The sequence below is a fragment of the Nocardioides fonticola genome (assembly GCF_039536805.1).
Lineage (GTDB): Bacteria > Actinomycetota > Actinomycetes > Propionibacteriales > Nocardioidaceae > Nocardioides > Nocardioides fonticola.
Map to the genome: position 1 here is coordinate 19,987 of NZ_BAAAZH010000012.1, position 115,343 is coordinate 135,329.

General features: G+C 70.7%; 101 protein-coding genes and 1 pseudogene (1 of these 102 running past the window's edge). 52 read left to right on the plus strand and 50 right to left on the minus strand.

All coding sequences use genetic code 11. The features are described from left to right. From ABD671_RS07515 to ABD671_RS07555, 9 genes and pseudogenes are all read right to left on the minus strand, one after another. Nucleotides 1–346 (minus strand): hypothetical protein (locus ABD671_RS07515; RefSeq protein WP_344732673.1); only part of this gene is annotated, 346 nt, incomplete at its 3' end. Between the two features lie 20 nt (nucleotides 347–366). After that, nucleotides 367–1,947: a long-chain-fatty-acid--CoA ligase gene (locus ABD671_RS07520; protein ID WP_344732674.1), complete on the minus strand. Its 1,581-nt coding sequence runs from the start codon at nucleotides 1,945–1,947 to the stop codon at nucleotides 367–369. A 69-nt stretch (nucleotides 1,948–2,016) separates the two neighbouring features. After that, the gene (gene phaZ / locus ABD671_RS07525; protein WP_344732675.1) at nucleotides 2,017–2,841 is read right to left on the minus strand and encodes a poly(3-hydroxyalkanoate) depolymerase; all 825 of its coding nucleotides are present in this window, start codon (nucleotides 2,839–2,841) and stop codon (nucleotides 2,017–2,019) included. A gap of 29 nt (nucleotides 2,842–2,870) precedes the next feature. Further along, nucleotides 2,871–4,565, minus strand: a complete 1,695-nt coding sequence (locus tag ABD671_RS07530) for a PHA/PHB synthase family protein (RefSeq protein ID WP_344732676.1) — start codon at nucleotides 4,563–4,565, stop codon at nucleotides 2,871–2,873. A 146-nt stretch (nucleotides 4,566–4,711) separates the two neighbouring features. Then, nucleotides 4,712–5,857, minus strand: coding sequence for an acyl-CoA dehydrogenase family protein (locus ABD671_RS07535; RefSeq protein ID WP_344732677.1), 1,146 nt, complete (start codon nucleotides 5,855–5,857; stop codon nucleotides 4,712–4,714). An 89-nt stretch (nucleotides 5,858–5,946) separates the two neighbouring features. Further along, nucleotides 5,947–7,215, minus strand: coding sequence for an NAD(P)/FAD-dependent oxidoreductase (locus tag ABD671_RS07540; RefSeq protein WP_344732678.1), 1,269 nt, complete (start codon nucleotides 7,213–7,215; stop codon nucleotides 5,947–5,949). A 25-nt stretch (nucleotides 7,216–7,240) separates the two neighbouring features. Then, nucleotides 7,241–8,632, minus strand: a pseudogene (locus ABD671_RS07545) (cytochrome P450); the annotation flags it as partial. Nucleotides 8,633–8,677: 45 nt separating this feature from the next. Next, nucleotides 8,678–8,998: a 2Fe-2S iron-sulfur cluster-binding protein gene (locus ABD671_RS07550; protein ID WP_344732680.1), complete on the minus strand. Its 321-nt coding sequence runs from the start codon at nucleotides 8,996–8,998 to the stop codon at nucleotides 8,678–8,680. A gap of 331 nt (nucleotides 8,999–9,329) precedes the next feature. Continuing rightward, entirely contained in the window at nucleotides 9,330–10,508 is a 1,179-nt protein-coding gene (locus tag ABD671_RS07555; protein WP_344732681.1) for a PucR family transcriptional regulator, read from the minus strand. Between the two features lie 323 nt (nucleotides 10,509–10,831). Here ABD671_RS07555 and ABD671_RS07560 point away from each other — a divergent pair, with 323 nt between their 5' ends. The 13 genes from ABD671_RS07560 to ABD671_RS07620 all read left to right on the plus strand — a co-directional run bounded on the left by ABD671_RS07560 (nucleotide 10,832) and on the right by ABD671_RS07620 (nucleotide 26,329). Further along, on the plus strand, nucleotides 10,832–12,025 hold the full coding sequence (locus ABD671_RS07560; RefSeq protein WP_344732682.1) for a PucR family transcriptional regulator: 1,194 nt from the start codon (nucleotides 10,832–10,834) through the stop codon (nucleotides 12,023–12,025). A gap of 215 nt (nucleotides 12,026–12,240) precedes the next feature. After that, nucleotides 12,241–13,143 carry an MlaE family ABC transporter permease gene (locus ABD671_RS07565; protein WP_344732683.1) on the plus strand — a complete coding sequence of 301 codons (903 nt, stop codon included), beginning with the start codon at nucleotides 12,241–12,243 and terminating at the stop codon, nucleotides 13,141–13,143. Nucleotides 13,144–13,150: 7 nt separating this feature from the next. After that, nucleotides 13,151–14,047, plus strand: coding sequence for an ABC transporter permease (locus ABD671_RS07570; protein WP_344732684.1), 897 nt, complete (start codon nucleotides 13,151–13,153; stop codon nucleotides 14,045–14,047). A gap of 76 nt (nucleotides 14,048–14,123) precedes the next feature. After that, on the plus strand, nucleotides 14,124–14,861 hold the full coding sequence (locus ABD671_RS07575; protein WP_344732685.1) for an ABC transporter ATP-binding protein: 738 nt from the start codon (nucleotides 14,124–14,126) through the stop codon (nucleotides 14,859–14,861). Between the two features lie 83 nt (nucleotides 14,862–14,944). Further along, nucleotides 14,945–16,117, plus strand: a complete 1,173-nt coding sequence (locus ABD671_RS07580) for an MlaD family protein (protein ID WP_344732686.1) — start codon at nucleotides 14,945–14,947, stop codon at nucleotides 16,115–16,117. Nucleotides 16,118–16,125: 8 nt separating this feature from the next. Beyond that, a complete protein-coding gene (locus ABD671_RS07585) occupies nucleotides 16,126–17,553 on the plus strand; it encodes an MlaD family protein (RefSeq protein WP_344732687.1) in 1,428 nt (475 codons plus the stop codon). Between the two features lie 50 nt (nucleotides 17,554–17,603). Next, nucleotides 17,604–18,803: an MlaD family protein gene (locus tag ABD671_RS07590; protein WP_344732689.1), complete on the plus strand. Its 1,200-nt coding sequence runs from the start codon at nucleotides 17,604–17,606 to the stop codon at nucleotides 18,801–18,803. A gap of 1 nt (nucleotide 18,804) precedes the next feature. Beyond that, the gene (locus ABD671_RS07595) at nucleotides 18,805–20,100 is read left to right on the plus strand and encodes an MlaD family protein (RefSeq protein ID WP_344732690.1); all 1,296 of its coding nucleotides are present in this window, start codon (nucleotides 18,805–18,807) and stop codon (nucleotides 20,098–20,100) included. Then, nucleotides 20,097–21,350, plus strand: coding sequence for an MlaD family protein (locus ABD671_RS07600; protein ID WP_344732691.1), 1,254 nt, complete (start codon nucleotides 20,097–20,099; stop codon nucleotides 21,348–21,350). Before ABD671_RS07595 ends, ABD671_RS07600 begins: the two co-directional genes overlap by 4 nt. Then, nucleotides 21,347–22,645, plus strand: a complete 1,299-nt coding sequence (locus ABD671_RS07605; protein ID WP_344732692.1) for an MlaD family protein — start codon at nucleotides 21,347–21,349, stop codon at nucleotides 22,643–22,645. The genes ABD671_RS07600 and ABD671_RS07605 overlap by 4 nt, the downstream gene beginning before the upstream one ends. Nucleotides 22,646–22,707: 62 nt before the next feature. Then, nucleotides 22,708–24,990, plus strand: a complete 2,283-nt coding sequence (locus tag ABD671_RS07610) for an RND transporter family protein (protein ID WP_344732693.1) — start codon at nucleotides 22,708–22,710, stop codon at nucleotides 24,988–24,990. After that, nucleotides 24,987–26,102 (plus strand): peptidylprolyl isomerase, encoded by a 1,116-nt coding sequence (locus ABD671_RS07615; RefSeq protein ID WP_344732694.1) that lies wholly within the window; start codon nucleotides 24,987–24,989, stop codon nucleotides 26,100–26,102. Before ABD671_RS07610 ends, ABD671_RS07615 begins: the two co-directional genes overlap by 4 nt. Further along, nucleotides 26,099–26,329 (plus strand): hypothetical protein, encoded by a 231-nt coding sequence (locus ABD671_RS07620; RefSeq protein ID WP_344732695.1) that lies wholly within the window; start codon nucleotides 26,099–26,101, stop codon nucleotides 26,327–26,329. The genes ABD671_RS07615 and ABD671_RS07620 overlap by 4 nt, the downstream gene beginning before the upstream one ends. A 25-nt stretch (nucleotides 26,330–26,354) precedes the next feature. Here ABD671_RS07620 and ABD671_RS07625 read toward each other — a convergent pair whose 3' ends face one another. Genes ABD671_RS07625 through ABD671_RS07635 form a run of 3 tightly spaced genes read right to left on the minus strand, consistent with a single transcriptional unit; the run spans nucleotide 26,355 to nucleotide 28,884 of the window. Continuing rightward, nucleotides 26,355–26,750, minus strand: a complete 396-nt coding sequence (locus tag ABD671_RS07625; protein WP_344732696.1) for a hypothetical protein — start codon at nucleotides 26,748–26,750, stop codon at nucleotides 26,355–26,357. Next, nucleotides 26,747–27,376 (minus strand): ATP-binding cassette domain-containing protein, encoded by a 630-nt coding sequence (locus tag ABD671_RS07630; RefSeq protein ID WP_344732697.1) that lies wholly within the window; start codon nucleotides 27,374–27,376, stop codon nucleotides 26,747–26,749. Before ABD671_RS07630 ends, ABD671_RS07625 begins: the two co-directional genes overlap by 4 nt. Nucleotides 27,377–27,399: 23 nt before the next feature. Continuing rightward, nucleotides 27,400–28,884, minus strand: coding sequence for a peptidylprolyl isomerase (locus ABD671_RS07635; RefSeq protein ID WP_344732698.1), 1,485 nt, complete (start codon nucleotides 28,882–28,884; stop codon nucleotides 27,400–27,402). 229 nt (nucleotides 28,885–29,113) lie between these two features. Between ABD671_RS07635 and ABD671_RS07640 the strand changes: the two genes are divergently transcribed. Then, nucleotides 29,114–29,470, plus strand: a complete 357-nt coding sequence (locus ABD671_RS07640; protein ID WP_344733103.1) for a GIY-YIG nuclease family protein — start codon at nucleotides 29,114–29,116, stop codon at nucleotides 29,468–29,470. A gap of 170 nt (nucleotides 29,471–29,640) precedes the next feature. Here ABD671_RS07640 and ABD671_RS07645 read toward each other — a convergent pair whose 3' ends face one another. Then, nucleotides 29,641–30,315 carry a DUF3841 domain-containing protein gene (locus ABD671_RS07645; RefSeq protein ID WP_344732699.1) on the minus strand — a complete coding sequence of 225 codons (675 nt, stop codon included), beginning with the start codon at nucleotides 30,313–30,315 and terminating at the stop codon, nucleotides 29,641–29,643. A 132-nt stretch (nucleotides 30,316–30,447) separates the two neighbouring features. Here ABD671_RS07645 and ABD671_RS07650 point away from each other — a divergent pair, with 132 nt between their 5' ends. After that, complete coding sequence (locus ABD671_RS07650) at nucleotides 30,448–30,657, plus strand: hypothetical protein (RefSeq protein WP_344732700.1); 210 nt, start codon at nucleotides 30,448–30,450, stop codon at nucleotides 30,655–30,657. Here the strand turns inward: ABD671_RS07650 and ABD671_RS07655 are convergent. Together ABD671_RS07655 and ABD671_RS07660 are read right to left on the minus strand one after the other, a co-directional pair. Further along, a complete protein-coding gene (locus ABD671_RS07655; RefSeq protein WP_344732701.1) occupies nucleotides 30,654–31,151 on the minus strand; it encodes a hypothetical protein in 498 nt (165 codons plus the stop codon). The genes ABD671_RS07650 and ABD671_RS07655 overlap by 4 nt on opposite strands. 85 nt (nucleotides 31,152–31,236) lie before the next feature. After that, nucleotides 31,237–31,446 (minus strand): hypothetical protein, encoded by a 210-nt coding sequence (locus ABD671_RS07660; protein ID WP_344732702.1) that lies wholly within the window; start codon nucleotides 31,444–31,446, stop codon nucleotides 31,237–31,239. A 252-nt stretch (nucleotides 31,447–31,698) separates the two neighbouring features. Between ABD671_RS07660 and ABD671_RS07665 the strand changes: the two genes are divergently transcribed. Then, entirely contained in the window at nucleotides 31,699–33,420 is a 1,722-nt protein-coding gene (locus ABD671_RS07665; protein WP_344732703.1) for a hypothetical protein, read from the plus strand. A 132-nt stretch (nucleotides 33,421–33,552) separates the two neighbouring features. On the opposite strand, the gene ABD671_RS07670 is transcribed toward ABD671_RS07665, so the two are convergent. Further along, nucleotides 33,553–33,816, minus strand: coding sequence for a helix-turn-helix transcriptional regulator (locus ABD671_RS07670; protein WP_344732704.1), 264 nt, complete (start codon nucleotides 33,814–33,816; stop codon nucleotides 33,553–33,555). A gap of 61 nt (nucleotides 33,817–33,877) precedes the next feature. On the opposite strand from ABD671_RS07670, the gene ABD671_RS07675 reads away from it, so the two are divergent. From ABD671_RS07675 to ABD671_RS07690, 4 genes are all read left to right on the plus strand, one after another. After that, the gene (locus ABD671_RS07675; protein ID WP_344732705.1) at nucleotides 33,878–34,684 is read left to right on the plus strand and encodes a hypothetical protein; all 807 of its coding nucleotides are present in this window, start codon (nucleotides 33,878–33,880) and stop codon (nucleotides 34,682–34,684) included. Nucleotides 34,685–35,049: 365 nt separating this feature from the next. Further along, nucleotides 35,050–35,661, plus strand: a complete 612-nt coding sequence (locus ABD671_RS07680) for a hypothetical protein (protein ID WP_344732706.1) — start codon at nucleotides 35,050–35,052, stop codon at nucleotides 35,659–35,661. After that, nucleotides 35,658–37,184 (plus strand): recombinase family protein, encoded by a 1,527-nt coding sequence (locus tag ABD671_RS07685; RefSeq protein ID WP_344732707.1) that lies wholly within the window; start codon nucleotides 35,658–35,660, stop codon nucleotides 37,182–37,184. The genes ABD671_RS07680 and ABD671_RS07685 overlap by 4 nt, the downstream gene beginning before the upstream one ends. Nucleotides 37,185–37,342: 158 nt before the next feature. Continuing rightward, nucleotides 37,343–37,819 (plus strand): hypothetical protein, encoded by a 477-nt coding sequence (locus ABD671_RS07690; protein ID WP_344732708.1) that lies wholly within the window; start codon nucleotides 37,343–37,345, stop codon nucleotides 37,817–37,819. Between the two features lie 139 nt (nucleotides 37,820–37,958). Here the strand turns inward: ABD671_RS07690 and ABD671_RS07695 are convergent, their stop codons facing one another. The 3 genes from ABD671_RS07695 to msrA all read right to left on the minus strand — a co-directional run bounded on the left by ABD671_RS07695 (nucleotide 37,959) and on the right by msrA (nucleotide 42,628). Further along, a complete protein-coding gene (locus ABD671_RS07695; RefSeq protein ID WP_344732709.1) occupies nucleotides 37,959–40,343 on the minus strand; it encodes a S8 family peptidase in 2,385 nt (794 codons plus the stop codon). Nucleotides 40,344–40,491: 148 nt separating this feature from the next. Continuing rightward, entirely contained in the window at nucleotides 40,492–41,454 is a 963-nt protein-coding gene (locus tag ABD671_RS07700; protein ID WP_344732710.1) for an AAA family ATPase, read from the minus strand. Nucleotides 41,455–41,968: 514 nt separating this feature from the next. Then, nucleotides 41,969–42,628, minus strand: coding sequence for a peptide-methionine (S)-S-oxide reductase MsrA (msrA, locus tag ABD671_RS07705; protein WP_344732711.1), 660 nt, complete (start codon nucleotides 42,626–42,628; stop codon nucleotides 41,969–41,971). A 143-nt stretch (nucleotides 42,629–42,771) separates the two neighbouring features. On the opposite strand from msrA, the gene ABD671_RS07710 reads away from it, so the two are divergent. The 4 genes from ABD671_RS07710 to ilvA are packed head-to-tail and all read left to right on the plus strand — an operon-like array spanning nucleotide 42,772 to nucleotide 47,374. Beyond that, entirely contained in the window at nucleotides 42,772–43,605 is an 834-nt protein-coding gene (locus ABD671_RS07710; protein WP_344732712.1) for a peptidase associated/transthyretin-like domain-containing protein, read from the plus strand. 31 nt (nucleotides 43,606–43,636) lie between these two features. Further along, nucleotides 43,637–44,815 carry a cystathionine gamma-synthase gene (locus ABD671_RS07715; protein WP_344732713.1) on the plus strand — a complete coding sequence of 393 codons (1,179 nt, stop codon included), beginning with the start codon at nucleotides 43,637–43,639 and terminating at the stop codon, nucleotides 44,813–44,815. Between the two features lie 46 nt (nucleotides 44,816–44,861). After that, nucleotides 44,862–46,145, plus strand: a complete 1,284-nt coding sequence (locus ABD671_RS07720) for an AI-2E family transporter (protein ID WP_344732714.1) — start codon at nucleotides 44,862–44,864, stop codon at nucleotides 46,143–46,145. Next, nucleotides 46,142–47,374 (plus strand): threonine ammonia-lyase, encoded by a 1,233-nt coding sequence (gene ilvA / locus ABD671_RS07725; RefSeq protein WP_344732715.1) that lies wholly within the window; start codon nucleotides 46,142–46,144, stop codon nucleotides 47,372–47,374. The genes ABD671_RS07720 and ilvA overlap by 4 nt, the downstream gene beginning before the upstream one ends. A 142-nt stretch (nucleotides 47,375–47,516) precedes the next feature. On the opposite strand, the gene ABD671_RS07730 is transcribed toward ilvA, so the two are convergent. The 5 genes from ABD671_RS07730 to ABD671_RS07750 all read right to left on the minus strand — a co-directional run bounded on the left by ABD671_RS07730 (nucleotide 47,517) and on the right by ABD671_RS07750 (nucleotide 52,250). Then, nucleotides 47,517–47,873 (minus strand): hypothetical protein, encoded by a 357-nt coding sequence (locus tag ABD671_RS07730; protein WP_344732716.1) that lies wholly within the window; start codon nucleotides 47,871–47,873, stop codon nucleotides 47,517–47,519. Between the two features lie 7 nt (nucleotides 47,874–47,880). After that, a complete protein-coding gene (fliS, locus tag ABD671_RS07735; protein ID WP_344732717.1) occupies nucleotides 47,881–48,261 on the minus strand; it encodes a flagellar export chaperone FliS in 381 nt (126 codons plus the stop codon). 67 nt (nucleotides 48,262–48,328) lie between these two features. Next, complete coding sequence (fliD, locus tag ABD671_RS07740; RefSeq protein ID WP_344732718.1) at nucleotides 48,329–49,669, minus strand: flagellar filament capping protein FliD; 1,341 nt, start codon at nucleotides 49,667–49,669, stop codon at nucleotides 48,329–48,331. A gap of 115 nt (nucleotides 49,670–49,784) precedes the next feature. After that, nucleotides 49,785–50,912 (minus strand): flagellin N-terminal helical domain-containing protein, encoded by a 1,128-nt coding sequence (locus ABD671_RS07745; protein ID WP_344732719.1) that lies wholly within the window; start codon nucleotides 50,910–50,912, stop codon nucleotides 49,785–49,787. Nucleotides 50,913–51,344: 432 nt separating this feature from the next. Continuing rightward, on the minus strand, nucleotides 51,345–52,250 hold the full coding sequence (locus ABD671_RS07750; RefSeq protein ID WP_344732720.1) for a sigma-70 family RNA polymerase sigma factor: 906 nt from the start codon (nucleotides 52,248–52,250) through the stop codon (nucleotides 51,345–51,347). Nucleotides 52,251–52,619: 369 nt separating this feature from the next. Here ABD671_RS07750 and flgN point away from each other — a divergent pair, with 369 nt between their 5' ends. From flgN to ABD671_RS07800, 10 genes are all read left to right on the plus strand, one after another. Beyond that, on the plus strand, nucleotides 52,620–53,099 hold the full coding sequence (gene flgN / locus ABD671_RS07755; RefSeq protein ID WP_344732721.1) for a flagellar export chaperone FlgN: 480 nt from the start codon (nucleotides 52,620–52,622) through the stop codon (nucleotides 53,097–53,099). A 3-nt stretch (nucleotides 53,100–53,102) separates the two neighbouring features. Further along, nucleotides 53,103–54,494: a flagellar hook-associated protein FlgK gene (gene flgK, locus ABD671_RS07760; protein WP_344732722.1), complete on the plus strand. Its 1,392-nt coding sequence runs from the start codon at nucleotides 53,103–53,105 to the stop codon at nucleotides 54,492–54,494. A 13-nt stretch (nucleotides 54,495–54,507) separates the two neighbouring features. Then, nucleotides 54,508–55,401 carry a flagellar hook-associated protein FlgL gene (flgL, locus tag ABD671_RS07765; RefSeq protein ID WP_344732723.1) on the plus strand — a complete coding sequence of 298 codons (894 nt, stop codon included), beginning with the start codon at nucleotides 54,508–54,510 and terminating at the stop codon, nucleotides 55,399–55,401. Nucleotides 55,402–55,445: 44 nt separating this feature from the next. After that, nucleotides 55,446–55,835 (plus strand): flagellar assembly protein FliW, encoded by a 390-nt coding sequence (gene fliW, locus ABD671_RS07770; RefSeq protein WP_344732724.1) that lies wholly within the window; start codon nucleotides 55,446–55,448, stop codon nucleotides 55,833–55,835. A gap of 63 nt (nucleotides 55,836–55,898) precedes the next feature. After that, the gene (gene csrA, locus ABD671_RS07775) at nucleotides 55,899–56,141 is read left to right on the plus strand and encodes a carbon storage regulator CsrA (protein WP_344732725.1); all 243 of its coding nucleotides are present in this window, start codon (nucleotides 55,899–55,901) and stop codon (nucleotides 56,139–56,141) included. Between the two features lie 142 nt (nucleotides 56,142–56,283). Further along, nucleotides 56,284–58,716, plus strand: a complete 2,433-nt coding sequence (locus ABD671_RS07780; protein WP_344732726.1) for a chemotaxis protein CheA — start codon at nucleotides 56,284–56,286, stop codon at nucleotides 58,714–58,716. A gap of 56 nt (nucleotides 58,717–58,772) precedes the next feature. After that, the gene (locus tag ABD671_RS07785) at nucleotides 58,773–59,231 is read left to right on the plus strand and encodes a chemotaxis protein CheW (protein ID WP_344732727.1); all 459 of its coding nucleotides are present in this window, start codon (nucleotides 58,773–58,775) and stop codon (nucleotides 59,229–59,231) included. Then, the gene (locus ABD671_RS07790; RefSeq protein WP_344732728.1) at nucleotides 59,224–61,653 is read left to right on the plus strand and encodes a GAF domain-containing protein; all 2,430 of its coding nucleotides are present in this window, start codon (nucleotides 59,224–59,226) and stop codon (nucleotides 61,651–61,653) included. The genes ABD671_RS07785 and ABD671_RS07790 overlap by 8 nt, the downstream gene beginning before the upstream one ends. A gap of 155 nt (nucleotides 61,654–61,808) precedes the next feature. Then, nucleotides 61,809–63,464: an MDR family MFS transporter gene (locus ABD671_RS07795; protein ID WP_344732729.1), complete on the plus strand. Its 1,656-nt coding sequence runs from the start codon at nucleotides 61,809–61,811 to the stop codon at nucleotides 63,462–63,464. Next, nucleotides 63,461–63,904 (plus strand): MarR family winged helix-turn-helix transcriptional regulator, encoded by a 444-nt coding sequence (locus tag ABD671_RS07800; protein WP_344732730.1) that lies wholly within the window; start codon nucleotides 63,461–63,463, stop codon nucleotides 63,902–63,904. Before ABD671_RS07795 ends, ABD671_RS07800 begins: the two co-directional genes overlap by 4 nt. 36 nt (nucleotides 63,905–63,940) lie before the next feature. Here ABD671_RS07800 and ABD671_RS07805 read toward each other — a convergent pair whose 3' ends face one another. Both ABD671_RS07805 and ABD671_RS07810 read right to left on the minus strand, forming a co-directional pair. Next, nucleotides 63,941–65,572, minus strand: a complete 1,632-nt coding sequence (locus ABD671_RS07805; RefSeq protein WP_344732731.1) for a glycoside hydrolase family 13 protein — start codon at nucleotides 65,570–65,572, stop codon at nucleotides 63,941–63,943. A 38-nt stretch (nucleotides 65,573–65,610) separates the two neighbouring features. Beyond that, complete coding sequence (locus ABD671_RS07810) at nucleotides 65,611–66,975, minus strand: cryptochrome/photolyase family protein (RefSeq protein ID WP_344732732.1); 1,365 nt, start codon at nucleotides 66,973–66,975, stop codon at nucleotides 65,611–65,613. A gap of 96 nt (nucleotides 66,976–67,071) precedes the next feature. Between ABD671_RS07810 and ABD671_RS07815 the strand changes: the two genes are divergently transcribed. Both ABD671_RS07815 and ABD671_RS07820 read left to right on the plus strand, forming a co-directional pair. Next, on the plus strand, nucleotides 67,072–67,758 hold the full coding sequence (locus tag ABD671_RS07815; RefSeq protein WP_344732733.1) for an iron-dependent transcriptional repressor DtxR: 687 nt from the start codon (nucleotides 67,072–67,074) through the stop codon (nucleotides 67,756–67,758). 120 nt (nucleotides 67,759–67,878) lie between these two features. Beyond that, nucleotides 67,879–68,313, plus strand: a complete 435-nt coding sequence (locus ABD671_RS07820; protein WP_344732734.1) for a hypothetical protein — start codon at nucleotides 67,879–67,881, stop codon at nucleotides 68,311–68,313. A gap of 81 nt (nucleotides 68,314–68,394) precedes the next feature. Here the strand turns inward: ABD671_RS07820 and ABD671_RS07825 are convergent, their stop codons facing one another. Both ABD671_RS07825 and ABD671_RS07830 read right to left on the minus strand, forming a co-directional pair. Then, nucleotides 68,395–69,270 carry an NAD-dependent protein deacetylase gene (locus ABD671_RS07825; RefSeq protein ID WP_344732735.1) on the minus strand — a complete coding sequence of 292 codons (876 nt, stop codon included), beginning with the start codon at nucleotides 69,268–69,270 and terminating at the stop codon, nucleotides 68,395–68,397. Nucleotides 69,271–69,280: 10 nt separating this feature from the next. Next, a complete protein-coding gene (locus ABD671_RS07830) occupies nucleotides 69,281–69,550 on the minus strand; it encodes a DUF2277 domain-containing protein (protein WP_344732736.1) in 270 nt (89 codons plus the stop codon). Between the two features lie 201 nt (nucleotides 69,551–69,751). Here ABD671_RS07830 and ABD671_RS07835 point away from each other — a divergent pair, with 201 nt between their 5' ends. Then, complete coding sequence (locus tag ABD671_RS07835) at nucleotides 69,752–70,921, plus strand: saccharopine dehydrogenase family protein (protein WP_344732737.1); 1,170 nt, start codon at nucleotides 69,752–69,754, stop codon at nucleotides 70,919–70,921. A gap of 198 nt (nucleotides 70,922–71,119) precedes the next feature. Here ABD671_RS07835 and greA read toward each other — a convergent pair whose 3' ends face one another. Continuing rightward, entirely contained in the window at nucleotides 71,120–71,629 is a 510-nt protein-coding gene (gene greA, locus ABD671_RS07840; protein ID WP_344732738.1) for a transcription elongation factor GreA, read from the minus strand. A 163-nt stretch (nucleotides 71,630–71,792) separates the two neighbouring features. Beyond that, nucleotides 71,793–72,215, minus strand: a complete 423-nt coding sequence (locus tag ABD671_RS07845; protein WP_344732739.1) for a DUF4307 domain-containing protein — start codon at nucleotides 72,213–72,215, stop codon at nucleotides 71,793–71,795. Nucleotides 72,216–72,245: 30 nt separating this feature from the next. Here ABD671_RS07845 and mca point away from each other — a divergent pair, with 30 nt between their 5' ends. Further along, the gene (gene mca / locus ABD671_RS07850) at nucleotides 72,246–73,160 is read left to right on the plus strand and encodes a mycothiol conjugate amidase Mca (protein WP_344732740.1); all 915 of its coding nucleotides are present in this window, start codon (nucleotides 72,246–72,248) and stop codon (nucleotides 73,158–73,160) included. A gap of 5 nt (nucleotides 73,161–73,165) precedes the next feature. Then, nucleotides 73,166–73,474, plus strand: a complete 309-nt coding sequence (locus ABD671_RS07855) for a hypothetical protein (RefSeq protein WP_344732741.1) — start codon at nucleotides 73,166–73,168, stop codon at nucleotides 73,472–73,474. Between the two features lie 21 nt (nucleotides 73,475–73,495). Here ABD671_RS07855 and ABD671_RS07860 read toward each other — a convergent pair whose 3' ends face one another. Continuing rightward, nucleotides 73,496–74,242: a hypothetical protein gene (locus tag ABD671_RS07860; RefSeq protein WP_344732742.1), complete on the minus strand. Its 747-nt coding sequence runs from the start codon at nucleotides 74,240–74,242 to the stop codon at nucleotides 73,496–73,498. A 93-nt stretch (nucleotides 74,243–74,335) separates the two neighbouring features. Between ABD671_RS07860 and ABD671_RS07865 the strand changes: the two genes are divergently transcribed. The 7 genes from ABD671_RS07865 to ABD671_RS07895 all read left to right on the plus strand — a co-directional run bounded on the left by ABD671_RS07865 (nucleotide 74,336) and on the right by ABD671_RS07895 (nucleotide 83,725). Then, nucleotides 74,336–76,933: a LuxR C-terminal-related transcriptional regulator gene (locus tag ABD671_RS07865; protein WP_344732743.1), complete on the plus strand. Its 2,598-nt coding sequence runs from the start codon at nucleotides 74,336–74,338 to the stop codon at nucleotides 76,931–76,933. Between the two features lie 86 nt (nucleotides 76,934–77,019). Then, entirely contained in the window at nucleotides 77,020–78,216 is a 1,197-nt protein-coding gene (locus ABD671_RS07870; protein ID WP_344732744.1) for a class I tRNA ligase family protein, read from the plus strand. 2 nt (nucleotides 78,217–78,218) lie between these two features. After that, the gene (locus ABD671_RS07875) at nucleotides 78,219–78,845 is read left to right on the plus strand and encodes a TetR/AcrR family transcriptional regulator (protein WP_344732745.1); all 627 of its coding nucleotides are present in this window, start codon (nucleotides 78,219–78,221) and stop codon (nucleotides 78,843–78,845) included. 198 nt (nucleotides 78,846–79,043) lie between these two features. Further along, on the plus strand, nucleotides 79,044–80,507 hold the full coding sequence (locus ABD671_RS07880) for a flavin-containing monooxygenase (protein ID WP_344732746.1): 1,464 nt from the start codon (nucleotides 79,044–79,046) through the stop codon (nucleotides 80,505–80,507). Then, a complete protein-coding gene (locus ABD671_RS07885; RefSeq protein ID WP_344732747.1) occupies nucleotides 80,507–81,304 on the plus strand; it encodes an SDR family NAD(P)-dependent oxidoreductase in 798 nt (265 codons plus the stop codon). Before ABD671_RS07880 ends, ABD671_RS07885 begins: the two co-directional genes overlap by 1 nt. Before the next feature lie 73 nt (nucleotides 81,305–81,377). Continuing rightward, nucleotides 81,378–82,334, plus strand: a complete 957-nt coding sequence (locus ABD671_RS07890) for an ABC transporter ATP-binding protein (RefSeq protein ID WP_344732748.1) — start codon at nucleotides 81,378–81,380, stop codon at nucleotides 82,332–82,334. Between the two features lie 200 nt (nucleotides 82,335–82,534). Then, complete coding sequence (locus tag ABD671_RS07895; RefSeq protein WP_344732750.1) at nucleotides 82,535–83,725, plus strand: acyl-CoA dehydrogenase family protein; 1,191 nt, start codon at nucleotides 82,535–82,537, stop codon at nucleotides 83,723–83,725. A 135-nt stretch (nucleotides 83,726–83,860) separates the two neighbouring features. On the opposite strand, the gene ABD671_RS07900 is transcribed toward ABD671_RS07895, so the two are convergent. The 11 genes from ABD671_RS07900 to ABD671_RS07950 form a co-directional block, all read right to left on the minus strand. After that, complete coding sequence (locus ABD671_RS07900; protein WP_344732751.1) at nucleotides 83,861–84,445, minus strand: hypothetical protein; 585 nt, start codon at nucleotides 84,443–84,445, stop codon at nucleotides 83,861–83,863. Beyond that, entirely contained in the window at nucleotides 84,442–84,933 is a 492-nt protein-coding gene (locus tag ABD671_RS07905; protein ID WP_344732752.1) for a hypothetical protein, read from the minus strand. Before ABD671_RS07905 ends, ABD671_RS07900 begins: the two co-directional genes overlap by 4 nt. Further along, complete coding sequence (locus tag ABD671_RS07910) at nucleotides 84,930–86,348, minus strand: MCE family protein (protein ID WP_344732753.1); 1,419 nt, start codon at nucleotides 86,346–86,348, stop codon at nucleotides 84,930–84,932. The genes ABD671_RS07905 and ABD671_RS07910 overlap by 4 nt, the downstream gene beginning before the upstream one ends. Then, the gene (locus ABD671_RS07915) at nucleotides 86,345–87,586 is read right to left on the minus strand and encodes an MCE family protein (RefSeq protein ID WP_344732754.1); all 1,242 of its coding nucleotides are present in this window, start codon (nucleotides 87,584–87,586) and stop codon (nucleotides 86,345–86,347) included. The genes ABD671_RS07910 and ABD671_RS07915 overlap by 4 nt, the downstream gene beginning before the upstream one ends. Further along, entirely contained in the window at nucleotides 87,583–88,767 is a 1,185-nt protein-coding gene (locus ABD671_RS07920; RefSeq protein WP_344732755.1) for an MCE family protein, read from the minus strand. Before ABD671_RS07920 ends, ABD671_RS07915 begins: the two co-directional genes overlap by 4 nt. Continuing rightward, nucleotides 88,764–89,909: an MCE family protein gene (locus ABD671_RS07925; RefSeq protein ID WP_344732756.1), complete on the minus strand. Its 1,146-nt coding sequence runs from the start codon at nucleotides 89,907–89,909 to the stop codon at nucleotides 88,764–88,766. Before ABD671_RS07925 ends, ABD671_RS07920 begins: the two co-directional genes overlap by 4 nt. Continuing rightward, nucleotides 89,906–91,102, minus strand: a complete 1,197-nt coding sequence (locus tag ABD671_RS07930; RefSeq protein ID WP_344732757.1) for an MCE family protein — start codon at nucleotides 91,100–91,102, stop codon at nucleotides 89,906–89,908. Before ABD671_RS07930 ends, ABD671_RS07925 begins: the two co-directional genes overlap by 4 nt. Next, complete coding sequence (locus tag ABD671_RS07935) at nucleotides 91,099–92,445, minus strand: MCE family protein (RefSeq protein WP_344732758.1); 1,347 nt, start codon at nucleotides 92,443–92,445, stop codon at nucleotides 91,099–91,101. Before ABD671_RS07935 ends, ABD671_RS07930 begins: the two co-directional genes overlap by 4 nt. Before the next feature lies 1 nt (nucleotide 92,446). Beyond that, nucleotides 92,447–93,298 carry an MlaE family ABC transporter permease gene (locus ABD671_RS07940; RefSeq protein WP_344732759.1) on the minus strand — a complete coding sequence of 284 codons (852 nt, stop codon included), beginning with the start codon at nucleotides 93,296–93,298 and terminating at the stop codon, nucleotides 92,447–92,449. 4 nt (nucleotides 93,299–93,302) lie between these two features. Further along, nucleotides 93,303–94,157: an MlaE family ABC transporter permease gene (locus tag ABD671_RS07945; protein WP_344732760.1), complete on the minus strand. Its 855-nt coding sequence runs from the start codon at nucleotides 94,155–94,157 to the stop codon at nucleotides 93,303–93,305. 146 nt (nucleotides 94,158–94,303) lie between these two features. Continuing rightward, nucleotides 94,304–95,218 (minus strand): oxygenase MpaB family protein, encoded by a 915-nt coding sequence (locus tag ABD671_RS07950; protein WP_344732761.1) that lies wholly within the window; start codon nucleotides 95,216–95,218, stop codon nucleotides 94,304–94,306. Nucleotides 95,219–95,285: 67 nt separating this feature from the next. Between ABD671_RS07950 and ABD671_RS07955 the strand changes: the two genes are divergently transcribed. Next, entirely contained in the window at nucleotides 95,286–95,918 is a 633-nt protein-coding gene (locus ABD671_RS07955) for a TetR/AcrR family transcriptional regulator (protein ID WP_344732762.1), read from the plus strand. On the opposite strand, the gene ABD671_RS07960 is transcribed toward ABD671_RS07955, so the two are convergent. The 4 genes from ABD671_RS07960 to ABD671_RS07975 form a co-directional block, all read right to left on the minus strand. Further along, complete coding sequence (locus ABD671_RS07960) at nucleotides 95,903–96,757, minus strand: amidohydrolase family protein (RefSeq protein WP_344732763.1); 855 nt, start codon at nucleotides 96,755–96,757, stop codon at nucleotides 95,903–95,905. The two genes, ABD671_RS07955 and ABD671_RS07960, sit on opposite strands and share 16 nt — an antisense overlap. Before the next feature lie 29 nt (nucleotides 96,758–96,786). Further along, nucleotides 96,787–98,100 (minus strand): enolase C-terminal domain-like protein, encoded by a 1,314-nt coding sequence (locus ABD671_RS07965; protein WP_344732764.1) that lies wholly within the window; start codon nucleotides 98,098–98,100, stop codon nucleotides 96,787–96,789. 48 nt (nucleotides 98,101–98,148) lie between these two features. Further along, nucleotides 98,149–99,147 (minus strand): aldo/keto reductase, encoded by a 999-nt coding sequence (locus ABD671_RS07970; RefSeq protein ID WP_344732765.1) that lies wholly within the window; start codon nucleotides 99,145–99,147, stop codon nucleotides 98,149–98,151. A gap of 88 nt (nucleotides 99,148–99,235) precedes the next feature. Next, nucleotides 99,236–100,249: a LacI family DNA-binding transcriptional regulator gene (locus ABD671_RS07975; protein ID WP_344732766.1), complete on the minus strand. Its 1,014-nt coding sequence runs from the start codon at nucleotides 100,247–100,249 to the stop codon at nucleotides 99,236–99,238. A 115-nt stretch (nucleotides 100,250–100,364) separates the two neighbouring features. On the opposite strand from ABD671_RS07975, the gene ABD671_RS07980 reads away from it, so the two are divergent. From ABD671_RS07980 to ABD671_RS07990, 3 genes are read left to right on the plus strand one after another with little or no spacing between them, the layout of a single operon-like run. Then, entirely contained in the window at nucleotides 100,365–101,399 is a 1,035-nt protein-coding gene (locus ABD671_RS07980; protein WP_344732767.1) for a zinc-dependent alcohol dehydrogenase, read from the plus strand. Further along, nucleotides 101,396–102,160, plus strand: coding sequence for an SDR family oxidoreductase (locus tag ABD671_RS07985; protein ID WP_344732768.1), 765 nt, complete (start codon nucleotides 101,396–101,398; stop codon nucleotides 102,158–102,160). Before ABD671_RS07980 ends, ABD671_RS07985 begins: the two co-directional genes overlap by 4 nt. Further along, nucleotides 102,157–103,104: a sugar kinase gene (locus tag ABD671_RS07990; RefSeq protein ID WP_344732769.1), complete on the plus strand. Its 948-nt coding sequence runs from the start codon at nucleotides 102,157–102,159 to the stop codon at nucleotides 103,102–103,104. The genes ABD671_RS07985 and ABD671_RS07990 overlap by 4 nt, the downstream gene beginning before the upstream one ends. A gap of 97 nt (nucleotides 103,105–103,201) precedes the next feature. Here ABD671_RS07990 and ABD671_RS07995 read toward each other — a convergent pair whose 3' ends face one another. The 4 genes from ABD671_RS07995 to ABD671_RS08010 form a co-directional block, all read right to left on the minus strand. Beyond that, entirely contained in the window at nucleotides 103,202–105,667 is a 2,466-nt protein-coding gene (locus ABD671_RS07995; protein ID WP_344732770.1) for a glycosyl hydrolase family 95 catalytic domain-containing protein, read from the minus strand. Between the two features lie 7 nt (nucleotides 105,668–105,674). Next, entirely contained in the window at nucleotides 105,675–106,607 is a 933-nt protein-coding gene (locus ABD671_RS08000) for a carbohydrate ABC transporter permease (protein ID WP_344732771.1), read from the minus strand. After that, a complete protein-coding gene (locus ABD671_RS08005) occupies nucleotides 106,604–107,563 on the minus strand; it encodes a carbohydrate ABC transporter permease (RefSeq protein ID WP_344732772.1) in 960 nt (319 codons plus the stop codon). Before ABD671_RS08005 ends, ABD671_RS08000 begins: the two co-directional genes overlap by 4 nt. Before the next feature lie 159 nt (nucleotides 107,564–107,722). Beyond that, on the minus strand, nucleotides 107,723–109,060 hold the full coding sequence (locus tag ABD671_RS08010; protein ID WP_344732773.1) for an ABC transporter substrate-binding protein: 1,338 nt from the start codon (nucleotides 109,058–109,060) through the stop codon (nucleotides 107,723–107,725). 215 nt (nucleotides 109,061–109,275) lie between these two features. Here ABD671_RS08010 and ABD671_RS08015 point away from each other — a divergent pair, with 215 nt between their 5' ends. Then, nucleotides 109,276–111,330: an alpha-L-fucosidase gene (locus ABD671_RS08015; RefSeq protein ID WP_344732774.1), complete on the plus strand. Its 2,055-nt coding sequence runs from the start codon at nucleotides 109,276–109,278 to the stop codon at nucleotides 111,328–111,330. A 130-nt stretch (nucleotides 111,331–111,460) separates the two neighbouring features. Beyond that, on the plus strand, nucleotides 111,461–115,343 hold the 5' portion of the coding sequence (locus ABD671_RS08020) for a fibronectin type III domain-containing protein (RefSeq protein WP_344732775.1). It continues 2,828 nt past the right edge of the window; 3,883 of the gene's 6,711 nt are visible here — the first part of the coding sequence; its start codon is at nucleotides 111,461–111,463; the stop codon falls past the right edge of the window.

Consider the following 115,343-nt stretch of genomic DNA (forward strand, 5'->3'; position numbering starts at 1 on the left):
TGCCGCGGGCCGATCGAGGAGCGAGTACCTGCACCGATACGCGCGCGTGCTTGTTGATGGGCGCCCGATGCAACTGCGACCAGGTCGTCGCCGTGAACCGTCGGACTATCGCGGCATCGGTGGTGCCCGGTTCGACCCAGACCCGCACCGCCGAGGGCCAACCGGCCACGCCGATGTCGGCTTCGGCGATCAGGCCCAGGCGACGCAGCACCGTCGCCGCTGTGAAGGCCGTCTGAAGATCCGGACAGCCGTAGATGCGTTCGCGTGACGGCGACGCTCCGTCCATTGATCCGTCGGCCTGATCGAGTGGCTCCACTCGGCTGACCCCGAGGGTCTGCGTCTGCATCAGCGTCTGCTCAGAAGAGGTCAGGACAGCTTGCGCTTGAGGATCTTGCCGGTCGCCGTCATCGGCAATTCCTCGACGATCTGCACGACGCGCGGGTACTTGTAGGCAGCCATCTGCTCCTTGCCCCAGGCGACGATCTCCTCGGCCGTCACGTCCGCCCCGGGTTCGAGGATGACGACCGCCTTGACCTCCTCGCCGTGGCTCTCGTGGGGGACGCCGATGACCGCCGCGAGCGAGACCGCCGGGTGGGTGAGGAGCACTTCCTCGATCTCCCGCGGGTACACGTTGAAGCCGCCGCGGATGATCATGTCCTTGGAGCGGTCGACAATGTAGTACCAGCCGTCGGAGTCGCGGCGGGCGAGGTCGCCGGAGCGGAACCATCCGTCCTTGATCGCGTCTGCGGTGGCCTCGGGTCGGCCGTAGTAGCCCTTCATGATGTTGTGGCCCTTGATCGCGATCTCGCCGACGACCTCGTCAGCCGACTGGCCTTCAGCCGGCTGAGCCTCGTCCCAGGTGTCGGGCCGGAGCAGTTTCATCTCGACTCCCGGCACCGGCGTGCCGATCGAACCGACCCGGATCGGGGCGCCGAGCCGGGAGAAGGATGCGACCGGGGAGGTCTCCGAGAGGCCATAGCCTTCGAGGATCGTGACACCGAAGCGCTTCTCGAAGGCCCTGTGCACCTCCATGGGAAGCGCGGAGCCGCCGGCGACCGCGACCCGCACCGTGGCTGCCACGGCTTCGACGTCGATGCCGGCGCCGTCGAGAGCACTGAGCAGGCCCCAGTACATCGTCGGGACGCCGGCGAAGAAGGTGACCTTCTCCTTCGCCATCAGTTGCAGAGCGGGCCCGGCCTCGAAGCGCGGCAGCATCACCACGGTTCCGCCGTAGAGGAAGCCACCGTTCTGGATGACGGTCTGACCGAAGGAGTGGAACAGCGGCAGGACGCAGAGCAGGGTGTCGGGTTCCTCGATCTTCGCGCCGAAGAGGCTGGCGCCCAGAGCGGCGTTGTCGCGCATGTTGCGGTGCCGCAGTTCGGCGCCCTTGGGCTGCCCGGTGGTGCCGGAGGTGTAGAGGATGACTGCGGTGTCGTCCTCGTCGGTGTCGACGGTCTCGAAGACCGGCGCCTGATCTGCGAGCGCGGCGCCCATGGTCTCGGCGCCCTCGATCGGGGACGGCGCGGCGGGGTCGGCGGTGATGACGAAGAAGTGCTCGCACTTCTCGGCCTCGTTGAAGCCGGCGAAGCCCTCGGCGCCGATGGTCAGCTCGGGGGTGCCCTGGAAGCAGAAGTAGGCCTTCGCGTCGGAGTCGTCCAGGTGGTAGGCCACCTCGCGACCCTTCAGCAGCACGTTGAGCGGGACGACCGTCGCTCCGGCCTTGAGGATGCCGTAGTACACGACCGTGAACCACGGGATGTTGACGCAGGAGAGCGCGACCTTGTCGCCGTGCTCGATGCCGCGGGCGGCCAGCAGGTTGGCCACCTTGTTCGCGGCGGCGTTGACCGCGGCATAGGTCAGTCGGGTGTCTCCGAAGACGATCGCGTCGCGCTCGGGGTGGGCGGCGGCGGTCTCCTCGAGGAGGCTCGCGAGGTTGTAGTCGGTCACGGGTGGTGGCTCCTGTGTGAGTGGTTCGGGGAGTGTCGTGAGAAGTCCCCGGGGCGGGGGAAACGGTCGTCAGGGACGAAGGAGGAACTCGGAGACGAGGGGGCCGAGCTCGGCCGCGCTCGTGACGAGTCCGAGGTGTCCGTCCGGATAGACGTGGGTCTCGGACCGGGGGAGCAGGGTGCCCATCAGGCGAGCGTTCATCAGGGGGATGATCGGGTCGTCATCGCCGGCCAGCAGCAACGTCCGCTGCCGGATGAACGGCAGGAGGGGGAGGCTCGTCCAGCCGGCGCCGGCGAGCAGTTGGCTCGCGTATCCCCATCGACTGCCGACGCCGGGCTCGGCGCCGAGGATGCGAGCCGCGAGTTCCGGCCGGTCACGCATCGCGCCGCCGTAGATCTGAGGAGCGATCTGTGCGGCATATCCGGGGTCCCGATAGCGATGAGGTGTGACCATCTTCGAGAGCACCTCCGGGCCCGCGGGGATCATCAGCGATCCGGTGGCGGTCGCGCAGAGGACGAGGCGCCGGCAGAACCGTGGGTGTTGCCAGGCGAGCTGCTGGGCCAAGCCTCCGCCCCAGGAGATGCCGAGCACATCGGCCCGTTCGTAGCCGATCTGCCGCACGAGCCTGCGCACGAGCGTCGCCATGCCGGAGAAGCGGTAGAGGGTCTTCGGCGGTGCCGATCCGCCTACCCCGGGGACGTCGAAACGGATGACCGGGATGCGCGCATCGAGCTGATCGACGAACGGCGTCAGGAGTTCGAGGCGGGCGCCGATCCCATTGAGCAACACCAGCGGGACCTGATCGCTCTGCACGCCCGGTCGATGGCTGACTCGTACACGGTGCCCGAAGACCGTCCTCGTGGTCGTCTCCGGATCGACGTGGGCGGCAGCCACGGTTCCGTCCTCAGATGTGGAAGGTGTCATCACTTCTCGTGCACGTACGTGCCGGGCGCTGCGCACAGCGGCGGGTGATCCGGGTCTCCGGCCTGCTGCGGTGCGGGCACGAGGTCGCCGCTGCGGGCGGTCAGCCATGCCGAGTACGCGGGCCACCACGAGCCGGTGTGGTGCTCAGCGGAAGCGCGGAAGGCGTCGGGATCGGCGGGGGTGTCCACGGCGCGTTCGTACTGCGCCTTGGGGTTGTCGGGCGGGTTCACCAGGGCGGCGACATGGCCGCTGTTCGACAGCACGAACTCCGTCTTGCCGCCGAGGAGCTGCGTCGAGCGGTAGCAGGACTGCCAGGGCGTGATGTGATCGGCTGCCGCGCCGATGACGAAGGCGTCGACGGTGACCTGGCCGAGGTCGATGGGTGTTCCCTGGCAGCGCAGTGAGCCAGCCTCGACGAGTCTGTTGTGGAGTGCCAGGTCGATGAAGTCCCGGTGCAGCGCCGCTGGCATCCGGGTGGAGTCTGCGTTCCAGTACAGGAGGTCGAAGGCAGGCGGCCTGCGCCCCATGAGGTAGTTGTTCACCCAGTAGCGCCAGACGAGGTCGTCGGGGCGGAGCCAAGCGAACACCTCGGAGAGGGCTGCGCCGTCGAGGTAGCCCTTCCTGGCCGAGCGCGTCGTGGCCAGGCCGGCCAGGTCCGCGTCGAGGAGGACCCGCGAGGATCCTTCGACCTGCTGGTCCAACAGGGTCACCGGCAGGGTCAGGGTCTCGACCTCGCCGCCACGACCCTTGGCTGCGAGGTAGGCGGCCGCGACGGCCGTGATGATCCCACCGGAGCAGGTGCCCCAGGCGGAGGTGCTGGATGACCCGCTGATAGCTCGGGTCGTGCCGAGGGCGTCGATGACCGCCTCGACGTAGGCGTCCAGACCCAGGGCGGCGTGGCGCGACGTCGGGTTGCGCCACGAGACGGCGAAGACCTGGAAGCCGGCCGCGACGAGGTACTCGATCACGCTGCGACCGGGAGCGAGGTCGAGTGCGTAGTACTTGTTGATGGTGGGCGGCACCATCAGGAGCGGCGTCGCGTACACCCGCTCGGTCGAGGCGCCGTACTGGATCAGCTCGTAGAGCTCGGTGCGGCGCACCACGTGGCCGGGCGTGACGGCCAGGTTGCGTCCGACCTCGAACGCGGACCGGTCGACCATCATCGGGATGCGCGGTGCGCTGGACATGTCCTCGACGAAGTTGCGCAGCCCGCGCAGGATCGAGGCGCCGCCGGTGTCGAGCGCCTCTTTGATCGCGGCGGGATTGAGCGGGCTGTTGGACGGCGCCAACGCGCTGGCGACGTTGTCGACGAGGAGGCTCAGCTTCTCGGTCGCGCGGTCGTCGAGGGCCGCATCCTCGAGGAGACGGTGCGCCGTCCGGTGCGTCGCGTGGTGCAGCTGCACCCACCGACGGTAGGCGCCGTTCGACGACCACGCCCGATCGGAGAACCGGCGGTCCGCCGGTGCCGGCGGCGCCGTCCCGAGCCCGATGCGTCCGGCATCGCGGGCCAGGTCCGCGAGTCGGCGACCGGTCGCTCGGGGCCGACGCACCAGCTGCCCGCCCCACGAGAGGATCTCCGGGGCGGGGACGGATCGTCCGGCGCCGACGGCGGCACGGATGAGCATCACATCCAGAGCGAGACTGTGCTCGAGGGCGGGGCTCGGCTCGGGATCGACGTGGTCCGGTGCGTTCACCACTTGCTCCTCCTCGTCCGCTCGACTGCAGTCTGGATTGTGTCGGCGCCGTATCCGCGAGCGCTCATGCAGCCGGCCACACGCCGCTTGCTCCGGTTGTGCATCGGGCACATCGTCCAGCCCCGGATCCCCTGGCGTGGCGAGGCTCAGAGGCCGAGGTCGCGGCCGATGAGCTCCTTCATGATCTCGTTGGAGCCGGCCCAGATCTTGGAGACGCGGGCGTCGCGCCAGGCGCGGGCGACGCGGTACTCGTTCATGAACCCGTAGCCGCCGTGCAGCTGCACGCAGTGGTCGAGCACGTCGTTCTGGATCTGGCTGGTCCACCACTTGGCCTTGGCGGCGTCGACCGGGGTGAGCTCGCCCTTGTCGTGGGCGACGACGCACTGGTCGAGGTAGGCCTCGGAGACCTCGATCTGGGTGAACAGCTCGGCCAGCAGGAACTTCGAGTGCTGGAAGGTGCCGATCGGGACGCCGAAGGCCTGGCGGTCCTTGGTGTACTGCAGGGTCTCGATGAGGATCTGCTTGGCGTGGGCGATGTTGGAGATCGCGCAGCCCAGACGCTCCTGCGGGAGCTTCTGCATCATGTGGATGAAGCCGCCGTCGAGCTCGCCGATGATGTGGTCGTCACCCAGGCGCACGTTCTCGAAGAACAGCTCGGCGGTGTCGGACTCGTCCTGGCCGACCTTGTCGAGCTTGCGGCCACGGCTGAAGCCCGGGGCGTCGGAGGGGATCGCGAACAGCGTGATGCCGCGCGCCTTCTTCTCCGGGCTGGTGCGCACGGCGGTGACGACGATGTCGGCGGAGTAGCCGTTGGTGATGAAGGTCTTCGACCCGTTGATCACCCAGTCGTCGCCGTCCTTGACGGCGGTGGTCTTCAAGGCGGCGAGGTCGGAGCCGCCGGAGGGCTCGGTCATGCCGATGGCCAGCAGGATCTCGCCGGCCGCGACGCCGGGGAGCCAGCGCTGCTTCTGCTCCTCGGTGCCCAGCGCCACGATGTACGGGGCGGTGATGTCGGCGTGGATGCCCCAGCACGAGCCGAGGGCGGCGTTTACCTTGTTCATCTCCTCGGCGGCGACCGCGTTGAAGCGGTAGTCGCCGGCGCCGGCGCCGCCGTACTCCTCGGGGATCTCCAGGCCGAGGAAGCCCTGCTTGCCGGCCTCGAGCCAGAACTCACGCGGGATCGCCTTGTCGGTGGCGTACTCCTCGACGTGGGGGATGACCGACCGCTCCAGGAACTCCCGCACACTGCTGCGGAACGCCTCGTGGTCCTCGTCGTAGATCTCGCGCTTCATGTCACCTTTTCGTCTCACTCGAACATGGGGGAAGGGCACCGGTCGCGGAGGGATCTCCGCGACCGGTGCTCCGGGCCTCGCCTGGCGGGTCAGCGCGCGCTGTGCGCAGGCGCGGGGTCCAGCAGTGCCTTCAGCGAGGCCTCGGGATCGGCCAACGCCCGGCGGTCGGGCGCGAGGCCCTCCGCGATGGCCCTCTTGCTGAATGCGAACTCCTGCGGTCGGTTGACGCAGTCGGCGGCGATGAGGCGGCCCTGCGCGAGGTAGAAGCAGGCGAAGGCGCGGTCCCGGGTCGGATCGCCGCGCAGGATCACCTCGTCGTACCCGATGTTGAGGCCGGCGATCTGCAGCTTGAGGTCGTACTGATCCGACCAGAACCACGGCAGTGCCGAGATGGGGCGGTCGTTGCCGCAGATGCTCGCGGCGACGGACTTGGCCTGCTCCACCGCGTTGGGTACGGACTCGATGCGCAGACGGCGCTCGTAGCGCGCATCGACGTAGGTGGCGCAGTCGCCGGCCGCGAGGATGTCGGGATCGCTCGTCCGACCGTGCGGGTCGATGACGATCCCGTCGCCCACCGCCAGGCCCGCCTCCTCGGCGAGTTCCACGTTGGGAACCACTCCGATGCCGAGGATGACGAGGTCGGCGTCGATACGGACGCCGTCGGTGAGGCGGACGCCGTCGACCCTCTCCCGACCCTCGATCTCCGCGACGCCGACGCCGACGCGGAGGTCGACGCCCTCCTCGCGGTGGACGCGCTCGTAGAAGTCCGACACCTCGGGTGCGGTGACCCGCTCGAGCACGCGGCCGGCCGCCTCGAGCACCGTGACGCCGATGCCGAGGGCGCGCAGGGACGCTGCTGTCTCCAGGCCGATGTAGCCGGCGCCGATGATCACGGCATGGTGAGCATCGCGGGCACTCTCGCGGATGGCCTCCACGTCGGCGACCTCGCGCAGGTAGTGGACGCCGGCCAGGCCCGCCCCCGGCAGGTCCAGCCTGCGGGGGCGCGCTCCGGTGCAGAGGACGAGCTTGTCGTAGCCGATGCGGGTCCCGTCATCGGTCGTGACCTCGTGCCGGTCCGGCGAGATCGCGGTGACGTGGGCGTTGCGGAACGTCACCCCCTGCTTGGCGTAGAAGTCGGGTCGACGGATCAACAGCTCGTCGAGGTCGGCCTTGCCTGCGAGGTAGGCCTTCGACAGGGGCGGGCGCTGGTACGGGAGCGAGGGCTCGCTGCCGATGAGCTCGATCCCTCCCGTCCAGCCCTCCTGGCGCAGGCTGGCGCACAGCTGGGCGCTGGCGTGGCCGGCGCCGACGATGACGACCCGCCCGCCGATCTGGTCGTCCGTCTCGATCGCGTCCACGGTCGGCCCCTCAGGCGAGGTGCGACACGGGCGTGAGCTTGACCATCATCTTGGAGTAGCCCCTGACGAAGTTGGACTGCACGTACTCCGGCTCACCGACGACCTCGATGCGGTCGAAGCGCTCGAGCAGCTCCTCCCACAGGATGCGCAGCTGCATCTCGGCCAGGCGGTTGCCCATGCACCGGTGCACGCCGAACCCGAAGGACATGTGGTTGCGAGCGTTCGCACGATCGATGATGAACTCGTCGGGGTTGTCGAACTGGCGCTCGTCCCGGTTGCCGGAGGCGTACCACATGAGGACCTTGTCGCCCTTGCGGATGAACTGTCCGCCGAAGTGGAGGTCGCGGGTCGCGACGCGGCGCATGTAGGCCAGCGGTGTCTGCCACCGGATGATCTCCGAGACCATGTTGGGGATCACCGAGGGGTTGGCCTTGAGCTTCTCGAACTGGTCCGGGTTCTGGTGCAGGGCCAGGACGCCGCCCGACATCGAGTTGCGGGTGGTGTCGTTCCCGCCGACGATCAGCAGGGTCAGGTTGCCGAGGAACTCCAGGGGCCGCTTGATGATGTCCTTGGTGTCCTCGGAGGTCTGCATCAGGGTGATCAGGTCGAAGCCGGGCTCCTCGCCCCGCTCGAGCCGCGCCGCCTTGTCGTGCCACAGCGACATGAAGCTCACGGCCAGCTGGCGGGTCGCCTCGAAGAACTCGTCCTGGTGGGTGGACCCACCGGTCGCCTCGGCGATGCCGCTGATCGTGTCGGACCAGTAGGTGAGCTTGCGTCGCTCCTCGTAGGGGAAGTCGAGCAGCGTCGCGAGCATGCGGCCGGTGATCTCGATGGAGACGCGGTCGACCCAGTCGAAGGGCCGGTCGGTCGGGAGGTTGTCGAGCACCTCCGCGATCCGGCTGCGGATGAGCGCCTCCATCTCCTTGAGGTTCTTCGGAGCGACGACGCCCTGCACCGCCTTGCGCTGCTGGTCGTGCTTCGGCGGGTCCATCGCGATGAACATCTCGATGTCGAGCGGCACGTCGCCGACGATGATGTCGGGCGAGGCGGAGAAGTCGTCGGCGTTGTTGTCGATCGAGCGGATGTCGGCGTAACGCGTGACCGACCAGAACGGGCCGAAGGGGCTGTCGGCGAGGTAGTGCACCGGAGCCTCGTCCCGAAGACGCTTGAAGTACGAGTGCCACTTGCCCTGCCGGAACAGGAACGGGTTGCTGACGTCGATCTCGGTCAGCGGGACGTCCGCCGCGTCGGGGAGGGCCTGCTCGGTGAACACCAGAGGCTCGTTCCTACCGACGAGTCGCTTGGCCTTCTCCAGGAGGTGCGCGGCCTGGACCTGCTTCTCCACAGGGACCGATCCCTGGATGGTGGTCTGCACCTTGCTCTTCGCGCGTTCGAGAACGCTGTCCTTGGTGTCCATGGAATGTTCCGTGCCTGTCTTGATGGGAGTGGGGATGGTGGCGAGCTACATCTGGAATTCGGGGAGGCGCAGCGTGAGACCGTCCATGGCCTTCGCGGCGACGATCTGGCAGGCCAGGCGGGAGTTCGGTGAGCACTCGGGCGACATATCGAGCATCTGGGTCTCCACGGGGGTCGCCTTCCCGGTGGTGGTGACCCATTCGTCCGACACGATGACGTGGCAGGTTCCGCACGCGGCCTCACCGCCGCAGTCACCGTCGATGCCGGGGATCGCACTCCCGGTCGCGATCTGCATGAGCGACTCGCCCTCGACGAGATCCGCCTCGTGCGAGGTGCCGTCGCTCTCGACGAAAGTGACAGTTGCCATGGGTGTTCCTTCCTAGGACCGAGGACCAGCTCCGACCGCGCGCGCACTGTCGTGGGGTGACGGTGCGCGGTGGCTGCGGTAGCGCCAGCTCGACGATCGGCGGCACTGGACCGCGTCGTCGGCGTCCCCCAAGACTGTGAGCGAGCCGCCTCCTGTCGCTAGTGCGTGTTGCCTAGAAACGACGAGCGGGCTTGTGCTCCAAGTCACGTGGCGGAGGCCTGTCCGACCTCATGCCGCGGTCGCACCTCGGTCTGTCGCCGCGCGACGGCCGAGCCGGCCGTCGTGCTTGGTGCACTAGCCCGTCGTCAGAGGCGCTTCGAGCGGAACGAGATCACGGCGCCAGGTCCGACGGCGTGGTGAGGCCGGCCGGATGGAACAGCCGGACGTGGCGGAGCGCGATCGCGGTCTCGGCGCGCTGGTCGTCTGCGCCGGGTGGCAGCAGGGCCTCGATCTGGTCCATCCGATAGCGCACCGTGTTGCGATGCACCCGCAGACGCTGAGCCGCGACCTCGGTCGAACCGGCCTCGAGGACGGCGGCGAGCGTTTCACGCATCCGTGCCGTCGGGGCGCCGGCAGCCGCTAACGGGCCGATGGTGCGCTGGACGAACCGGTCGAGATCGGGAGTACACCCGAGGAGGGACATCAACGCGACGTGCTCGAACCTCGTGAGAGCGGGCGGCGGCTCCTGGCGCTGCGCGATCTCCTGTGCACGGAGGGCCTCCCGATGCGACAACGCGAACCCCCCGATGCCCGCCGAGGCCGTTCCGACGGCGGCGTGGATCGCACCGGCATGCAAGGTCTTCGTGAGGCTCTCGAGTGCGCCGTGGTCCGGACGACCGCGAGTCGCCACCCACACCCAGAGCTCCGTGCCGCCGGGTTCGACGACCAGGCTCGAGCCCTTGAGACACGATGCGATCGCCGCCGCGGCGTCCCGGATGTTCGACTGAGGGCCCGGTCGCGACGTGCTGAGGACGAGCGCTGTGTTGATCGAGCTCAGGGGGTAGCCACCGAGTTCCTGGGAGGCGATGCGGACGTCCACGGCGCTGCCGTCGTGGAGGATGTTCCTCACGACGTCGAAGAGTCGCGCGCTGGCGTTGCGGCGCAGTTGTGCTCGCGCCCCGTGGTAGACCTCGATCGACGCACTGAGGCTGAGATCGATCCACTGGCTGGCGCGGTCCCACAGCTGGATGAGGAGGTCTGCCGTCCCCAGCGTCGAGTCGGTAGGACGATGCGCCGTCTCCACGGCGTACTTCCAGGTCTCGTTGCGTGCGGCGCGGTAGATCGTCAGGAGCGTCTCCACCGGCAGTTGTCGCGCGGCGACCTGTTCGGCCAGCGTGCGAGCGGACGGGACCAGCGAGAACTCCAGATCGGGTCTCGACAACGCTGTCAGGAACGCGACCCAGTGGTCGTGCACTGCGGACGTGAGGACCTCGTTCAACGAGTGTTTCGTCGTCAGGTCCGGCAGCTCGGAGTCGATGGCACGTCGGGTGCGGTCGACCCACGTGGCCATGGCCGTCGGTCTGAGTTCGCTGGCGACGTAGCCGGGGACCCACTGGTCGAACGGCGCTCCGGAAACCATCGCGCCGCCTTTCGCGTACATCCTGGTGCTGGGGCGTCAGTTCTATCCCGAGAACCACGGCCCGCCCTCTGGCGCCGAGCACAAAGCTGGTCCCTGGTCTTGGGCGCACGAACCCTGTCCGACCTACCGAGTCGCGCGAGACGACGGCTAGGGGAGGCGGGCGACGGCGTTACAGTGCTCGTCGCCTCCGGCGGAGCCGCCGTCCTGGGCGGTAGAAAGGTGGCCCGGGCCAGATGACCGAGCTGAAGTACCTGGTGCGCGAGATCCTCCCGCACCGAGAGGCCCTCACCAACGACGTGGTGAATGCCATCTTGGAGTCGATCCCGGAGTTCGCCAACGATGCACGGCTGAGGTCGCTCCTGGCGGCAGCGGCCACCGAGAACGTCTCTGCATGCATGCACGCGATCGCGCTGGGTTCCAGGCTCGACACGATCGATGCACCGACCGCCGGCATCGAACACGCGCGCATCCTCGCCCAGCGCGAGGTCCCGATCACCGTGCTCCTCCGGGCCTACCGCCTCGGTCAGACCAGGTTCGTCGAGGGGATCTTGGAACTCACCCGGGAGTCGAAGACCGACCTCGGCACCAGCGCCCTCGATCTGGTCCGCGCAGTCGCCCTCTACATCGACCGCATGTCCGACCAGGTCGCCAATGCCTACGAGGTCGAACGCGAGCTGTGGGTCGGGAGCAAGGCGGCGCAGAGGCAGCACTGGGTGGGAGAACTGCTGGGCGGAGACAACCCCGACATCGCACGCGCAGAGGCAGCACTTCGCTACCGACTGGACGCCTGGCACGTCGCGGTCGAGGCATGGCTGCCCGGCGACCAGGACGGCGCAGGCATGCTCGGCGACTTCGATCGCGCCGTCGCGATACTGCGCACCGCCACGCACCTGCGCGGTGAGTACCTCAGCGTCCCGACCGACTCCACCCAGGTCCGCATCTGGTTGTCGGTCCCCGATTCCTTCTCCGTCGATCCCCGGCGTCTGGAGGCCGATCTGCTGGAGGCGGGCAGCCCCGTCCGGTTGGCGATCGGCGCCCGACGACGCGGCGTGGCGGGATTCCGCAGCTCGGCCGACTCGGCCCGCAAGATCAAGTCCCTGGCCGTCGGGGCCGGCATGAAGGCGCCCCAGGTGCTGACGCACGCCGAAGTCGCTCCGATGGCGCTCTTGACCGAGAATGCCGACGAGGTCCGCACGTTCGTCGCCGAGACGCTCGGTGATCTCGCCTCCCTCGACCCTCGATGCCGGGAGCTCAGGGAGACCCTGCTCGTCTATCTCGAGTCCAACCGCAGCTACCACGTGGCAGCCAGCCGTCTCCACGTCCACCGCAACACGGTGCACTACCGGGTCACCCAGGCGATGGAGCAGGTGGGAGGCGATCTCGGAGACGACACCCTCGCCCTCCAGTTGGCTCTCAGCATCTGTCGCTGGAGTCACCAGCACGGCTGATGCCAGCCGTCTGAGCGGGGTGGTCGCGCTGTGCCGCGGCACTCCGAACGGTGTCGTGTCGTCGCCTGCGACGGCATGACGACACCGACTGGGCGACACCGACAAGGTTGCGTCGCAACCTTGTGCTCAACGCCCAGAGAGATCGACGTCACATGAGGTCATGCTTGGTTCCTCCCAGCTAACCCACCGAGACATCCCGAGATTGGGGGTCGATCGTGACTGAACAGATCAGCGATTCCACGGTCACAACACCACCCGGCACACTCCGAGAGGACGTCGCCCCCACTGTCGCCCCCGGCACTCCGCAGCCTGCTGGTCCGGAGAAGCGCAAGGGGGCCAACCCGCTCCTCGCTGCGCTCACCGAGACCGGCGAGATGATGTCGCTGGCCGGTGTGGTCATCGGGTCGGCGGTCCGTCACCCCCGGGGCTACTGGGGCGACGTCCGCGATCAGATGTTTGCGATCCTCCGCCTGTGCGTCATCCCCATGGCGGTGTCGTGCATCGCGTTCGGCCTGGGTGCCCCGGGTCTGCAGGGCGGCAACATCTACAGCCTCTTCGGAATCCCGGAGCGGCTGGGCTCCTTCTTCATCATGGCGAGCGTGCGGGAGTTCGCACCGTGGATCAACGCGATGATCGTCGCCGGCGTTGTCGGGACCGCGTTCACCGCCGACCTCGGCGCGCGGCGCATCCGTGAGGAGCTCGACGCACTCGAGGTGCTCGGTATCGATCCGATCCGCACCCTGGTCGTCCCTCGCGTCATCGCCGTCACGCTGATGACCGGCCTCCTCGACATCTTCGCCCTCTGCTGCGGCGTGATCGGCGGCTTCATCGCCGCGGTGCCGATCCTGGACGCCACGCCCGGCGCCTTCATCGCGAACTTCTTCTCGAACGCCTCGACGCAGGACCTGCTCGGCAGCCTGATCAAGACCACGCTCTTCGGGTTCTTCGTCGGGATCATCTGCTGCTACAAGGGTCTCAACGCGAAGGGCGGGGCGATCGGCGTGGGCCGGGCCGTGAACCAGGCCGTCGTCATCAGCTTCGCCGTGATCTGGATCTTCAACTACGTCTTCACCGCCACGCTGCTCGGGCTCTACCCCGGCATCCAGGTCGCGAGGTGATGGGCCGATGACCGTCGCAGACCGACCGAGCGTCGAGCACCAGCCGGCTCCCGGCACGAGCTCCTCACAGGGCTCCAACGCCCACTACCAGTCCGATGGCGTCGACATCACAATCGGCAGCATCCGCCAGCAGGCGTGGGGGCTGTTCGAGACCTTCGGCGAGATCTTCAAGTTCTCGATGGCCACGTTCCGCGCCATGCCAGGCCTGCGGCTCTACCCCACCGAGGTGATCCGACAGGCAGCGATCCTGGTGGTCTCCAGCGGGCTCGTCATCTTCCTGATGGAGTTCGTCATCGGCGCCCAATGCGGCATCGAAGGCGCCTACACCCTCAAGCAGATCGGTGCTCCCCTCTACTCGGGCATCTTCACCGCCTGGTGCGGTCTTCGCGAGATGGGCCCCTACATGTGGGGCTACATCCTGGCCGCGAAGGTCGGATGCGGTCTGGTGGCGGAACTCGGATCCATGCGCATCTCGGAGGAGATCGACGCCGTCGAGGTCATGGGCGTCGACTCGATGACCTACCTCGTCGCCACCCGCGTGGTGGGCGGCTGGATCGCCATGCCGTTCCTCTACATCGTCGGTCTCGCGCTGATGTTCCTCGCCGAGAAGCTCGTGGTGGTCGACCAACTCGCGAGCGTCTCGCCAGGCGGCTACTCCTTCATCTTCTGGCTCTATCAATCACCAGGCGACCTGCTGTTCTCGCTCATCAAGATCATGGCGATGGGCACGGTCATCATCTTCGTCGGCTGCTACTTCGGCTACACGGCCAGCGGCGGGCCCGTGGGCGTCGGCCGCGCCACCGCGCGCTCGATGATCATCAACATGGTGCTCGTGCACCTCATCGGCCTGCTCGGGACCCAGCTGTTCTGGGGCCTGTCGCCCAATGCCCCCATCGCGAATTAGAAGGATCACACCTGTGACTGCGGTTGTGCACAACCCTCTCTCGGAGAGGCAGCCAGCTTCCGGAAACGCCGTCGAAGTGCGAGGAGTCGAGAAGGCCTTCGGTAGCTTCAAGGTCCTCCAGGGCCTGGACCTCGACTTCAAGCAGGGGTCGATCACCACCGTGCTCGGCCCCTCGGGCACCGGCAAGTCGGTGCTGCTCAAGCACATGGTCGGTCTCCTCGAGCCCGACGCCGGCGAGATCGTCTTCTTCGGGACGCCCCTCTCCCGGATGTCGCGGACGGAGAAGTACGCCATGCGTCAGCGCTACGGCGTCCTGTTCCAGGACGGCGCACTCTTCGGCTCGATGAACATGTTCGACAACGTCGCGTTCCCCCTGCGCAAGCACACCGACAAGAGCGAGGACGAGATCCGCGACATCGTCCTCCAGCGGCTGGGCGAGGTCGGCCTCGACTCCGCCCTCGGCAAGTTCCCGAACGAGGTGTCCGGCGGCATGCGCAAGCGCGCCGGGTTCGCCCGGGCGCTCGTCCTGAACCCCGACGTGGTCCTCTTCGACGAGCCCGATTCCGGTCTTGATCCTGTGCGCACCTCCCTGCTGAACGACCTGATCCTCCAGGTGCACGCCGAACACGGGGGCACCTACGTCCTGGTGACCCACAACATTCCGACCGCCCGCTCGGTGAGTGACTACGTCGCGCTGGTGTGGCAGGGCAAGCGGATCCACTACGGACCGACCGAAGAGGCTTTCAGCAGCGACGACCCGTTCGTGCGCCAGTTCCTCGCCGGCGACTCCGCCGGCCCGCTCGGGATGGACTGATGGCTTCGCTGCACTCCGCTCGTTCTCCGCGTCACCCACTCATCCTCGGAATCACCGCGCTCGTCGTCGTCCTCCTCGCAGCGATGACCCTGCGTGGCTCCGATAGCGGTGGACACGAGCTCAAGCTGGTCTTTCCCGCTGCTCCGGGCATCGTGAAGGGCCTCAAGGTCCAGGTCGACGGGTTCGACGCCGGCAAGGTGACCGACCTCGAGGCGAGGGACGGCCAGGCCGTCATCACGGTTTCCCTCAACGACGACTACGCAGACGTCCCTGAGGGGACGACGGCGCGTATCGAGTGGAAGGCGACCCTGGGAGAGCGCATTATCCAGCTCGACCCCGGTCCGGCCGATGCGAAGGCGCTGCCGGACGGTGCCATGGTCCGGGGGCAGGACCGGGTCGAGATCGACCAGGTCCTGGCTGCCCTCGACACCAAGACCAGGGCCCGGCTGGCATCGACCCTCATCGCACTGGACAGCGCGGTCAAGGACCGGGGCGACGACTACAACTCCACGCTCGAGCAGCTCGGTCCAGCGGTCAAGGCGTTGTCCGCCGTGCTCGGCGGCATCGGAGCCGATGGTCCTGCCATCAAGGACGTCGTCACCCGCACGACGCGGTTGATGCAGATCCTCGATGCGCACGGTTCGGATATCCGGGCGGCGATCTCGAACCTCGACGCCCAGCAGTCGGATCTCGCTCGCAACGACACCGCGATCTCCCAGGCTCTCGCCGAGTTGCCCTCGACCCTCGACCGGGCCCAGGAGGCTCTCGGCAAGGTGCCCTCGACGGTGGAGGTCGCCCACCCTCTGCTCACCGAGCTCACCTCGGCGTCACGGGAGCTCCCGGCCTTCACCCGGTCGGTCTCTCCCCTGCTGAGCGACCTCAACCCGACACTGCGCCGCACCCGCACGACGGTGGACCACCTGTCGACGCTTCTCGGGATCACCCCGGAGCTGTTGATGTCGTCCACCCAATTGCTCCCGCGGATCGACTCGGTCACGGGGCGGCTGCTCCCTGCTCTGTCCTATCTGAGGCCCTACACCCCCGAGATCACCGGCTTCTTCACCAACTGGGCATCCGCAGGTCAGCAGTACCTCGGGCAGTACCACGTGGCCCGCATCAAGGCCCAAGAAGGAACGACGACACCGATCGGCGTCCTCAACAGCCCGCCTCCCGGGGTCGTCCGCAATGACCGCCCGCTGCCGGGCAGCAATGTCGGTCAGACCTGGACCGACGCGACCGGGGAGCAGATCCGATGAGGGAGTCCATGAAGTCCGGACGTCGATTCTTCGCCAAGCGTCGCGGCTCGGCCGCGGGTGTCATCGCCGTCGCGCTCATCGTGCTGATCGCGACGATCACCACGACCTCCGCGAGCGACATGGGTCGATCGGGCGACGCGTTGACCCTCTACGCGGAATCCGCCGACGCAGGTGCGCTCATCCAGGGCAACGACGTGCGGATGTTCGGTGTGAAGATCGGCGTGGTCAAGAAGCTCGAGGTCGTGCGCAACGACACCGCCCGACTGACCCTCGACCTGACGTCGCCGGAGACGCCGATCCACACCGATGCCACCCTGCGGGTCCGGCCCGTGTCCTTGCTGGGTGAGCGCTATCTGGAGCTCGACCCCGGTTCGGCGAAGGCTCCACTCGCTGAGGACGGGTTCACCTTCCCGGCCTCCCAGGTCTCCCGTGCCGTCGATCTCGACGAGGTGCTCGACACCGTCGACGCACCGACGGGGACGGCCCTCTCCGCCCTCCTGCAGACACTGGGCGAGGGCCTGCAGGGCAACGGCGACAACGCGGCAGCTGCCGTCGACAAGCTCGCCCCCACGATGCAGCAGGCCAATGAGCTCGTTTCGGTCCTCGGCGGACAGACCGACACCCTGAACCAGCTCATCGATGCCCTCGAGCCGGTCGCCGCCGCGGTCGGGACGAACAACGGGTCCTCGGTGGACTCGCTGGTCGACTCGGCCGGTGAGCTCCTATCGGCCACGGCGGACCAGCAGGCCGAGCTCCGCGACACCCTCGACCAGCTCCCGACCACCCTCGTCACGGCCCAGCGGACGTTGGCCCGGCTCTCCGGCCTGGCCGACCAGGCGACGCCGGCGCTGCGCTCCGCCCGCCCGTTCACCGACGATCTCCAGCAGATCGCCGGCGAGGCCATCGATTTCTCCGACGCGGCGGCACCCGCCATCGCCACGCTGAAGCCGGTGCTGGCGAAGGGACGCGAGCTCATCAAGGAGGCGGCTCCGCTCGTCGCACAGCTGAACAGCAGTAGCGACGCGATGGCGGCTGATGCGAAGAACGGGTCGCGGTTCCTCAACGACCTGTCCGACCACCTCGGCGGGATCCTCGACTTCATCACCTACTGGTCGTTGACGACCAACGGCAAGGACGGCTTGTCGCACTACTTCCGGGTGCAGGTCATCGTCGATCAGGACACCGTGACGTCACTCGCGCCGCAGGTGCCGAATCTGCCGCAGCTGCCGAACGTCCCGAACCTGCCGAACCTCGGTCTCCCCGATCTGGGGCTGCCGGACGTCGCCGGGAACCTGCCGTTGGTCGGCAACCTCCTGGGTGGACTCCTCGGTCGCAAGGAACAGCGCGCTCGTGCAGATCAGCAGGACAGCGCCACCGGACTTTCTCTCCAGCAGGAATCCAGCCTGCTCGGCATGTTGATGGGAGGGACGTCGTGAAGAACTCACGCAGCCCCTGGCTCCAGAAGAACGTCCTCTCCGGCGGAGGCTTGCTGATCGCCTTCGTCGTCGCGTTGCTGGTCGCGTTCACCGTGCAGAAGGGCGTGCCCTTCAAGCACTACAGCTACGTGAACGTCGAGTTCGCCGACGCCGGCTCGCTCCGTGTGGGTGACGACGTGCGCGTGCACAGTGTCCGCGAGGGCCAGGTCAACAAGATCACGGTCGGTGACTCCCGAGCCGTCGTCCGCCTGCAACTCCCGGGGGACGCGAAGGTCTACCAGGATGCGACCGCCACGATCCGCGCCCGATCGGCGCTCGGCCAGGCCTACGTCGACCTGCAGCCCGGCTCGCCGGACGCCGGAGACATCGGTACCGAGACGCTCGCACTGAGCCGGACCCGCAGCCAGGAGCAGCTCGACACTCTCCTCGACGTCTTCGACAAGCAGACGCGGGCGCGCGCCTCGCAGGCCGCGCGGAGCGCCGGAGTCGGCGCCTCCGGTCATGGTGACGATCTCTCGCAGTTCCTCGCGAACGCGCCGGACACGCTGACCGACCTCGGCCGGGTCTCCGAGACGCTCGCCTCGGATCAGACGGACCTTCCGGCCACGCTGGATGCCGCTGCCACGCTGTCGCGCCACATCAGCAGCAGCAGCGATGAACTCGCCCGGCTGGTCACCTCCAGCGGGGAGGTGTTGGGTTCCTTGGCGGTCGACAAGGGAGTGCCGTTGCGCAACGTCCTGCTGAGGGCGCCCGGAACGTTGGCGGATGCTCGTTCCGCCCTCGCGGAGCTCCAGGAGCCGATCGGCGCCACGACCGACGCCGTTCGGGTGCTCCGACCCGGCATCAAGGACCTGGCGCGACAGACGCCAGATCTCCGGCGGACGCTCAACTCGGGCACGAAGACGTTGCGTCAGGTGCCGTCGGTCGCGCGTCTGGCGGAGCCGGCCGTGAGCAGCCTCGCCGATACCGCATCCGACCTGCGTCCCTTGGCTCCCCAGTTCTCGACGGCTGTGGTGCGGGCTCAGCAGCCCCTCCAGGCCATCAGCAGCTACGGCAACAACGCCGGCCTGTTCTTCGACTGGTTCGCAGATGCCCTGTCGCAGAAGCTGCCGAACGGCAACCACTACCTGCGGCTCGACCTGGTGACAGGCCTGACGGCGGTGTCGGGCACCCTCCCGATCCGCGCGCCCCTCACCACCCGCAACCCCTACCCGAGCCCGTACGAGGCCTACCACGAGGGAGGGAACTGACATGGCGAACCGCATCCCGCGATGGCGGTTGTCCACGGCCCAGACCGGCCTGATCCTGGTCGTCGTCTCCTTGATGGTCGGCGGTGTGCTCTTCATGAAGACCACGCTCGCTGCGAAGGTCCGGCCGGGTGAGACGGTGATGGTGCAGTTCAGCCGGGACTACAAGATTCGGCCCGCTGTCACGCGCGTGAAGGTCGCCGGCGTCCCGATCGGTGTGGTCACCGATGTGAAGCCGTCGCCGGACGGCACGGGGTCGCTCGTCGAGCTCAAGGTCGACGACGGCATCAAGGAGACCCTCGGCAGCGCGCCGTCGGCCGCCATCCGACCCACGACGATCCTGGGCGGCAACTACTACGTGGACCTGGTGCCCGGTGGTGATCGAGGCGTCCCCACCACGAAGGCCATCCCGGTCGACCGCACCACGGTCCCCGTCGAGCTCGACTCGGCGGTCGAGATGCTGCCCGGTTCGGCTCGAGAGGCGATCCGGCGCGACGTCAAGGCACTGGACACGACCTTCAACGGCCCGTCCACTCCAGCGCTCCGGAACCTTGCGAAGACGGTACCGCCGGCGCTCCAGAGCTCGTCGGAGCTGCTGACCGCTCTGGCGGGCACCAAGCCGGATACGGACCTCACCGACGTCATCACCGGCCTGGAGTCCATCTCACGCCAGCTCACCCGCAACGAGAGCGCGCTCGGTGACGACCTCGACGGGGTCGACACGTTCGCTGCCACCTTGAGCCGCCAGAAGCGGGCGATCAGCACCACCGTCGCCAATGCGCCGGTCACGCTCCGCAACGCACGCGAGGGCCTGACGGAGCTCAGCGCGATCCTCGACAAGACGACGCAGGTCGGTGAGTCTGCGCGTCCGAGCGTGCGCGCCTTGACGACGCTGCTGCGCGATGGCCGGTCCGACATCGACACCATCCGACCTGTCGTCTCCGACCTACGCCCGCTGATGAAGGACCTCGATCCGACCGTGCGGACCCTCGTGCCGACGAGCCGGAACCTCTCGGCGGTGGTCGACGACGTCGGCTCGCCGGTGATCGACCGGATCAGCGGCCCTGTCCTCAGCACCCTGAACTCGCCGGTCGCCGGCAAGGGATCGGCGCTCGGCTACCAGCAGATCGCCTACTTCTTCACAACCCTCAACCTCAACTCGATGACCACTGATCGCAACGGGGCCATGATCAACTTCCAGCCGGGCGTCGGGCCCGACACCGCTACCCAGTTCCTGCCGTCGCGCATCATGAAGGCCTGGCGGACCCTGCTCGGCAACATCCCCGGAGCCCGCCGATGAGGCGGCGTCTGCACCGCACGTGGGAGCGGGTGCGCTCCACCCCGGGTCTCGGTCGCGATGTCCTGGTGCTCACCCTCACGCTGGTGGTGGGTCTGGGGGTGGGCAGCATCCTGCTGTCGCACCAGCGGGCCGACTACCCGTGGAACGACGATCAGGTGATCCACGCACGGTTCACCAACGCGCCCGCCATCAGCCCCGGCAACGGTCAGGAGGTGCGGATCGCAGGCGTCCCGGTCGGCACGATCAAGAAGGCCACGGTCACTTCGGACGGTGAGGCCGACCTGACCCTGCAGATCGACAAGAAGTACACGATCTACAACAACGCCCGCATGGTCCTGCGCCCCAAGAGCCCGCTCAACGAGATCTACATCGAGATGGACCCGGGGTCGAAGGACGCCGGCCGGCTCACCGACGGCGGCACCATCGCCTCGACGCAGACCGCCTCGCCCGTCCAGCAGGACGCGGTGCTCGAGCACCTCGACGACAAGACCCGGGCAGCGGTCGCAACCCTGCTGTCGCAGTCCGACAACGCCCTCGCCTCCGCCCCTGCCGCACTGGCCCCGGGCCTGCGCTCGACGACCACCACGGTCCAGAACCTCGGCAAGGTCGCCGACGCGCTCGACGCTCGACGCTCGGCCCTGGCGCGACTGGTCAACTACCTGGGCGTCGTCGTGCAGGCGATCGGCCACGACGACACGCGCTTGGAGGGCCTCGTCGCCGACGCCCAGAAGACGCTGTCGGTGCTGGACGAGAAGAACGACGAGCTCAACTCCTCGCTCGCGGCCCTACCGGGCTTCGAGAACAGCCTGAACTCCTCGACGGCGAAGATCTCCACGCTGAGCAAGCAACTCAAGCCGACCCTCGACAACGTCCAGCGCGCGACGGCCTCGCTGCCCACCGCCCTGAACAAGCTCCAGGGCACCCTGAGCCAACTGTCGGATCTGTCGTCCGTCGCGGGACCGCTCGTTCGAGAGGCCCGTCCCGTGGCACGTGACCTGCGTCCGCTGATCGGCGCGTCCGACCGGTCCCTGACCTCCCTGCGGCCCTTCACCGGGCGTCTCGACTCGATCACCCAGCGACTGGTCAGCTCGCTGGACTACCGCAAGGACGGTCAGCTCGGCTACCTCCAGGACTTCCTCTACAACACCACCAGTGTCGGCTCGCTCAAGGACGGCAACGGTGGTATCTTCCGCGCCGAGTTCGTCGAGGGATTCGACTCGCTCATCCCTAGTCTGCGGAGTGCTCAGTGAAGGTCTCTAACGCCTCGTTGGCCCGGTGGCGGCTCGGCACCCTGATCGGGTTCGCCCTCGTCAGTGCCGTCGTCTTCGCGTACCTGTGGACCAACTCGGGTGGTTCGCTGCCGCTTGAGGGTGATGACTACGAGGTCACCATGCAGTCCGACGACATGCAGAACCTCGTCGACAACTCCGACGTCATGATCGCCGGTGTCAAGGTCGGGTCGGTCAAGTCGATCACCGGTCGCGGCGAGCACGCGAAGGCGGTCCTCGCACTCGGATCGGACGTCACCCCTCTGCACGAGGGTGCGACCGTCGCCCTGCGGAGCAAGACGCTGGTCGAGGAGACCTACGTCGAGATCACCGACGGCACCGGCCCCGTGCTCGCCGATGGCGCGACGCTGCCCGTCACGGCGCTCACGTCCTCGGTGCACCTCGACCAGGTCCTCGACGAACTGACCCCTGCCTCGCGAGCCGCACTGAACGACCTGATCCGCGTCTCCGGCAAGGCCACGCAGGGCCGGGCCCAGGACATCGACTCCCTGATGGGCGGCCTCGGAGCCATCGGAGGGCCGGGACACGACGCCCTCTCGGCGCTGGCGGACCAGCAGGCCGACCTCGAACAGTTGGCGCGGACCAGTGCCCGGGTGCTGGCCGCATTCGATCAGCGGCAGGGACAGGCTGCCCACCTCGTCCAGGTGGCTCAGCAGAACATGGGTGCGACCGCCGACCAGAAGGCCCAGTTGGCGCAGACCATCCGTCAGCTCCCCGGGTTGCTGGACACCGCTCGAGTGGCTGCTCCCGCGCTGCAGACCCTGGCGACCGACCTCCGGCCGCTCGCCGCCTCGCTCAAGACTGCAGCGCCGGCGCTCAACGACGTGCTGGCACAGCTGCCCGCGACGACGAGGCAGTTGCGCGCCACCTTCCCGATCCTGTCGACGGTGCTGGACAAGGCGCCGTCCACCCTCACCCGTGTCGAGCCGTTCGGGCAGGCGGTCTCCGCGGTCGTTCCGCAGGCACAGTCGGCGCTCACGGAGCTGAACCCGATGATCGCCTACGTGAGTCCGTACGGCATGGACTTCGCGGCGTTCTTCGCCAACGACTCCTCCGCCTTCGGCCTGAAGGACGAGACGAGCCGTTTCGTGCGGGTGTACGCCGTGCTCAACTCCACCAGCCTGGTCGGCAACCCGATCCCGACCACGGCCCTCGGAGGAGTCGGGCAGAACCCCTACCCGGCGCCCGGCACCAGTGACGATCCACGGACCAGGTTCGACGGTGAATACCCGAGAGTGCGCCGCGAGGCGCAGTGACGCCCATGGATCCGGCGGGGCCACGGTTCACCACGCGGTGGCCCCGCATCGTCGCAGCAGCGGTGCTGCTGGTGCTCGCTGTCGCGACACTGGCGGGGCTCCGCGACCTGCGTTTCAACACCTCTGTCGCCACCTTCCTGGGCTCGAACGATCCGGCGCGGGTCGACTACGAGGCGAGTGAGAAGACGTTCGGCTCCGATCCGGTGACAGTCGTGATCAGGCGGACGGACGACAAGCCGTTGCTCACGACGACGCTGGTCCCTCGCCTGATCAACCTCGAGGGCGAGCTGTCCCGCATCGACGGCGTGTCCGTGGTCTACGGAGCGGGAACCGCGCTGAACCAACTCGCGGCCAGTGCGCAGAACATCCTCAGTTCGATCTCCTTCAAGCGGCAGGAGGTGGCGGTCGAGGCGGAGCGGGCAGCGCGGGCGGCGGGCAGGTCGGACGCACAGGTGGCGGCGGCCAAGAAGGCAGCGGTACGCCGGTACGACCTGCGCTACGGAGTGCTGATCACGAAGGCGCTGCCGGCGGGTCTGCCCACCCTGTCCAACCAGGGGTTCATCGACGCCGTCGCGTTCGATGGCGACAAGCCCCGGCCCAACCTGCGTTTCGTCGCCCCCGATGACCACACGGTGGCGATCGTGCTCCGGCCCGAGGCCGACCTGTCCCAAGCAGCGATCGCCACGCTCGTCTCTTCGGTGCGCCGGACCGTCGGCTCCGTCGATCTGGGGCCGACCGACGTGTACGTGAGTGGGTCGCCGGTCGTGCTCGCCGCGCTGGTCGACCGCACCCGAGTCGAGATCCCCGCTCTCACCATCGCCTCGGTCGTGGTCGTCGGGGTCCTCCTGGGGCTCGGGGTCCTCCGTCAGCGTGGGCGTCGTCGGTGGTTGGGCATCGTCGTCCCGCTGGCTGCGGCCGGCTGGGCGGTGCTCGCCGACCTAGCGATCCTCGGCTGGCTGGACTCGCCCGCGTCGTTGGTGCTCGTCGCGGTCCTGCCGGCGCTGATCGGCATCGGCAGCGACGTCCCCATCTATCTGGGGACCTTCGGGCCCACCCGTCGTGTCCTGGTCACCGCTGCGGCCAGCGCCGCCGGATTCGCCATGACCGCGCTGTCCTCGATCCCCTTCCTGCGACAACTCGGCGGCCTCATGGCCATCGGTGTCCTGCTGGCCTGTCTGATCGGGTATCTCCTGCGGGTGCTCCTCGACGTCGAGTTCCCGCGCCGCCCGGGAGATCGCGCAGAGGACGACTCGGCGCCACGATCGGCGCCGGCGGGTGTGCCGTCGTCCCGGTCACGGGTCGCGTGGGCACGCGGGGCGCTCGCTGTCGCAGCAGTTCTCGCCGCAGTCGGCTGGGCGGTCCTCCCCACCATCGCCTTGGATGCCGACCTCGCCGGCCTCGCCAACGGGCTGCCCGTCGAGGACGAAGCGAGTGCGAGCCAGGCCGCGCTCGGTGCCTCCGGTGAGATCGACGTGCTGCTCGTCGGCTCGGGAACATCGGTGGAGGCCCTCACGTGGTCCCGCGATGCACGAGCGGCCGTCATCGCATCCCACGGTGACGACGTCCGGACGATCCTCTCCCCGACCCAACTGCTCGGATTCCTCGGCGACGATCCCACCAACACGCAGGTCAGCGCCGCCCTGGCCATCGTTCCGACCTACCTCCTCGGCGCCGTCCTGAGCGACGACGGATCGACCGCGTCCCTGTCGTTCGGTGTCGTACCGAGCGACATCGGCGAGCAGCGTCGACTGGTCGAGTCCATCCGGCGGCTGCTTCCGCCCCCTCCGGCAGGTTCCCGGGTCGTGGTGACAGGAGTTCCGGCGGTCGCGGCCCGCGAGTTCGTCCTCCTGGACGGCGCTCGGTTGTCGTCCAACCTGCTCGGCGTGCTCGCGCCTGCCGTGGTGGTGCTCGTCGGTCTGGGGTGGCGTCGACGTGGTGAGGCCGCTCAGGCGTTGCTCGCCGCCTCCATCGCGACCGGCCTCGGGCTTCTCGCGCTGCGCCTCGCGGACACCTCGCTCACTCCGCTGACCTGCGCGCTCGGCTCCTTGACCTCGGCTGTGGGGATCGAGTTCACCGTGATGCTGCGCAACCGCATCCAGGCATGGCGCAGCGTGCTCGTCGCCGGCTCGACATCGGTGGCCGGCTATCTCGTCCTGCTGGGATCCGAGCTCGACATCATGCGGAACTTCGCACTCGTGCTCGCCCTGTCCGTGGTCTGGGCGGGTCTCGCTGCGATCCTGGTGGCTCTCGCCTTCCCCGGCCGGGGAGAAGTCGCTGACCAGACAGCCGAGTCGTCCACCGCCCTCGGCGCGTCCGAACGAGAACTGACAGAGACACACCCGTGACAGAGAAGACGAGTCCGGACGGCGCGGACGCCGGTGAGGTCACCATGCAGACGACTGCAGGGTGGCTGCGATCGCGCCGCACAGCCGTCCTGGCCAGTGCCCTCGCGGTGCTCCTGCTCACCGGCGCGGCCCTGTTCGTCGTCCTGCGCCCCGGTGGTCTGCCGTCCGACGCGGTCTTCCGCTACGACGGTCGCACCTACACGGAGCGTGACCTCGCAGGATTCCTCCGCCAACAACAGGCGCTGTACGGAACGGAGTTGCCCGACCTGGCGCAAGACGGGCAACGGCGCGCGGCTGCGCAGTCCTACGCCGTGTCGTTGATCGTCGACCAGGCGGCGTCGGACGCCGACGTATCGGTCTCCGACGCCGAGGTGGCATCGGCAGAGGCCGACTTCATCGAACGGTCCTACCCCGCTGGGCGCGACAGCTTCATCGACGCCCTAGCCGCCGAGGGCATCAGCGAGCGCGACGTACGCGACGAGCTGCGCCGTCAACTGGTCGTCTCGGCGCTCTACGACGAGGTGACCAAGGACGTCTCCGTCGATCCGGCCACCGTGATCGCCACCTATCGCTCGAACCCCGACGACTTCGTCGTGCCGGAGACCAGGCTCCTCTCCGAGATCGTGTTGCCTTCCTGCGATGTCGCACCGTCGGTCGCGCGGCAGGTGACGGGCCCCCGCGCGTTCGCGCGAGTCGCCCGGACACGCTCCCTGGACTCCACCACCGCGTCGAAGGGCGGATCCCTCGGATACGTCGCGCAGGGCCAGCTCCAGTCGAAGTTCGGTGCAGAGGCCTTCGCAGCACGCGTCGGTGAGACCTTCGGCCCCGTGCGGGCGGAGGGCGGCTCGTACTGCTACCTCGGGATGGTGCGCGGGATCCGCAAGGAGCGGCTGCCGGCCTTCGGGGAGGTCCGCGACACCCTGACCCGCGAACTCGGTGCCGCCCGCGGCCTCGAGCGGTGGAAGTCCTACCTCGAGAGTCAGATCCGCAAGGCCGGCGTCCAGTACGCCGACCGTTACCGGCCTGCCGATCCCGATGCTGTGCCGGGAGCCGGACTGCCGACCGTCGACCCGACGTCCGAGCCCGCGCCGGAGACGAGTCCGGCCCCGTGACCGGCGACGTCTTGACCGCGATCGGCCTGCCGGTCATGGGGGCGGGGCTCATCGCCCTGGGATGGTGGGGGCGCGGGCACCTCGACACGCTCGTGGGGACCATGGGGCCCGCGGACCTGCTCGAGCGACGACGTTCGGTCATGGGGCGAGGTGTCGTCGCCTGCATGCTCGGAGGCGCGGTCCTCCTGTGCGGAGGCATCGCTCTCGGGGTGGTCGCGGTCCGCTGACGAGGGAAGACCGGCGGACCCTGCCTCAGGTGCTCGACGACCGCCGGCGTGCCAGCCCCGCACCGCGGCCCGCCAGCGCTCCCACGATGATGCTGAAGGCGGCGCTCACCCCGATGCGGTACCACCCGGCTGCGGAGTCGACGCCCACCAGGAGGCGCAGCGGCACGGTGAGCAGCATCGCGAGGAGTGCGGCCACTGCGCCCTGGAGCCACGGGCTGGTCGCCGTACCGATCCGGCTGCCGGCGGTGACGAAACCGGCGGCGCCGACCATGGAGAGCCAGAACAGTCCGAGACTGCCGTTGATCTGGCTGGCGAGTGGCGCCAGCAGCTCTCCGAAGAGCAGCACGGTGAAGCCGGCTGATGCCCCCCGGATGAGCGCGACCTCGTCGAACCGCGCCGACCTCTCCTCCGGGGCGCTCACGGTGCCACCCAGGTGAGAGCGGCTCGAACATCCGGATCCATGGACGCGCGCAGCGCGATCAGGGTGTCCTGGGCGAGCACGTGGCAGCCGTCGACCAACGCCACACGGTCCGCTCGACCCACCGCCGAGTCGATGACACACGAGGTGAACAGGAGACTCCGCACATGCGGGATCGTCTCGAGGAGATCGGGCAGCAGCGCACCGATGGTCGGGTCCAGGATGCCGTCGATCACCAGCAGCGGCCGGCGTCGGCTCAAGGCCCGCGCCAGAGCGACGCGACGCCGATCGGCGATCGAGAGGCCGGCCACGGGGAACGTGATCCGCGAGGAGAGCCCGACCAGATCCAGATAGTCACGTGCCTCCGACTCGGGGACGGACGGAACGTGGACGCTGGGCTGGGTGACGTTCTCGAGGACGCTCGCGTCCAGGAAGACGCCGTCGCTCTGCGGCACGTAGGCACAGCGGTCGGACAGCGGGCTGCCCCGCCGACGCATCGGCCCTCCCTGCAATCCGAGGAGTCGTTTGATGATGACCGTCTTCCCGCTTCCGGAGCCCCCCAGGAGAGCGACACGCTCGCCGTCCAGGATCTCCAGCGCTCCCAGTTCGACGTCGTCGAGGGCGGCCAACCTCACCATCGGTTCGTCCCGACTCATCTGCCGGTACCCGGTGCGGGGGAGGAGACGTCCCCGGGGGCGGTGGTCGGAACGTCGGCGCTGGGGGAGGCCTCCGCGTCGGGCTTGAAGTCCGCCGCATAGGTGATGGTGGCCTGCGAGGTGGCAGTGGCGACGTAGTCGTTCCAGACCGAGAGGGCCTGCTTGCTGGACAGGCCGTCGATGATGCTGGAGCGCAGGGCGGTGTACGTGGATCGAGCGGGCACGATGCGCTGGACCTGTCCGACGTACCAGCCTTGGCCGGTCTCGACCGGACCGAAGAGGCTCCCTCGTGCGGCGCGGAAGGCCGGGGTCGCGAAGGTCGGGTCGAGTTGGTCGGCTGTCACCAGACCGAGCGATCCGCCGTTGTCCCTCGTGCTCGCGTCCGCGCTGCGCCGTCGCGCGATGGCAGCGAAGTCACCACCGCGTCGCAGGGCGGCGAGGATCCGATCCGCGCTGGCCCGGTCGGGTACGGCGATGTAGCGGAGCTGGCGCTGCTCCGGCAGCGCCCACGATGACGGATCGGCCTTGTAGGCCGCGCGGGCCTGGGCGTTGGTGACGCTGATGCCCGCGGTCACCTTGAGGAACAACTGCTGACCGTTGAGCTGACGGGAGATCTCGTCACGGACGTCCTGTTCGGTGATGCCGTTGTCCGCCAACTCCTGCTCGAACGCGCCCTGCTGATCGCCGGTGTAACGCGACCGGATGTAGCGGGAGAGCGCCGAGTCGACATCGTCGACACTGACGGCCAACCCCTGGGCTCGTGCGGCCTGGTCGATCACGATGCTGGCTGCGAGCGATCGCGCTGTCTCGCGACGGAACACGTCGAGTTCAGCCTGGTCGGTGGGAACCGTGAGGCCGTACAGGACCTTGAGGACCTGAACCCGCTGAGCGAGCTGCTCTTCGGTGACCGCGACGTCGTCGACGCGGAGCGCGATGTCAGGTCCGAGAGAGGCTCGAGAGTCGCTGTCGTCCGAGCCCTGCCACAGGAGTCCACCGACGACCACCAGAGTGACCACGACGAGGAAGACCACGGTCGAGGTGAGGACCAGGCGGCGGGATCTCGACCGAGGCGGGATGGCGTCGACGCCGTCGGCTGCTTCGCCAGCGGCTGCGTCGGCCGTCCCACTGCTGTGCTCGACGCCGTCGTCCTGCTGCACGGGCTCGGATCGCTCGGCGGGATCCTCGTGGCCGGCGTCCGGAGTCTCGTCAGCGACCGGCTCGTCCATCGGCTCGGCGTCCGGTGCCGTCGACAGGCCGCCTGCCGGAAGGTTGCCGTCGTCGCCGACGGGAGTGCCCGCGGCACGGGCCCGCGATCGTGCCTCCGCCTTGGCCAGCCTCAAGCGGGCCGCAGCCATCCGGATCTCGGCTTCGGCCTCGGCCAGTTCGGCGCGCGCCACATCGAGCTCGGCGTCTGTCTCGTCGTGATCGTCGACGCCGATCGTGCTCACCTCCTGGTCGGGCTGCGCGTCCCTCGTACGCACCGCCAGCCTGTGCTCGCACCCCGATCGTGTGCGCGAGGTCACACGTTAGGTGAAGTTCTGTGCGGTCTCCAGGGAGCAGTACACAGGCGCGCGCTCGCCGTTTGTGCATCGCGCACAGTGACCGGATCTGTGCTGTGGGGCGTTGTCGAATCTCGCGCGGCACTGGCAGTCGCCCGTCTACGGCGAACCGCGAGGTTGATGCTGTCGATGTCGCCGTCTTGTCTACGTCATCTCCAACATCGGTTCCTTCGGGGAGGAGGTCATCAGGATCGGGATGACACGTTGCCTCGATCCGATGGATCGGGTGAAGGAACTCGGCGATGCCTCGGTCGCGTTCATCTTCGACGTGCACGCGCTGTACGTCGCGGAGAACGCCGTCACGATCGAGCGGGAGATGCACCAGCGATTCGCTGACCGCCGCGTCAATCGGGTCAACAATCGCAAGGAGTTCTTCACGGTGACCCCAGCGGAAGCACGCGACGCTTTGGTCGAGTTGTCCGGGGAACTGATGACCTTCACCGAGGAGCCCGAGGCCATCGAATATCGGCAGGGACTTGCAGGCGCCACCGAGGAGCTCCGCATCTGAGGCTGCCGATCGCCCGAGGTCCGCATTCAAGGTGCCCGTTGTGCCTGTCACCTACGCGCGTACGTGCCTGTCGTGGTCCAAGCGTCCGCTGCGCTGCACCTGACATCCTTGACGTTCACCGTCGGCCGGGTCGCTCCGTGTCGGGAGGCGACAAGGGGTGGCGAGGTCGCTCATGACCTCCCTTTCGAGCTTCGAAGGCGCACTGCGGAGCGCACCTGTCGGGCTTCGATCTGATGGACGACCGCCTGGAGGGATTCACCCGATTCGAAGTCGTCTTCGTCGAGGACGGCGTGCCAACTCCACTGCATGACCTCCTCCAAGAGTTCGAGGTCCGGCTCGTTGGCTTGGCGCGCCTCGGAGTAGATGTCGTAGATGCGTTCGAGCCGTTCGAGCCATAACTGCTCGGGCTCTCCGGGAGCTTGGGTCACGACGGGCCAGCCGTTGAGGCAGGTGTGCCAGAGCCCGAAGGCGGAGACGAGCGCGTGGGCACGGGGGACCTCGACCTCCAACAGCACCTCGTCATCGCCGTATCGAGCGGCTCGGCGGAGATAGGCCGCTTCAACGCGGGCCCAGAGCCAGAGGAGGGTGCCGGGCGGAGTGGGCAGGAGGCGGGTTGCCTGGTCCTCGAGCCAGGGGTAGGCGTGGGAGTGGTCGGGATCTACGTGGTCCGGGCTTCCACGCAGGATCCCGTCGCGGCAAAGGACCTGGTAGGCGGTGGGGGACTGGATGGTCCACATGCGGAGGAGCTCAGTATCGCGATCGAAGGTGCCGATCTGACCCCAGCGGCGCCACGGTAAGAGCTGCCAGGGCCGACGCCTGGGCAGGTCCTCGTACGCAGCAAGCACGAGGGCAGCGTGCCGTAACCCACCGACAATCGCACCAGTGCCCATGAGCCATCCGCGCGCAGCACTCGGCAGTGGCGCCGCGTTTCCCGTGATGTGCGATCCAGTCAGCAATCCCGCTCTAGGCTCAGCGACATGTACGTGAGGGTGAGCGAAGCGGAGGCAGTCGAGATCGGCATCGATCGGCTTCTCGACTTGGTCGAAACCCACGACACCGCCGTCCACATCTCAAGCCCGAAGGGCTGGGTGGCACTAGTTGCCTACGAGAAGATCGAGGCCCTCGTCGAGGCGGCGGAGGAGATGAAGGGTCTCCTAGCCGCCGCCGACGACGGCGCCACGAGCTAACTCGCGGGGTGTACGCCTGTTCGGATGTAGCCCTGTTCATCAAGGCAGCACAGGCACAGCCGCGCAACGAGCTTGTGCTTGGCGGTGCCGAGAACGACGGTGATGGTGGTCGTTTCTCCGCACAGGATGCAGTCCGGACGCGGACGCGCAGGCTCGCCGGGGTAAGTCGCGCAACTGCTGCACCACGGCGCGCCCGCCGCGGGGGAGTGCAACTCCTGGCCAAGAAAGACCGCCGTGGGTTCCCCGGCGCGGGCAGGCCGGTTGCAGCACGCGAAGGCACGGGCCTGGCTCGCTGCGACAGCGACCTGGTAGGCGATGGCGAGCTTGCGCATGCGAACGGGCCGCTTCGGGGTCATCACGTAGCCACACTCCGGCGCGAGGATCCGAACGTCGAGGTTGTGGAGCTGATCGGTCGTGATCGGGGCGAAGTCGAGGTCCGGAACCGGGCTGTGAGAGCCGGCAGCGAGCAGGTAAGTCGAGTTGCGTCGGGGCACGGGCGTGCTCCTTCCAAGGTAGAGACGAGCTGGGTCTGAGAAGTCGTTTCAGTGGTGGGGTTCGGGCTGTGGTGCTGGGCAGTAGCTAGAAGTCGATCGCGAAGTTCGGGCTGTCGTCGCTGGGGAGGGTCCGCAGAAAGGTCTCCAGGTCCTCGTGCAGCACGAAGGCGACTCCCGACCCCAGCCGTCGCACAGGGAGGCGTCCCTCGCGCACCAGCTGGTAGGTGGTTGAACGGGCCCACGGGGCCACCTCGTGGAGGCGGTTGATCCTGTAAGCGATGGGCTTCTCGGTCACGGTGCTACTCCTTCAACTAGGTGTGATGGCTGCACGATGAACGACTGCATAGGTCTACGTCGCGGGGTCGTGCACGCTCACGAACCCTGAGCCGTGCCCGGACCCGCGAAGGCACCCCATCAACCCCAGGAAATCAGCGAATGCACTGACAAAGGCCGGCGTCCACCGCAGTTGGTGGGGCCTTGAGTTGCCTCCGGCGGCGGTTGCACGAGTCCGCGACGGTACGCCCTGCGATCGGCTCTCCTGCGCCGCATGACGACGACTACCTGTCTCCCGACGCCCCTGATCTCGCTCCAGATGGAGTTCGCGAGAGCGCTCTCGCCCCGTGACGACACCGTGTATCCGGTGACTGCCACCAACGGCCTCTTGATCGGACGGAGGTGGACGGAGGCTGACCACGCCGCGCCGTACGCGGTGCGGATCGGGTACGAGAAGCGCTTCTATGCCCTCGCCCTCGACTTCGACGCCGGCCACGACAGCATGCACGCCGAGCAAGCCGACCGCGACGCCCGTGACGCCTACGACCTCCTCACCGACCTCGGCATCAACTGCGTGCTCATCGAGAGCGGTCCCACAGGTGGGCGCCACGTTCAGGCCACGATCGAGGGAGGCGTCAAGCCGTGGGTCGTTGCGCGGATCATGAACGGGCTCAAGCGGATCGACTTCCCGACTCTCGACCCCTCCCCGATGCGCAACGTCAAGACCGGTGCGATCCGTCCGGTGGGCTCTCCCCACCGCGCCGGAAGGTTCTCCTACCCCCTCAGTCATGATCCGAAGGACGCCCTTGCGGTCCTCGAGTGCCGCAACGAGCCTCGCCGCGTCGAGTTGCTCGCCGCTGCCCTGCCGCACGAGCGTCGCGATCCCCTCCGCGTCCCGGCCGGTGAGGACGCACCCGGCAAGGCGGTCTCAGAGCCGAAGAACACGTATCGCTCCGGGTCGGAGGAGGTAGCCGCAGAAGCGACGAAGGTCCTGAACGCTGGCGGTACCGAGGATGACTTCCGACGAGCCATGGGGGCACGCAAGGACGGGCCGGATGCTGTGGGCGAGTGTCTCCAGAAGCACGCTGCTCGTGGAGATCTTGCCTCCTGGCTAGCGAGGACGTGGCGCAGGCAGGCGGCGTTCGTCCGCGAGAACCCTCCCATCCGCAGTGTCGCTGCGGCAGACGACCGTGCTGTGATCGCGGCCTGGGAGATCGCCGTCGGGCAGATCCCCGAGCCTGGCGCTCGTCGGGCTGCGCAAGCCCTCCTGACGTCCGCATCTGCGCAGGGCCGCGCCTTGGTCGGGATGTCGGTCCGCGACCTTGCCGAGCGCGCGGGGTTGACCCGTGGATCGGCGCAGCGGGCGTTGACCGCACTTCGGGCAGACGGAATGCTCGAGATCGCCGGAGAGGCAGTCGGCGGGCAGGCGACGAGGTACCGGTTGGTGCATCCGGATGCCTGGAGGTGCGACACGGGTGGGACGGTCAGCCCTACTGCTGTAGGGGGCGTGGGGTTGCTGACTGTCCCGGGCATGTCGCAAGTCGTAGAGCTTGCGCGAGACGTCTCCCTGGACCTCTGGAGGCAGGGAGGCCTCGGCGAGGGCGGGCGCCGGGCGCTGGAGGCGCTCAGCCGAGGCCATGAGGGCTCCGAGGAGGTGCCGATCGCGATCCTGCCCGATGTGCTCGGCAGGTCCCGCCGGACCGTGGAACGCACGCTGGGCGACCTCGCCGCGGTAGGCCTAGCCCGCAAGATCCGCTCGGGCGTCTGGGTCGCTGAGTATCGCGACCCCGACAGGGTTGCCGAGCAGCTCGGCGTTGCGGGCGCCGGGGAAGATCTGCAAAGGCGGAACGCCTCGGAACGACGACAGGAACGGTTGAAGCAGGCGAAGCGCCGCGCTCAGTACCTCCTCACCCAGGACAAGTGGCGTGACCTGTCGGCTGGTGCGGTAGGGCGGGGTGCTTCGACCGACCGTGATCAAGCCCTCGCAGTGGCGTGATGACAACCGAAGTCGCTGCCCTAACCCACCAAGCGCCGGGTGCGTGCCTGGACCTCCAGGGCTGGGTGAGACAGGAACCCGATGCGGGTGCGGTGCCATCGGTAGCCGAGACAGGCGGGTAGAGGTCGGCCACTATCTCCCGGTCGTCGGGAGCAAGTCCTGCACATCGATGCCCAACGCCGCCGCGAGGCGCGACATCGCCCGCAGGGTCGGATTGGCGGGCGACGTTGCGCTTCCACCGGTCTCGAGCACGCGGTAGTGGCTACGGGTCATCCCGGCCAGATGGGCGAGGGTCTCCTGCGTGAGCCCGGCCTCGATCCGGCGTCGATGGAGTTCCGTGCCGACGGCACGCGCGTAGGCATGCCACGCAGCGTCGTCGTCACGTGTTCCTGCCATGCGCCGGACGGTCCCTGAAGCATGTCCCGGCGATGACTGATATATCTGTCAAAATTGGATCATGGCCGAGATGAACGACACGACGTCCGATGCAGCACGGCGGCTGCTGGCTGAGCCACGCCTCGCTGGGGAGACACCGCCCCTACGTGCGTCGGTGACCGCTGATGAGTGGGGCGCCCACACCATCGCTCTTCCCGGCGTCGGTCGAACGCACCTGTCGAGGGTTGCCGAGGTCGAGCACGTGCTCGACCAGTACCGCCCGCAGATCATGCAGGGCCACGCGTCGGGGCAGGTGGTGGTGGACTTCCTCAAGGGCCGGAGCGTGCTCGGCGACACCCATGAGCAGCGTTTCGTGGAGGGTCGGACCTGGGAGCAGCATGCGCCCTTCACGGACGAGGTCTCGAAGTACGGTGAGTCTCCGCTTGAGGTGACGTCCCAGGTCGTCCTGACGCGGTCTCGGCGACACGGCGAGGGCGAGGCTCCGGCCGACCAGGATCGAGCCACGTGCATCTGGGTGATCCGCGACGGCGATCGCCGTGTGTCACAGAGGGTGGAGTTGCGCGCCGAGGAACTCGATTGGCTGCACCAACTGCTTGACCGGCGGCGGGATCTTTGCGACGCCGGTGGTGAAGCCAGGGAGGCCGATGGTGATGCTGGCGCCGACCACATCGGCAAGGTCATCCAGGCGCTCTCCCGTGCGTGGCGCAACCATCCCGAGGTGAGCCTCGGCGAGCTATTGGATCGTCTGCGTGACCTGTACGACGCGCAGCAGGACGACCGTGGTCGTGCGCGTGCGCTCTCGTGGACGAGCATCGCCGATGATGCACTGATCGCCCTGGTGGACGACCTCGATCGCGCAGAACCCTGACCTGCGATGGTGGGAGAACGCGTCCGCCGCTGCGGCGGATCGCGCGGATCCCGGCCGGCGACGACGCCCTTCTGGAAGATCACTCTTCACTTCTCTCTTCCGCCCCTCTTCTGTGGAGGGGCCGACGGGCGCCGCTCTGAAGGGCCGGGCTCTGCCGATCACGAAGGGCCGCTCGATGCCGCTCCGATCGGCAACACCTGCCGCCGATCCGGGTCACGTGTCGCTGATGGCACCTAGGAGATCTATGTGAGCCAGATCACGCCACCTCAGAGCCCGACCAGTCGACGGTAATCCATCGCTCGGTCAAGAGTGCGCCGCGTCATCCCCGCGGGGCTCATCCCGCACCTACTCAAGGAGCACTTCTCATGACCGATCGTCACCCCACGTCCTCCAAGAACAGCCCGGCCGCCAAGTTCGAGGGCGGCGTCATGGCCGTCTGGTGCGAGGACGCCGTCAAGCACCCGGAGTTCCCGAAGCACGCCTTCTCGACCTACATCGCCCTGTGCCGCTTCGCGGGCGCGAAGGACAGCAAGAAGCCCGGCGTCGCACGTGTTCGCCAGGACACCCTCGCCGCATGCTTCAACATGTCGGAGCGGACCGTGCGGAAGCACGTGAAGGACCTGACCGACGCGGGCTTCGTCGCCTCCATCCGCACCGGGCGATCAAGCGCCTACGTCATCGCGGGTGCCCGATCCAACGGGCGGGTAGTCATCGGTGCGGACATGAGCCCTCGGGCCGTCGCCGCACGCGAGGCGGAGGCAGGCGACCTGGCCACGTCCATCCTGTCCGAGGCGGTCTTCCGGAGGGAGAACCAGCGCACTGGGGTCGCGATCCTCACGAAGGTGGCGGCGAGGCTGCTGGCATTCGGTCACTCTGGGGACGACATCTACGACGTCATCGTCACGTACCTCAACGAGGATGACGCGCAGATCCCCACCGTCTCAGCCTGCCTGAAGATGTTGAGCTCGCGCGGATGAAGCGGGTCGCGCTGTATGCCCGCCTGTCCGTCTCGACCGAGCAGTCGGTCTCGATCCAACGTCAGCTGGCCTCGTGTCGAGAGTACGCCGAGAGGAGAGACTGGGACGTCGTGCTCGAGGCGGTGGACGAGGGTGTGAGCGGGTCCAAGACCGCCCCCGGGTCACGGGCGGGCTGGCGGCGCGTCATTGCGCACGCCGACAGCATCGACGCCGTCATCGTCTGGAAGACCGACCGCCTCAGCCGATCCACCCTCGACCTGGCGCTCGTGCTCAAAGACCTCGCGCAGCTCGAGGTCGGTGTGCTGAGCGTGGACGGGACCGTGGACACCTCGACCGCCCAGGGACGCATGATGGCCCAGCTCATGAGCGTGCTGGCTGAGCATGAGGTCGCCCAGACGAGTGAGCGGGTGAAGGCGGCACGACATGCTCTCGTCACCCGTGGACGCCGCGCCGGCGGTCGGCCGCCGTTCGGGTGGAGGAACATCGACAACCCCTCGGGCCCCGGCAAGATCCTGGCCCACGACCCCGAGCGGATCGACGTGGTCCGTGAGCTCGCCCAACGCGCACTCGCGGGCGATTCCGTATATGCGCTCGTCTGCTGGCTCGAACAGACCGGCGTGCTGCCGCGCCCCCGGCGCCGTACGAGTCTCGCCACTGACGAGCCTCAGCAGCCTGAGAAGTGGCACACCGGGTCTGTTGAGACCATCCTGCGCAACCCTGTTCTTGCAGGGCTCACCGTCTACCGCGGGGACGTCCTTCGCGACGACGACGGCAACGAGAAGGTCGACGAGAGCGTCGCGATCCTGACCCTAGAAGAGCACCGACGTCTTGTTGCCGGCCTTGACGCACGAAAGGTCGGTGCGCGGCCGTGGGGCGGGAACACCGCTCCTGCGATCCTCAGCGGGCTCGCTCGGTGCGGTACCTGCCTTGGCCCGCTACATCGCGGTTCGTCCGGCAGCGCGGTCTACCGCGAGTACCGCTGCGCGAACCGAAAGTGTCAGCAGCGCGTCTCGATCAAGAGGGAGGCATTGGAGGATCACGTGACGTCCGAGCTCCTCTCCCGACATGGCGCCGAGCCCGCGATCCACGTCGTCTCGACGGTTACGGGGGAGCGGGACGTCCTGCGGCAGATCGTCGCCGCTATCAACCAGACGACCGATGCCATGCGCCTCCCTGGTGCCGACGTCCTCGAACTCGCGCGGCGGGTTGAGGAACTGAAGGCTGAGCACGCCGACCAGCTCAGCCGTCCGACGACGACGGTTACCTACCGGGTCAGCCCGACCAGCCTCAACGCCCAATGGGCGGAGGCCAGCGACGACGCCGCCCGCAACACTCTCCTCAAGGGCCGGATCGAGCGCGTCATCGTCGAGAAGCGCCCCAATGCTCGCGGCAAGCCCTTCGACCCCACCAGGGTTCGCATCGAGTACCACGAGGTTGATCCCGCGGAGCAGGCTCGCCAGCAGCGTCTTATCGACATCGCCCACCTGCGCTTTAGGTTCGACAACCGAAACGAGGTCGGCTGAGGCGCCGTGGTCGAACGCAACATGCCCTCATCGTCGGCGAGGCGGCCGGTTCTCCAGGAACGTTCCAAATGTCGCGAGCAACCCGTGGGCCTTTGGCCGTCGAGTGTTCCGAGCTCCATAGAAGTGCAGAATCGGCGCCCGCAGCTAGGGTCGATGCTATGAGCTTGCTTGACCAGATCTTGCCGGTAGTGACACTTCTGATTGGGTCCGGCTTGACCTACCTGATCCAACAGTCAGAGAGTGGGTCGTCGAGGCGGATACGTGCGGGAGAATTGCTCGCGGACCTGCGCCCTCATGTCTGGAGCAAGGACGATGAAGAGGGCTGGATGGGCCTCCAGGTTTATCTGGGTCGCCTTCGAATAAACCTTTTAGAGGCTCGCGTACCTGAGCTGGTGGTTGTTTCCCTTCGCGATGCGGCGGAAGAGTTCTGGCGTCAAACAGATTTCCACGAGTATGAGCATGTCCTTGTCATCACTAACGACGCGGCTGCGCAGGCCTTAGATGCAGCCGAGAACCGGGTGAACCTGTGGCTGCGCAGGGACTGGCGAAGCCGAATTGGCCAGAGAAAATTGCGCAAAGAGGTCCTCGGTGTGCTTCAGTTTGATCTGGACCGGAAGCTCGCCGAGCGACCTTAACCAGTTTAATTTCCCCGAAAGGGCGTGAATTTCGAGGGACCGGGGCGAGATGACAACTAGTGCTGAACGCGTATTCGCAGGCCCGTCGCAATGCTCGGCAGGAATCCACCCGCCGAGCACACCTGGCGGAGATAAGGGGCTACGAGGTCGCAATCGGGGTTGGGACCTGCAAAGAGTTCGCAACCGGCGTGTAGAGATCGACGTCCTGTGCCGCAGTTGATAGCGAGATCACCAACGCGTACCTCACAGGTAGGTCGGCCCGAGTCTTAGACGCATTGTTCTTCCACCAACCGCCGACTGGGAAGACTGCGAGCTTTCCTGAACTCGCAAGTTCGACGCCCGAGGTTTGCCAGATGTCTTGGTGTAGCGAACCTAAGTTGCGCTGGTTGGTCCCGACCAGCCACTTGACCTGCCCACCCGCGGGGCGGCCGCCTTCCTCCTCTGTCCGTGCGTCCTGGTTGACCCGTCGCACGAATTGCTCCTCGGTCTCCAGAGGATCTTGAACCTCGAAGCGCAGGTTGTGAGACGCGTAGCTGTAGCGCCGGCGCCATCCACGGCGAGAAGCCGTGGGCTCAACGAAATACGAAAGCGTGACGCGCAGGTCCACTTGGGCGTCTCCGAGGTCCTGGAGAACTTGTGTCGGCCAGGGCAGGTCATGGAGGCGGAAAGCCGGAATCTTGAACCCATCGCCATCGAAGGGGACGAACTCGTCTTGAAGGACCAGCGTCACCGCTTGGTCCGAAGAGTAAAGAACGCGGTCCTCGGTCGGAACGCCCCAGCCGTATCGGCGGAGCATAGCTTGCTGGGCCTTCTTGCCGGCGCTCCCAGCATCCTTCATGGCAGCCTTCATCGCTGGAGTCCACTCGGCGCTATGCACCACTAGCGCGCGAACTGTCTCGGGCCAATACTCCGGGTAGGTGGCCATTGTGAGCGCTGCCAGACGAGCACATCGAGCGGTAGCCGCGCTGGTCGCGTGCGCCGAGGCGAGCGCGAGATCGTTGGTGTGTCCAGTAGTCCGAGTCGACAGCACTGGCAATCCCGGCTCGAAGAGCGAGGCCCCGTCGTGAAGGACGTTTCCGCCCTCTAGCACGATGTCCGGCTTGATTGGCCAGGGCTTGTGGCCGAATAGCAACGAGGTGCGGCTGTATGGGGATAGCTCGCCCCGATTGGCGACCACATTCCATCCGGCGTAAGTCGGGTCGGTGGGTGCAGTGGTGAGTTCGGTGTACGCGCCGACGGTCAGGGCATTCCAGGCTTGCCCAGGGTCCAGGATTGCGGATAGGTCGGATTGATCCAAGTGATCAGTGACGAAGGTATCAGTATTGCCGGCGGAAACAATGATTAAGCGTGCCCTCTCGGGATCTGGTGCGGAGAGCAGTTCTAACTGTTCGCCGTTTCGGACGACCTCTGCGCCAACGGCGAGCGCGTCTACGGTTGCAGACCACAAGGTTGGCTGACCGGGCACACTAGCGGTGTCAGACTTGACGCTTACGGGCATGCAGAACACGCGGTCACGGCTGGACACCGTTTCAGGCATTGCAACAGCCTGCGCGGTAACGTCGCCGTAGGTGATCGGGTCGTGTCGTCCTTCGCCGTTGCGAGGAAGAATTCGAACGGACTCTAGGCGGTGCCGCAGAACCACAGGGTCGGTACTGGTCAGGTAGTCCTCGAGATCGCCGAACAGGGCGATTCCGGCCATCTTGGTGCCATGTCCATCTTGATCGAAGCCGCTGGCCCCGAACAACGTGTGCAAGTCCTGTTCGGCTAGAGACTGCTCAAGCAGCACATGGGTCCGTGCCACCCCGGTATCGAGATGGCATACCGATGGTGCCAACTCCGAGGCTGGTTCGAGGCGATCGAGGAGGTCGTCGACGTACTCCTGTTGCTCGTCTGGTGTCAGATCCTCGACAGTGTCGACGAACTCGGGGTGGCGGATCTCCGCGAGAGGGACGGCAGTGAAGGGGAGTGCCTCAAGATCGGCCCACGAGCCTTGAACCCACGTCACATCTCGGTCGATTAGGTGCAAGGCCCGAGGTGAAGCTCGGAGGCCTGCGGTCTCCGCATAACGACGGAGAACATCTAGTCCGTCAGACGTAGGCCGCAGCCAGATCTCCCACCAACGCGTGCCGGTCCGCGGGGGCGGACCATCGGACTGCCAGAGGTCGGCAAGCACACTCTGGCGGATCCGTGCAATGTTCGCGACCAGTTCGTTGTTCATCGGGTTTCCCGAAGGGCTTGAGCGCTCGAGGTAGTCCTCGAACAACTTGAGGAACCGGGCTCGGTACATATCGCTGACCCAGATCGTGGCACGCTCGGGAAGGTCCGCTTCAGGATGCGCAGGGAGAACCGAGAGCAGCAGCCACTGCGGGAGTTTAGGGCTCTTGCGGTGCGCGGAGAGCCTTTCCAGGCGCTCGATCGCCAGCGGGTAATCGGCGCTGGTGCCCTCAAGAGTGATCACGGTTCCGAGCGCACGCAGCTCTTCCTCTGCAAGCAGTTCACTCCGTGTCTGGTTGGAGGCCTCCAAAGCGCTTCGAGCCTCACTTAGCCGTGCGCGGCCGTGCCCGACGCGACTTTCAACCGGTCGAACTCCTGGGCCGCCCCCGCCGCGTCGCCTGAACTCCTTGTCGGTGGATCTGTTCTCCACAAGGAGGTGGCTCAGATGTTGACGGGGTTCAGGCAAGGCTGGCCGACTTTCGCGCCTCCAGGGAGTCGCGGAGGACCTCGGTCGTGACCTGGGTGCCCCCGGTCAAGATCACGCCTTTCGCAGCTGACTCGGCGGCCCGGACTAGGTCGGCATGAGAGAGACCTTCCATCGCCGTCCCAAGGCTTGCCCAGCGCACGCCCTTCGCAAGGGTCCCGAGGCGGCGCCGCATCACGGCGACTCCCTGCTTTGAGTCCGGGAGCGCGTAGTCCAGAACCATGTCAAAGCGGCGGAATAGGGCTCTATCCAAGATCTGTCGGTGATTCGTGGCCGCAACGATAAGGCTCTCGCTCCGGTTGTTCTCCAGGAAGACCAGGAAGGAGTTCAGGATGCGACGTGCCTCGCCGACATCGTTGCCCGTCCTGTCGCCTCCGAGAGCGTCGAACTCATCAAACAGGTACACCGCACGTTGCTGCTCGACTGCTTCGAAGATGACGCGAAGTTTGGTTGCTGTTTCTCCCATGAACTTGCTCATCAAGCTATCCAGGCGGATCGTCAGTAGCGGCATCGAGAGCTCGTGTGCAAGGACCGCGGCGGTCATCGTCTTGCCGGTGCCCGGGGGGCCTTCAAGCAACAGCCGGTGTGCAGGCTCGAAGCCGTGGTCCAACAGGTTCTTTCGCTGTCGCTGTTCCGTCAGAATCCGGCCCACCTGGGACGCCAACCCCGGGGGCAGCACCAGCTCCTTCAGCGCGACATCGGGATGGCGAAGGACAACCAGGTCTGCTAGGTCCCCGCGTGGCTTCGCGATCGAGGTCACCTTCGGACCTGAGTCACGTGAGGCCTCGACCGCCGACTTCAATTCAGCCGCGATCTTGTGATGCCCCTTGCGCGCCTCCTGCGCTGCGATCTGCATCGCGACCGAATAGAACGCCTTATCGTCGCCGGCAGCGTGGCTGCGCAGCAGGGCCTTAAGGTGCTCAGCACTCCCAGCCACACCACACCTCCTGCCGCCCATCTGAGCTCGTAAGCGCAGTCTAGGGCCGACCTGCGGCAGAGCCTGCCCGGACGCGCGTGCGATGTGGAGTGCGACCCGCTGCGATGCGATGTGCGTTGCGCACTTTAGTGTGCCGCAGTTGACCCTGCTGCGATCGTGAGCCCCGTGTCATTACCGCGCACGGGCGCGTGAATCCCCAGGCACGTCCATGCGGCCTACCGAGCCACTCCACCGCTCTCACGGCTTACCCGGGGCCGGTCAAGGTCCGTCATTGACGTCAGTGGGTCAGGCAGCATCCGCTCCGATGCGACAACGAGGCGGAGGCAAGGAGGTCCCTGTAAGGGCCGGGGCCTAGGTGCGCCTAAGTCAGTGCGGGACTACGCAGCCGGTCGACCGGTCGAAGTTGAGGCCTCCCCTGAGCCGAATGCCTCCTCGTTTGACACCGCCAGCGAGTTGTAACTGCCGACGCCCGCCCGCCCTTCCGAGGAGGGGCGGGCGTCGGTCTGAGCAGCGCTCAGGTGAGCGTCGGGAACTTCACGCCGGTGTTCGCGTGGCAGCGGTACCCGTTTACGTGCACCGCCAAGTACTGCTGGTGGTGGTCCTCGGCGAAGTAGTACGTCGGGGCCTCGCGCACCTCCGTGGTGATCTCGCCCAGACCGCGGCGGGCGAGCTCCTCGCCGTAGATCTTCGTCAGCTCAGCGGCCGTGGCCTGCTGCTCGGGCGTCGTCCAGTAGATCGCCGAGCGGTACTGGGTGCCGACGTCGTTGCCCTGGCGCATGCCCTGGGTGGGGTCGTGCACCTCGAAGAACAGCTTGACGAGGTCGGCGTAGGAGACGCGGGCGGGGTCGAAGACGATCCGCACGGCCTCGGTGTGGTTGGTCAGGCCCGAGCAGACCTCCTCGTAGGAGGGGTTCGGGGTGGTGCCGCCGGCGTAGCCGACGGAGGTGGAGTAGACGCCCGGCAGCTGCCAGTAGATCTCCTCGGCGCCCCAGAAGCAGCCGAGCCCGAACAGCGCGACCTCGTAGTCGGCCGGGGTCGTGCCGTCGCCGGGGGTGGCGGTCAGCGGGGTGCCGAGCACCAGGTGGGTCTCGCTGAGGGGGAAGGCGCGCTCGGTGCGGCCGGGCAGCGTCTGCGCGGGGTCGACCAGACTCGTCTGCTTGCGGGTGAAGAACATGTGACCTCCTCGGGGTCGATGCATCGATCGTCCCAACACCGCACAAGCCCCGGACGTTCCCGGGACGGCGACCCGTCTGCGCGCACAGGGAACGCACAGCCGGCACCGGGACGCCGTCCAGCCCGCGACCCCACACTGCTGCCATGAGCCACTCCCACGACGACCCCTTCGACCGCGGCTTCGCCCACGACCTCGCCGCGCTCGGCGACCAGCAGAGCCGGATGCGCCGCCGCGCCGTCCTCGGCCTCCTCGGCGCCGGCGGCGTCGGCCTCGGCACGGCCGGCGTCCTGTCGTGGGGCGGGGGAGCAGCGACGGCGGCCGCGGCCGCGGGCGCCTCCTGCGCGACCAGCGAGATCCCGAACGAGACGGCCGGCCCCTACCCGGGCGACGGCTCCAACGGCCCCAACGTGCTCGTCGAGGACGGCGTCGTGCGCCGCGACATCCGCAGGAGCTTCGGGGACGCCGACGGCGTCGCGCAGGGCGTCGACTTCCGGCTCACCCTGACCCTCCAGGCCACCGACACCTGCACGCCGCTGGTCGGCTACGCGGTCTACGCCTGGCACTGCACCCGCGACGGCAACTACTCGTTGTACTCCCAGGGCTTCGAGGACGAGAACTACCTGCGCGGCGTCCAGGTGACCGGGAAGAAGGGCAAGGTCACCTTCCGCAGCATCTACCCGGGCTGCTACTCCGGGCGCTGGCCGCACATCCACTTCGAGGTCTACCGCTCGCGGTCGGCGGCGACCGGGGGCGGCGACCCCGTGGCGACCTCCCAGGTCGCGCTGCCGCGCAAGCAGTCGATGCACGTCTACCGCAACGCCGACGGCTACGAGAGCTCGGTGACCAACCTCGAACGCATCTCGCTGAGCTCCGACAACGTCTTCGGCGACGACGACGGCGTCCGCCAGCTCGCGACCGTCAAGGGCAGCATCGCCGACGGCTACCGCGCGAGCCTCCTCGTGCCCGTCGACGCGTGAGGTCGGGCCCGGGCTCGGTAACCTCGCGCGGGTGAGCGAACAGCAGCGACACGACACCGAGTACGGCAAGACCGGCTTCGAGACCCGAGCCATCCACGCCGGCTACGAGCCCGACCCGACCACCGGCGCGGTGATCCCGCCCATCTACGCCACCTCGACCTACAAGCAGGACGGCGTCGGCGGGCTGCGCGGCGGCTACGAGTACTCCCGCTCGGGCAACCCGACCCGCACCGCGCTGGAGGGCAACCTGGCGGCGCTGGAGGAGGGCGAGCGCGCCTTCGCCTTCGCCTCGGGCCTGGCCGCCGAGGACACCCTGGTGCGGGCGCTGTGCCGGCCCGGCGACCACGTGGTCATCCCCGACGACGCCTACGGCGGCACCTTCCGGCTCTTCGACAAGGTCGAGCGGGCCTGGGGCCTGGAGTACGGCTCGGCACCGGTCTCCGACATCGACGCCGTGCGCGCGGCGATCCGCCCCGGCGCCACCAAGCTGGTCTGGATCGAGACGCCCACCAACCCGATGCTCACCATCGGCGACATCGAGGCGCTGGCCGCGGTCGCCCACGACGCCGGCGCGCTGCTGGTCGTCGACAACACCTTCGCCTCGCCCTACCTCCAGCAGCCGCTCACCCTCGGGGCGGACGTCGTCGTCCACTCGACCACGAAGTACTGCGGCGGCCACTCCGACGTCGTCGGCGGTGCGCTGGTCGTGCGTGACGCCGAGATCGCCGAGAAGGTCGGCTTCCATCAGAACGCGATGGGCGCCGTCGCCGGTCCGTTCGACGCCTGGCTCACGCTGCGCGGTCTGAAGACCCTGGCCCTGCGCATGGAGCGCCACAGCGACAACGCCGAACGGGTCGTGGAGTTCCTGACCTCCCACCCCCAGGTCACCGAGGTCGTCTACCCCGGCCTGCCCGAGCACCCCGGACACGCCGTCGCGGCCCGGCAGATGCGCCGCTTCGGCGGCATGGTCTCCTTCCGCGTCGCCGGCGGCGAGGCCCAGGCGCTCGCGGTCTGCGACCGGGCCCGCATCTTCACCCTGGGCGAGTCGCTCGGCGGCGTCGAGAGCCTCATCGAGCACCCCGGCCGGATGACCCACGCGAGCGTCGCGGGCACCGACCTGGAGGTGCCGGCCGATCTGGTCCGGCTCAGCGTCGGCATCGAGACCGCCGACGATCTGGTCGCCGACCTGGCCGCCGCGCTGGAGGGGTGAGGGCGGGGCCGCGAGATCGTCGTCCGGCCCGGTTAGCCTCATCGTCGTGAGCGACACTCCGCCCCCGTCGGCGAACCGGCTCGGCCACCGGCTCGCCCAGCAGTGGGCCGCGCTGCGCGACGAGCGCGAGCGCCGCCTCGCGCCCGCCGTCCCGGCACCGGCACCGACGCATCCTGGTCGGCTCCCCGTCGGCATCGAGGTCGCCACCTCGTGGGGCTGGCGCTTCCTGGTCATCGCAGGCGCCGGGTACGTCATCGCCAAGGCGGTGGCCTACCTCGCCGTCGTCGTGCTGCCCGTGGTGATCGCGCTCCTGCTCGCCGCGCTGCTGGTGCCGGTGGTCGACGGCATGCGGCGCCTCGGCGTCCCACGGGGCCTGGCCTCGCTGCTCGTCGTCGCCGGCCTGCTCGCCTCCATCGCTCTGCTGCTCACCCTCGCGGGCCAGCAGATCGCCAACGGCGCCGGCGACCTCGCGGGCCAGACCGCCGACGGCATCGGCGAGGTGCGCGACTGGCTGAAGACCGGCCCGCTGCACGCCAGCGACTCCCAGATCAACAACTACCTCCAGCAGGCCCAGGACAGCCTGCAGAAGAACTCCGACGGCGGGGAGATCCTCAAGCGCACCAGCGAGGTGACGACCGCGGTCGGGCACATCCTCGCCGGTTTCTTCATCGTGCTCTTCTCCACCTACTTCTTCCTCGCCGACGGCGCCGGCATCTGGGCCTGGGTCGTGCGGCTCAGCCCGCGCGCCGCCCGCGCCCACGTCGACAGCTCGGGCCGGGTCGCGTGGATCTCGCTCACGCAGTTCGTGCGCGCCACCGTCATCGTGGCCGCCGTCGACGCCATCGGCATCGCCATCGGCGCGGCGATCCTCGGCGTCCCGTTCGTGCTCGCCATCGCCGTGCTGGTGTTCCTGGGCGCCTTCATCCCGCTCATCGGCGCCACGGTCGCCGGAGCAGTGGCCGTGCTCGTCGCCCTCGTCGACCAGGGACCGGTCACGGCCCTGATCATGCTGGCGATCATCGTGGCGGTGCAGCAGCTCGAGGCCCACGTGCTCCAGCCGTTCCTCATGGGCCGCTGGGTCTCGGTGCATCCGCTCGCGGTCATCATCGCGATCGCCACCGGTGTCGTGGTGGCCGGCGTCGCCGGTGCCCTGGTCGCCGTCCCTCTCGCCGCGGCCCTCAACGCCGTCGTCCAGCATCTCGCCGCCTACACCGAGGTGGGCGACGACGACCCCGATGCGGCGTTGTCCGAGGACTACGCCGAGCGGGAGGACTCCGTGCCCGCCGCCTCCGGCGCGCCCGGCGGCGCTGCTCCCGAGGACGCCCGGTGAGCGGCCCGGTCGACACGGCGGTCACCCTCGCGGCGCTGCGCCAGGCGCGCGAGGAGCTGCGCGGCGTGGTGGTGGAGACCCCGATCACGGAGTCCCGCTGGCTGAGCGACCTCGTCGGCGGCCCGGCCTGGCTCAAGTGCGAGAACCTCCAGCGCACAGGGTCGTTCAAGATCCGCGGCGCCTACCTGCGCATCAGCCGGCTCAGCCCCGAGGACCGCGCCCGCGGCGTGGTGGCGGCCTCGGCCGGCAACCACGCGCAGGGGGTGGCGCTCGCGGCCCAGCTGCTCGGCATCCGTGCCACCGTCTTCATGCCCGAGGGCGCCCCGCTGCCCAAGGAGCGCGCCACGCGCGGTTACGGCGCCGACGTCGTCTTCGCCGGCACCTACCTCGAGCAGTCCCTCGCCGCGGCGCGGGCGTTCGCCGAGGAGACCGGCGCCGTGCTCATCCATCCCTTCGACCACCTCGACGTCATCACCGGCCAGGGCACGGCGGGCCTGGAGATCCTCGACCAGGTGCCCGACGCCGCCACCGTCGTCGTGCCCACCGGCGGGGGAGGGCTGCTGGGCGGCATCGCGATCGCCGTCAAGGCCGTGCGCCCCGACGTCCGGGTGCTCGGGGTGCAGGCCAAGGACGCCGCCGCCTACCCCGGCAGCCTCGAGCGCGGCCGGCCGACGCCGCTGACCCGCATGAAGACGATGGCCGACGGCATCGCGGTCGGCCTGCCCGGCGACCTCACCTTCGCCGCGGTGCGCGATCACGTCGACGACGTCCTCACCGTGAGCGAGGACGCGCTGGCCCGCGCCGTCCTTGCCCTCGCCGAGCGCGAGAAGCTCGTCGCCGAGCCTGCGGGGGCCGCGGCCGTCGCGGCGGTGCTCGACCGACCCGAGCTGTTCGCTGCGCCGGTGGTCGCCGTGGTCTCCGGCGGCAACATCGACCCGCTCCTGCTGGGCAAGGTGATCCGGCACGGCATGGCCGCGGCGCGTCGCTACCTCAACCTCGCCGTCACGATCCCCGACGTGCCGGGCGGCCTCGCCACCCTGCTCGGGGTCGTCAGCGGCACCGGCGCGAATGTGCTCGAGGTCGTGCACGAGCGCATCTCGCCGCTGCTCCAGGTCGACGAGGTCGAGGTGCTCCTCCAGCTCGAGACCCGCGGCCCCGAGCACTCCTCGGCCGTCCTGGCCGCGCTCGGGGGAGCCGGGTACGCCGTGCGCACCAGCGCGATCGACTGATCCACGCGGTCGGGCCGTCGCCCGGGCCCGGACATGCCAGAACGCAGACCGGCCGAGGGGAGTCGGGGGATCCGGTCTGCGTTCTGAGCAGGGCGGGTCGCTGAGAGAGCGTCGCCCGGACGACGTCGGTCGAGGAGAGATCTCAGACGTTGACGTCGACGTAGATGGGATAGCCGCGCCCGGCCACCGAGGTGCGCCCGACGGCGTCCACGACGGCCTGGTGCTTGAGCGTCACGCCGAGGGTCTCGGCGATCTTGGCGATGATCGCCTTCTGCCGGGCGAGGATCTCCTCGGCCCGCTCCCGCAGCTCCGCGGGCAGCGGACCGTAGTCGGCCGGCACGTCCCACGGGTCGGTCTGCAGGAGCAGGCCGCGCTCGAGGTTGCGCTCGGCGCGCATGACGTCGAGTTCGATGCGGTCGAGGTTGACCTGCCACGCCTTGTACGCGCTCTCGGCATCCGAGAGCCCGAGTGACGAGCGGTCGACGTACACAGCCGGCACCGGGGCCTCAGGCCACGTTGAGCGAGGCGACGGCGGCCTCGCGCCAGGTGGCGCAGAGGTCGGTGACCAGGCCGAGGCAGCCTTCGGTGAGGCTGACGTCCTTGGCGATGTTGGCGCGCACCAGCTGCAGGTGCAGGTAGTCGTAGATCGAGGCCAGACCAGGCCCGCCGTCCCACTCCTCGACACGCAGGCTCGAGCGGAGCTCGAGAACGATGTCCTGGGCGTGCACCAGCTGACGGTGGGCCTCCTCGACCTGGCCGCCGCGCTGCGCCTCCAGGGCGCGCGTGACGTCGAGGACGAGACGCTCGAAGAGCATCACGAGGAGCCGTGCCGGGCTCGCGGTCGCGACCGCTGCATCCATGTATGCGGCGCGGGGGTTGGTGTTCATCTGGTGCCCTCCTTGGCGTTCGATGAGTGGTGGACGGGTGGTGCGGTGCTGCGGTGCGCCCTGGCGATCAGCCGCTGCTCGAGGAGAGCGAGCTGACCTGCGAGGACAGCCAGTTGGACTGGCTGGTCATCTGGTTGAGCGCCGTCTCCAGGGCGGTGAACTGCCGCTCCAGCGTCGCCCGACGCAGTTGGAGGCGGTCGTCCCAGTCGGAGATCGACTTGTTGAGCCGGGTGATCTCGGTGTTGCGGCCCTGGATGGCGAGGGTGACGATGCCGTCGGTGGAGTCGCTCGCGCCGTTGGCCACGGTGTAGATGCGCTGGACGAAGCCGTTGTTGGCCTTGTCCATCTTCTCCGTGACCGCCGTCGGGTCGGCCGTGTAGGCCTGGGTGAAGGTCGTGGAGTCGAAGCTCAGCAGGCCGTCGCGGGTGACCTGGATGCCCAGGCTGGCCAGCGAGGTGCCGTCGGTCGGGTAGACGGCGGAGAGCAGTGCGTCGCGCAGGTCGCGCACGCTGCTCTCGCCGGCCAGGGTGCCGGCCTTCTTCGTCGTCGCGTTGTAGGCCGAGGCGCTGTCGACGCTCTTGAGGACGTCGTTGATGGCGTCGACGAACGAGGACATCGAGTTCGCCAGGCTGGAGGAATCACGGGTGACGCTGATGGTCGACGTCGTCCCGCTCGTCGCCGCGGAGCCGAGGGTGATGGTGACCCCCGGCATGAGGTCGGTGAAGGTGTTGCTCGTCGAGGTGGCCGTGATGCCGGTGCCGAGATCGATGGCGGCATCGGCGCCGGCCCGGACCGTCGAGCCACCGAGCAGCGCCGATCCGTCGGCGGCGGTGATCTCGAAGTCGGTGGAGGCGCCGGTGGTCGTGGCCTCGACCTGGAGCTTGTAGGAGCCGTCGGCGACCTTGATCGCGGTGGCGCGCAGCCCGGTGTCGTTGGTGGCGCTGTTGATGGCGGTGACCAGACCCTGGAGCGTGCCGTCGCCGGTGTCGATCGTCTGCGGGCTGCCGTCGAAGCGGTTGATGATCACCGAGGTCGAGGCGCCGGTGACGGTGTCGGTGAGCGCGTGGGCGTCGGTGTAGCCGATGCGGTGGGCCGCGGCCACGCTGGTGACCGTCAGGCTGAGGGTGGTCGGCGACGCGCTCGACGTCGTCGTCACGCTCACGGCGGTGTTCGACGAGGTGGCGGTCAGCGGCGACCAGGCGGTGGTCTTCGCCAGCGTCTCGGCCTTGCTGGCCAGGGTCGCGAACTTGGTGTTGATGCTCTGGAGCGAGGAGACGACGGTCTGGGTGTCGCTCACCTTGGTCTTCAGGCGCGACTGCGGAGCCGCCTCCAGCTGCATGAGCTGGCTGATGATGGTGGCGGTGTCGAGGCCGCTGGACAGGCCACTGATGCTCGCGCTGCTCGCCATGACCCCCCCTAGCGTCGTCTAGCGTTCCGGCGGTTCTTCGGTGATGTCGGTGATCTCGGTGAGGGGTCCGGGGGCGGGAGGTCGTCCCGCCCCCGGGCCTCAGGTGCTGACGGGATCAGCCGCGCAGCAGGCTCAGCACGTTCTGCGGAGCCGAGTTGGCCTGCGCGAGCATCGCGGTGCCGGCCTGGGAGAGGATCTGCGAGCGGGTGAAGCTCATCATTTCCTGCGCCATGTCGGTGTCGCGGATGCGGCTCTCGGAGGCCGACAGGTTCTCCACGGCCACGTTGAGGTTGTTGATGGTGTGCTCGAACCGGTTCTGCACCGCACCGAGGTTGGCGCGAGCGGTGGAGACGGCCTTGATCTGCACGTCGATCGAGTCGATGGCCGTGCGGGCGTTGGCCGCGGTGTCGAGCTGGATGCCACCGGAGACCGCGGCACCGGCAGCACCGCCGGTACCGGGGGCGGTGGTGGCCAGGGTGCCGCCGTTGGTGGCGTTGACGACCAGCTTGTTGCTCTGGTCGACGGTCGCGCGGAAGTTGGCCGAGAAGCCGGTGTCGCTGTTGAGCTTGTCGGCGACCTCCTGGACCGTGTTGAAGCTGCCGGCAGCGCCCATGGCGACGGTGGAGCTCGCGACCACGCCGGTGGTCGAGAAGGTCCAGTTGCCGGTCACGGCGGTCGGGGTGGCCACCGCGTAGGAGTTGCCGCCGCCGCTGGCGAGGGCGGTGGCCACGGTGGAGACGTCCGCGGTGTCGAAGTTGAACGAGATGGTGTCGTTCGCGGCCGACGAGCCGGCGCCGACCTGGAAGCTCAGGGTGTTGGCGGAGCCGTCGAGGAGCTTCGTGCCGTTGAAGTTCGTCGAGTTCGCGATGCGGGAGAGCTCGGACTGCAGCTGGTTGCTCTCCGTGGTGATCGCGGTGCGGGCGTCGGAGTTGTTGGTGTCCGAGGACGCCTGGACCGCCAGGTCGCGCATGCGCTGGAGGATCGAGTGGACCTCGGTGAGCGCGCCTTCAGCCGTCTGCACGACCGAGATGCCGTCCTGGGCGTTGCGGACCGCGACCTTGAGACCGCCGGTCTGCGACCGCAGACCCTCGGAGATCGCGAGGCCGGCCGCGTCGTCGGCCGCCCGGTTGATGCGGTAGCCGCTGGACAGCTTCTCCAGCGACTTGCTCATCTGGCCCTGGGTGACCGAGAGGTTGCGGTAGCTGTTGAAGGCGTCGGTGTTGGTGTTGATGCGAAGACCCATGATGGTTCCCTCCTGGTGTGCTGAGTCTGTGGAGCCCGTCCATGGGCTTCCGCCGAGGTGATCGGCCGTGGGAGCCACGGCTTGAGGAATCGGGACGAAGAGATTTGCGGCCGCTGTGGCAGCTGTGGCGGCTGTGATCTCGCCGCCGGTCTCGGGCGCGCTGGACGCCGCGGTCGCGCGCGCCGCGGGGATGGGGGGTACCGGGCCGACCCCGGTGACCCCGGTGAGGGGGGTCGTCATGGGGGCTACCAGCGGGGGCTGGAGGAATCGCCGCGACGGTGCGTGGGGTCACGACGTCACGGCGTCGGATCGCCGGCGGTGGGGGCCGCCGGGGTGGTCCTCCGGATCGGGGGGTGGAGGACGGGCGGCCCGTCGGCTCCGGAGCGTCGTCCGGACCCGACGGGCCGTCGTGGGTGTCGCTGCCGCTCGCCGTCAGGCCGAGCTGTGCAACCGCTGCACCACCGGCGAGTGGTTGAGGCGGTGCGAGGCGTGGCGGGCGGCCACGGCCTCGAAGTAGGCCGAGCGCCGCTGTGCGGCGCAGCCGTCGGGCCGCGGGTGAGCCGGCACGAGCGCCGGGTCGAGCGCGGAGTTCAGCGCGTCGCGCAGCAGCACGAGCGCCTCGGCGCGGATCTGGGAGACCCGCGATTCGGTGACGCCGAGGGTCGCGGCGATCTCGGCCATCGGCCGCTCGGCCAGGAAGTACTCCCGGACGACGATGCGCAGCCGCTCGGGGAGCTCCTCGATGGCGTCGACCAGATAGGCCAGTCGCTCGCGGTGCTCGACGAGCTCCTCGGGCGTCGGCCCCTCGGAGACCAGGAGGTCCTCGAAGGGCGTCTCGGCGCCGCCCTGCAGCGAGAGCACGTTGGCCCGCGCCACGTCGCCGTCGTTGTTCTCGACCTCGGCCACCGAGATGCCCAGGTCGGCGGCGACCTCCGCGTTGTCCGGCACCCGGCCGAGCTTGGCCGCGAGCCGGGTGCGCGCCTCGTCGAGGTCGCGTCCGCGCCGGCGGACCGAGCGCGAGGCCCAGTCGATGCCGCGCAGCTCGTCGAGGATCGCGCCGCGGATGCGGCTGGCGGCGTACCGCGTGAACGGCACCCCGCGACCGGGCTCGAACGCCCGGGCGGCCTTGACCAGCGCGGTGAGGCCTGCCGAGTGCAGGTCGTCGCGGCTGACGTGGGCGGGCACCCGGCTCATGGTCTCCCGCACGATGTGCGAGACCAGGCCCATGTGCGCGACGACGAGGTCGTCATTGGTCGCCGGTGCCGGGAACGCCTCGACGTTGTCGAAACGCTCGGCCGCGGCGGCCGGGTCGAGGTCCTGCGGTCCCGGGGCGCTCATGACGCGACCCGCTGATCCGTGGAGCCCTCGACGGACTCGGTGTTTCCTGCGTTCTTCCCGCTGACCGTGCTCTCGAGCCGGTCGATGTCGACGATGACATGCATGGCGGATCCCCCTCCCAGAACTGCTTGTCGAGGCCCTCCCTGACACTCGACGGCATGAGAGTGCACCGAAGTCTGGTAAAGGCGTTAAGGAAATCATGAGAACCACCCGTTCGTACTAGACCGGTCCGGACGTTCGGCCCTCATCCGGCTCCCACACCGCCCCGAACGGACGACGACGGCGGATCCCTCAGGTCGCCGCGCGCAGGGCCGATCACCTCCTCAGGACGCCGGATCCGGGCCGGCGACGACGGAGAGGGGTGAGGTCGTGGAGAGGCTCTCGCAGATCCTGTGGCGCGAGCGCGACCTGCTCGAACTGCTGCTGTACCGGCTCGAGGTCGAGCAGCTCGTGCTGGCGAGCGGACGCACGATGTGGCTCATGCGCGCGGCCCGCGAGGTCGAGCAGACCCTGGAGACCCTCCGGGAGACCGAGGTGCTGCGCGCGGTCGCCGCCGACGAGGCCGCCGGACTGGTCGGCCTGCCGCCCAACCCGTCGCTGCGCGAACTGGCCCAGCACTGCGAGGAGCCCTGGACGACGATCCTGCTCGACCACCGCGCGGCCTTCGAGTCCGTCACCCGCCAGATCACCGCGATGGCCGATGCCAACCGCGACCTGATCACGAGCGGCTACCGCTCGGCCCGGGAGACGCTGCTCTCGATCGGCGACGAGGACCGGTCGGGCTACAACCCCGACGGCACCGTGCAGGGCGGACCCGCCGTGTCGCGCTACGTCGACCGGAGCCTGTGAGCCATGTCCGGTTCGTTCTCCTCGCTCAACACCGCGCTCACCGCGCTGCGCTACACGAGCGCTGCCCTCGACGTCGCGAGCAACAACATCGCCAACGTCAACACCGAGGGCTACACCCGTCGCCGGGTCATCGCCGAGTCCATCGGCGCTCCCTCGGTGCCGGCCAACTGGTCGATCTACGACGGGGTCGGCGGCGGCGTCGCGACCAACGGCGTCCAACGTCTCAGCGACGACCTCCTCGACGCCCGGTCGCGGGCCGAGCACGGCAACCAGAGCTACCTCGACGTCCGCTCGACGGTCCTCCAGCGGGTCGAGAGCGGCATCGGAGAGCCCGGCGACAGCGGTGTGACGGCCGCCCTCGGCGACTTCCGCGCGGCCTGGCACGACCTGGCCAACGACCCGGGCGGCACCGCCACCCGGCAGGTCGTGATGTCCTCGGCCGTCGCCCTCACCGACGCGATCCACGCGCAGGCGAGTGCGATCGAGGCCGAGCAGAGCACGCAGCGCTCGCACATGAACAGCGCCGTCAGCGAGGTCAACGCGGTCGCGAAGCAGTTGGCCGACGCCAACCGCACCATCGCCGCCTCGCGCCTGGACGGCGTCGACGTCTCCAACCTCCAGGACCAGCGCGACAAGCTCGCCCAGCGCCTCGCCGAGCTCACCGGCGGTACCGCGACGCCGCGTGCGGACGGCGGTCTCGACGTCTCGGTCGGCGGGGTCGGCCTCGTCTCGGGCTCGACCGCGAAGTCGCTCGTGGTCTCCAGCGGGATCAACCCCGACGGCACCCCCGACGGCAACCCGCTCGTGCTCGGGATCTCCGACGGCACCACGACGACCCCGGTGACGGGCCTGACCGGCGAGGTCGGCGCGATCTCCGATCTGCTGACCACCACGCTGCCCGCCTACGCCTCGGGCCTCGACGCGGTCGCCAAGGGCCTGGCCGACACGGTCAACGCCCTCCACCAGTCGGGCTACGACCTCAGCGGCACCGCCGGCGGGGCGTTCTTCAGCTACAGCGCCACCGGCGCGGCCGCCAGCCTGACATTGGCGATCACCGACACCAGCAAGATCGCCGCCGCCGGCACCAGCGGCGGCACGCTCGACGGGTCGATCGCCGACAAGCTCGGCGCGAGCGGGACGGCGGAGTCGTCCTACCAGCAGCTGGTCTCCGGCTTCGGCACCGAGGTGGCCTCGGTCAAGCGGCGCCAGACCACGCAGCAACTGCTCACCACGCAGATCGACAACGCCCGCCAGCAGCTCTCGGGCGTCAACCTCGACGAGGAGACGGTCAACATGCTCTCCGCCCAGCGCGCCTACGAGGCAGCCGCCCGGGTGATGACCACGGTCGACTCCGTGCTCGACACCCTCATCAACCGCACCGGGGTGACCCGATGATCGGGGTGGCGGCATGAGCGTCGTCCGTGTCACCCAGCCGATGCTGGTGGCCTCGTCGCTGCGCAACCTCCAGGGCGGGCTGAACAAGTACGCCGACCTCCAGGAGCAGCTCTCGACCGGCAAACGGGTCAACCGGGCCTCGGACTCGCCGTCCGACGCCACCGGGTCGATGCGCACCCGGGTGGCGATCAGCGACCAGAACCACTACGTCCGCAACGCCGAGAACGGCATCGGCTGGCTGGGCACCGTCGACACCACGCTGTCCTCGATGGCCGACAGCACCCGACGTGCCCGCGAGCTCGGCCTCCAGGGCGTCTCGACCGGCACTTCGTCGGTGAACTCGCGCGAGGCCCTGGCCGTGGAGGTCGACCAGATCCGAGCCGACCTCATCTCGCAGGCGAACACGACCTACCTCGGCCGTCCGGTCTTCGGGGGGACGACGGCCGGCGCGGCCGCCTTCGACACCACGACCGGCGCCTACCTCGGCGACTCCGGCCAGGTGATGCGCACCGTCGCCGACGGCGTGCAGGTGCGGGTCGACATGCCGGGCACCTCGGTCGTCGGGCCCGACGGCGCGTCGCTCTTCGACGACCTGACCACGCTCTCGACCGCTCTCCGGGCCGGCGATGAGACCTCCATGCGGACCGCCCTGTCGAACCTCCAGGGCCGGCTGAACGACATCAGCACGGCGCAGGCGACGGTCGGTGCCTCCTACAAGCGCCTGGAGCAGGCCTCGCAGAAGGGCCAGGACTCGGTGGTCGCGCTCCGGACCACGCTCTCGGACCTCGAGGACGCCGATCTGCCGCAGACGCTGATGAACCTGAAGATGCAGGAGGTCGCCTACCAGGCGGCGCTGGGTGCGACCAGCAAGGCCCTCCAGCCGAGCCTGATCGACTTCCTGAGGTGAAGACTGCGATGATCGCCACCGATGTCCAGACCGTCAGGAGTGTCATGCCCGACGACGTGCCGGTGATCGAGTTCGTGCACCCGATGCCCGGGTTCGACGAGCTGGTCCGGTTCGCCCTCGTCCAACTCGACGACGACGGCGTGCTGTGCGCGCTGCGCTCGGTGGAGGACCCCGACGTGAGGTTCCTCGTGGTGCCTCCGCACCTGTTCTTCCCCGACTACGCCCCGGTGCTCGACGACGAGACCGTGGCCGAGCTCGGCATCGAGTCGGCCGACGACGTCGTCCTGCTCGTGGTGCTCAACGCCACCGAGTCGCTGGCCGACACGACCGCGAACCTGCTCGCGCCGATCGTCGTCAACACCGCCGGGCGCCGCGCGGCCCAGGTCATCCTGGCCGACACCGAGCTCCCGATCCGGGCCCCGCTGATCGCCTGATCCGCTCGCCCGATCGCGGGTGTCGCGCCCCGCGGGCTGGCCCCGACCGGTAGCGTTCGCTCCGTGTTGGTCCTCAGTCGCCGCGTGGGTGAGAGCGTCGTCATCGGGGACGACGTCACGATCACCATCCTCGAGGTGCGCGGCGACGTGGTCCGCGTGGGCATCGACGCGCCCCGTTCGGTGGCGGTGAACCGCGCCGAACTGCTCAAGGAGCTCGGCGCCACCAACCAGGAGTCCGCCTCCCCGAGCGAGCAGACCGTCGCGTCGTTGGCGAAGGCGCTGCGCGAGCGTCCCCAGCGCGACTGACCTGGCACGTCCGGGCTCGCTCCGGCCGGTCCAGGCCGACTCCCGGGTGGTCCGATCCGGTCCGGGACGAGTGTCCCGGACATCTCAGCTAGTCGGCCTCCGCGCCGATGGGCAGGGCATCCACCACGGAAGAAGGATGCCGGTGAACGAGGACGCGGAGATCGTCGCGGAGTTCCTGGTCGAGAGTCACGAGAACCTCGACCAACTCGATCGCGACCTGGTCGAGCTCGAGCAGACACCCGGGTCGCGGGAGCTGCTCTCGAGCATCTTCAGGACGATCCACACCATCAAGGGCACGAGCGGCTTCCTCGCCTTCGGGCGACTCGAGCGGCTCACCCACGTCGGGGAGAACCTGCTCTCGCGGTTGCGCGACGGCAAGATGACGATGGACTCCGATGTGGCCGGCGTGCTGCTGCGCATGGTCGACACCGTGCGCGCGCTGCTGGAGTCGATCGAGTCCACCGGTGCCGACACCTCGGCCACGGTCGATGTCGACGCCGTCGTCGCCGCCCTCGAGGCCACCCTCGCCGGGACGCCCCCGGTGGCGGCTCCTGCGCCCGTTCCGGTCGTGGAGCCGGTCGTGGAGGCCGTCGTGGAGGCCGTCGTGGAGCCGGTCGCGGAGGCAGTTGCAGAGCCGGTCGTGGAGCCGGTCGCGGAGGCAGTTGCGGAGCCGGTCGTCGAGCCCGTCGTGGACGAGCCCGCGCCCGCCGCCAAGCCGGTCGCCAAGCGGACGGCGGCGAAGCGGACGGCGAAGCCCGCCGCCAAGCCCGCTGCCAAGCCCGCTGCCAAGCCCGCCGCGAAGGCCGCTCCGGCGAAGCCCGTGGCGGCCGCGGTCGAGCCGACCCCGCCGCCGGTGGTGTCCGCAGTCGTGGAGCCCGTCGTCGAGCCGGTCGTGGCGGTCGAGGAGACCCACGACGAGGACGGCGCCCCCAAGCGCGGCGTCGTCGACTCCTCGGTGCGGGTCGACATCGAACTGCTCGACGGTCTCGTGCAGCTGGTGGGGGAGCTCGTGCTGACCCGCAACCAGATCCTCCAGCGCACCGAGTCGGCCGCCGACATCGAGCTGGTCCGCGCGTCCCAGCGTCTCGACCTGGTGGCCTCGGAGCTGCAGGAGAGCGTGATGCGCACGCGCATGCAGCCCATCGGCCAGGTGTGGTCGAAGATGCCGCGCATCGTGCGCGACCTGGCCCACCAGCTCGGCCGCGAGGTCGACCTGCAGATGGAGGGTCACGAGACCGAGCTCGACCGCTCGCTGCTCGAGGCCCTCAAGGGCCCGCTCACCCACCTCGTGCGCAACTCGCTCGACCACGGCATCGAGCCGCCGGCCGACCGGACCGCCGCCGGCAAGCCCGCGCAGGGCCGCCTGCACCTGCGGGCCTTCCACGAGAGCGGCCAGGTGGTCGTCGAGATCACCGACGACGGCCGGGGCATGGACCCCGACAAGATCGCCGCGGCCGCCATCGCCCGCGGGGTCGTCACCCGCGAGGCGATCGCGCGCATGGAGACGCGCGAGATCATCGAGCTGATCTTCCGCCCCGGCTTCTCGACCGCCGCCGAGGTCACCAACGTCTCCGGCCGCGGCGTCGGCATGGACGTCGTCCGGACGAGCATCGAGCGCATCGGCGGCAGCGTCGACATCAGCAGCACCGTGGGGGTCGGCTCGACCGTCCGGGTGCGCATCCCGCTCACGCTGGCGATCATCCCGGCCCTGGTGGTCGGGGAGACGGGGGAGCGGTATGCGATCCCGCAGGCCAACCTGGTCGAGCTGGTGCGGCTGGAGGGCCGTGATCTGCGCGAGAACGTGGAGATCCTGGCGGGGGCGCCGGTCCTGCGACTGCGCGGCCGGCTGCTGCCGCTCGTGACCCTCGAGGAGGCGCTGGGCGGACCGAGCCTGGACGCCTCGCGCGCCGACTTCCTGACCATCGTGGTCGTGCAGGCCGACGACGTCCGCTTCGGGCTGTGCGTGGCCGAGGTGCACGACACCCAGGAGATCGTCGTCAAGCCGATCGGGCGTCAGCTGAAGAACCTGCCGATGTACGCGGGCGCCACGATCATGGGCGACGGTCGGGTCGCGCTCATCCTCGACGTCGCCGGCATCGCCCGCGACCGCGAGCTGAACACCGCGATCCAGCAGGAGGAGGAGACCCGCACCGGCGTCGTCGACAGCCGTGCGCTGCTCGTCCTCGAGGTGGCCTCGGGACGGCGCGCGGCGCTGCCCCTCACCGCGGTCTCGCGGCTGGAGGAGTTCGAGGTCGCGCGGGTCGAGCGGTCCGGTTCGGCCGAGGTCGTGCAGTACCGCGACGGTCTCCTGCCGCTCATCCGGCTCGCACCGGCGATCGGCCTGCCCGACTCCAGTCAGGGCCTGCCGCAGGTCTCCGTCGTCGTCCACGAGGAGGAGGGCGGCCGGGTCGGCATCGTCATCGACAAGGTCCTCGACGTCGTCGACGAGGCCGTCATCCCGACCGACGTCGGCCGGCGTCCCGGTGTGCTCGGGTCGGCCGTCGTGCAGGACAAGGTCACCGATCTGGTCGACCTCGACGCCGTCATCCGCCCGCTCCTGGCGGGTGCCCGATGACCGCCGTCGCGACCGCCTCGCACCCCGCCGCGAACCCCGCTGGGAAGGAGCAGACGATGACCACCCACCGCCAGTTCTGCACGTTCTGGGTCGATGGCCTGTTCTTCGGTCTCGACGTCGAGTACGTGCAGGAGGTCCTGCGCTACCAGCAGATGACCGTCGTGCCCTGCGCACCGGAGTCGGTGTTCGGGCTGATCAACCTGCGCGGCCAGATCGTCACCGCGCTCGACCTGCGCTGCCGTCTGGGGCTGCCGCCCCGCGAGGAGGGCGTGCTGCCGATGAACGTCATCGTGCGCAGCCGCGGCGAGGTGATCTCGCTGCTCGTCGACGACATCGGGGAGGTCATCGACGCCGACATCGAGCAGCTCCAGGCTGCCCCCGCCAACCTGCCCGGGAGGGTGCAGGACGTCGTCCAGGGGGTGATGCCCATGCCGGGCTCGATCCTCCTGGCCCTCGACGCCGACCGGTCGGTCGACGTCAACCATCACGAGAACATGGGAGCGAACCGTGACTGAGATCCTCCAGACCCCCGGAGGCACCACCCACTCGACCGTTGACGGGGCGTCGCTGGTCGACCTGGCGCGGTTGCCCGGCGTCCTGGACACGATCCCGACGCGGGTGATGATCGCCGATCGCGACCTCACCATCACCTACGTCAACCAGGCCACCCGCGAGGGCCTCACCCGCCTCGCGGACTGGCTGCCGGTCTCGCCGGACGCCGTGGTGGGCGCGAACCTCGACATCTTCCACAAGAACCCGAGCTACCAGCGCCGCATCCTGGCCGACCCCTCGGTGCTCCCGCGTCGGGCGCACATCGAGGTGGGTCCCGAGACGCTCGACCTCCAGGTGCACGCGCTCTACGACGAGGCCGGCCAGTACGTCGGCGCGATCGCCTCGTGGGAGAACATCACCGACAAGCTGCGGGCCGAGAAGGAGCTCGCCGAGACGATGAGCGACGCGGCCGCGCTGAACTCGGTGCTCGCCGACCTCACCATGGCGACCTCGTCCGACCAGGCGATCACCTCGGTGCTCGAGGGCGTGCGGACGGCGTTCGGCTGGGTCTACGGCTCCTACTGGCGCCTCGACGAGCGCGCCGACGCCCTGGTCTTCGGCTCCGATTCCGGCGACCCGGACCCGGAGTTCAAGCGCATCACCACGGCCACGACCTACGTGCGCGGCGTCGGTCTCGCCGGCCGTGCCTGGGCGTCGGAGGACCTCGTGTTCGTGCCCGACATCGGGCAGCTGGCCGACAGCTCGCGCCACGACGTCGCGGCCCGCGCGGGGATCCGCTCGGCGGTGGCGCTGCCGATCGTCGTCGGCGGTCGCGTCACCGGCGTCGTCGACTTCCTCACCACCGACACCCTCGAGCCGACCCAGGGTCGCCTCGACGGCCTGCGCCGGGTCGCGCACCTCCTCTCGGCGGCGTCCGAGCGGCTCACCGCCGCCGAGCGCGAGCTCGAGGAGACCCGCAGCGACTCCGAGGCCGTCAACCGGGTCCTCGCCTCGGTGTCTTCCGCCACCACGATCGAGGAGGCGACCCGCACGGCGCTGGACGCCGTCCGCGACGCCTTCGGCTGGGGGTACGGCTCGTACTGGCGCATCGACCCGAGCGACAACACGTTGAAGTTCGCCCTGGAGTCCGGCGACGCGGGGCCGGAGTTCCGCAAGGTCACCCTGGAGGCGTCCTTCGCGCACGGCGTCGGCCTCTCGGGCCGCACCTGGGCCCAGCGCGACCTCTACTTCACCGAGGACATCGGCGAGATGACCGACTGCGTGCGGGCGCCCGTCGCCAAGCGGGTCGGGGTGAAGTCCGGCGTCTGCTTCCCGATCACGGCCAACGGCCAGGTCATCGGCACCATGGACTTCTTCACCATGGAGACCCTGCACCCGACCGAGAACCGGCTCGAGGCGCTGCGCAACGTCGGCCGTCTCGTCTCCTCCGCCTTCGAGCGGATCTCCAAGGAGGAGGCGGCCCGCGCTGAGGCCGAGGAGCTGGCCCGCAAGGTCGAGGTCGTGCTCGAGGTCGTGCAGGCGGCCAGCGCCGGCGACCTCACCCGGCAGATCGACATCGTCGGCGACGACGTCGTCGGCCAGCTCTCCGGCGGGCTCCGATCGCTCATCGCGGCCTTCCGCGACTCCATGGGCGACATCGACCGCACCGCCCAGGCCCTCGAGGTCGCCGCCGAGCAGCTCACGATCCTCTCCCAGGGCATGGGCGAGGGCGCCACCGCGACCTCCGAGCTCGCCGGCAGCGCCAGCAGCGCCTCGGTCGAGGTGAGCGCGTCGATCCAGACCGTGGCTGCTGCTGCGGAGGAGATGACCGCCTCGATCCGCGAGATCGCGCAGAACGCGACCGAGGCGGCCTCGGTGGCCACCGGTGCGGTCGCGGTCGCCGGGTCGGCTCAGGAGACCGTCACCAGCCTCGGGGAGTCCTCCACCGAGATCGGCCAGGTCATCAAGGTGATCACCTCGATCGCCCAGCAGACCAACCTGCTGGCCCTCAACGCCACCATCGAGGCCGCCCGCGCCGGGGACGCCGGCAAGGGCTTCGCGGTGGTCGCCAACGAGGTCAAGGAGCTGGCCAAGGAGACCGCGAAGGCCACCGAGGACATCGGCCGCAAGATCGAGGCCATCCAGGGCGACACCCAGGGCGCGGTCACCGCGATCGCGGAGATCACCGAGGTGATCGGGCGCATCAACGACATCCAGACCACGATCGCCTCGGCGGTCGAGGAGCAGACCGCCACCACCAACGAGATCGCCCGCTCGGTGACCGAGGCGGCGTCCGGGGCCACCGGGATCGCCGAGGACGTCACCCAGCTGGCGGGGGCGGCCGACGACACCCGGCAGGGTGCGCAGAACACCCTGCAGTCGGCGACCGAGCTGGCCGAGATGGCCGTGCAGCTCAAGGCCCTGATCGCGCGCTTCACGATCTGACGCGACGCACGCGCACGCGAGCCCCGCCCGGTCCGACCGGGCGGGGCTCGTCTGCGCGCGGGGGCGTGCGGGGGAGCGACGGCGATTCGGTGGATGACGGCCAGCGGAATAAAGTTGACTTGAGCAACCTTCTACCGCACATGAGAGACCGCACCGTGAGCCAGCACCACACCCCGCAGCACCTGCGCGAACGCACCGACCGATCCCACCTCCGCGCCGACGCGGGCGACGCAGCGGGGGCGATGAGCCACCGCCAGATCATGGAGGCCCTCTCCGGACTGCTGCTGGCGATGTTCGTCGCGATGCTCTCCAGCACGGTGGTCACCAACGCCCTGCCGCGGATCGTCGCCGACCTCGAGGGCAGCCAGACCGGCTACACCTGGGTCGTCGTCGCCACCCTGCTGGCCATGACCGCCACCACGCCGGTCTGGGGCAAGCTCGCGGACCTCTTCAGCAAGAAGCTGCTCGTGCAGACCGCGCTCGTCGTCTACACCGTCGGCTCGGTGCTCGCCTCGGTCTCCCACTCGATGGGCATGCTCATCGGCGCCCGTCTCGTGCAGGGCCTCGGTGTCGGTGGTCTCACCGCGCTCGTCCAGGTCGTCATCGCCACGATGGTGCCGCCACGCGAGCGCGGCCGGTACTCCGGCTACATCGGCGCGGTCTTCGCCCTGGCCACCGTCTCCGGCCCGCTGATCGGCGGCGTGATCGTCGACTCCAGCTTCGGCTGGCGCGGCTGCTTCTACGTCGGCCTGCCCTTCGCCGTCCTCGCGTTCGTGCTGCTGCAGAAGACGCTGCACCTGCCCGTGGTCACCCGGCCCGCGAAGGTCGACGTCCTCGGGGCGACCCTCATCATGGCCGGCGTCAGCATCCTGCTCATCTGGGTCAGCCTGGCCGGCAACCAGTTCGCGTGGGCGTCGGCGACCACCGCGGCCCTCGTCGTCGCGGGCCTGCTCGTGCTCGCCCTCGCCGTGTGGGTCGAGACGCGGGCGGTCGAGCCGATCATCCCGCTGCACCTCTTCCGCGACCGCACGATCGCGCTGGCCACGACCGCGTCGGTGTTCGTGGGCGTGGCGATGTTCGGCGCCACCGTCTACCTCAGCCAGTACTTCCAGACCGCGCGCGGCATGACGCCGACCCACGCCGGCCTCATGTCGATCGCGATGGTCGGCGGTCTGCTCGTCTCCAGCATCGGCACCGGGCGCATCATCACCGCGACCGGTCGCTGGAAGCGGTTCCTCGTCGGCGGCATGGTGCTGGTCGTCGTCGGCCTCGGCCTGCTGGGCACCATCGACGAGACCACGAACCTCGCGGTCGTCGGTGCCTTCATGGCCGTTCTCGGCATCGGCCTGGGCGCCACGATGCAGAACCTCGTGCTCGCGGTGCAGAACAACGTGCCCGTCAGCGAGCTCGGCGCTGCCAGCTCGGTGGTCGCGTTCTTCCGCTCCCTCGGCGGGTCGATCGGCGTGGCGGTGCTCGGCGCCCTGCTGAGCAACCGGGTCGCGACCCGGGCCGCCGACGGCCTGACGGCCATCGGCGTCACCCCCGACTCCCACCAGAGCCACGAGATCCCGGACCTGGCCACCCTCCCGGCGCCCGTTCGGGGCGTGTTCGAGGCGGCGTTCGGGCAGTCCTTCGGCGAGCTGTTCCTCGTCGCGGCGCCCTTCGCGCTCGTCGCCCTGGTCTGCGTCAGCCTCATCCGCGAAGTGCCGCTGCGCACCACCAACGACCTCGTCGAGGTCGCCGACGAGCTGCTCGCGGACGCCGCGCCGGAGGCCACGGCCGAGCTCACCGCTACGATCCCGTCCCGATGACCGCCGAGCGAGCCCGCACCCTCCTCCGCCTGGAGGAGGAGTTCGGCGTGCTCATCCGCCGCATCCGCCGCGTGATCGCCGAACGCGCCGAAGCGGTGCACCCGGAACTCCAGTCGGCCTCCTACCTGCTGCTGGCCTACATCGCCGAGCACGGGCCGGTGCGGGCCTCCCTCATCGCCGAGAAGTTCCAGATCGACAAGGGTGCCGTCAGCCGCCAGCTCCAGCACCTCATGGAGCTGGGGCTGGTCGACAAGGTGGTCGACCCGGCCGACGGTCGCGCCCACCTCATCTCGGCCAGCGAGGAGGCGCGGCGCCGCCTCGACGAGGTCGTCACCCAGCGTCGGCGCTGGCTCGACGAACGCCTCAAGGACTGGAGCGCGGACGAGCTGGAGGCCTTCACCTCCGAGCTCGCCCGCTACAACGCCACGCTGGAGTCCTGAGCCCGGCCGGGCGACCCGGCCGGGTGCTCCCGACGGTCAGCCGCGCAGCCAGACGGCGGTGTCGGCCGGCAGGACGCCGTCCGCGATCGCGGGGGCGCTGGAGGCCAGCACCTCGCCGGACAGGCCTGCCGCGGCGAGGTCGAGCGGTGTCGTGCCGCAGTTGAGGACGGCGACGACATCGTCGCGGCGGAAGGCCAGCACGTCGGGGCGCAGGTCGAGCAGCTCGATCGCGGTGCCGGTGAGGCTGCGCCGCGCCTGGAGCGCCCGGCGGTAGAACGCCAGCGTCGAGTGCGCGTCGCCCTCCTGGGCCTCGGCGGTGCGGCCGGCCCAGGACGCCGGCTGCGGCAGCCACGGCTGCGCGGTGCCCGGACCGAAGCCGAACGGCGGCTCCTGGCCCGACCACGGCATCGGCACGCGGCAGCCGTCGCGACCGACCTCGCCGGTGCGGAACCAGGAGGGGTCCTGGCGGAACTCCGGCTCGACGTCGACCTGCTCCAGGCCGAGCTCCTCGCCCTGGTAGAGGTAGGACGAGCCGGGCAGCGCGAGCATCGTCAGGGTCGCCGCCCGGGCGCGGGCCAGGCCCTGCGCGCCCCCGCCGTAGCGGGTCACGTGACGGATGACGTCGTGGTTGCTGAGCACCCAGGTGGGGTCGGCGTGCACGTCGGCCAGTGCGGCGAAGGTGCCCTCGACGACCTCGCGGAACGCCGATGCCGACCAGGGCGAGACCAGCCAGGCGAAGTTGAAGGACTGGCTCATCTCGTCGCTGCGCACGAAGCGCGCCATCGACTCCGGCGTCTGGGTCCAGGCCTCGGCGACCGCCATCCGGTCGCCGGGGTACTCGGCGAGCACGCGGTGCCAGCGGCGGTAGACGTCGTGGACCTCGGGCTGGTCCCACATCGGCTCGTCGCGCAGCGTGCGCTCGACCATCGACCGCTCGGGAGCGGCCTCGGTGCCGTTGATGTCGGCGCCCGAGCGCGGCTCCTCGCCGTCCTCGACGATCTGGTCGCGCAGCGAGGCCTCCTTGACCAGGCCGTGGGCGACGTCGACGCGGAACCCGTCGACCCCGCGGTCGAGCCAGAACCGCAGCACCGACTCGAACAGGTCGCCCACCTCGGGGTTGCGCCAGTCGAAGTCGGGTTGGGAGGAGTCGAAGAGGTGGAGGTACCACTGGCCGTCCTCGACGCGGGTCCAGGCCGGTCCGCCGAACACGGAGTTCCAGTTGTTGGGCGGCTCGGCGCCGTCGGGACCGCGGCCGTCGCGGAAGAGGTAGCGCGCGCGCTCGGGGGAGCCGCGCCCGGCCGCCAGGGCCGCCTGGAACCACTCGTGGGCGCTGGAGGAGTGGTTGGGCACGAGGTCGACGATCAGCTTCAGGCCCAGCTCGTGGGCCCGCGCCACCAGGGCGTCGGCGTCGGCGAGGGTGCCGAAGAGCGGGTCGACGTCGGTGTAGTCGGCGACGTCGTAGCCGTGGTCCTTCTGCGGCGAGGTGTAGAAGGGCGTGAGCCACACGGCGTCGACACCGAGGTCGCGCAGGTAGGGCAGGCGGGCGGTGATGCCGGGCAGGTCGCCGATGCCGTCGCCGTCGGAGTCGGCGAAGCTGCGCACGTAGACCTGGTAGATGACGGCGTCGCGCCACCACTCGCGGGCGTCCTTTGGATCGTTCAAAGACATGCCGTCCATCCTCTCAGACAGGCCCCGCGGCGGTCACGTCAGTTGCGGATGCGCTCCCAGCGCGCCAGCGCCTCGGCCCGCTCGGCCTTGTGGTCGACCATCGGGGGCGGATAGCCGACCAGGTCGCGGGTGTCGGCGTCCGGCTCGTGCGGGTCGGGCACCTGGACGGCGTCCGCGAGCTCGGGGATCCAGCGGCGCAGGTAGCCGCCGTCGGGATCGAACTTGCGGCCTTGCGCGACGGGATTGAAGACCCGGAAGTAGGGCGCGGCGTCGGTGCCGCAGCCGGCGGTCCACTGCCAGCCGTGCTGGTTGGAGGCGAGGTCGCCGTCGGCCAGCCACCGCATGAAGTGGCGGGCGCCGTGCTGCCACTCCAGGTGGAGGTCCTTGACCAGGAAGCTGGCCACGATCATCCGCACGCGGTTGTGCATCCAGCCGGTCGCGCGCAGCTGGCGCATGCCGGCATCGACGATCGGGAAGCCCGTGCGGCCCTCCTGCCACGCGGTCAGCGCGGCACCCGGCTCGTCGTAGTCCATCCGCGCGTACTCCGGGCGCAGGTACTCCCGTGCGGTCTCGGGCCGGTGGTGCAGCACGTCGGCGTAGAACTCCCGCCACGCGATCTCGCTGCGGTAGACCCGCGCCGACTCCGAGTGCCGCGCGGCCAGGTCGGCCAGCATCGTGCGCGGGTGGATCTCGCCCCAGCGCAGATGGGTCGACATGCGCGAGGTCGCCTCGACGCCGGGCCGGTCGCGACCGTCGGCGTAGCCGTCGAGGCGCTCGAGGAACTCCTGCCAGCGGCGGTGCGCGGCGCGCTCGCCGGCCTCGGGGATGCTCAGCCCGTCGGGGAGCTCGACCTCGGGGACGGCGACCGTGCCGGACTCGGGGAGCTCGAGCCACGACCCACCGGACGGCGCCTCGACCGGCCCGCGCCAGCCGTGCTCGGCCCACGCGCGGGAGAAGGGCGTGAACACCTTGTAGGGGTCGCCCGACCCGTTGCGCACCCGACCCGGCGCCACGGCGTACGGCGAGCCGGTGCGCACCAGCTCGATGCCGGCCGCGCCCAGAGCCTCCTCGACCGCGGCATCGCGGCGCGTGCCGTAGGGCCCGTAGTCGGCCGAGATGTGCACGCTCGACGCGCCGACCTCGCGCGCCGCGGCGAGGACGGCGGCGACCGGGTCGCCGTGCACCACGCTCAACCGGGTGTGCCGCTGGCGCAGGGAGGCGTCGAGGGCGGCGAGGGAGGAGGCGAGGTAGGCGCGTCGCGACGGGCCGGCCGGCCCCCAGAGGGCGTCGTCCAGCACGAACAGCGGCAGCACGGGGCCCTGCGCCGACGCGGCGAGCAGGGCCGGATGGTCGGCCAGGCGCAGGTCGCGACGGAACCAGAGGACGGCGGGTGTCGTGCTCACGGTTCCCCACCCTGCCAGGCGAGTGGTGGCCGCCGTCGCCGCACCCGGCGGACGCGACGATGCGTCAGCTGCGCGCGGTAGGGAAGAATGGAGCACGTGAGTGACCTCATCGACACCACCGAGATGTACCTCCGCACCATCTACGAGCTGGTGGAGGAGGGCATCGTCCCGCTGCGCGCGCGCATCGCCGAGCGCCTGCACCAGAGCGGGCCGACGGTCAGCCAGACCGTCGCGCGGATGGAACGCGACGGGCTCCTGACCGTCGAGGGCGACCGTCATCTCGAGCTGACCGAGGAGGGTCGCCGGCTCGCCACGCGCGTGATGCGCAAGCACCGCCTGGCCGAGCGCCTGCTCAGCGACGTCATCGGCCTGCCGTGGGAGCTCGTGCACGAGGAGGCCTGCCGCTGGGAGCACGTCATCTCCGAGAACGTGGAGCGCCGCCTGCTCGAACTCCTCGACCACCCCACCGAGTCGCCCTACGGCAACCCGATCCCCGGCCTCGACGAGCTCGGCGAGGAGGCCTCCGGTGAGGACTTCATGGACGGCGTCGAGTCGCTCGCCGGCGCCGCGGGCCCCGAGGAGGGGCGCGTGCTGATCCGTCGCATCTCCGAGGAGATGCAGAAGGACGAGCTGCTCATGAGCGCCCTGCGGCGCGTGGGAGCCCTGCCGGACAAGACCGTCACCGTCGTCGCGACCAGCGAGGGCGTGCTCGTGGGCGCCGCGGGGGAGAGCGCCGAGATCGTCCCCGAGGCGGCCGAGCACATCTTCGTGCGCCGTCTCTGACCGGTCTAGACCTGTGTGATCCCTCCCGGGGTATGCGTGACCGATGCCGGACCTGTTCGTTGACCTCCATGAAGCCGCGCGATTGGGAGAGCGCGGTGCCGACGTCTGGGAGGGCGACGCATGTCCGTGCTGCAGCTGTGGGAGACCGTCTCGGTCGGGTCCGTCGAGGGTGTCGTGCCGGCGCCCGCTCCGTCGGGGCGTGAGCTGACCGTGGAGCTCATCGAGGTGCCGCTCACCAGCCGTGAGCTGATCGCCCAGCGCGGCCCGGTCGTCGTCAGCCACATCGAGTCCCGCCTGCGCCGGGCCCTCGAGCCGGGCGAGGACGTCGTCCTGCTCGACCTCGACGGCGAGTACCACTCCGGCTTCGTCGCCGACCTCCGCTTCGAGCCGGAGGACACCCTCTACGTGATCGACCGCGGCATCCGGCTGCCTCCCGAGCAGGCCTCCGAGCGGCTCGACGACGCCGACGGCGGCCCCGAGGCCCGCGGCCTGTACTCCACCCAGTCGGTGCTCGACATGCTCGAGGAGTGGAAGCGCGAGCTCGGCGGCCAGTGAGCCGTCGTCCCTGATCCCCCTGGATCCACCCCCTCCCCGGGATCCTCGATCGGCCGTCGTGCCCGCCGACCTCGCCCGAGGTCAGCCGGCGCGGCGGCCGATCAGGCTTTCCAGGAAGGTCGCGCAGTCGGTCTCGACGGCCACGTCGGCCAGATCGTCGCCCCGGGTCTGGCCGCGGTTGGCGATCACCACCGGCACCCCGGCCTTCGCCGCGCGCCGCACGAACCGCAGGCCGCTCATGACGGCCAGGCTGCTGCCGACGACCAGCAGGGCGCCGTCCGTCTCGGCCAGGGCGTCGACCGCCGCCAGGCACGGCGTCACCCGATCGAGCGGCACGGTCTCGCCGAAGAACACGACGTCGGGCTTGAGCACGCCCCCGCACGCGCAGGCGGGGACGACGAAGGTGGAGGTGTCCTCGGCGGAGAGGTCGACGTCGCCGTCGGGTCGCACCGCCGCGGCGACGTGGCGGGCGAGCCAGTCGGGGTTGAGGTCGCCCAGCCGCTCCTGGAGGTCGGCGCGCGGTGAGACGGTGCCGCAGGCCAGGCACACGACGTCGGCGATGCGGCCGTGCAGGGCGACCAGGCGGGGCGTGCCGGCGCGCTCGTGGAGACCGTCGACGTTCTGGGTGATCACGAGGTCGGCGTCCAGGGCGGCGACCGCGAGATGGCCGCGGTTCGGCTCGGCCCGGCCCATCCGCGACCAGCCGACGTGGCTGCGGGCCCAGTAGTGCTGGCGCGCCTCGTGGCTGCCCACGAACTCCTGGTAGGTCATCGGCATGCGGGTCGGCGCGCCGGGGCCGCGGTAGTCGGGGATGCCGGAGTCGGTGGAGAGCCCCGCGCCGGTCAGCACGACCAGCGGACGCCGATCGAGCAGGTCGAGGGCCGCTGCCACCCGCTCCGGGCTCGCCGCCTCCGCGGCACGCGGCAGGACGGCGCCGGTGACCGCGCGCACGCTCACGGCTACCGCCTCACCGGGCGTAGCGGACCGCTGCCCGGGCTCGGGCCTTGGCGGCCTCCGCCTCACGGTCCTTCGGGGGTGCGGTGGTGACCAGGTCGTCGACCAGGCGGCGCGTGACGGCGGTGATCTCGGCGACGGCGGCGTCGAAGACCGCCTGGTTGGCCGCCGACGGCTTCGTCGCGCCGGCCACCTTGCGGACGTACTGGAGTGCCGCGGCCGCCACCTCGTCGTCGGTGGCCGGCGGCTCGAAGTTGTTGAGCGGTCGGATGTTGCGGCACATGCCTCCGAGCCTACGTCGCGGGACAGCGGGCGTCCGCGGAGTCGCCGGGCCCGTCCCGACGGTCACAGTGGTCACAGGTGACGGGCGAAACCTGATGTTGTGGGGCGAAGCTTCGCCCCACAACATCAGGTTTCCCCGGCTGACCGGGGAAACCTGACGGCGGCCGCCCGCCCGCACGCCCGCGGTGGTTGGATGACCCGCATGGCGAACGAGCGCACCTACGACCTGGTCCTCTTCGGGGCCACGGGCTTCACCGGCGGCCTCACGGCGGAGTACCTCGCCGAGCATGCGCCGGCCGGGCTTCGGTGGGCGCTGGTCGGCCGCAACGCGGCCAAGCTGGCCGCCGTCCGGGAGCGGTTGACCGCGATCCGGCCCGAGCTGGCCGACCTGCCGCTGCTCGAGGCGGACGCCGGCGACCCGGCGTCCCTGGCCGCGGTGGCCGCGCAGACCAAGGTGGTGGCCACGACGGTGGGGCCCTACCTCCAGTTCGGCGAGCCGCTCGTGCGGGCCTGCGCCGAGGCCGGCACCGACTACGTCGACCTCACCGGCGAGCCGGAGTTCGTCGACACCATGTACGTCGCGCACCACGCCACGGCCGCCGCCTCCGGCGCCCGCATCGTGCACGCCTGCGGGTTCGACTCGATCCCCCACGACCTCGGCGTCTACTTCGCGATGCGCGAGCTCGCGCCCACCGGGCCGGCCCAGGTGCGCGGCGTCGTCCGCAGCAACGCCACCTTCTCCGGCGGCACGTTCCACTCGGCGATGGGGGCGTTCTCGCGGGCCAAGCAGATGAGTGCGGCGTTCAAGCAGCGGCTCGCCGTCGAGCCGCGTCCCGAGGGCCGCAGCTCGCGGGCGGTCCAGGGCAAGCCCGGCCGCGACAAGGTGCTCAGGTACTGGCTGCTGCCCCTGCCGACCATCGACCCGCAGGTCGTGGCCCGCAGCGGCGCGGCGCTCGAGCTCTACGGGCCGCGGTTCCGCTACGCCCACTTCGCCGGCACCAAGACCCTGCGGTACGCCGCCGGCGGCGTGGCCGGGGTGTCGGCGCTCGCCGTCGCCGCGCAGATCAAGCCGCTGCGCTCCGCCCTGCTCGGTCGCGTCAAGCAGGGCGAGGGCCCCTCGGCCGGACGGCGGGAGAAGTCCTGGTTCACCGTCGACGTCGTCGCCGAGGCCGACGGCCGCACCGTGCACGCGCGGGTCTCCGGCGGCGACCCGGGGTACACCGAGACCGCCAAGATGCTCGCCGAGTCGGCCCTGTGCCTGGCCTTCGACGACAACCCCCCGACGTCCGGTTCGGTCACCACCGCCCAGGCGATGGGGGCCCACCTGCTCGACCGGCTCATCGCCGCGGGCATCCGGTTCGAGCTCGTCTGAGCCGCACCGGGTGGCGCGGGGCCGGCGTCCTCGTGGTCCGGCCGGCTCACTTGTCAGGGGAAACTCCCACTGGTCAGGGAATGCTTGCCGTGCCAAGAAGGAGTTTCCCCGGCTGACCGGGGAAACTCCCGCCCCCGACGCACCGCGGCCGCCGTCCCGCGAGGGGACGGCGGCCGCGGCTCGGGAACGGGGACGGCGTCAGCCGGTGTAGGGCTTCGCGTCGAGGATGATCACCTTGAGCTCCTTGCCGTTGGGCGCCTGGTAGCTCACGGTCTCGCCCTTCTGGCGGCCGTTGATCGCGGCGCCGAGCGGGGACTGCGGCGAGTAGACCGTCAGGCCCTCGGACTCGATCTCGCGGGCGCCGAGGAGGAACGACTCGGCCTCGTCGTCGTCATCGCCCTCGAACTTGTAGGTGACGACCATGCCCGGGCCGACGACGCCGTCGTCGGCCGGCGTCTCGCCGACCTGGGCGCGCTCGAGCATGTCCTGCAGCTGGAGGATGCGGCCCTCGAGCTTGCCCTGCTCCTCGCGAGCGGCGTGGTAGCCGCCGTTCTCCTTCAGGTCGCCCTCGTCGCGGGCCGCGCTGATGCGCGCGATGATCTCCTGGCGGACCGGACCCTTGAGATCCTCCAGCTCCGCCTGGAGCTTGTCGTAGGCGTCCTGGGTGAGCCAGATCGTCTGCTGGGCCTGCTGGCTCGACTGCGTCATGGCGTGCTCCTGGGTCGTGGGTGGGCGGGACCGGCCGGATGGCCGATCTCCTGCGGCCGCGTCGTCCGGTCCGGCGCGAAGGCGGAACCACGGACGTGCTGCGGGCCCTCTCTCCACGGGCCCGGCGGCTCGGTCAGGAAGGACCAGATTAGCAACCCGGCGGTCAGCTGGGGTTGTTCTGGTCCGGCGTCGTGCAGCCGACCACGTCCGCCGAGGTGGCCCTGCGCTCGGTGCGGATGGTCTCGGTGTAGCGCCCCGACCCCTCCGCCGGGGTGAAGGTGAACTCCCCGACCGTGTTGTGGTCCTCGGCGTAGGCGCGCAGCAGGCAGCGTGCGGTGGTGGGATCGACGCCGTCGCTCACGTCGACGGCCACCCGGGCGGTGACGGCGTGCTCGCCCTCGACGGTGAAGCCGAGGAGCTCGGAGCTCACCTGCGGGTTGGCGTGGATCCAGGTGGTCCAGGCCAGCCAGCAGGCGAAGGCGGCGACGAAGGCGGCGACGACGGCGGCGATACCGCGCCTGCGCCACGGGGACGGCGTGCCGTACCGCTCGCTCAGGTGTCCGGAGGACAGGTCCGATGAGGTCACCCTCCGATGGTCCCACCTACCATGAAGGACATGTCCGACGCCCCCGCGACCGCACCCCGCAGCGGCCTGCGCCTGCTCCACGTCCACGCCCACCCCGACGACGAGTCGAGCAAGGGCGCGGCCTCGACCGCGAAGTACGTCGCCGAGGGCGCCGAGGTGCACGTGGCCACGTGCACGGGCGGCGAGAGGGGCTCGATCCTCAACCCGAAGATGGACCGGCCCGAGATCGCCGAGAACATCACCGAGGTGCGGCGACAGGAGATGGAGCGGGCCCGCGACATCCTCGGCATCACCCAGCACTGGCTGGGCTTCATCGACTCCGGATGGCCCGAGGGCGACCCCAAGCCGCCGCTGCCCGAGGGCTGCTTCGCGCTCGTGCCGCTGGAGGAGGCCGCAGCACCGCTGGTCCGCCTCATCCGCGAGCTGCGCCCGCACGTGCTCACCACCTACGACGAGCGCGGCGGCTACCCCCACCCCGACCACATCAAGTGCCACGAGATCTCGGTCGCGGCGTCCGCGTGGGCCGCCGACCCCGAGAAGTACCCCGAGCTCGGCGAGCCCTGGCAGGTCAGCAAGCTCTACTACCACCACTCCTTCAACCGCCAGCGCATGCAGAGCCTGCACGACGCGATGGTCGCCCACGGCCTGGAGTCGCCGTGGGAGGAGCGGTTGCGCGAGTGGAAGCCCGAGCCCGAGTGGGACGCGCGGGTCACCACGAAGGTGCCCTGCGGGGAGTACTTCGGGGTGCGCGACCAGGCCCTGCTCGCGCACGCCACGCAGATCGACCCCGACGGCTTCTGGTTCGCCGTCCCCCGCGAGCTCCAGGTGGCCGTGTGGCCCACCGAGGACTTCGAGCTCGTCACCTCGCACGTTTCCGCGCCGACGCCGGAGGACGACCTGTTCGCCGGCATCACCCTCGGCGCCACGATCCCTTCGGAGGCCTGATCACCGTGCACGACCTCGCGATCCACGCCCTGACGAGCCTCGCCCAGGTCGTCGTCCACCTCGCGGACGACGAAGGGCCCGACCCCGCCGACGTCAAGGCGGGCTGGGGCGCTCTGGGCATCTTCGTGCTGCTCTGCGCGACCGTGGCCTTCCTCGGCTACAGCCTCACCAAGCAGCTGAAGAAGGTCGATCGGGCCAAGGCCGACGGCGTCTTCGGCGAGGAGGCCGCCGCCGAGGCGGCCGAGGAGGCACGGCTGCGTCAGCAGCGCATCGACGACGCCACGGGACCTGGTCCCGCGACGCCGTCGATCTGACGCGTCGGCCGGCTCAGCCGATCACGGAGCCGTGTAAGCCCAGGAGCCGTAGGGCGTCTCCACCGCACCGCCGGCGGTCGCGGTCGCCAGGATGTAGAAGACCTGGTCGCGGGCGTTCGACTCGTTGAAGACGAAGCCCTTCATGTCGGTCAGCGTGTCGTTGGAGGCGAGGTAGAGACACACCTTGCCTGCGGGGGCCGTCGGGTTGGAGTAGCTGCCGGTGCAGGCGGCGTCGTCGTCCGTGGTCGCGGCCTGGCCGTCGGCGTTGAAGTTGACCGTCGCGTTCGTCAGGGCGACCGGCGCGATCCCGGGCAGCGTGATCGTGATGGGCATGGTGTCCCCAGCCACGGTCGGCGTCAGGGTGGGGAAGAACCAGCCGGTGACCGTCGTCCCGGTCGGGATGGTGTCCCAGGCGCTGAAGCCCCGGGGGCCGGTGGCACCCGCGGGCCCTGCCGCGCCGGCGGGCCCGGCCGCACCGGCAGGTCCGGCGGGTCCGGCGGGCCCGGCGGGTCCGGCAGGCCCGGCAGGTCCGGCAGGCCCGGCAGGTCCGGTGCCCGACAACGTGCCGGGGGCCAGATCGGCCGAGGTGAGCGAGCCGTTCTTGACGTCCTTGCCGGTGAGGGAGGAGTCCTTGATGTCCTTGCCGGTGAGCAGGCGGGCCGCGTCGGCGGCCATGGGGGTGGAGGCGAGGGCGCCGCAGGTGATGAGCACCAGTGCGGCCTGGGGCAGCCGGCGGCGGAGGCCGGGCGTGAGGTGGGGTCGAGACATGTCGTGAGCCTGCTCGGCGCCCTGCGGCCGGGCATCAGGGACCGGACACTCAAAATTGGGACGCCCGACGACGCCGGTCGCTAGCCTCCGAACGTGAGTACTCGGGTCCCGCGCCCGGTGGTCGGGTCCCTGCGGGAGTCGCTGCTGTCCCGGGCCGATCGGCGGACGACGGTCGTCGTCGGCGAGCCCGGCGCCGGCAAGTCGGTGCTGCTCGCCGAGGCCACCGCCGGGACGCCGGTCGTGCTGGCCCGCCCCCGTCGCGGGGACGCCGCCGTCCCCCTCGCGCTGGTGCGCGGCCTGCTGGGTCCCGAGGTGGTCGCCGGCGCCCTCGACGCCGTCGCCCCGGAGGCTCTGGCGGGCGCCCTCGGCGTGCTGCTGCACGACGTGCTGGCAGCCCGGGTGGTCGTCGTCGACGACCTGCACGAGGTCGACCCGCTCTCCCTCGACGTCCTCGCGGCCGCGATGGGCGGCCCGCGGCCGCCTCGGGTGCTCGCCGCCAGCCGGCCCTGGACCGCGGAGCGGTACGCGGCGGTCGCCGCCTTCGTCGGCCGGGTGGAGGCCGAGGTCGTGCAGCTGGCGCCGTTCACCGACGACGAGATCGCCCGGCTGGTGGCGGCGCATCGCGGCTGCGCGCGGGAGGAGGTCGACCCGCACGAGATCGCCGAGCTGGCCCGCCGCACGGGCGGCAACGCCCTCCTGCTCGGTGCCTCGGTGCGCCGCGGCCCCGTCGACTCGGCGGCCGAGTACGTCACCCGCGAGCTCGCCGCCCTGCCCGAGGAGACCCGCGGGGTCGCCCGCGCGATCGCGGTGCTGGGCGGCGTGGGCACGATCGCCGACGTCGTCGCCCTCTCCGGCGTCGCTCCCGGCGCGCTGGCGGGGCACCTGCGGGTGCTCGACGACGTCCGCCTGCTCGACCCCGACGGCGACCTGCGCATCCGGCACCCGCTGCTGGAGGAGCTCGTCGCGGGATCGGCCGGTCCGCTCGAGGAGCGACGGCTCCACGGCGAGGCCGCCCGGCTGTGGGCCCGGCGACCCGAGCGGGCCGCCGACCTGGTCGGGGCCCTCCAGCGCAGCCTGCCGCTGGGGGAGCCCTGGGCCGCGGCGAGCCTGCTCGCGGCGGCCGCCGACGCCTGGCGCCTCCAGGACGCCGACCGCTGCCTCGCGCTGTGCGACCGCGCCGAGCAGGAGTCGGTGGGCGAGCCGGAGGTGTCCGCCGGCCTCCTCCATCTGCGGGCCGAGGCGCGCCTGCACCGCGACGGGGACGACGGCGTCCCGGCCGCGGAGGCCACGGTCGCGCGCCTGCGCGAGGCCGGGGACTGGCAGCGCGCGGCCGAGGTGCGCCTCGCCCTCATCAACCACGGCATGATGCGCTTCGACGTCGACCTCGTGGGTCGCCATGCCGCCGCGATCGCCGAGGAGTTGGCCGAGCCGGCCCATGGGGGATCGCTGACGTGGCGGGCGCGGATCACCCGCGGCTATCTCGCGGCCACCTACGTCAGCGCCGACCCGATGCCGGCGGATCGGCTCGCGGTGATCGATGCCGCGGGCGACCTCCTGCACGCGGCCCATCCGGAGGCGCTGCGGGTGGCCGCGTACGCCGCGGCCGCCTACGCGCAGGCGGGTCGCGACGAGGAGGCCGTCGCGCTGATCGACCACGTGCGGCGCCACGTCGACCTCGACCATGTCGCCCACCTCGTCGAGTACGGCCTGGCGGGCACCGCCTGCGTGCACCTGGGGCGGCTCGACATCGCGCGGGAGATCTTCGGCACCGTGCGCGACCTCGGCCGTGCCGCCGGCGTGCGGGTGCTCGAGGTCAACGCCGAGGCCTGGCTCGCGCTCCTCGACGCGTGGGACGGCGTCCCCGACGCGGCCGCCTCGGCGCGCCGCTGCCTCGCGGCGCCCGAGCTGTGGCCGCCGCTGGTGCCGGTGGCCTCCACGGCCGTGCTGGAGGCGGTGCTCGCGCACGGCGACGACGCCGCTCTCGCCGCGGCCGCGGCCGAGGCCGACGTCCTCGCGCCGATGTTCTCGGTGCTCCCCGGGGTCGCGTTCGCCTCGTGGTGGCTGTGCCGGGCGCGGGTCTCGCTCGCGCTCGGCGCCGTCGAGGACGCCGCGGCGCAGGTCGAGGCGGCCGCCCGCGCCTACGGCGGTTCGGACTGGCTCTGCCCGCTTGAATGCGTCGCCGAGGAGGTGGCGCTCGCCCGCCGGGTCGAGCCGGCCCGGCACGACCCGCCGGCCGCGTGGCTGCGGCGTCCCGAGATCGTGGCGTGGCGACGGGCGCTGGTGGCCGAGCCGGGCGCGCTCGGCGAGCCCGACGTGCTCGCCCTGCCGGTGGCCCGGCGGTGGGAGGTGCTGCTCGCGGCCGCCTCCCGGTGGCGGCGGGCGGGGCGCACGAGCGAGGCCCGGGAGCTGCTGCGCGCCGTCCGGGCCGGGGCGGAGCGGGCGGGGCTGGTGCGCGTCGCGGCGCTGGCGTCCGCCGAGCTGCTCCTGGCCGGTGGACGCCGGCGCGCGGTCGGCGCATGGGGACTCACCCCGGCCGAGGAGCGGGTCGCCCTGCTGGCCGCCGGGGGAGCCGGCAACCGAGAGATCGCCGGTGCCCTCAACCTCTCGGTGCGCACCGTGGAGAACCACATGGCGCGCGTGCTCGCCAAGGTCGGCGTCGCCCGCGCCGAGCTGGCCGACCGGCTGGGCTGACCCACCGGGCTGACGACCGGGCTGACGACCGGGCTGACGACCGGGCTGACCTGCGCCGCGCACCGTGCCGGTGCCAGACTGCGGGCATGGCCGCACGACAGCTCGGACCCGGCGTCACCGATCCCACGCAGCGCGTGGGCGCCCTCCCGCCCCCGCATCCCACCCTCACCCTGGGCGGCGTGCGGCTCGGGATCGTCGGCGCGGCCCGGCTCTACGTCTGCGGCATCACCCCCTACGACGTCACGCACCTCGGGCACGCCGCCACCTTCGTGTGGTCCGACCTGCTCGCCGGCCTGCTGCGCGGCACCGGGGTCGAGGCCCGGGTCTGCCGCAACATCACCGACGTCGACGACGTCCTGATGGACGCCGCCCGCGCCCGCGGCCGCCACTACGACGAGTTCGCCCTGGGCCAGGAGGCCGTGTTCGGGCAGAGCATGCGGGCACTGGCCGTGGCCACGCCGCAGGCCGAACCGCATGCCCGTCACCACATCGGCACCGTGCAGCAGCTCGCCCAGACGCTCCTCGACGCTGGCGCGGCCTACGAGCGCGGCGGCACGGTCTGGTTCCGCGGCGGCGAGGTCGCCTCGGGCGCCGGTCTCGACCACGACGAGGCGCTGCGCCGGTTCGCCGACTACGGCGAGCAGCCCGACCACCCCGACAAGGACGACCCCTTCGACGTGCCGGTCTGGCAGGTCTCGACCGACGGCCAGCCCGCGTGGCCCAGCCCGTGGGGCTGGGGACGCCCCGGCTGGCACGCCGAGTGCGCGGCGATGGCGCTGGCGGTGCACGGCGGCTCGATCGACGTGCTGGCCGGCGGCTCCGACCTCGTCTTCCCCCATCACGTGTACGTGACGGCCATGGCCAGCGCCGCCACCGGCGTCACCCCGTTCGCGCGGGCCACCCTGCATGTCGGCGAGGTGCGTCTCGAGGGCCGCAAGATGGCCAAATCGACCGGCAACCTCGTGCTCGTCGACGACCTGCTGACCCGGTGCAGTCCGGCCGCGCTGCGCCTGGCGATCCTCGACCGGCGCTACGCGGACCCGTGGGAGTACCGCCCCGACGACCTCGACCGCGCCGAGCAGCGGCTCGCCGACCTCTACCGGGCCGCCGGTGCATCCAGCACGGCCGGCACGGCCGGCACGGGGGACGCCGACCCGGACGCCGCCCTCGCCCGCGTGCGCGACGACCTCGACGTCCCCGGCGCCGTCGAGGTGGCCCTGGCGACCGGTGGGGAGGCCGCGCGCCGGCTCATCGCCGTCCTGCGTCTCGGCGACGCCCGCTGACCGTGAGCGGGCGCACCTACGGCGGGGAGACGGCGGCCGACCGGGCCGCCCGTCGCCGTCGTCAGCTGCTCGACGCCGGGCTCGAGGTCTTCGGCACGGTCGGCTACAGCGCCGCCACGGTGCGCCAGCTGTGCCGCGAGGCGCGAGTGGCCGACCGGTACTTCTACGAGGAGTTCGCCAGCACCGAGGACCTCCTGCTCGCCGTCTACCACGCCTGCCTCGACCGGCTGCGCGACGCCGTCGTGGACGCCGTCGGCGCCGCGGAGGGCGAGATCGCCGACCTCGCCCGAGCAGGTCTGCTCGCCTTCCTCACCGTCGTGCGCGACGACCCGCGGCTGGCGCGGGTCGTGTGGTTCGAGGTGCTCGGGGTCAGCCGTCGCGTCGAGCAGGCCTACCTCCAGCGGATGGGCGACTTCGGCGACCTGGTGGCCACGCTGCTCGCCGAGCGGCTGCCGGCGGTCGCCGGGGGAGAACCCGAGACGGTGGTGGTGCGGCTCGCCGCCGTGGGCGGGGTCAGCCACGTGGTGATGGCCTGGGTCGACGCCGGGTTCACGCCGTCCATCGAGCAGGTGGCCGCGGGTCTGCAGCTGCTGCTGCGCTCGATCGCCGCCGGGCTCGCCGAGGCCTGAGCGCCGTCCGTGACGGGTCCTCGCCCGGCGGGGTCGAGCGGCCCGGAGGCGGGGGACCCTCGGCCTCTGGCGGCCGCGTCGGGGACTCCTGTAACTCCTGGTTACACCACGCGTGACCTCGGTCGCATGTGCATGCGGAATCAGCCGTCCTCAGATTAGTGTGCGGACATCCAACCTCAGATCCACCCGGGAGTTCCCATGAGCGAGACCGCCACGACGCACACCGTCGTCATCATCGGCAGCGGCTTCGGTGGCCAGTGCGCCGCCATCGAGCTGCGCAAGCGCGGCATCGAGGACTTCGTGCTCCTCGAGCGGCGCGACTTCATGGGCGGCACCTGGTGCCAGAACTCCTATCCGGGCGCCGCGGTCGATGTGCAGTCGCCCCTCTACTCGATCTCCAGCGAGCCTTACGCCTGGAGCCAGATGTTCGCCGACCAGGCCGAGCTGCACGAGTACACCGAGTACGTCATCGACAAGCACGGCCTGCGTGAGCGCACCGTCACCAACGCGAACGTGCTCGAGGTGGAGTGGCTCGGCGAGTGCTGGGAGGTCCGCACCGCCGAGGCCGGCACCTTCCGCGCCCAGTTCCTCATCAACGCCTCCGGGCCGCTCTCGACCCCCGTCGTCCCGCCCTTCCCGGGCCGCGAGGAGTTCGCCGGCGTCACCTTCCACACCAACGACTGGAACCACGAGGTCGACCTGCGCGGCAAGAAGGTCGCCGTCGTCGGCTCCGGCGCGAGCGCCGCGCAGGTGATCCCCGCGATCCAGCCCGAGGTCGGCGAGCTGCACGTCTTCCAGCGCACCCCGCACTGGGTGATGCCGCGCCCCGACCGGGTCTTCACGCCCCTCCAGCGGCGCCTCGTCGGCGTCCCGGCGATCCACAAGGCGCTGCGCACCGCGATCTACTGGCAGCTCGAGACCCGCGTCATCGGCTTCAAGTACTCCGAGCGGATGCTGAAGAAGGTCGCCCAGCAGAAGGCGCTGCGCCACATCGAGCGCCAGATCGAAGATCCGGAGCTGCGCGCGAAGGTGACCCCCGACTACACGATCGGCTGCAAGCGGATCATCCTCTCCGACACCCTCTACCCGGCGCTCGCCGCGGAGAACACCACGCTGCACGACCGCACCGACGGCATCGACCACCTCGACGCGACGGGCATCGTCACCGCGCAGGGGGAGCACGTCGACCTCGACGTGATCGTGTGGTCGACCGGCTACGACGCCACCGACGGCGCCGTCAGCTACCCGATCATCGGCCGCGACGGCGTCAAGCTCGACGCCCAGTGGAGCGAGTTCCCGCGCGCCTACCTCGGCACGACGATCCCGAACTTCCCCAACCTGTTCGTGATGGTCGGCCCCAACACCGGCATCGGCCACACCAGCGCGATCTTCGTCATCGAGTCGCAGCTGCTCTACATCATGAAGGCCATCGAGGCGACCCGCGCCGCGGGCGCGACCTCGATCGAGGTCACCCCCGAGGCCGAGGACGCCTACACCACGATGATCCACCGCGAGATGAAGAAGACCGTGTGGCAGAACGGCGGCTGCCACTCCTGGTACCAGTCGAAGTCCGGCCACGTCATCGCGATGTTCCCCGGCTTCTCCTTCTCCTTCCGACGCATGGCGAACCGCTTCAAGCGCGCCGACCACGTGATCGTCTGATGGCCGCGGCCCTGGACCTGCGCGGCCGGGTCGTCGTCGTCACCGGTGCCGGATCCGGCATGGGACGCTCCTACGCTCTCGAAGCGGCGCGCCGCGGCGCGGTGCTCGCACTCGCCGACTACGACCCCGCCGGGTTGGCGCAGACCGCCGGCCTCCTGCCGGCAGGCACGACCGTGCTCACCCGGGTGCTCGACGTCTCCGACCGGGACGCCGTGGAGGCCTTCGCTGCGAGCGTCGACGCCGACCTCGGCGGCGCGCACGTCGTCATCAACAACGCCGGCATCGAGGGCGCGGTGCTCGCCGCCGAGGCGATCCCCGAGGAGGTGCATCGCCGGGTCATGGCGGTGAACTTCGACGGCGTCCGCTACGGCACGCTCGCCTTTCTGCCGCAGCTGCGGGCGCGCGACCGCGCGGCGCTGGTCAACGTCTCGAGCCTGTTCGGGCTCATCGGCACGCCCCACCACTCCGACTACTGCGCGAGCAAGTTCGCCGTCCGCGGGTTCACCGAGGCGCTCGCGGCCGAGCTGGTCGGCACAGGCGTGAGCGTCCACCTCGTGCACCCCGGAGGCGTGGCCACCAACATCGCCCGGCAGGCCGGCTCGCAGGCGTTCGCGGCGAAATACCTCACCACCGCCCCGGACGACATCGCCCGCCTCGTGCTCGACGCGCTCGGCACCCGTCGCACGCGGATCGTCGCCGGCCACCGGGCGCCGTCCACCTTCCTCGGTTCCCGGCTGCTCCCGCTGTGGGTGATGACGCGTCTGGTGCGGCGGGACCTCGACGCCGTCCTGGACTGATGTGTTGACGGTCACGTCGTAGCCCTGGGACGCTGCCCGGACCCCCGTCCCCAGCCGTCCGAGGAGTCCTGTCGTGGGTGTTGAGATCAAGGTCGATGACCTGACGAAGAGCTTCGGCAAGCAGTTGATCTGGGGCGGGGTCACGTTGACGATTCCCGCTGGTGAGATCTGCGTGATGCTGGGTCCGTCGGGTACGGGCAAGTCGGTGTTGTTGAAGACGATCATCGGGTTGCTCAAGCCCGACCGGGGGTCGATCGTCATCGAGGGCACCGACCTGGCCTCGTGCAGCGAGAAGGAGCTGTACGAGATCCGCAAGCTGTTCGGGGTGTTGTTCCAGGACGGTGCGATGTTCGGGTCGATGAACCTCTACGACAATGTCGCGTTCCCGTTGCGGGAGCACACGCGGAAGTCGGAGAGCGAGATCCGCCGGATCGTGATGGAGAAGATGGATCTGGTGGGTCTGCTGGGCGCGGAGGACAAGCTGCCCGGTGAGATCTCCGGTGGTATGCGCAAGCGTGCGGGTCTGGCGCGGGCGTTGGTGCTGGATCCGGAGATCGTGTTGTTCGACGAGCCCGACTCGGGTCTGGATCCGGTGCGCACGGCGTTCTTGAATCAGTTGATCGTGGATCTGAATGCGCAGATCGATGCGACGTTCTTGATCGTGACCCATGACATCAACACGGCGCGGACGGTGCCGGACAACATCGGGTTGCTGTATCACCGGCATCTGGCGATGTTCGGTCCTCGGGAGATGCTGCTGAGTTCGGAGGAGCCGGTGGTGCGTCAGTTCTTGAACGCGCAGCGGGTGGGTCCGATCGGCATGTCGGAGGAGAAGGACGCGGATGAGTTGGCGGCTGAGGCGGGGCAGGAGTTGCCGCCGTTGCCGCCGATCCCGTTGCAGTTGGAGCCCTCGAATGGGATCTCGCGTCGTAGTCAGCGGGAGCCGGGTGCGTGGTGTCGGGAGAACGGTGTGACCCCGCCTCCGGGTTCCTTCGCCCCGGTGATGGCGATGGCGCCGGGCAGCGCCTGACCCCCCGGTCGCTGAGGTGCGGGCGGAGCGGGGCCGGTCCGGTCACTGAGGTGCGAGCGGAGCGAGCCTCGACGTGCCCGCACCCTCCCGCGACGACAGGGTCCGGACGGCGTCCGGCCGAGCGTGCGACGCCTTCTTGACACAGTGCCAACAAGGCTCCAGCATTGTGACAGTCCTACTGTCACGATAAGGGGAGCGTTGTGGACTTCGACCTGCCGGAGACGGCCGAGGCGGTGCGCCAGGGAGTGGCGGCCGTCGCTGCGAAGTACGACCACGCGTACTGGTCGCGGTGCGAGGACGAGCACCGCTTCCCGCACGAGACCTGGGCCGATCTCGCGGCCGGCGGCTGGATCGGCCTGTGCGTGCCCGAGGAGTACGGCGGCGGCGGGGCCGGGATGCTCGAGCTGGCCGTCGCCTGCGAGACGCTCGCGGCGTCCGGCGGCACGGCCGGCATCTTCCTCTACATCCTCACCCCCGGCTTCGGCGCGATGACGCTCGCCCGGCACGGCACCGAGGAGCAGAAGTCCGCGATCCTGCCCGGCGTCGTCTCGGGGGAGACCCAGTTCTGCCTCGGCCTCACCGAGCCCGACGCCGGGTCCAACGCCGTCGAGATCACGACCTCGGCGCGGGTCGATGGCGATGAGCTCGTCATCCGCGGCCAGAAGATCTGGATCTCCGGGGTCGAGAACGCCCGCTGGATGATCGTGGTCGCGCGCACCACGCCCGCCGCCGAGGCCCGCGAGCGCTTCGGGTCGCGCACGGCCGGCTTCACCCTGGCCCTGGTCGACGTCCCGGCCGCCGTCGCGGCGGGCACGCTCAGCTACACGCCGATCCCCAAGCTCGGCGGCAACGTCGTCACCTCCAGCCAGGTCTTCCTCGACGACGTCCGCGTGCCGCTGTCGGCGGTGATCGGCCAGGTGGACGCCGGCTTCGGCGTCCTGTGGGACGTGCTGAACCCCGAGCGGATCCTGGCCGCGGCCGGAGGCGTCGGGGGAGCGGAGGCGGCCCTGCGGCTGGCGGCCGACTACGCCCGCGAGCGCGAGGTCTTCGGGCGGCCGATCGGGGCCAACCAGGGCATCGCCTTCCCGCTGGCGCAGCTGAAGGCGAAGACCGAGCTCGCCCGGCTGATGACCTACAAGGCGGCCTGGCTCTTCGACCAGGGCCGGCCCTGCGGCAACGAGACCAACATCGCCAAGCTGACGGCAGCCCAGGTGGCCTTCGAGGCGGCCGACCGCGCGTTCCAGACGTACGGGGGGATGGCCTACTCCAAGGAGTACCCGATCGAGCGGCTCTTCCGCGACAGCCGCATCGGCAAGAACATCCCGGTCGCCGAGGAGCTGATCCTCGCCCACATCGGCACCCAGATGCTCGATCTGCCGCGCAGCTACTGACGGTCTCGGCCGCCCGCGACGCCGTCCCACCCGCACCCGAGGTCACATCGGACAGGCGAAACTGCCCGTTCTCGGGGTCCTGGAGCCGGATTTCGGCCAGTTTCCCCGGCCGGCCGGGGAAACTGGCCCCCGCCCTCAGAACGGACTGATCGAGTCCACCAGCCACCGCCCGTCGACCAGGCGCACCCCGACGAGCACCCGGTTCTGGGCGACCTGGGTCGGCGTGCGGTCCTTCTTCGCCTCGGTGGTCCGGCTGCTGACGAGGGTCTGGTCGAGGTAGACCAGGCACAGGGCGCGGTCGGAGCCCTCGGTGCGCACGAGACCGGCCGCCCGGACCACCGCGTTCGTGACCGCGCGCTCCTGGCGGGCCAGGCGGGCGGCCGATCCGGTGAAGGTGCGCCGATAGTCGGCGGCGAAGGTGTCGGTCATGCCCGCGGTCGCGGCCGCGACCCCGGGCTCCAGGCTGCGGTAGTCGTAGGAGAGGGCCAGCGGCAGAGTGGTCGCGGCGGCCTCGACGGCCTCGTCCAGACGATCGGGCAGGGTGCCCACCCGGTAGCCGTCCTCGGACGACGCGCTGCGCGGCGCCCGATCGCGGACGTCGGTGGGTCGCTCGCTCCAGGCGCGGGCGGCCACGATGCCGGCGGCGATCACCGCGAGCGTGAGGACGACGAGCACCACCCGGGGGAGCGCGTCGCGGTCGAGGGCGAGACGCGGCCTCATCCGACCTGCTCCAGGGAGGAGACCCGCCACTGGTCGCCCGATCGTTCCAGCCGCACCCGCACCCGGTAGCGGGTGTCCTGGGATCCGCCCCCGGCCGCGGTCGTGGTGACGTCGACGCCGACGAGCACCTGCGCGACGTCGGTGCCCAGGTACTCCAGCGCGGTGGCGTCCTGCGGCACCTGCGGCGTCATCGTCAGCCGCCGCTTCTCCACCGCGGTGCGCAGATCGGCCGACTCGCGCCGGTACTGGGACGCGAAGTCGGGAGTGGTGAGGGCCAGGAACCGGTCGACGTCGGCATCGAGGGTGCGGTGGTCGAGGTCGAAGAAGTCGGACGCCGCCTCCGCGGCCCGCGCCGTCGGCGCCTCGGCGAACCTCGGCCCCGCCGTGGTGTCGCGCCACCGCACGGTGAGGACGATGAGCGTCGCCAGGGCGGCCAGCAGCGCGACGACCAGCAGGAGGTAGAGGATCCGGCCGCGGGAGAGCGTCACCGGGCGGCCCCCAGGCTCGCGAAGGGGCTGGTCAGCAACCACGCCAGCCCGGCGGCGCCGGTCGGCGGGGTCGGGCCGCGCATGCCGCTGAGCTGGGCGATGGCGTCGCCCGAGGCGACCAGCCCGGTGCTCGGATCCCAGACCGCGGCCGCCGAGGCGTCCTCGCCGGTGACCGGCGACCAGCCGGGGCGCTCGAACGCGGGCGTGGTGACGTTCTGGGCACCCCGCACGCTGGGGGAGACCGGGTCGGTGGGCGGAGCCGCGCAGTGGGCGGTCAGGTTCGGGGTCTCGCGGCGGCGCTGCCGGGCGCCGCCGTCGACCGCGGTGCCGTCGGGACGGAAGCGCCGGGTCGTCTCGTAGCCGCGCACGCACGACTGGTACGGGTTGCCCGTCAGCTTGTCGAGCTGCTGGGACAGATGCAGCGTGTAGATCGGGTTGCCCTCGCTGTCGTAGTGGCAGGTGCTTTCGACCGGCTCGCCCGTCTCGATGTCGTAGTCGTCGCAGTGGCGGGTGGTGTTGACGCCGTTCTGGAGCACCCACGGGAAGACGGTGAGGGTCTTGCGCAGCCCTTGGATGCGGGCGCCCGCGACGTCGGTGAGATCGACGAGGTTGCCGAGCAGCACCGGCAGCAGCCGTTGGTTGTCGTCGAGCAGGTTCGTCACCTCGGTCGAGGCCCGCAGGCCGGTGTCGTAGAGGGAGATCGCCTGCGGATCGACCGCGCGCAGGCTCCCGGTGAGCTTGGCCAGCTCGCGGGCCCAGGTGCGGGTCTGCGGGCCGAGGGCCACCTGGGTGTCGAGCACGGTGCGGGCGTCGCGGATGAGCGCGGTCAGGTCGTCGACCGAGCGCAGACCGGTGCGGGCCAGTCGGTCGGAGGAGTCGATGAGCCGGCCGACGCTTGGGGCGATCCCGTCGACGGCCAGCGCGCTCTCGTCGAGCAGGGTCGCGAGGTCGTCGGTGGGCACCGAGCGCGCGAGCGCGTCGAGGTGGGCCAGGATGCCGTCGAGGCGGGGCGGGGAGACCGTGTCGGCCAGCGCCACCACGTCGCCGTCCTCGAGGTAGGGCGCGCCGGCGGACTGCGGTTCCAGCTCGACGTAGCCCTCGCCGATCGCCGACTTCGAGCCGACGATCGCCCGCACGTCGCGCGGGATGCGGGTGCCGTCCTCCAGCGCGATCTCCACGGTGGTGCCGCGCCCGGGCCCGGGCCGCAACGCGGTCACCTTGCCGACCCGGGTGCCCAGCAGATCGACGTCGGCGCGCGGGTAGAGCCCGCCCGGATCGGCGACCTGCACCGAGATCGTGTAGGGCCGGTTCACCAGGTCGCCCAGGCCCAGCAGCCGGACGGCGCCGTACCAGAGCACGACTCCGGTGACGAGGGCGAAGACGAGCAGCTGGAGCTTGACGGTGCGACTGATCATCGACCCGCCCCCGATCCGTCGCCGGTGCGGCCGAGGCCAGCCAGCCCACCGAGCCCGCCCACTCCACCGAGCCCGCCGAGCCCGCCGAGCCCGCCGGACCCGACGCCGAGCCCGCCGAGCAGGTCGCCGACGGCGTCGAGGACGTCGTCGACGAGGGGCAGCCCGGTCTGCGGGAGCGGAGCGGGCGTCGCGGGGGCCTTCACCGGGAGGTCGGGCACCGTCGGTGCGCCGTGCTGGGCGAGCAGCGTGTTGAGGGAGTCCAGATCGAGGTTGAAGGTCGCGTACATGCCGGCGTAGTCGCCCTTGGTGACGTACTTGGTGTAGCTCGGGAACGGGAAGGTGATGAAGCCCTCGAGGGCACGCGCGAGCAGGCGCTTCTCGGTGGTGAGCTTCTCGAGCACGGGGGCGAGATGCTCCAGGTCGGCCACAGTCGCCTCCCGCGTGCGGGCGATGAGCGGCACCGCCGTCTGGGAGAGCGCGCCGAGGCGTCGCACCATGCGTACCAGGGCGGGACGCTGCCGCTCGATCACCGCGAGACCCTCGGGCACGGCCTCGAGGGCACCGCCGATGACGTCGCGCTGGCGAGACAGGACGCCGCTGAGCCGGTCGAGGGAGTCCAGGGCCGCGACGAGGTCGCCGCGGTGGTCGTCGAGGGTGTCGACCAGGGTGGCGATGCGCCGGGTCGTCGCCGCGGCGTCCGAGCCGGAGAAGGCGGCCGAGAGCTCCCGGCTGATGGTCTCGATGTTGGCCAGTCCGCCGCCGTTGAGCACCTGGGAGAGGGCTCCGAAGACCACCTCGACGTCGGGGACGACGTGGGTGTCGCCGAGCGGGATGACGGTGCCCGGCGCGAGCCGGCCGCGGGGTTCCTCGCCGTCGGGCGGGTCGAGGGCGACGTAGCGCTCGCCCAGCAGGCTGGTCTCGCGCAGCGTGGCCTGCGCGTTCGCGGGCAGGGTGATGTCGGGGTCGATACGGCAGACCACGGTGGCCCGCATGTCCGCGCCGAGCTCGATCGACTCGACGCTGCCCACGACCAGATCACCTGTGCGGCAGGTCTCCTTCACCACGAGGTTCGTGACGTCGTCGAAGACCGCGCTCACGCGGTAGCCGCCGGCGCCCGCCGCACCGGGCAGCGGCAGGCTCTGGGCGCCGCGGTAGTCGCAGCCCGCGCCGAGGGTCAGCGCAGCCGCGACGGCGATCGCGGGGACGGCACGCAGCGCGCGGCGGGTGGGGGCGCTCATCGTCCGGCTCCCTTCTCCGGCAGGGCCGGGAGCGGCGGGTTGCCCTGGTGGTAGACCTGCGCCAGCACGCTGCCGAGGTCGCCGCCGGCCGCCGTCAGTGCCGTGCACAGGGGCGCGAGCTGGCCGGCCGCCTGGGCCGGCAGATTCGCGCACAGCGACGAGACCAGGTAGCCCATCTCGTTGTCGAGGTCCTGGAGCAGCACCGCGTGCAGGTTCTGCGATCCCGTGCGGCCCTCGACCGCCGTCGCGAACGGTTGGGTGGGGTCCCAGTTGCGGGGCACGTAGGTCTTCATCAGGTTGACCAGGCCGACCGGCGCGAGGTCGGCGATCTCCTCCAGGTCGGCGATGTGGCGGTGCAGCGCGGTCGTCACGCTGGTGAGCTGGTCGAGGTCGGAGCCCAGGTTGCGGCGGTTCTCCCGCGTGAAGGAGGCCACCCGGCCCAGGGCGTCGTCGAGGGTGGTGACGGCATCGACGATCTGGGTGCCCTGCCCTCCGAGGGTCGTGCTGACCCGCACGAGCGCCGCGACCAGCCGCCGGATGGTGGCATCTGAGCCGGCGAGGCGCTTGTTCAGCCGGGCGAGGTTGGTGGTGGCCCCGGCGGCGTCGTCGCTGCCGTCGGCCAGCGTGGTCAGCGCGTCGGCGAAGGAGCGGATCGTGGTGTTGAGCAGCCGGCCCCGGCCGCGGATGTTGTCGGCGCCGGCGCTGATGAGCCGCGAGAGCGCGCCGTCCTTGTTGGCGCCCTGCGGGCCGAGGCCGACGGCGACCTGGTCGAGGGCGCGGTAGGTGTCGTCGAGCTCGAGCGGCACCGAGGAGCGCTCCAGCGGCAGCTGCGCGTCGTCGGCCAGCACCGCACCGCCGGTGTAGGCCGGAGCGAGCTGGATGAACCGGTCGCCCACCACCGACGGCGGCACGATGACGGCGTGGACGTCGTCGGGGAGCTTGACGGCGGGGTCGTAGCTCATGCTCACCCGCACCGCGGTGCCCTCGACCTCGATGGAGTCGACCGTGCCGACCCGCACCCCCAGCACCTTCACCTGCGCGCCCTCGTAGAGGCTGGTGGTGCGCGGGAACATCACCTCCAGGTGACGCGGCGCCGGGCCGGAGGTCGCCTTCCCGATGCCCACCATCGCCGCGAGCGCCACCACGGCGGCCAGGCTCACCAGCAGGATCCTGCGCATCATCGACCCCCTGTCCCTGCGGCACCCGCAGGCAGTTGCGTGGAGGACCCCGTGGCCGGCCCGAGCGGCAGGCAGGGCAGGTCGCTGCCGTTGACGGCGGTGTTGATCGCCGAGAGGAGCGGGTCGAGCAGGTTGCCGAGGAGCGAGGTGGAGTCGCCGGTGCTGCACACGGCCGCGCCGCGGAAGGTCTTGATCGAGGAGTCGAACCACTGACCGCTGCCGCCGACGTTGGTGAACTCCCGCGCGTAGGGCGCGGCGTAGGTGAGCGTCTGCTCGAGGTTGCGTTCGTTGCTGCGCAGGACGGCGAGGACGCTGTCGAGATCGCGCAGCGCCGGCTTGAGCGCCGCCCGGTTGTCCTCGACCAGTCCGCGCAGCTGGCGGGCGAGGTCGGCGGTGCCGCCGATGATGCGCACGAGGGCCTCCCGGCGGGTGTCGAGGGTGGCCAGCACCTGCTGGGACGCCGTCAGCAGCTCGCCGAGCTCCTGGTCGCGGTCGGCGACGACGCCGGAGACCTGACGGGCCCGCGAGAGCAGGTCGCGGATCCGCTCGTCGCGGCTCGACACGCTCAGGGAGAGCCGTGAGAGACCCTCCAGCGCGGGCGTCATCTGGGGAGCGGTGCGTTCCAGGGTCGCCGACAGCGCGTCGAAGGCGTCGGCCAGCTGTGCGGTGTCGGTCTGCTGGGTGGCCTCGGCGAGCCGGTTGAAGGCCGGCACGATGTTGACCGGCGTGCGGGTGCGCGCAAGCGGGATCGTCGCGCCCGCCGGCATCGGCTCGGTGCCGGACGGCGTCACACTGAGGTAGTGCTGGCCCAGCAGCGTCTTCACCTCGATGCCGGCCTCGGTGCGGTCGCCCAGGTCGACGCCGCTCACGCCGAACTCCACGACGACGGTGGCGCCGTCGAGGGTGATGCTCTTCACCGAGCCGACCTTGACCCCGGCGATGCGCACCTCCTCGCCCGGCACGAGGCCTGAGGCGTCGGTGAACACGGCACGGTAGGTGGTCGTGGAGTCGACGAACGGCAGCCGCTGCCAGTTGAGGGTCAGCAGGAACAGCAGTGCGAGGACGACGAGCCCGCCGACCGCGATCGGCACCGGGTCGCGTTCGGTCCACGAGGTGCGGCCGTGCCGCCGCAGCAGCGCGCTCATCGGGTCACCTCCGCGCCGGTGCCGGTGCCGGCGCTGGTGCCGCCCACCCGGGTCGAGGGGAAGCCCGGCGGCATCTCGTCGGCACCGCCGCAGACGCTGTCGCGCTCGTTGGCGCCCACACCGGGGGTGCCGAGGTAGAGGGTGTCGCCGAGCACTCGGAGCCGCACCTCCACCCCGCAGGCGTAGAAGTTGAACCACGAGCCGTAGGAGCCGGTGCGGGCCAGCAGCCGCAGCTTGCGGGGGATCTCCTTCAGCGACGCGTCGAGCACGTCGCGGTCGACGTGCAGCGCCTCGGCCACCTCCGCGAGGCTGGAGACGGTGCGCGCCAGCGGAGGCCGGATGTCGCGGATCATCCCGCCGGTGTCGTCGAGCAGACGGCCCAGGCGGGGCAGCTCGATCGCGATGACGTCGCGGTTGGAGGACAGCCCGACCATGAGGTCGCGGAAACGCATGATGAGCGCGGTCAGCTCGCGGTCGCGATCGCCCACGGTGGCCAGCACGTCGTCGAGGTTGGTCACCACCCGGCCGATGACGGCGTCCTTGTCGGCGAGGGTGCCGGTCAGGCTGGCGGTGTCGCGCAGCAGGCCCTCGATGACGCCCGACTCGCCCTGGAAGGCGCGCACGATCTCGTAGGAGAGCTCGTTGGTGCGCTCGGGGTCGACGGCGCGCAGCAGCGGCTGGAAGCCGTTGAAGAGCTGGGTGAGGCTCAGGGCGGGCGTGGTCTGCGAGACCGGGAACGTGGCGTCGGCCGCCATCGGATCGGCCCCCGAGGTCTGCTCGATGGCGAGGTAGCGCTGGCCGACGATGTTCTCGTAGCGCAGCGCCAAGCGGGCGTCGCGGGAGACCGGCACGTCGGACTCGACCCGGAACTCCACCAGCGCCTGACGGCGTCCGTCGCCGGCGTCGACGAGGCGGACGGCGCGCACGCTGCCGACCTCGACGCCGGAGATGCGCACACGGTCCCCCGGGAGCACGCCGGTGGCGTCGGTGAACCGGGCGTAGTAGGTGCGGGAGTCGACGAAGCTGATGTTGCCGATGAGGGTGGCGAGCAGCCCGAGCAGCAGGAGGGTGGAGGTCGCGAAGACCCCCATCTTCCAGGCGGAGCTGGGGATGCGGCTGCGGGTGGCCACGCCCTGGGGGATCCGCTCGCCCGGGATCACGTCGGCGGTCGCGGTGGCCTTGCGTCGGCTCATCGCACGCTCACCTCGCCGTCGGAGAGCAGGGGTTCGACGAGCAGCCCGGCGTACGAGGGCACGTCGGCCAGGTTGAGCCCGTGGGCCGCGATGGCCTGGGCCAGCGCCCGGCGCGCGTCGTCCTGGGTGCGTGCCGAGGAGCCGGACGTCGAGCCCGACGCCGAGCCGGACGTCGATCCGGTGTCGTGGCCCGGGCCGATGGCCTGGGAGTAGGGCAGCCAGGAGTAGGCGGGCACCTCGGGCAGGTCGAGGACGCGCTGCGGCATCTGCGCGCAGTGCGGCTTCCAGTTCGGGACGCCGGCGGGCAGGTTGTTCACGTTGGCATCGCTCGTGGGGTTCGAGGGCAGGTCGTCGGGATAGGAGTAGCCCGGCATGTCGACGATCGAGTCGATCGAGAGCCCGATCACCGGTCCGCGCACACCGGCGGCCATGTTGGCCATGCGGTTGCCGGCGTCGAGGGCGACGAGGATGCAGGGCACGGTGAGGGCGTAGGTGTCGAGCACCTCCAGCACCGGCCGGGAGCGGCCCGAGAGCTTGATGAGGTTCTCGCTGTTGGTGCGCAGCACGTCGTCGGTGCGGGTGGCGGTCTCGGTGGCCGAGGCGAGCAGGGCCGCCAGGTCGCCCTCGTGCGGGACGAGGTTCTCGCGGGCGATGGTGGCGCTGTCGTCGAAGGTCTGCAGCAGGTCGGGGCCGGCGTCGGCGTAGACGTCGGCGGTCTTCGCCAGCGCCGCGATGTCGTGGACGAGCCCGTCGTAGCTGGGCTCGAGGCGGGTGAGGTAGGCGTCGGTGTCGCGCAGGGCGGCCGCGATCGCCTCGCCGCGTCCGTCGAGGGCTTGGGCCAGACCCGACAGGACGACGTTGAGGGTGGCCGGCTTCAGGGTGCGCAGCACGGGCACGAGCCGGTCGAAGATCTCGCCGAGCTCGACGGCGTTGGAGGTCTGGGTGATGGTGTCGCCGCCGGCGAGGGTGCGGGACGGCGCCGCGGTGCCGTCGTCCCCGACGGCACGGCGCAGGTCGACGAACTTCTCTCCGAAGAGCGTCTTGGGCACGATCACCGCGTCGACGTCGGCGGGGATGCTGTCGATCTCGTCAGGGTCGATCGCGAGCCGGATGCGCACGCCCCGGCCGTCGGAGGAGAGCGAGCGCACCTCCCCGACGCGGGTGCCCTGGAACTTCACGTCCGCGTGCGGTGAGAGCTCGAGCCCGGCCTGGCGGGCCACGAGGTCGACGGTCTCGGTGCGCTGCCAGGGCATCGCCTTGGCGTAGACGCCCACGCAGGTGGCGACGAACAGCGCCATCACCGCCAGGTAGGCGAGCCCGAGGAGCGGACGACGACGCCCCATGTCAGCCCGCGATCCGCACGGTCGTGGTGGAGCCCCACAGGGCGAGGCTGAGGAAGAAGTCGGAGACGACGATGAGCACGGTCGCCATCCGCACGGCGCGTCCGACCGCCACGCCGACCCCGGCCGGTCCGCCGGAGGCGGTGAACCCGTAGTAGCAGCAGACGAGGGTGAGGATCACCGAGAAGACCAGCACCTTGCCGAAGGAGTAGAGGATGTCGATCGGCGGGAGGAACAGCGTGAAGTAGTGGTCGTAGGTGCCGCCGGTGAGGCCGTAGTAGTGGATCGAGACGGCCTGGGTGGCGGCGTAGGTGCCGATGAGTCCGACCAGGTAGAGCGGCACGATCGCGCCGAAGGCGGCCACGATGCGGGTGCTCACGAGGAACGGGATCGAGGGGATCGCCATCACCTCGACGGCGTCGATCTCCTCGCTGATGCGCATCGCGCCGAGCTGGGCGGTGAAGCCGGCGCCGACGGTGGCCACGAGCGCGTTGGCCGCCACCAGCGGTGCCACCTCGCGGGTGTTGAAGTACGCCGAGAGGAAGCCGACGTAGGGCTCGATGCCGACCTGCCGCAGACCCTGGTAGCCCACGAGGCCGACGACGCTGCCCACCGCGACGACCTCGAAGATGATGATGCCGAGGGTGCCCGCGACCAGCACGAGCGCCCCGCGTCCGAGGCTGACCTCGGCGAGCAGGCGCAGCACCTCGCGGCGGTAGTGGGTCAGCGCACGTGGGGTGCCGGCGAGGCTGCGGGCGAAGAAGGCGACCTGGTCGCCGAGTTGGCCCAGCCCCTCCAGGAGCGAGCGGGTCCAGCGGGCCGGTGCGGCGACCGGACGCAGATCGGTGGCGGCCATCTGCTCACAGTCCCTTCGGTGGGACGATCTGGTAGTACGCCGCGGTGATGATCGCGTTGGTCACGAACAGCAGCACGAAGCTCACCACCACCGACTGGTTGACGCCGTCCCCGACGCCCTGGGGGCCGCCTCGGGCGTTGACGCCCTGGTGGGCGGCGACGATGCCGGCGAGCAGGCCGAAGACGAAGGCCTTGAGCTCGCCGACGTAGAGGTCGGGCAGTTGGGCCAGCGCCGTGAAGGAGTGCAGGTAGGCGCCGGGGGAGCCGCCCTGCACGATCACGTTGAAGGTGTAGGCCCCCATGGTGCCGACACCGGTCGCGACGCCGTTGAGGAGCATCGCCACGATCGCCATGGCGAGCACCCGCGGGACGACGAGGCGCTGGATGGGGGAGATGCCGAGCACCTCGAGGGCGTCGAGCTCCTCGCGGATGCGCCGGGAGCCGAGGTCGGCGGCGACCGCGGTGCCGGCGGCCCCGGCCACGATCACCACCGTGGCGATCGGGGCGGCCTGCTGGACGATGCCGGTGACGGCGGCGGCTCCGGTGAAGGACGTCGCGCCGAGCTGGTTGAACAGCGAGCCGATCTGGAGGGAGAGCACCGCGCCGAAGGGGATCGTGATCGCCATCGCGGGCAGCAGCGAGACCCGGGTGACGAACCAGGCCTGGTCGCTGAGCTCGCGCCACTGGAAGGGCCGCTGGGTCATCGCCCAGAGCACCTCCAGGGCGAAGGCGAACAGCTCGCCGACGGGCGTGAGCGGACGCCGCAGGACGGCGCGCAGCGTGCCGGGCCCGCGACGGCGTCCGGTGCGGACGTCGCCGGGTGCCTCGAGGGAGGCTCCGCTCGGGAGGAGGGCGGTCATGGATGCTCCGCTTCGGACGGTGAGGGCCGCGGTGGGGGCGCGGGTGAATCGACAAACGACAGGATGTGATCTTCGTTACGTTCGCGATAGGTGGGCCGGACCAGTCGACCGTGGACGGGCAGGGCCGCCGACCGCCTCGGCCGGGCTCAGACGAGGGGGAGACCGGCTCGCTGGCGGCGGCGCATGTCCCACAGCAGTGCGGTGAACGGCAGGTTCTTGACCGCCCGCGGGAGGCGCCGCTCGACGCGCCCGAGGCGCGCCATGAGGGCGTCGAACCGCGCCTGGTCGGCGGTGCTCCAGGGCAGGCCCATCGCCTCGCGGAACACGGGCGGGAGGAAGCCGGTGGTGACGAAGAGGTTGAACGGGCCGAGGCGGCGCAGCGGGCCGTGGAGGTTCTCCAGCGAGGTCAGCGCCATCAGGTAGCGGCGCACGGGCTCGTCGATCGAGATCTCCGCGACGCCCTCCTCCCAGTACGCGGCGAACGCCGTGCGGTCGGCGGGCCAGGCCGAGGCCGGCATCTGCAGGGTGGTGCCGAAGCGCGCGCAGTGGGCGTAGAGCGCGTCGGCCTCGGCGTCGGAGAGCGGCCCGTGCATGCGCTCGATGAGGTCGACGGTGCCGTAGTAGAGGCAGGCCGCCACCCAGGTCTGCAGGCGCGGGTCCATCGCCCGGTACTGCACGGGCTCCTCGGCGGTGGAGACGACCTGCGCGTGCTGGCCGTTGACGGCGCGGCGGTAGGCCGTGCGCTCCTCCTCGGTGCCCAGCATCGCCACCGCGATGTAGGTGAAGGTGGTGCGGGCGCGCTTGACCGGGTGGAGCATCGCCGAGCCGTCGTGCACGCGGCTGTTCATGACGCCGTAGCCGACGCCCGGCCGGGCCAGCTGCATGATCACGTTGGCCGGACCGGCCAGGCCGGCGCCGATGCCGGAGAGGTGGCGGCGCATGGTGAAGCCCGGCGGTACCGGGACGTCGCGGGGTGCGGCCCGGTCGACCCTCGTGGCCCCGATGGCCCCGGTGGCCCTGGTGGCGCGGGTCGGGCGGGAGGTGGCGGCGGACGTCGTCATGGCCGCACCCTAGACTTGTTGGCACTGCGCCAACAAGAGGGAGGACGGATCTGGGAGAGTGGCGCCCGTGAGCCTCCCCGACGTCGAGCGCGGTCGACGCCTGCCCCCCGACGAGCGCCGCGAGCAGATCCTGCGCTGCGCCTCCGAGCTCTTCGCCGCGCGCCCCTACACGGAGGTGTCGGTCTCGGAGATCGCGCGCACCGCCGGCGTCGCGCGCGGCCTGGTCAACCACTACTTCGGCGACAAGCGCGGCATCTACCTCGAGATCCTGCGCCGCGCGGTCCTGCTCCCCGTGCTCGAGGACGCCGTGCCGGCCGGGCAGCTCGACGGCGTCCCGCTCGAGCGTCGTGTCGAGCTCGCGGTGAGCTGGTTCCTCGACTCCGTCGAGCCCCACGCGGCGTCGTACTTCACGATCCTCGGTGCGGGCGGGGTGGCCGAGGACCCCGAGGTCGCCCGCATCCTCGACGAGGGCGACGACCTCGCCGCGCGCCGCACCCTCGAACTGCTCGGCCTGGACGCCGAGCGGTCGACCTCCCGCGCCGCGGTGCGCGCCTACGGCGGCATGGCGAAGGCGACGGTGCGGGAGTGGGTGCGCACGGGCGCGCTCACCCGCGAGCAGGCGCACGCGCTGCTGCGCGACGTGCTGATGGCCGTGGTCGCGACGATCGAGGCCGAGGCGTCAGGTCACGGGAGCCGGTAGAACGAGCGGGCCGTGTCGGCCAGGATCGCCGCCTCGGCGGCGGCGCCGTACCCGCCGACGATCTCGCGCAGCCCGGCGAAGACGCGCTCGTAGCCGCCCGCGGTGACCGAGATCGGCCAGTCGCCGCCGTACATCAGCCGCGCGGGCCCGAAGGCCTCGACCGCCTCGTCGACGACCCGCCGCACCGCGTCGATGCTCCACTCCGCCGGCGCCACGCCGGGGTAGAGGCCCGACACCTTCGCGTGCGCCAGCGGCGCCTCGGCGGCGCGGTGCAGGGCGCGGGCCCAGGCCGCATGGTCGGGCCAGGCACCGGCGTGCGCGCCGATCGGCGGCTTGCCGAGGTGGTCGACGACGACCCGCAGCCGCGGATGCCGCTCGGCCAGGGTCGTCACGTGGTCGAGGTGACGCGGCAGCACCGCGACCAGGTCGAGGGTCAGCCCGGCGTCCTCGACGACGCGCAGACCCTCGGCGACCTCGGGGCGCAGGATCCAGTCGGGGTCGGCCTGCTGGTGGATGAGGGTGCGGACGCCGACGACCCGCCGATCGCGGTCGCGCAGGTCGGCCAGGCGGACGGCGACCCGCGCGGCGTCCTCGAGGGGCACGTAGGCGACGATCCCGACCACGCGGTCGTGGCGGGCCGCCTCGTCGAGCATCAGCTCGGTGTCCTCGTCGTTGTCGGCCGCCTCCACCAGCACCGTGCCGGTGACGCCGAGCCGGTCGAGCACGGGCTCGATCTCGGCCTGGGTGAAGGTGCGGTTCCACTCCGGGTCGTCCGGGCCGAGCCAGGGGTAGTCGGCACGCTCGAGGTCCCACACGTGCTGGTGGGCGTCGATGATCACAGCTGTCCTCCGGGACGGGGGCGGGGCGATCAGCCCGCGACCTGCGCCGAACTGCTCCAGTAGGCGCCGTCGGGGTAGGCGTAGGCGGCCACCGAGGCCGCGTGCATCTCGGCGCTGTAGCCCGCCGTCGTCGGCAGCCGGTAGGCGCCGTCCTCGACGATGCAGGGGTCGACGAAGTGCTCGTGGAGGTGGTCGACGAACTCGGTGACCCGGTTCTCCAGCGTGGCCGAGACCGCCAGGAAGTCGAAGATCGAGAGGTGCTGCACGAGCTCGCACAGACCCACGCCGCCGGCGTGCGGGCACACCGGGACGCCGAACTTCCGGGCCATCAGGTAGACCGGCACGATCTCGTTGATGCTGGCCAGACGGGCCGAGTCGAGCTGGCAGAAGTCGAGCGCCTCGGCCTGGAACATCTGCTTGAACAGCACGCGGTTCATGCCGTGCTCGCCGGTCGCGACGCCGATCGGCGCGACCGCCCGGCGGATCGTGGCGTGGCCCAGGATGTCGTCGGGGCTGGTGGGCTCCTCGATCCACAGCGGCTTGAACTCCGCGAGCCGGTCGACCCACTCGATGGCCTGGGGCACGTCCCACACCTGGTTGGCGTCGATCATCAGGTGCCGGTCCCAGCCGATGACCTCGCGGGCGATCGTGCAGCGTCGCACGTCGTCCTCGAGATCGGCGCCGACCTTGAGCTTGATGTGGTCGTAGCCCTCGGCCACCGCCTCCGCGCAGAGGCGGCGCAGCTTGTCGTCGGAGTAGCCGAGCCATCCCGCGGACGTCGTGTAGCAGGGGTAGCCGTGCTGCTCCAGCAGGGCGAGCCGTTCGTCGCGACCTGCGCGGGTCGACTCCAGCATCGCGATCGCCTCCTCGCGGGTGATCGCGTCGCTGAGGTAGGTGAAGTCGCAGGCGTCGACGAGGTCGGCCGCCGGCATCTCGACCAGCAGTCGCCACAGCGGCTTGTCTGCGACCCGGGCCGCGAGGTCCCAGACGGCGTTCATCACCGCGGCCATCGCCAGGTGCTCGACGCCCTTGTCGGGGCCGAGCCAGCGCAGCTGGGAGTCCGAGGCGAGGTCCCGGTAGGTGCCGCCGAGGTCGCCGACGACGGCGGCGACCTCGCGACCGATCAGCGGCTCGGCGCGGCGCTGGGCGGCGAGCACGCAGACGTCGTTGCCGCGCCCGATGGTGAAGGTGAAGCCGAAGCCGCTGACCGCGGGGTCGTCGGTGCGCAGGGCGACGTAGGCGGCCGAGTAGTCGCCGTCCTTGTTCATCGCGTCGGATCCGTCCATCGAGAGCGAGGTCGGGAACCGGACGTCGGTGACCTCGACGTGGGTGATGCGGGGCATGGCGGACTCCTGCTCGGTTCGGACGGGGCGCCGGTGGTGGACCGGCGTCTAGACGTGGGTGGAGGCGTGGGTGGAGGCGTGACTGGTCGGCGCGGCGACGCCGAGCTCGGCCCACAGCCGGTCGCCCTCGCCGTCGGATCGCACGCGATCGAGGGCGGCGACGGCGGCGTGCACGTGCGCGGGTCGTGAGGCGCCGACGACGACCGAGCGCACGGCCGGGTGGCTCAATGGGAAGGCGAGGGCCGCCTCGGGCAGGGTCAGGCCGTGCGCCTCGCAGCGGTCGGCGAGCGCGTGCGCACGCTCGAGCACCTCGCGGGGCGGCGCCGCGTAGTCGTAGTGGGTGTCGGCGACCGGTCGGGGCCGGGCCAGCAGGCCGGAGTTGTAGACCCCCGCGACCACGACGGCGACGTCGGCCGCGGCTGCGGCGTCGAGGAGGTCCCAGGCCTGCTCGAGCAGGGTGTGCCGCCCGGCGCACATGACGACGTCGACGTCGTGCTCGCGCACGAGCTCCAGCAGCGGCGCCGCTGCGTTCATGCCCGCGCCGATCGCGGTGACCACCCCCTCGTCGCGCAGTTCCTGGAGGGCGGGCAGGCCTGCGGCGAGAGCCTGCTCCCAGTGGTCGTCGGGGTCGTGCAGGTAGGCGATGTCGAGGTGGTCGACCCCGAGGCGCTCCAGGCTCTCCTCGACGCTGCGGCGCACGCCGTCGCGGGAGAAGTCCCAGCGGCGCAGGGTGGTGGCCGGGACGGCGAAGCCCTCGGCGTCCAGGCCGGGGTGCGGGTCGGGGTTCGGTTCGAGGAGGCGGCCGACCTTGCTGGAGAGCACGTACTGATCGCGGGGGATGCCGGCCAGCAGGCGCCCGAGGCGCCGCTCGGAGAGGCCGAGGCCGTAGTGCGGTGCTGTGTCGAGGTAGCGGATGCCGGCCTCCCAGGCCGCCTCGAAGACCGCCGTCGCCGTCGCGTCGTCGACCTCGCGGTAGAGGTTGCCGAGCTGGGAGCCGCCCAGTCCGAGCTCGGTGAGCTCGAGGGTGCGGCACGGGCGGGTCTGCATGGGATCTCCTGGCGGTCGGTGATCAAACGTTATATCAGCGGCGATGCGTGTGGCAACGGCTGACCGTGGGCTCGTGGGCGCGAGAGCGTCAGGCCGACGGCGGTGCCGTCGACTCCCGCACCGTGAGCTGCGGCGGCGGATCGGTGATGACGACGTCGCGCACCGTGCCGGAGTCCAGACGCGCCACGAGCGTGTCGACGGCCGCGCGCCCCATCGCGTAGAAGCGCATGGAGACCGCGGTCAGCGGCGGCCAGGTGTTCTCGGCGGTCCAGGAGTCGTGGACCGTGACCACGGAGAGGTCCTCGGGCACCCGCACCCCGTGCTCGCGCGCCGCGGCGAGCAGGCCGATCGCGGCGTTCACGTTGGCCACGACCACGCCGGTCGGACGCCGGGGCGCGGCCAGGATCTCCTCCAGTGCCGCCCGGCCGTTCTCGGGCCGGTAGCCCAGGCGCGTCTCGAGGAGGCCGCGCCGCGGGACGCCGGCGTCGGCGAGCGCCTCGCGGAAGCCCTGGCGGCGTCGCTCGGCCGTCAGCGAGGTCGGCAGACCGTTGACCAGGGCGAGGCGCCGGTGCCCCAGGTCGAGCAGGTGCTCGGTGGCCACCCGCGCGCCGGCGACGTCGTCGAGGAGCACCGAGCCCACCTGGCCCGGCGCGACGGAGTTGATGAGCACGACCGGCGGGTTGTTCTCCAGCAGCGCGCCCAGTCCGTCGGGCGCCACGCCGTCGACGACCTGCACGATGAGGCCGTCGACGCGCCCCTCGCCGAGCAGGCGCTGGTAGACCTCGGCGTCCGGCCGGGGATCGTCCGAGCGCCCCAGCAGGACGACGTAGCCGGCCTCGCGGGCGGCGTCCTCGACGCCGTCCATCAGATCGGTGAACAGGGCGTTGGTGAGGTCGGGGACGACGATGCCGAGCACCTGGGTGCGCGCCGACTTCAGGGCCCGGCCGGCGAAGTTCGGCCGGTAGTTGAGCTCGCGGGCCGCGGCCTTGATGCGCTCGCGGGTGGGTTCGGTCACGCGCAGGGACGGATCGCCGCTGAGCACCTTCGAGACCGCGCTGATGGACACGCCGGCCCGCGCCGCGACGTCCGCCAGGGTCACCATGCCGGGCAGCCTATGCGCTCGCCCGGGCTGAACCGCTTCGAGACGCTGGCGCCTTGACCTGATCAAACGTTTGAGCAACGATGCGGACCAGACCTCGATCCGTCAGGAGAGACCCATGCTCACCGCCGCCTACGCGGGCCACCAGACCATGACCGTGCTGACCGCCGAGCCCCGCCCGCCGGGCCCGGGGGAGGTGCAGATCCGGGTCGCCTACGTCGGCCTCTGCGGCACCGACCTGCACGTCCTGCACGGCGCGATGGACCACCGGGTCACCACGCCGGCCGTCATCGGCCACGAGATGTCGGGCACCGTCGCCGCCGTCGGCGCCGGGGTCGAGGGCTGGGCGCCCGGCGACCCGCTCACGGTCATGCCGCTGGTGTGGGACGGCACGTGCCCCGCCTGCCGCGCCGGGCACCGCCACATCTGCCAGCACCTCTCCTTCGTCGGCATCGACGAGCCCGGCGCGCTCCAGGAGTACTGGACCGTGCCGGCCGACCTGCTCGTGCCGCTCGCCCCCGGCATCGCCCTGCGCGAGGCGGCGCTCGTCGAACCCCTCGCGGTGGCCGTGCACGACGTCGGCCGCTCCGGCCTCGCCGCCGGGGAGACCGCGGTCGTGCTCGGCGGCGGCCCGATCGGCATGCTCATCGCCGCCGTCGCCCGCCACCAGGGCGCCCGCGTGCTGCTCTCCGAGCCCGACCCGGCGCGTCGCGCCGACGCCGAGGCGTGGGGCTTCGAGACCCTCGACCCCCGGGCCGACGGGCCCGACGGCGACCTCGCCGGCCGCGTCGACCGGCTCACCGACGGCGCCGGCGCCGACGTGGTCTTCGAGGTCTCCGGCGCGCCCGCCGCCGTCCTGAACGCCACCGCGATCGCCAAGGTGCGCGGCACCGTCGTGATCGTCGCCATCCATCCGCGACCGGTGCCGGTCGACCTCCAGCGCGTCTTCTGGCGCGAGCTGCGGATCCTCGGCGCCCGCGTCTACGAGCGGGAGGACTTCACCCGCGCCGTGCAGCTGCTGGCCGACGGCACGGTGCCGGCGTCCCGGCTCATCTCCCGGGTCGTGCCCCTCGACGCCGTCGCCGAGGGCTTCGCGAGCCTGGAGTCGGGTCAGGCGATGAAGGTGCTCGTGCAGGTCGGAGCCGAGGCGTGAGCGCCGCGCCGTTCGACCTGACCGGTCGCCTCGCCGTCGTCACCGGCGCGAGCCGCGGTATCGGCCTGGGCATCGCGGGCGCGCTGGCCGACGCCGGTGCCGACGTCATCGGCGTCGGCACCCGGCTGGCCGACGATCCCGACCCCGAGGTCGGACGCCGGGTGCGCGCCGCCGGGCGTCGCTTCGAGGCCCGCTCGTGCGATCTGGCCGACCGCGACGCCGTCCTCGCCCTCGGCGCGGAGCTCGCGGGGCGAGCGCCCGACATCCTGGTCAACAACGCCGGCACCATCCGACGACGTGCCGCCGTCGAGCACGACCTCGCCCAGTGGGACGAGGTGCTCGCGGTCAACCTCTCCGCGCCCTTCGCGCTCACCCAGCTGCTCGCCGCGCCGATGCTCGAGCGCGGGTCGGGCAAGGTCGTCTTCACGGCCTCGCTGCTCAGCTTCCAGGGCGGCATCACGGTGCCGGGCTACACCGCCTCGAAGTCCGGTGTCGCCGGGCTGACCAAGGCGCTGGCCAACGAGTGGGCGCCGCGCGGGGTCAATGTCAACGCCATCGCACCCGGCTACATCGCCACCGACAACACCCGCGCCCTCCAGGACGACCCCGACCGGGCCCGTTCCATCGTCGAGCGCATCCCCGCCAGCCGCTGGGGTGCCGCCGACGACCTCGGGGGCGCCGCGGTGTTCCTGTGCAGCGCGGCTGCCGACTACGTGCACGGCATCGTGCTCCCGGTCGACGGCGGGTGGCTGGGCCGGTGAGTCGCGGGGGGCTGCTGACCCTCGGCGAGACCCTCGGCCTCGTCGCCGTCGACCACCTGCGCCACGCCCGCACCGCCCACGTCGGGATCGGCGGCGCGGAGAGCAACGTGGCGATCGGGGTGCGCCGCCTGGGACTGCCGGCCGCCTGGATCGGGCGGGTCGGCGACGACCCGTGGGGGGAGCGGGTGGTGCGCGACCTGCGTGCCGAGGACGTCGCGTGCCGGGTGGTCGTCGATCCCGCCGCGCCGACCGGGCTGATGACCAAGCAGACCCCGCATGCGGCCGCCACGACCGTCACCTACCACCGCGCCGGCAGTGCGGGCTCCCGGCTCGCCCCCGACGACGTGCCCGACGACCTCGTCGCCGCCGCGGGGGTGGTCCACCTCACCGGCATCACCCCGGGGCTGTCCGCCACTGCCGCGGCGGCCGTCGACCGTGCGCTCGCGCTCGCGGCGGCCCACGGCGTCCCGGTCTCCTTCGACGTCAACCACCGCACGGGGGTGTGGGGCGAGCGTGACGCCGCCGCCACCTACCGGCGCCTCGCCGCGGCGTCCGCGGTCGTGTTCGCCGGCCCGGAGGAGGCGCGCCTGGTCACCGGCACGACCACGACCGATCCGGAGGCGCTGCTCGACGAGCTGGCGGCGGGTTCCGGCGGCGATGTCGTGCTCAAGCTCGGCGCCGAGGGCGCGCTCGCCCGCATCGACGGCGTCCGTCATCGCGTGCCCGCCCACACCGTCGCCGTCGTCGACACCGTCGGTGCCGGCGACGCGTTCGTGGCCGGCTACCTGGCCGAGCTGCTCGCCGGCAGCGCGCCCGCCGCCCGGCTCGAGGTGGCCGCCCGCTGCGGTGCTCTCGCGTGCCTGGCGCCCGGGGACTGGGAGGCCGCACCGACCCGCGCCGACCTCGCGGCCTTCGGGCCCACGCAGGACGCCGTGCGTCGCTGACCGCATACCGCTGCGCGGGCCTGCCGGCTCCCCGGCGCCCCGGACGGACCGGACGGACCGGTCAGACAGGTCAGACAGGTCAGACCGGACGGACGGCTCAGTGCCGCACCCAGCCGGCGTCGGCGTGCCACGACCAGCGCACCACGGCGTCGTCGGCGAGGGCGGCCTCGACGACGTCGTCCCGATGGGTCAGTCGCACCTGGCGTGCCCGGCGGGCGTGCACGGTGGCCTCGAGGTGCTCGGTGGAGGCGCCGAGGTCACGCCAGGTGAGATCGACGCTCAGGCCGCCGCGGGCGCGCAGACCGCGGAACGCGCCCGTGTGCCACTCGGGGAGCGGACTGGGCAGGAGCAGCAGGTCGGTGCGGGCGGCGAGGTGGTCGGCGTGGGAGTCCAGCAGCAGTTCGGCCACCCCGGCGGTGAAGCCGAGATTGCCGTCGATCTGGAAGGGCGGGTGGGCGCAGAAGAGGTTCGTGTAGACACCCGCGGGCGCCGTCATCGACGGCTCCTCGGAGGCGTCGGGGGCCATCGGGGCCAGGAAGTGCGCGAGCGCGACGCCGGCTCCGGCGGGGTCGCGCAGCCGGGCGCGCAGCGCGATCCGCCAGGCGAGCGCCCAGCCGGTCGAGCGGGGCCCGCGCGCGTCGAGCGACCGGTGCGCGGCCGCCGCCAACGCGGGATCGGACGCCGGGGCGATGCGCTGGAGGGGGTAGACCCCCAGCAGGTGCGAGGTGTGGCGGTGCTCGGGCTCGGCGTCGACGGGGTCGTCGGACCACTCGGCCAGCCGGCCGTCGGCCATCACCCGCTCGACGGGCAGCCGGGCGGACGCCGCGCGGGCGCGGGCGATCAGCTCGGGCGCCACGACGACGCGGTCGGCCAGCAGGGCCGCGATCTCGAGGAACCGGGCGAGCAGGTCGCCGGCCAGCTGGAGGTCGCTGGTCGTGGTGACCGAGAGGGCACGCGGGCCGTCGTCGTGCAGGTAGCGGTTCTCGGGGCTGGTCGACGGCACGGTGCCCAGCGAGCCGTCGGGCAGCTCGACCAGCCAGTCGAGCACGAACTCCACGGCCCCGCGCACCAGCGGGAAGTCGTGGGCGAGGCGATCGACGTCGCCGGTGAAGTCGAAGTGCTCCCACACGTGGCGGCACAGCCAGGCGGCGCCGAGCGGCCAGAACGACCAGCACGGGTCGGCGTCGCCCTCGCCGGCCGGCCAGGCGAACCCCCAGGCGTCGCTGTTGTGGTGGAGGGTCCAGCCGGACGCCCCGTAGAGGGTGCGGGCGACCTCGGCGCCGCGCGGCGCCACCTGGTGCATCCAGTCGAGCAGCGCGAGATGGGTCTCGGGCAGGGCGGCCACCTCGGCCGGCCAGTAGTTCATCTCGACGTTGATGTTGGTGGTGTAGTTGCTGCTCCAGGGCGGGCGCTGCTTCTCGTTCCACACGCCCTGGAGGGTCAGGGGGAGCGTGCCGGGCCGGGAGCCGGCGACCAGCAGGTAGCGCCCGTACTGGAAGGCGAGCGCGACGAGCTCCGGATCGGGAGCACCGGGTGCTCCGGCCGCGAGCAGCTGCTCGACCGGCCTCGGGACGGCGTCCGCGGCCGGCGGCGGCCCGAGGTGCAGCCCGACCCGGTCGAAGAGCCGGCGGTGGTCGGCCACGTGCTCGGCGCGGACGGCGTCCCAGCCGCCGCGGGCGGCGTCGTGCACCGCGCCCAGGTGGTGACCGGCGCGGGCACGCAGCCGCCCGACGTCGCCGTGCGGGCGGGTGAGCGGGCCGCGGTAGTCGGCCTCGGTGGTCAGGACGACGGCGATCTCGCGGGCCTCGGTGATGCGCGCGCCGGTGGGGGAGAGCGCGATCCGGCCGTCGGTGACGATGTCGGCGAGCACGACGCAGGTGACCGCGCCGGCGCTCTCGTCGTAGCGGATCGGCTCGGGCAGCTGCTCGTGCGGCGGGACGACGTGGGCCGGCATCGGGACGACCAGCTCGACCCGCACGCGACCGGTGGCCTCCTGCCACGAGCTGGGCGGCCCGGTCGGGTGCGGGGAGCTGAGCCGCAGGTCGGTCGGCGGGAGCACGCCGCTCGCGGCCCAGCGCCGGACGACGAGCACCTGGCGCGGGGCGCTCGCCCACGCCTCCTGCTGCCAGCGCACCCCGCCGCTGCACGCGGTGTGGCCGGCGATGGCCTGCTCGAGGTCGAGCCACCGCTCGTAGTCGTCGGCGCCGAGGCGGTCGAGCGGTTCGGTGTCGGCCGTGGCCCACCACAGGTCGACGAGCGGTTGGAAGGACTGGCTGTGCCCGTGCTGGAACCGCGTGGAGATCTTCTCGGCCCGGCTGACGTCGCCCTCCAGCAGCGCGGCCCGCACCTCGGCGAGCACCCGGGGGCCTTCGCCGTCGGCGAGGAGCGGGGTACCGCGGCCGGTGGCCGGGGAGCCCGACCAGGCCCGGTCGTCGTTGACCTGGATGCGCTCGAGGCCGACACCGCCGAAGACCATCGCGCCGATCCGGCCGTTGCCGAGCGGCAGGGCGTCGGTCCAGCGGCGGGCCGGGCGCAGGTACCGCATCCGCTGCGGGGCGTTCACGGCGCCATCACTCCTTGACGCCACCGCTGGTCAGCCCGCTCACCAGGAAGCGCATGCCCAGCAGCACGATGACGGTCGCCGGTATCGCGAGCACCACCAGGCTGGCGTTGTAGCGGGCGATGTCGGTGGGGGAGGCGCCGAGGCCGGTGTTGAGGGAGAGCACCGCCTGCGCTGCGGTCTGCATGCCGCGCTCCCGGATGAAGATCGAGGGCCACATGAAGTCCTGGATCGACCAGATGAAGCACAGCACGATCAGGTTGACCAGGGCCGGGCGGCACAGCGGCAGGAAGAGGTGGCGGAACACCGCGACGTGGCCGGCGCCGTCCACACGGGCGGCCTCCACGAGCGAGGCCGGCACGTTGCGGCCGAAGTTGCGCATGAGCAGCACACCGAAGGGCACCGTGATGACGGCCTCCGGCAGGGCGACCCCGAGGTAGGTGTCGAAGAGGCCGGCCTGGTTGCTGATGCGGTAGACCGGCACGATCATCGCCGCGGCCGGCACGGCGAGGAACAGCAGCGAGAGCGAGAAGGCCAGCTCGCGGCCGCGCCAGCGCAGCACCGAGAAGGCGTAGCCGGCGGGGACGGCGATCGCCAGCACGAGGGTGGCGTGCAGGAAGCCGACGATGAAGGAGTTGAGGTAGGTCTGCGGGATCGAGATGCCGCCGACCGGGTCGCTGATCAGCGAGGTGTAGTTGCGCAGGCCGTGCACCGCCAGCGACTTGCGGATCGCCGCGTACATCGGGAAGGCCCACAGCACGCCGAGGACGCCGAGCACCAGGTAGACGACGATGCGGTCGCGGCGGCTGGTGATCGCCGCCGCCATCGGCGGGCGTCCCTCGCCCCGACGACGCCGCGGCAGCCGCGGACGACGGCGGGTGGAACCGGGAGCGTCCGGCGCCGGGTCGGTCGGCAGGGCCGGGGCATCGGCGATGAGCGTCATGAGGACCTCTCCAGGTAGCGGTTGACGATCAGCTGCACCATCGAGATCGCGAAGGCCACGAGCAGGACGGCGACCGCGGCCGCCGCCACGAAGCCCGTGCGCGGACCGGGGTCGGTGGAGAAGCGGTAGAGGAAGCTGCCGACGATCTCGGTGCGGCCGACGGGCCCGCCGCCGGTCGAGAAGAGCACGACCTCCAGGGCACGGAAGGAGCCGAGCACGAGCGAGAGCACCACGGTGATGTGGGTGTTGCGCAGCATCGGGTAGACCACCGCGCGCATGATCGTGAAGGTGCCGGCCCCGTCGATGAGGGCCGCCTCGATCGTCTCGGTCGGCAGGGCGGTCAGGTCGGCGGTGTAGTACATGATCGGCAGGCCGATGAGGTAGCAGAAGATGACCGCGACGGCCGCGAAGGCGAGGTCGGGGTCGGTCAGCCACGGCTGGGCCGCATCGCCCAGCCCGACGGCGCGCAGCGTCTCGTTCAGCACGCCGAACCGCTCCTGCAGCATCGAGGCGAAGACGGTCGCCACCAGCGAGAGCGGCATGAGGGCCGGCACGAGGAAGAGCGTGTAGATCAGGCGCTTGGGGTGCAGTCCGGCGGTGACGACGAAAGCGACGAAGAAGCCCACCGTCATCGCGACGACGACGCTGATGGCGGCGAAGATCAGGTTGTGCTGGACGGCGTCCTTGAAGCCGCCCTGCTCCCACAGCAGCCGGTAGTTGTCGAAGCCGACATCGACGGCGTTGGTGAACGACAGGCTCACCTTCGTCAAGCTGGTGCGGAAGAGGAAGACGAAGCCGTAGCCGAAGAAGACGCCGTAGAGCAGCAGCAGCGGCGCGAGGAAGCCGAGGGCCCAGAGCCCCTCGCCGCGGCGTCGCGGTCGGGGCGGGCGGGACGCGCGGGCCGCCCGGTCGGGGCGGGCGGCGCGGTCCGGGCTGGTCGATGCCCGGTGGTTCATCGGGTGCTCCTTCGGCGGCGGGGTGGCCGGTGGGGGTGGCCGGTGCGAGTGGCCGGCCGGGGTGGCCGGTGGTGGCCGGCGGGGGATCCGCGGTCGGCCCGGGCCCGGAGGAAGCCCGGCCCGACCGCGGATCGTCAGGCGGATCGCATCAGGCGGGGATCAGCTGTAGAGCCCGCTCTCGAGATCCTTCTGACCCTTGTCGGCGGCGTCCTGGGCGTCCATGCGGCCCTGGGCGACCTCCTCGATGTACTTGCCGACCTCGGCCGACAGCGAGCTCAGGTTGTTGCGGTCCGAGCTCGGGTTGTTGATCAGCTCCTGGATGGTCGAGAAGCCCTCCTGGGCGAGCTGGTCGTCGCCGAGCACCGAGGAGTCGAGCGACCAGCCGGCGGCGGCCGGGATGAAGCCGAGGTTGTCGGCCCACAGGTCGACGCCGTCGCCCTGCGTGGCGTAGGAGATGAAGGCGGCGGCAGCGGCGGCGTTGTCGGCGTTCTGCGGGATGCCCCACGTGATGTCGAGGAACGAGCGCGCCGAGCGGTCGGCGGCGTCGTCCGCGGGCACGGGGATCACGCCGACCTCGGAGGCCTTGATGCCGTTGTCCTCACGGAAGGACTTCTTGAGGAGGCCGGCCTCCCACGAGCCGTTGCACACGATGGCGGCCTTGCCGGTGTTGAAGGCGTCCATGGCGTCGGTGTAGCCGAGGTCGAGGGCCGAGCGCTGGAGGGTGCCGTCGGCGTAGAGCTCGCCGTAGCGCTTCAGGGCGGCCACGTAGGAGTCGGTGTTCCAGGCCCCGCCGTCGTAGCGCACGGAGTCGAAGAAGCCGGGGTCGGTCTGGCCGACCATGGTCAGCACGAACTCGTCCTCGAACCAGGTGTCGCCGCCCGAGGGCTTGACGAGGGTGAGGACGCCGGGGTCCTTGGCCTCCAGTGCCGTGGTCAGGGCCTTGACATCGTCCCAGGTGGCCGGCGGCTCGACGCCGACCTTGTCGAGGATGTCGGCGTTGTAGAAACACACGGCCGAGCCGGTGGAGCCGAACGGCACGGAGTAGATCTCGTCGCCGCCGTAGAGCTTCTTCGACTGCTCGATGGTGAGGGGGGAATAGCCCTCGAGGCCGCCGGCGAGCTCGTCGGCGTACTCGCTGACCGGACGCATCTTGGCCTGGACCTCGGTGGCGAACTGGCCCGGCTGGACGCCGAGCACGTCGATGTCCTCACCGGAGTTCAAGGCGAGCTGGGCCTGGGCCTTGTAGTCGTCACGGCTGACGACCTTGGAGACGACCTTGACGCCGGTCTCCTTCTCGAAGCCGGCGGCGAGCGCGTCCATCGCGTCGGCGCCGGGAGCGCCGTCCCAGGTCCAGACGGTGATCTCACCGCTGATCGGACCGTCGACGGGGGCGGCGTCGCTGTCGGACGGACCGTCGGCGGAGTTGCCGCAGGCCGCGAGGGTCGCCAGCAGTGCGGTCACGGCGACGGCGCTGAGGCGGGAACGGGTGGTGCGCATGAGTTGTCCTCCTGCAAGGGAACCCGAGATGAGATTGGTTGGACCAATGCCCGCGACCCGGGGAGGGTATCGGATCATGGTTGTTACGGCCGTCACAAGGTAGGACGCCGGATTGGCCCTGTAAACCCTGTGATCAAACGTTTTTTCAGATCGAGACCAGATTTTCTCGGCGCGGACGACTGGTCCGACCAATCCGGCGGCCCTACGCTGCGGCGATGACCACGACGCCGGCCGCCGGGCAGTCCGCCTCCGCCTGGGCGCTCCACCAGCTGCTCGACCTCATCTCGCGCCGCGTGGTCGATGCCGGCGACCGGCTGCCGCCCGAGCGCGAGCTCGCGGCCTCCCTCGGCGTCTCGCGCAGCTCGGTGCGCGAGGCGATCAGCGCCCTGGTCACCCTCGGCGTCCTGGAGGCCCGCCACGGGGCGGGCGTCTTCGTCACCGCCCTCGAGCCCACCGGGCTGCTGGCGGGCCTGGCGCCCGTCATGGGACTCATCGCCGACCGCCACGACGCCGCGGTCACCCGGCTCCTCGCCCAGATCGAGGGCGCCGCCGCGGCCCGCGCCGCCGCCCGCGGGGACGCCGCCGGGCTGGCCGGACTCGAGCAGGCACTCTCCGAGCTGCGCATGGCCCTCGGCGAGCCGGTGCCCCGCGGATCGGGGCAGGAGTTCAACAAGATGATCGCCCGGCTCTCCGAGGACCGCTTCCATCGCGCGGTGGCGCGCCTGGCCGACGACCCGGTCGCCGAGGGCATGATCGCCGTCCTGCGCGGCGCCCGGGAGGAGCACGCGCTCGAGGCGGTCGAGGTCGAGGCCCACCAGCGGCTCGTCGAGGCGATCCGCCGGGGCGAGCCCGACGAGGCGCGCACCCTGGCCTCGGCCCTCGCCCTGGCCGAGCACCCGCCCGTCGGCGAGGCCGCGCCCGATCGCGCGCCGACGGCGTCCCGCCTGGCCCTGCGCGGTCCCGCGACGACCGGCGAGGCGGCGCAGGCGGAGCCCTTCGCCCATCCCGCCTGGTTCCGCGACGCCAAGCTGGGGCTGCTCGTCCACTGGGGCGTCTACACGATCCCGGGCTGGGCGCCGCTGCCCGACCCCGCCGTCGGCCACCGCGCCGACGAGGTGCCGGTGCACTACTTCGCTGAGTGGTACCAGGCCTCGGCCGCCGCCCCCGGCACGCCCACGGCACGCCACCACCAGCAGGTCTACGGCGGGCGGCCCTACGCCTCGTTCCGTCCGGCCTTCGAGTCGGCGGTCGCCACGTGGTCGCCCGACGGATGGGCCGACCTCTTCGCCGCGTCGGGCGCGCGGTACGTCGTCATGGTCGCCAAGCACCACGACGGCTACGCCCTGTGGCCCTCGCGGGTCCGGCACCCGCGGGAGGAGGGCTGGCGCAGTGCCCGCGACGTCGTCGGGGAGCTCGCGGACGCGGTGCGGGCGCGGGGCCTGCGGTACGGCGTCTTCTACTCCTCCGGAGCCGACTGGTCCTTCGGCGCGCTGCCCCCGGGTCGTCCCGCCGACGCCGCCACCACCCGGCCGACGGGCTCGGAGTACGCCCGCTACGTCGAGGCGCACTGGCGCGAGCTCATCACCACCTACCGACCCGACGGCGTCTGGAACGACACCGGGTACCCGGCCGAGGGCGATGCCCGCCGCATGCTCGAGCTCTACCGCGCCGAGGTGCCCGACGGCGTCGTCGCCGACCGGTTCCGCACCTCGGGCCCGGGCGGATCGGTGCGACCCGAGCGCGTGCCCGGCGAGCCGTGGGAGTCGGTGCGGCCCCTCGGCGTCTCCTTCGGCTGGAACCGCGCCGAGACCGCGGAGTGGGTGATGAGCGGGGCGGAGCTGGTGCAGCTGCTCCTCGAGGTCGTCGCCGGCGACGGCAACCTCCTGCTCGGTGTCGCCCCCGACGACCGCGGCCGGCTGCCGGCCGCGCAGGAGGCGGCGCTGCGCTACCTCGGCACCTGGTTGGCCGAGCACGGCGACGCCGTCTTCGGCTCCCGGCCGTGGGGGCCCGGGGAGGTCTCCACCCGCCAGGGCGAGCGGGTCTGGTCGGTGGTGCGCGAGGGGGTGGTCCACCTCTTCGTGGAGGGTGCGAGCCCGGAGGTCGAGGTTCCCGGGCGGTGGTTGGCGGGGTGCTCCGCGCAGCTGCTCGACGGGACGCCGATCGCGGTCGCCGGCTCCGGCGACGGGGTCGTCCTCAGCGGCCTGCCGGCCGGCTCGGAGGAGTCGCCGGTGCGCCACCTGATCGTCCGAACCCCTGAATCAAACGATTGATCTCTTGACATCGGTCGGTTCCGAGCGCGAGGGTGGTCGCCGTCACACCTCTCCTCGGTACCGGGTGGTCGCGCCTCGCCTCGGGGGCCCATGCGCGTCGACCGGCCGGTCCCTCACGATCGGATCCCCCATGCCGTCTCGTTCGTTCCTGCGCGCCCGCACGACCTCCCGCCGCCCGCGACGCGGTCTCCCCACCGCTGTCGCCGGCCTGCTCGCGGTCGCCCTCCTGCCGCTCGTCGCCCTGACCATCCCCGCACCGGTCGCCGCCGCACCGGTCGCCGCCGCACCGGTCGCCGGCCGGGCGGCCACGCCCACGCCGAACGCGCCGATGCGCATGCAGGTCGGCAGCGACCACCCGCTGCTGCTGACGCAGATGAACATCGGCAACGACATGGCCCAGACGCCGGGATTCATCAAGGACTGGAACGACGGTTGGTCGATGGGGCAGATCTGGGCCTCGGTGCCCGACGACGTCAAGGGCAACATCGGCTTCGTGCTGCACCAGGGGCACAACTCGATCTCGGACAACAACCCGGCGATGTCGGAGCAGTGGCTGCGCGACAACGTCGCCGAGGCCGACTCGCTCGGCATCCCCGTCTTCATCCTGTGGGACGAGGGCCGCACGCTGCGCACCAACGCGAGTCGCTGGACCTTCCTGGAGTCGCTCTACCAGGACTACCCGCACTTCATGGGCACCGTCGTCTCCGAGCAGACCGACACCCTGGCCGACGTCCCCGAGGCGCTGCGGATCGCCAACCTCTACGGCGGATTCCACGTGCTCGGATCGCTCGAGGAGGACAACCTCCTCGGTGCCCGACTGGAGGACCAGACGTACTGGAACTCGGTGGCGCAGTACTCCGAGAACTTCATCTTCAACCCGAAGAACTTCCACAAGAACTTCGAGACGGTCAACGGCTGGACCCAGGGCGCGTGGCTCGCCGGCGCCTTCGACAACTGGGGCCCGTACTTCGACGGCTACCCCTACTACGGCTGCGGGTACTTCGGACTCAACCCGAGCAGCTACACCGGGTGCGGCGACCGGTGGTCGCGCAGCATGGCCGAGACCGTGGCCTCCTCCATGCTCCTCGACCAGTGGCAGAACGGCGCGACGGTCTTCCACCTGGAGAACCAGCTGGACATCCCGACTCGCGGCAGCCTCTACAGCCCGTACTTCTACCAGTCGATCCTGCCGGCGTTCCGCTGGATCCTCACCCACCACACCCCGACCAAGCAGGACATCATCGAGCGCACCGGGGTCGCCTTCGACGAGAAGAGCGGCACCATCTCCGGGCTCGCCGACACCGCCGACTCCACCCGCACCACCTTCTACAGCCACTACGAGGGCACCCCGGAGTTCACCACCGTCCAGAAGTCGATGTGGTACTACCTGCGCAGCTCGGGCCGCTACGGCTTCATCCCGCGCATCCCCAAGCTCGCGCCGCAGTCGCTGCGCGACGCGCTGACGGCCTCGGGCGCGACCCTGCTCACCAAGGCGACCTACGATCCGACGCTCCAGTTCGGGGCGGCCCGCCAGGCGTTGTTCGACGGCGCGTACCCGCGCATCTCGACCGGCGACGCCTTCGTCCAGAAGGCAGGCCAGGACTGGCTGATCTACAACAACCAGGTCCGCGACAACTTCGAGCAGGACGCCACGCTGCTGCTCACCGGCGACTCCTTCACCGGCCTGTCGATGCCGCGCATCACGCCCCACACCTGGGCGACCCTGCACGAGGACGACGACGCCGTCTCCATGCGCATCGACACCTACGCCACCGACCGCGAGGCCGACCTGCTCAAGCCCCGCGGCCCGCGCGACATGGAGTTCAACCGCGACTTCGTGAAGTACGCCTACGTGCCGAACCCGCAGGACACCGCGCTGCGCACCACCACGCTGCGGTTCACCGTCGCCACCCGGCCGACGCTGACGATCTCGGGCTACGACGGTTCGACTGCCGCCTCGCGCTACAGCTACACCGAGACCTACGACCCCGACCAGGACCTCTACACGCTGCGGCTGCGTTCCAACGGCGTCGTCGACCTCCGGCTCTCGACCGCCGATCACGAGCTGGGCTGGAGCAGCATCGCCGCCGACTCCCCGCAGGTGCGGACCGCGGGCGGTGCCACCGAGGTCGTCTTTGACGGCACCTCCATCGCGGTCGTCGGCGGCAGCGGCTCGGTGGCCGCCAGCATCGACGGCATCGCACTCGACCCGTCGGTGACCCTCGGCTCGGGCACCTCGTTCCGCGCCACCGGGCTCACCAACTCCGTCCACACGCTGCGCCTCGAGGGCGGCGGCGCGGCCACGGCGTCCTACCGCTACGTGCCCTCGGTGGAGCACGAGGCGCGCACGCTGGAGTCCGACGACTTCAACTACGGCTCGCGGGCCGACGACGACGACGTCGTCTACGGCTCGGAGGGGTGGCGCGTCCTCGACGGCCGCCTGCGCATCGTGCCCTTCGTCTTCCCCTTCTACGGCGACACCACCGTCTACAACACCAACCGCCGCCTCGCCGACGTCTCGCTGAGCGCCACCCTGCGCCTGGACCGCGGCACCTCGGGCTCCCTCGTGGTGCGCGGCGACGAGGACGCGAAGACCGGGTACGTGTTCCGGCTCGACCCCTCGCGCTCGGGCGAGGGCCGCAACGGCACCACCACGGTGTCGTGCAGCCTGCTCCAGAACTACCCGGCCGGCGGCTCGCTCAACAGCACCTGGACGCCGCTGGCCAGCTGCCCGACCTCCCTCACCCTCTCCTCGAACACCGACTACCGCGTGACGCTGACGGCGCAGGGCGGCACCATCACCGCGGCCATCGACGGCACCACCGTGCTCACCTACACGGGGGCGACCAACCAGGCCGCCGGTTACACCGCGATCCGCGCCCCGCAGGCCCAGTCGGACAAGGGCGGCGGCTGCACGGCCGGCGGCAACCAGGTCACCGTCGGCGCCACCTGCCTGGGACAGTTCGTCGAGGTCGACGACATCGTCGTGACCGACCTCAGCGGCACCCGACCGGAGTACCGCTCCTCCTTCGACACCTGGGACGACGCCGCCGGCTGGATGACCGAGACCCCGCTGGTCTTCGACGCCAACACCACGGGCGACCCGCGCAGCTCCTACTCCTTCGCCTACGACTGGACCACCACCGGCGCGGCCGACTGGGACGTCGTCCGCACGAGCGCCTTCACCTCCGGTCTCTCCGGGTACTACGAGGGCGTCGCCGAGACCGGGTCCGACCTGGTGGCCGTCGGCGGCCAGGACGCCGCCTGGGCGACGTCGGGCTCCTACGACCACTGGGCCTGGCTGCGGGTGCGCGACGGCGACGCCGCCGGGCTCGTCGTCCGCTCCAGCGCGAACGGCATGTACCAGGCCCGGCTCGACGTCGTCGACCAGACCGTCGCGCTCGGCCGGGTCCAGGACGGCGTGTGGACCGAGATCGCCAGCGCTCCCTCGCCCGTGCCCGTGGCCCGGGACCGGTGGACGCTGCTCAAGGTCTCGCTCCGAGGTCCGCTGATCACCGTCGACGTCGACGGCCTCCCGGCGCTCTCCGCCGCCGACCGGGGCCTCGCCACCGGTGCGGCCGGCGTCTGGGTGCCGGCGGGCGGGCGAGCCGACGTCGACGACGCGCGGGTCGTCACCCGGCCGACGGTGCCGCTCACCACCGCGCCGCCGACCATCACGGTCGTGCCGACCGACGGCATCGCCGCGCGGCACATCACCGGCATCGACGAGGTGTCGGTCAAGACCGCCCGCACCAAGCAGCCCGACCTCCCCGCGACGGTCACGGCCCGCTACTCCGACGGCACGACGGACCGGGTCGCGGTGACCTGGCCCGCCATCACGGCGTCCCAGCTCGCGGTCGCCACGAACCCGTCGGCGACCGGTCCCTCCCAGGGCATCTTCACCATCGACGGCACCGTCGCCGGCACGACGCTGACCGCGCCCGCCGTCATCACGGTGATGCCCAACCTGGTGAACCCCCCGACCATCACCGGCACCTACGACCCCGCCGCGC

Bases quoted from the DNA above. Each gene is read 5' to 3' on its own strand.
- ABD671_RS07675 (WP_344732705.1), top strand. From the start codon at position 33,878: ATGGCCGAGATGAACGACACGACGTCCGATGCAGCACGGCGGCTGCTG.
- mca (WP_344732740.1), top strand. From the start codon at position 72,246: ATGTCCGACGCCCCCGCGACCGCACCCCGCAGCGGCCTGCGCCTGCTC.
- ABD671_RS07830 (WP_344732736.1), bottom strand. From the start codon at position 69,550: ATGTGCCGCAACATCCGACCGCTCAACAACTTCGAGCCGCCGGCCACC.
- ABD671_RS07900 (WP_344732751.1), bottom strand. From the start codon at position 84,445: ATGAGGCCGCGTCTCGCCCTCGACCGCGACGCGCTCCCCCGGGTGGTG.
- ABD671_RS07835 (WP_344732737.1), top strand. From the start codon at position 69,752: ATGGCGAACGAGCGCACCTACGACCTGGTCCTCTTCGGGGCCACGGGC.
- ABD671_RS07950 (WP_344732761.1), bottom strand. From the start codon at position 95,218: ATGACGACGTCCGCCGCCACCTCCCGCCCGACCCGCGCCACCAGGGCC.
- ABD671_RS07970 (WP_344732765.1), bottom strand. From the start codon at position 99,147: ATGCAGACCCGCCCGTGCCGCACCCTCGAGCTCACCGAGCTCGGACTG.
- fliS (WP_344732717.1), bottom strand. From the start codon at position 48,261: ATGAACACCAACCCCCGCGCCGCATACATGGATGCAGCGGTCGCGACC.
- ABD671_RS07650 (WP_344732700.1), top strand. From the start codon at position 30,448: ATGTACGTGAGGGTGAGCGAAGCGGAGGCAGTCGAGATCGGCATCGAT.
- ABD671_RS07680 (WP_344732706.1), top strand. From the start codon at position 35,050: ATGACCGATCGTCACCCCACGTCCTCCAAGAACAGCCCGGCCGCCAAG.
- ABD671_RS07980 (WP_344732767.1), top strand. From the start codon at position 100,365: ATGCTCACCGCCGCCTACGCGGGCCACCAGACCATGACCGTGCTGACC.
- ABD671_RS07885 (WP_344732747.1), top strand. From the start codon at position 80,507: ATGGCCGCGGCCCTGGACCTGCGCGGCCGGGTCGTCGTCGTCACCGGT.
- fliD (WP_344732718.1), bottom strand. From the start codon at position 49,669: ATGGCGAGCAGCGCGAGCATCAGTGGCCTGTCCAGCGGCCTCGACACC.
- ABD671_RS07670 (WP_344732704.1), bottom strand. From the start codon at position 33,816: ATGGCAGGAACACGTGACGACGACGCTGCGTGGCATGCCTACGCGCGT.
- ABD671_RS07665 (WP_344732703.1), top strand. From the start codon at position 31,699: ATGACGACGACTACCTGTCTCCCGACGCCCCTGATCTCGCTCCAGATG.
- ABD671_RS07595 (WP_344732690.1), top strand. From the start codon at position 18,805: ATGGCGAACCGCATCCCGCGATGGCGGTTGTCCACGGCCCAGACCGGC.
- msrA (WP_344732711.1), bottom strand. From the start codon at position 42,628: ATGTTCTTCACCCGCAAGCAGACGAGTCTGGTCGACCCCGCGCAGACG.
- ABD671_RS07945 (WP_344732760.1), bottom strand. From the start codon at position 94,157: ATGACCGCCCTCCTCCCGAGCGGAGCCTCCCTCGAGGCACCCGGCGAC.
- ABD671_RS07745 (WP_344732719.1), bottom strand. From the start codon at position 50,912: ATGGGTCTTCGCATCAACACCAACACCGACGCCTTCAACAGCTACCGC.
- flgL (WP_344732723.1), top strand. From the start codon at position 54,508: ATGAGCGTCGTCCGTGTCACCCAGCCGATGCTGGTGGCCTCGTCGCTG.
- ABD671_RS07750 (WP_344732720.1), bottom strand. From the start codon at position 52,250: ATGAGCGCCCCGGGACCGCAGGACCTCGACCCGGCCGCCGCGGCCGAG.
- flgK (WP_344732722.1), top strand. From the start codon at position 53,103: ATGTCCGGTTCGTTCTCCTCGCTCAACACCGCGCTCACCGCGCTGCGC.
- ABD671_RS07975 (WP_344732766.1), bottom strand. From the start codon at position 100,249: ATGGTGACCCTGGCGGACGTCGCGGCGCGGGCCGGCGTGTCCATCAGC.
- ABD671_RS07820 (WP_344732734.1), top strand. From the start codon at position 67,879: ATGTCCGTGCTGCAGCTGTGGGAGACCGTCTCGGTCGGGTCCGTCGAG.
- ABD671_RS07535 (WP_344732677.1), bottom strand. From the start codon at position 5,857: ATGAAGCGCGAGATCTACGACGAGGACCACGAGGCGTTCCGCAGCAGT.
- ABD671_RS07870 (WP_344732744.1), top strand. From the start codon at position 77,020: ATGGCCGCACGACAGCTCGGACCCGGCGTCACCGATCCCACGCAGCGC.
- ABD671_RS07910 (WP_344732753.1), bottom strand. From the start codon at position 86,348: ATGATCAGTCGCACCGTCAAGCTCCAGCTGCTCGTCTTCGCCCTCGTC.
- ABD671_RS07555 (WP_344732681.1), bottom strand. From the start codon at position 10,508: ATGGCCACGTGGGTCGACCGCACCCGACGTGCCATCGACTCCGAGCTG.
- ABD671_RS07580 (WP_344732686.1), top strand. From the start codon at position 14,945: ATGACCCTGCGTGGCTCCGATAGCGGTGGACACGAGCTCAAGCTGGTC.
- fliW (WP_344732724.1), top strand. From the start codon at position 55,446: ATGCCCGACGACGTGCCGGTGATCGAGTTCGTGCACCCGATGCCCGGG.
- ABD671_RS07585 (WP_344732687.1), top strand. From the start codon at position 16,126: ATGAAGTCCGGACGTCGATTCTTCGCCAAGCGTCGCGGCTCGGCCGCG.
- greA (WP_344732738.1), bottom strand. From the start codon at position 71,629: ATGACGCAGTCGAGCCAGCAGGCCCAGCAGACGATCTGGCTCACCCAG.
- ABD671_RS07940 (WP_344732759.1), bottom strand. From the start codon at position 93,298: ATGGCCGCCACCGATCTGCGTCCGGTCGCCGCACCGGCCCGCTGGACC.
- ABD671_RS07925 (WP_344732756.1), bottom strand. From the start codon at position 89,909: ATGAGCGCGCTGCTGCGGCGGCACGGCCGCACCTCGTGGACCGAACGC.
- ABD671_RS07915 (WP_344732754.1), bottom strand. From the start codon at position 87,586: ATGAGCGCCCCCACCCGCCGCGCGCTGCGTGCCGTCCCCGCGATCGCC.
- ABD671_RS07860 (WP_344732742.1), bottom strand. From the start codon at position 74,242: ATGTCTCGACCCCACCTCACGCCCGGCCTCCGCCGCCGGCTGCCCCAG.
- ABD671_RS07800 (WP_344732730.1), top strand. From the start codon at position 63,461: ATGACCGCCGAGCGAGCCCGCACCCTCCTCCGCCTGGAGGAGGAGTTC.
- ABD671_RS07930 (WP_344732757.1), bottom strand. From the start codon at position 91,102: ATGAGCCGACGCAAGGCCACCGCGACCGCCGACGTGATCCCGGGCGAG.
- ABD671_RS07965 (WP_344732764.1), bottom strand. From the start codon at position 98,100: ATGCCCCGCATCACCCACGTCGAGGTCACCGACGTCCGGTTCCCGACC.
- ABD671_RS08005 (WP_344732772.1), bottom strand. From the start codon at position 107,563: ATGAACCACCGGGCATCGACCAGCCCGGACCGCGCCGCCCGCCCCGAC.
- ABD671_RS07570 (WP_344732684.1), top strand. From the start codon at position 13,151: ATGACCGTCGCAGACCGACCGAGCGTCGAGCACCAGCCGGCTCCCGGC.
- ABD671_RS07805 (WP_344732731.1), bottom strand. From the start codon at position 65,572: ATGTCTTTGAACGATCCAAAGGACGCCCGCGAGTGGTGGCGCGACGCC.
- ABD671_RS08010 (WP_344732773.1), bottom strand. From the start codon at position 109,060: ATGCGCACCACCCGTTCCCGCCTCAGCGCCGTCGCCGTGACCGCACTG.
- ABD671_RS07550 (WP_344732680.1), bottom strand. From the start codon at position 8,998: ATGGCAACTGTCACTTTCGTCGAGAGCGACGGCACCTCGCACGAGGCG.
- ABD671_RS07920 (WP_344732755.1), bottom strand. From the start codon at position 88,767: ATGATGCGCAGGATCCTGCTGGTGAGCCTGGCCGCCGTGGTGGCGCTC.
- ABD671_RS07935 (WP_344732758.1), bottom strand. From the start codon at position 92,445: ATGGGGCGTCGTCGTCCGCTCCTCGGGCTCGCCTACCTGGCGGTGATG.
- ABD671_RS08000 (WP_344732771.1), bottom strand. From the start codon at position 106,607: ATGACGCTCATCGCCGATGCCCCGGCCCTGCCGACCGACCCGGCGCCG.
- ABD671_RS07600 (WP_344732691.1), top strand. From the start codon at position 20,097: ATGAGGCGGCGTCTGCACCGCACGTGGGAGCGGGTGCGCTCCACCCCG.
- ABD671_RS07785 (WP_344732727.1), top strand. From the start codon at position 58,773: ATGACCACCCACCGCCAGTTCTGCACGTTCTGGGTCGATGGCCTGTTC.
- ABD671_RS08015 (WP_344732774.1), top strand. From the start codon at position 109,276: ATGACCACGACGCCGGCCGCCGGGCAGTCCGCCTCCGCCTGGGCGCTC.
- ABD671_RS07685 (WP_344732707.1), top strand. From the start codon at position 35,658: ATGAAGCGGGTCGCGCTGTATGCCCGCCTGTCCGTCTCGACCGAGCAG.
- ABD671_RS07710 (WP_344732712.1), top strand. From the start codon at position 42,772: ATGAGCCACTCCCACGACGACCCCTTCGACCGCGGCTTCGCCCACGAC.
- ABD671_RS07690 (WP_344732708.1), top strand. From the start codon at position 37,343: ATGAGCTTGCTTGACCAGATCTTGCCGGTAGTGACACTTCTGATTGGG.
- ABD671_RS07880 (WP_344732746.1), top strand. From the start codon at position 79,044: ATGAGCGAGACCGCCACGACGCACACCGTCGTCATCATCGGCAGCGGC.